Here is a 110,988-nt window from a genome sequence, read left to right as displayed (position 1 = left end):
TCACGTTCAGGTGGATCCCGTTGGAGAACGCCTCCCCGCCGCGCACCACCAGCACCCGCGTGTCCTGCGCCACCGCGTACCGCAGCGCCGAGGCCAGCCGCCGGCACTGATCGGTCGACATCGCCCCGTTGTAGAAGTCGAAACTCACCACCCCGACACCGTCGCTGCGGTCGTAGGTGATCTCCGAATAGCCCGGCCGCTCCGGCGCCCCGGCCACCAGGTCGCCCAGCGCCGACGCCGCCGGGAGCTTGACCGCCCCCTCCTGCTCCAGCCGCACATGGCCCACCCACACCGACCCGTCGCCGGTGTGCACCAGCACCGCCCCCTCACGGCGCGCCGCCACCTCGCCCGGCCGCCCCGCGAGGTCCGGCCCCCGGTACACGTCGAACACCCGTACCGGCATCTCGCACAGCTGCGCCCGCCCCCCGGGAGAGCCGTCGGCGGCCCGCACCCGCCGCACGATGTCCTCCGTCGGCTCCTCCCACGAGAACTCCCGGTCAGCGTGCCGCATCGCCCGCCGCAGCCGCCCCCGCACGTCCGGCGAACGGTAGTCCAGCGGCACCGGCACGAACGACGCGTCACCGGCCTTGGCCGCCACCTCCGCCACCAGCTCCACCGCGGCATCGGCCACCGGCCCGTTGTACAGCGCCGACTTGCGCGGCGCCTCCAGCGGCATCGCGAACGTCCGATACCCCCAGATCGGGCCCGCGTCCATCTCCTCGACCGCCTGCAGCGCCGTCACGCCCCACTCGGGCTCGGCCTCCAGGATCGCCCAGTCCAGCGACGACGGCCCCCGGTCCCCGGGAGGCCCCGGATGCACGATCACCGTGCGGTGCGCCCGCCACAGCCGCTCGGGCACCCGCTCCTTCAGGAACGGGCAGATCACCACATCCGGCTTGGCCAGCTCGGCCGCCTCCACCATCGCCTGCTCCGAGACGGCCAGCTCGATGCTCACCTCATGGCCGGCGCGGCGCAACTCCAGCCAGCAACGCTGGGTCAGGCCGTTGAACGAGGAGCACAGCAGCAAGATACGCAACGCGGGACTTCTTTCCAGGCAGGGGAGGGGACTCGGGGGCCGGGACCGCTCAGCGTGACGGGCGTTCCCTGACGCCACACAGCTTAAAGACAGTCCCAAAAGACCCATTCATGTCTCTGATGCTGACACGAATCTTCCACTGCCGGTGACATTTCATCGCAAAAACCCACACAGACCAGCCCAGATTGACCAGCTTTGCCCCAAAACATCCACCCCTGGGATGCCGCCGACAGCCGGCCACCGATCCAGATCACCGGCACGGACACACACCACCCCGGACAGGGGAGAGGCCCCGACACTCACCGGCCCCGATCAGCCCCCACCGACGCCGGAACCACCACGGACGCCTCCACCGCAGCGAAACCCAGACCCGCGAGCACCGCCCCACCACGCTCCGCCTCACCACCACCGGCCAGCACCAACGTCCGCGCCCACTGATAACGACACCCCGCCGCCTCCAACGCACCCGCCGTAGCGAGCAACGCCTCCCGATCACCCCCCAGCAGCGCACCCGCCCGCTCCACCAGCGCACCGGCAACCGGATTACCCGCCACGACCTCCCGCGCCCGCGCCACACACCCCGCAGCCTCAGCACTCCCCGCCAACACCGCCGCCTCCGCACGCAACGCCACATACCAGTGATGCCAGATCCACGTCACCCACTTCCACACCTCACCCGGCTCCGGCGCCAACCGCTCCAACGCCCGCGACGCCTGCCCACGATGCAACAGCACCATCGCATCGAACACCGCCCCATAACCCAAGGCGTGCTCCGGCGGAGGACCGAGCCGACCCAGAACCTCCAGCCACTCCCGCCGCCCCTCAGCATCACCACGCAACCCCTGCACCATCGCCACCGCCGCCACCGCCGGACACAGCAGCCGCAGAGCAGGGGAGCCCGCCCGCCGCCACGCATCCAGGAACCGCACCCCGCCCGCCAGCACCTCCCCGACATCACCCGCCAACGCATCCACCAACAGCAACCACGACACCGCACGATGACCGACCTCCGCCAGCGACGGATGCCCCGCCAACTCCCGCGCCCACCGCCGCGCCCCCGCCACATCCCCAGCACCCAGACCCGCCTCGGCAGCGATCCCCAGCGCATCGATCAACTCATGCGTACCAGCAGGAGAAACCGGCACCGACGACAACAACGCGATCCGCCGCCCAGCCGTCTCCGCCGCGCCGAACGGATCACCCGCCCAACTCTGCGCACCGATCAGAGCATCAAGCGCGGCCGACTCCGCGAGCGGATCACCACTGCGCCGCGCCAACTCCACCGCCCGCCCGGCACGCGCGATCGTCTCCGGCACCGCATTCCCGGCCGGCCCCTGCGCAGCACCGAACGCATCCGCCAGCACCCCCGCCTCCGCCAACGCCACCGCCGCCAACGCCGCCGGATCATCACCGGCCAACTCCCGCGCCTCACCGATCAACGCCAGCGCCTCCTCCCGCGACGGAATCCGCACGAACGTGGGGGAGAAGCGGAACGCGATCGTGGCCGCACCCGCCAAATCCGCAGCCGCACCGGCACCATCACCACACGCACGCGCCGCATCCCCAGCCGCACGCCGCAACCGGTACATGTCATCACCAACCGTCCGGCAACCCGCCACCGCCGCCGCCTGCCGCAACATCGACGCCCCCGCCGCCAGATCACCCGCCAACGCGGCCGCCTGCTCAAAACGCCGCTGCGACTCACCCATCAGATGACGGGTGAACGTCAACTCCGCCAACCGCCGCGCAAGATCATAAGCCTCCGCCCGCCGCTCCGGCCGATCAGCAGCCCACGCCAGCGCCGCACGCAGATCATCGGCCACCAGATCGAACCGCGCCCGCCAATCCGCCCCCACCACCGCCAACCCCGCCGCCCGCACCAGACACCAGCCAAGATGCCGCGACCGGGCATCCACCAGCTCACCGGCCTCCGCCAGCCGCTCCGTCCCGTACTGCCGGATGGTCTCCAACACCCGATACTCCGTCCCACCCCCCGACGCCGTCACCACCAGCAAACTCTGCTCCGCCAACCGCGCCAACCCCTCAGCCACCACACCCTCATCCGACCCCGCCACCTGCGCGGCCGCGGCAACAGTGAACGGCGCCACGAACACCGACACCCGCCGCAACAACGCCCGATCAGCCGGCTCCAGCAGCGCATGACTCCAATCCAGCGCCGCCCGCACCGACCGATGCCGCTCATCAGCACGCGACCCACCGGTCAGCATCCGCAACGGATGCGACAACGCCGCGGCGATACCGTCCAACCCCAACGTCGGACACCGGGCCGCCGCCAACTCGATCGCCAGCGCCATCCCGTCCAGCCGCTCACAGATCGACGCGATCTGACCGCGCAGCCCGGCATCCAGCGGCAGACCCACCGCCGCCGCCCGCTCCATGAACAACGCCACCGCGTCCGAACCGCCCTCCACCGCCAGCGACAACGGCGGAACCTGATACACCCGCTCGAACGGCACCATCAGCCGCGCCCGGCTCGTCGCCAGCACCCGCACCCCAGGACACGCCCCCAGCAACCGCTCCACGAACAGCGCCACCCCGTCCACCACGTGCTCGCAGTTGTCCAGCACCAGCAGCGCATCACGATCGGCCAGCGCCGCCACCACGGACGCGCTCATGTCACGACCCTGCTGCTCACCCAGGCCCAGCGCACCCGCCACCGCAGTGGCGATCATCCCGGGATCGGTGACCGGCACCAGATCGACGAACCACACCCCGTCGCCGTACCCGCCCGCCGTCTCACCGGCCACCGCCAGCGCCAGCCGCGTCTTGCCCACCCCGCCCGGGCCCACCGCGCTCACCTGACGATGCGCCCGGATCATCCCGGCCAGCTCCGCCCGCTCGCTCTGCCGCCCGACGAACGACGTCAGCGACGCCGGCAACACCGCCGCCGGACGAGCCGCGCCCTCGCCGGCCGGCTCGGGCGCCCGCTGCGCGAGCGCCCGCCGATCCGCCACCTCCAGCTTGCGCAGCAACGAGGAGACATGACTCTCCACGGTGCGCACCGAGATGACCAGCCGTGCCGCGATCTCGGCGTTGCTGAGATGGGCTCCGACCAGTTCCAGTACCTCGGCCTCCCGAGGGGAAATGTCCACACCTGCCGCCACTGTCCCAGTGTGCCGCATCCCTTCACGGCCGGGTCCGGGAGGCGGCGGCGCGCCCGCCTGAGGCAGGGGTCACCCCCGGACCGGCGGGCAACTTTGGGCGATCCGGGACGAAAAATACAAAACATGCCAAACAGAACAGAATCCAGCTTCTGTCTGGTTTCGTATCTGATGCCGGATTCGGAGGGGTGGGGGTCAGAGGCGGTTGACGAAGCGGGCCGCGGCGTGCTGGCTCATGCCGGTCTCGCCGCGTACGAGGAACACGGCTTCCTGGATCTGGCCCAGAGCCTTGAGCTCGCGGACCTGGTCGACCAGCTCGACCCGGATGCCGGGCCGGTTGCGCGGCCGGCGGGTCAGCCGGGCCGCCGCGATGATCAGCCAGATGGCCAGGGCCGTGACGACGGCGCTGAGCGCTACGAGGCCTGGTGCGGTGACGTCTAAGGCGAGGATGAAGGCGGGGATGAAGGCGGACATGAAGGGCGTCTGCCCACGTCCCGGCGGATCATGCTGGTTGCTTGATAATGGACATTATGTCAAGTAGGGCGTGTGGCGGGGCTCCCCTCGCGGATTGACGGGAGGCTTGACGTTCTGTTGATTCGCTGGGCTTGGCGGGATGTGTGGACTTAGGGTGGGGATTCTGCCATTCGCGCCGCGAGAGGAGCAGCACGTGGGGAATCAGTCGGTTTTATGTCCGGTGTGTCAGGGGGTCCTGCCCGCTTCGGGTAAGGAGGCGTACACGGCGTTGCGGGGGCGACTGATCGTGACGAACGGGTACTGCGGGGGCGGCTGCGCCGAGCGGCGCGCCGAGGAGCAGGCCCAGGCGCAGGCGCAGCAGGCTCATGTCCAGCAGCAGGCTCAGCAGGTGCAGGGTCCCGTGCAGGGCTCCCCTGTGCCGTCTGCCGCCCCTGTACGGCAGGCGCCGGTGCGTCCGCAGGCCGCGGCCGGGGTTCCTGCGGCGGTGCCCGCCGGGGCCGGGGTCCCGGGCGGGGTTACGGGTGGGCCGGTGCGGGTGGCGCGCTGATCGGTGCCGCTTGTGTGCTGGTAGGTCTGTTTTCGGGGTGGTACGGGGTTGAGGCCGGGGGTTGTGCGGGTGTCCGCTCCCCCGCCTTCGTTGCGGCATTTCCCGGTTGAGGGATCTTGCGTGATGTGTGACGAGTGTCGTGCTGTCGCGCGGTCATCATGAGGGGCGCGGCCCGGTCTCGTTCGATCGGGTTTTCGGCGTCGGGGGCCTGGAGGTCGTCCGGGCGTCAAGAGGGGTGCGGATGTCCGTACCCCTCCCCCGCTGGTCAGGGTGTGTAGGGGTGTACGGCGGTGACGGCGGTCAGGGGCAGTGGTCCGTACAGGTGGGGGTAGTCGTTCTCGAGGCGGATGTCGAGGCCGGTGGGGTCGATGTCGAGGACGAGGAGTGGGTCGGTGAGGTGGGCGTAGAAGGTGGTGTGGACGGCGCGGAGTTGGGTGTGGTCGCGGCTGCAGTGGATGAAGCCCTCTTGGTCGAGGGTGCGGCCGAGGGTGGAGATGCGGTACTCCCCCGCTTTCTGGGCGGCGTGCCAGTCGTTGGCGAGGGCGAGGTGGTGGATCATGGGGTCCATTCGGTGTCGAGGATGGCGTAGATGGTTTCGCTGGCCCATTCGCCTTTGACGTATTCGTTGTGGATGAGGGTGGCTTCGTGCCGCATGTGAAGTTTTTCCAGGACGCGGGCTGAGGCGGTGTTGCGGGCGTCGAGGCGGCCGGTGATGCGGTGCAGGCCGAGGTCGGCGAAGCCGAGGCGGAGCATTTCGCGGGCGGCTTCCGGGGCGTAGCCGTGGCCGTGGTGGTCGGGGTGGAGGATGTAGCCGATCTCGCCTTGGCGGTGGGTCTCGCTGGTCCAGATGAGCAGGGCGGAGCCGATGAGGCTGCCGTCGTGGCGCAGGGTGATGGCCAGGTCGAGGGCGTCGCCTTCTTCGTGGATGGCGGTGCGGGTGGCCTTTTTGGCGAGGAATTCGCGGCTGGTGTCGCGGTCGCGGACGTCCCAGTAGAGGTAGCGGGTGACGTCGGGGCGGGATTCGTAGGCGTGGACGGCGTCGAGGTCGTCGGGGGTGAAGGGGCGCAGGTGGAGGCGTTCTGTGGTGATCGGGTAGTGGGGTTTGAGCACGGGGGGCAGTGTAGGTGGGGGTCAGGGGGGAGGCAACGCGTTTTCGGTGGTGGTGGGGGTGTAGGTGGCGATGGCGTGGGCGAGGAGGGTGTGGGCGTCGTCGAGGGGGCGTTGTTCGACGACGTGTTCGAGCCAGAGTGTGGACAGGGTGGTGTAGAGGAGGCGGACGCGGGTGTCGGTTTCGGGGAGGTTGAGGGTGTCGGCGATGATGCGGACGCAGCCGTCGGTCCAGCGGCGGGCGATGGCCTGGAGTGCGGGGTCGCGGCCGGCGTGGACGTAGAGCTCCCACAGGCCGAGTTGGCGGGTGCGGTCGGCGGCGGCGATCTGGTCGGGCAGGGCGGTCAGGCCGTGGTGGGTGATCCAGTGGCGGGTGGTGGTGAGTTCGGTGTCGACGAGTTGGGCGAAGGCTTCGGCGAGGAGGTGGTCGCGGGAGGTGAAGTAGTAGGTGGTGGCGGCGAGGGGCAGGTGGGCGTGGTGGGCGACGGCTCGGTGGGTGACGGCGGCGAAGCCGCCTTGGGTGAGCAGGTCGACGGCGGCGGTCAGGAGGGCGGCGCGGCGGCGGCGGGCGCGGTCTTGGGTGGGGTGGGTGGTCAATGGGTGCCTGCGAGGTTGAGGACGACGACGCCGCCGATGATGAGGAGGATTCCGGTGATTTTGAGTGGGGTGAGGGTCTCCCCCATGAAGGCGGCGCCGATGAGGGCGATGGCGGCGGTGCCGGCGCCGGACCAGACGGCGTAGGCGGTGCCCATGTCGAGGTGGAGTTTGAGGACTTGGGACAGCAGGGCGAAGGAGGTGATGTAGCCGGCGGCGACGAGGAGGGTCCAGCCGAGGTGGGTGAAGCCGTTGCTGAGTTTGAGTGCGGTGGTGGCGAGGATTTCGGAGGTGATGGCGAGGGCGAGCAGGAGCCAGGCCATGGGTGGGGTTGTCTCCCGGGTGCGTGAAAGTGGTACGGGTGTACCGATTTTATCGTGGGGGTGGCGTGCGGAACGGCTTGAAAAGGGTGTCGAATGCGTGTTCCATTGGTGGGTGTGGGCTGGGACGCGCTTTCGCTTGTGGAACCGGCCGCCGATGAGCGTCCGCTGATCGAGCGGCGTGCGGTGGTGCGTGGGGGTTTCTACGAGATGCAGGCCCGCACGGTGATCGAGCGGGTGCCGCCGGGTGCGGGCATCGCTCAGGAGTGGGCGGTGTCGCCGTATCGGGGGTGTGCGCATGCGTGCCGTGGGTGCGGGGCGCGGGGCGGGCATCGGCGGCTGGGGCTTGATGCGGGGCGGGATTTCGACGCGCGGATCGTGGTGCGGCCGAATGTGGTGGCGCGGTTGCGGGCGGAGCTGGCGCGCTGGGACGGTCAGGAGCTGGCGGTGGGGGTCAGCGGTGACTGTTATCAGGCGGCTGAGGAGACGTACCGGTTGATGCCGGGGGTGGTGGGGGCGCTGGCGGAGGCGGCGGTGCCGTTCACCGTGTATACGAAGAGCGCGCTGGTGTTGCGGGATGCGGGGTTGCTGGCGCGGGCGGGGGCGCGGGTGGCGGTGTCGATCGCGTTCGTGGATGAGCGGATCCGGCGGGTGGTGGAGCCGGGCGCGCCGGGGGCGCAGGCTCGGCTGGAGCTGGTGTCGGCGTTGGTGGAGGCGGGGGTGGAGTGCCGGGTGCTGATGGCGCCGGTTTTGCCGTTGCTGAGTGATGCGGCCGATCAGCTGGCGGCGACGGTGCGGCGGATCGCGGCGGCGGGGGCACGGGTGGTGGAGCCGGTGGTGTTGCGGCTGCCGCCGGGGACGCGTGAGTGGTATGTGGAGTGGCTGGGGCGGGCGCATCCGCAGCTGGTGGAGCGGTATGAGGAGCTGTACGACCGTGCGGGGTTGCCGTCGGCGGACTATGAGGGGCGCATCACGGGGCAGATCGCGCAGTTGTGCCGGGTGTACGGGATGGAGTGCGGGGCGCCGGAGGTCGTGCGGCGTGAGCCTGCGGCGGCGCAGCTGGCTCTGGTGTGATGATCTGAGAGACGCGATGGCTCAGGGGGCAGCGTCTGTGGTACTTCTGGGGTCGTAATCCGCAACGCGACTACTTCGCCGGCCGTACCTTCAAGCCCCTCCCCCGGCATGACGCCCCTGGCAGGCCTGTCGCGAGACGCTGTTCGGCATGAACGCGGAAGTGAGCCGTCAGAGGAGTTTCGCCGGCTGGATCGATGATCATGCCTCGGCCATGGAGACCCTGGACTTCCGGGCATCCGTGGACGACCTCGAGCCGCTGCGCGACATCGTCGGCGGTGCGCGGGTCGTGGCTCTGGGCGAGAGTTCCCACCACGTCCGGGAGTTCTACCAGGTACGCCACCGCGTCCTGCGTTTCCTGGTGGAACGGTGCGGCTTCGAGGTGTATGCCCTGGAGGCCCCGTTCACTCAGGGGCAGGTGTTGGACGCCTGGGTTCAGGGCGCCGGCGGCAGTGTCGAGCAGGTCGCGGCCGATGGCATCGCTCTGTCTTTGGGGCAGTGCCGGGAGATGCACGAGGTGTTGAGGTGGATGCGGGAGCGCAACGGTGCCGGTGCCGGGCCGCCGTTGCGGTGTGTGGGCGCCGATCTGCCCGGCTGCGCCGCATCGCCCTTGCCGGCGCTGGAAGAGCTGGCCGGTTACCTGCGCTGGGCCGCGCCCGAGGCGCTGCCGGTGCTGCAGGAGGCGGTCGGCGTCGTACGCCGGTTCGACGCCCCGGTCGTCTTCGCGGCCCTTGGCGGCTATGAGAATCTCGACCGGGGTCAGCGGGATGTGCTCACTGGGGCGTTGAGCCGGCTGATGGCCGACATGCAGCGTCTGGCTCTGGTCCAGCGCGCCCACGGCTACGGGGCCGAGCACGACACGGCGATGTGGCATCTGCGCGGCGCCTGGTATCTCGATCACCTCCATCGCGCCAACGCCGCCGAGGGTTTCGAGTCCGCCTCGACGTTCCGCGACGTCTACATGGCGGAGTCCGTACTGCGTCTTGTCGAGGGTGGCGCGCGCGTGGTGCTGGCGGCGCACAACTGGCACATCCGGCGTACGCCCGCGATGGACGAGCGGGAGCGTCTGCTCCTCCCGGCCGGCGTCCACCTCGCGGCCGCCCTGGGGGACGGCTATCGGGCCATCGGCGTGACCTCGAGCCTGGGCCGGACCACCACGCTGGGGGAACCGACGCCGCGGCGGCCGCATGGGGCCTGGTACGACACGCCGCTCCCACCGCCTGCAGAGGGCAGCATCGAGGCGGCGTTCCCCACCGACCGCCTCTGGACGCTCGCCGATCTCCGCGCGGCCCGCCCGTACGTGCGCGACGCGGCGGCCTACCAGCACACCCGCATGGCCGACTATTTCCTGGATCTGCCGGTGTTCGAGGCGTTCGACGCCGTGGCCTGCGTATCGCGGACGACCGGCACCGATCACGTGCTGCAACGCGCCGCGGATTGAGGCCGTACGCGGTTCCCGCGCGACCGAGCTGAGGAGGAAACATCATGGGCATCCATTCCGAGCGCGACCTCGCTGACTTTCTGATCATCTACACCCGGGACATGGCTGTCTCCGACGAGGAGCCTGGGGCGATTCTCGACCGCTACTTCGTTCCGGACTTCGAGTACTGCAACGACGGGCTTGTGATCGACCGGCAGCGCATGATCGATCATGTCCGCCCTGTCCGTAGGAATGTCGACAAGGAGGCCATGGCTGCTGATGACTGGTCCGGTGTTGAGATCCATGAGGCGCTGGTCTCGGGTGACCGGATCGCCGCTCGGTGGACCTTGCGCACCACGTTGCGCAAGGGCAAGACCTTCGCGGCGGAGATCTACATGTTCGGCCGCCTGGCGCTGGACGGTCGGATCCTCCGTATCGATCAGGTCAGCAGGCAGCTGGAAGAAGCGCGGTGACCACGCTTCTGGAGGGCCTTCAGTCCCCTTCCGGCGTGTTCCGGCCGCCCTCATCGGGTTCTCAGCTCTGCGTGCGTCGGTCGTACTGCGCTTGATGTCTGTGGATCTCGTCCGCGTTGTCGACCGTCCAGGCGTGCAGCCGGCCGAAGGGCTCGCGCAGCGATTCGCCGAGCGGGGTGAGTGAGTATTCGACGCCGAGATCGCGGAGCGCTACGGCTGGGTCAACCGGGCCGTCCCGGCCGACGAGTTCGACGAGGTGGTTGAGCGGCTCGCCCGCAACATCGCCGCCTTGCCCGACGGTGTGATCGCGGCGGCCGAGCGTGCCATCGTGCTGGAGGACCTGGCCGAGGGGTTGCGGCGGGAGAACGACGCCTGGACGGGGCAGTTCGTTCGCCCTGCGGCCATGGAGCTGATCCGTGAGGGGCTGGCCCGCGGCGCCCAGACCTCTGCCGGTGAACGCGATCTGGGGGGCCTGCTCCGGAAAGTGGCCGGTTGATGCCGGGCCCGCGGGGGTGGCCGGCGTCCGGCGGTGGCTAACCGGCTCGGCCGATCTTGTCGAGTTCGGCGAGTTCCGCGTCGGAGAGTGGGAGTCCCGCGCCGGCTGCGTTCTCGTGGAGGTGCGCCACGGACGAGGTGCCGGGAATGAGCAGGATGTTCGGTGATCGGTGCAGCAGCCATGCCAGGGCGACGGACATCGGTGTCGCGCCCAACCGGGCGGCGACCGTGGAGAGGGCCGAGGATTGCAGGGGGGTGAAGCCGCCGAGCGGGAAGAAGGGCACGTAGGCGATGCCGTCCTCGGCGAGCTCGTCGATCAGGTCGTCGTCTTGCCGGTGGGCGAGGTTGTACAGGTTCTGCACGCACGCGATCGGCGCGATCGCGTGCGCCTCGGCGACCTGCCGCGCCGTCGCGTTGCTCACTCCGAGGTGGCGGATCAGTCCCTGCTGCTGGAGTTCGGCGAGCGTCTCGAACGGCTCGGCGAGCGAGCCGGGCTGGGGTCCCTGGGCGTCGCCGAGCCGGAGGTTGACCAGGTCGAGCACCTCGAGGCCGAGGGCTTGCAGGTTGTCGTGGACGGCGCGGCGCACGTCTTCGGGGCGCCGGGCGGGGGCCAGCCGCCCTGCTCGTCGCGGGTCGCGCCGACCTTGGTCACGATGTGCAGGGGTGCGGGGTAGGGGTGCAGCGCTTCGCGGATCAGCTGGTTGGTGACGCGGGGTCCGTAGGCGTCGCTGGTGTCGATATGGGTGATGCCGAGGTCGATGGCCTCGCGAAGGACGGCGAGTGCGCTGTCGTGGTCGGCCGGCGGACCCATCACCCCGGGGCCGGCGAGTTGCATGGCACCGTAGCCGAACCGGGTGACGGTCAGGTCGCCCAGGGTCCAGGTGCCGCCGGGAAGCGAAGGGGAAGTCGTGCTCATACCTGTGCCTTTACGTGTTGAGCTGGGTGGCCTCCAACGGGTCCTTGCTTCATTATGGGAAGGTAACTTCCTGATAGGAAGCAGGCACTTCGACGTGCGTAAGGCACCTGCGGGTGAGAGGAGCCCTCGATGGCGACGACGACGGCGGCCCAGAAGAGGGCACAGGTCAAGGCGGAATACGACGCGTTCGTGGCGGCATGTCCGAGCAGGAAGCTGCTCGACCGGATCTCCAACAAGTGGGTCACGCTGATCCTGGCCGCGCTGGGCGGCGGTGGCTCGCCCCAGCCGGGCGACGGGTGCGCGGGGGAACCGCGGGCGATGCGGTACTCGGAGCTGTCCCGGTTGCTGGCCGGCGTCAGCCAGAAGATGCTCACGCAGACGCTGCGCTCCTTGGAGCGGGACGGTCTCATCACGCGCACGGTGACGCCGACCGTGCCGGTCACGGTCTCCTACGAGCTGACCGACCTCGGTCTGTCCCTGCACCAGATGATGCGCGGGCTCAAGTCGTGGGCCGAGACGTACATGGACGAGGTGCTCGCCAACCGCGAGACGTACGACAACCGCGTCGCCTGAGCGAGCTGGGGGCGCGGCCGAGGACGGTCACATGGTCGGCCTCAGGTATCCGGCGGCGGCCAGCCCTGCGAAGGCGGCGTCGGTGTCGGTCATCTGGCCGCTGAGCACGTGCCGGATGAACGCGCCGACCGGCATCAGCACGGTCTCGATGAACTCGGCGTCATCCAGCCTCGGCTCGGCGACTTTCCGGCACCCGCGGGCCAGGACGGCGTGGCGGCGGTGCGTGGCATACGACGACAGAAAGGTCCGCATGACGACCTCGAGTGTCGCGGCCTCGTAGCCGGTCTCCTCCAGCAGTTCCCGAGCCGCCGCGACCTCGACCGGCTCGTCGCCGTCGGCTTTACCGCCCGGCAACTCCAGCAGTACCCGTCCAGGCCCCGGCCGGTACTGCCGGGCCAGCACCACCTGCTCATCCTCGGTCACGGCGACGATGGCCACGGTCGCGCCTCCTTCGAGGATGTCCCACACGTCCTCGTTGCCGTCCGGGTAGCGGTACCGGCGGCCGCGGACGTTCAAGAACCCGGCCGGCTCGTCCAGCTCACCCATCTGCGTCCACTCACGGGCCCTGGCGTCTCCCACACGCCCCAGCCTATGGACTAAACGGATCATCAGCCCCTCAGCTGGCCTCCGCCTGCTCTGCACGGGCTTCGCGGCACTGAGCCAGGGCGAAGGGGCCGGCGACCTCGGTGATCGCCCTGTGCGGGGCGGAAACGGGGTTGAGCAGCATACGTACGAAACGTCGCGTTAGCGGATCAGACGAAATGCGGCGTGCCGTCGATCAGCAACCCTTACGGGGCCTCGTGCTGGGGCCGGCCTCCGTACGTCCGCGCCCGCGACCCCCACCCCGCAGCCGCCGGGGTGGGACCCCTGGCAACCGCGTGGTCGTCTCTTTCGGTCGTGGGGTGTCACCACGCTCGTCGAGCTCGGATCACCGGGTGGGCGCCTCCGCGAGCGACAGACTGTTGCCGTCCGGGTCGAGGACCTCCACATGGCGCACACCGTTGCCGTAGGTTTCCACGGGTTCGTGCTCGATGCCGTACGCAGCCAGCCGGGCCAGGATGTCGTCCAGGTCGGTCACGCCGAACGTGATCATGGTGCCGCCCACCCGCGCGGCCCGCATGTGCCGGTCATCGATGACGACCCACGCGTTCTCACCGACCCGCCACAGGTACTCCTCGCCGATGATCTCGTCCGCCGGCCGCCCGAAGAACACCTCGAACCACTTCAGCGATGTCGCCCGGTCACGCACACACACGACGCTGTACAGGTCCACCGAAACCACTCCCTCTTACCCGTTTGACGCGGGTGAGGACGCTCTGGCTGCTGGCGGGGCGGGCGGTCATGACACCCCGGTAACGGTCAAGCCGGGACCCTCTCCTCGTTGGTGGCTTCAGCTGTTTGGGCCACGCCCACTCCAACGCGGCAGCGACGGTGCGGTACCCGGCACCGTGCTTGCGCTGCAGAGCGCGCTTGGACAACCCCGCCTTGGCGTCGCGTCGGATCGCGGCGTACAGGTCGACGCCTGAGGTGGGTGCGCGAGCCATGATGCTCAGACCCGACTCAGTGGCAGATCAGTTCGTCCCTTGGCGGACGTCCGTCCCGTGCTCGGCGAACGCCTTGAAGTCCTCCATGTGCTGCTGCGACTGCTTGCGGAAGGAGCCAGGCATCACAAGCCCCACCAGCCGCATCAGCAATCCGTCGAACCGGAATTCGCTCTCGCTCTCCCACAGCGTGGTGTCCGGACCGGCTGCGATCAGCCGGTCGCGCTGGGCCTGCCACATGCCCTCGCCGGCGATCTCGCGGTCGTAGTGCACGACGACAGAACTGGGGATGGCGTGCAGGTCTTCAGGTTCCAGGCGCGTGATGGTCTCGGTGGCCTCCATCCTCTGCTTCCCCATTTGAAACACGACTCGCGAGGTGGTGCCGAGCTGGCCGTGCGCTCCGTCCACCGGCTCGTGCAGTACCAGGCCCCGCAGCCACTTCGGCATGTGCGCCGGGTCCGCGAGCATCTGGAGCACCTTCTCCCGCGGCAGGGCGATCTCGATCGAGGTGGTGTACTTCATCAAGCGTTCCCTTCGGGGGCGTAGAACGCGGTGGTGGCCTGGACGGCGGCCGCCACGTGATCCGGATCGCCACCGGCGGCCAGGTGAGCTTCGCCCCAAGCCGCAGCGCAGCGCCGCACGAACTCGCGCCCCGTGGGCGAGGTCTGGAACTCCTCGTGATCGAGGGTCTCGCCGTCTGCCAGGAACCGGGCCAGGGTGAGGAGATGCAGGTCCCAGCCCACACCGCCGGCACCCGGGCCGTAGGTCGGGAACATGGGCTCCCCGACGGCCGCTGCATGGACCAGTGCAAGCTCGGTGTCCCCGGCAGGGCCCGGGGACAGGCGCACCTCGACCTCGCTCGTGCCCGGCCACTCGTCGGCGTCCGGCCCGAAGAGCCAGGACACCCGCAGCAGACGCGGCGGCTCGCACCGGAGGATCTCCCCGTGCTCACCGCCGTCCAACTCGAATGACCCGCCGAGCTGCAGGTCTCCGGTGACCGACTTCAACCAACGGCCCAGCCGCTCAGGGTCGGTGATGGCGTTCCACACCTCGTCGACCGGCGCGTCGTAGCGACGCCGCAACTCCATCGTGTACGCGTCGCCGGCCGGCAGAGTCGCTGTTCCCACCGTCCGGCGCGCAGCGGCCAGTTCGTCCAGCACGTCCTTCATGTCATGTTCCTTCCACTGGCGGATCGGCCTCGCCGACGTCGGTGCGCGTGTCGGGCCGCTGGCCAGCCCGGGACCGGGATGCACGCCTGCCTCGGGCCAACTCAGTGCCCAGGGCATCGAGCCGCTGATCCCAGAACCCGCGAAACCGGTCCAACCACACGTCGACCTCGCTTAGCGACGTCGGGTCGACGGCATAGAACCGGCGAGCCCTCTCGGCCCGGACCGACGCGAACCCGTTCTCACGCAGAACGCGAAGATGCTGGGAAACCGCCGGCTGGGACAGTGCGAACTCAGCCCGGATCACGTCCGTGATCGCTCCAGAGGGTCTGCTCACCCTGGGCGAGCAGCTCCAGAATGCGCCGGCGCACCGGGTCGCCGAGAATGTCGAACGCGTGCACGAGCCAGAAATATACCAGATTTGACTTATATAAGCCAGGACTGGTACTGCCGCGTTACCCCCGGTGCCGACGCACATCGACACCCGGCACGCCCCATCGATGCTGGAGTCGAACGAGACCGACGTAGCCAGTGCACCCCTGGCCGTTGGGCGTCTGGTGGACCTGGGGGCGAGACCGGTTCTTGGATAGCGGAGGGCGGCGGCATGGATCCGGTCATCAGCGAGCAGCTCGGCCACGCGCACCCGCTGGCGGCGCCCCTGGACGACTTCCTCACCGACTTGGCCGACGCCGGGGGCTCCGCGCACACCCGGCGCGCCTACCGAGGAGATCTGCTGCAGTTCCCCGGCCACCACGGCGAGGAGGAGGCCACCGGCCAGCGGATCACCCTCGGTATCGCCGGCCCCGACGCCCGGGAACGCGCCCGCGCTCTACGCCAGGAGATTCAACGCATCGGACGCGGCCACCGATGGACCATCACCGAGAACCCTCGCCAAGCCAAGACAGAAGCGAGAGCGACGCTCAGCGCACCCATGCTGACCTGGGCAAAGCCCTTAGCGTTGTTCTCTGAGGAAATGGTCCCTGTACCCCGACCCCGGTCGTCGCGCCTTGCGCTCGCGCCCGGTTCGGACAGCCACATGATCGACGTGTCGACGTCTAGTGATCGGCGCTCTTCGCGGCGTTGCCATCGCTGCCCTCACCGGAGCGCGCCTCGAAGCGGTCGACTATCTGCCGGCTCCACACGTGGATGGCCGCGGCCTGCTCGGGCGTGAGCGTCTCGAAGAAGTACCGGCGGATGTTGTCCGCGTGCCCCAGGACGGCGTTCTCCACGACGTTGCGGCCCTTGGCGGTCAGTCCGATCCCGATCCGGCGGCCGGAGCGGCCCTCGGTTCGATCCACGAGCTCGCGGCTCTCCATCCGCGTCAGCTGGTGCGCCACGCGGCTCTTCTCCCAGGCGAGTGACTCGGCGAGCTCGCCCACGCGCATCCGGCCCTCGGCCGCCCGGTGAAGCGTCACGAGCACGCTGAACTCGGCCTTGGAGATGCCGTGGTCGCGCTGCAGATCACGGTCCAGCTCACGGGCCAGGAGACGCTGCGCCTGCATCCAGCTGTCCCAAAGCTCCCACTGCCCGGATTCCAGTGTGCGGGGCTTCGCCATGGCACGATCATAACGACCTCGAAGTTGACGTGACAACTCACCCGAATCTAGAGTTGTCACGTCAACTTCTGGGCGTGTCCTGCGCGGCCTCTCGCGATGATGCGGCGTGCATGCCGCCCAACGACGGCGATGCGCTGAGGAGCTGAGAATGAATCACACCGTGGTGATCGTCGGCGGAGGCTATGGAGGGTCGCTGGTCGCCAAGGAGCTGGACCCCGAGGCGGACGTCACGCTCATCGACCCCCGGGAGGCCTTCGTCAACGCGGCCGCGTCGCTGCGGGCACTGACCCGCCCGGACTGGGCGCACAACGCGTTCTTCTCGTTCGCGACGCTGCTCCAACGGGGGCGGGTGATCCGCGACAGGGCCGTCTCGGCGGACCCGAAGGGTGTCACGCTTGCTTCGGGTGAGCGGGTCGAGGCCGATTATCTGGTTCTGGCCACCGGCTCCGGCTACACGTATCCGGCCAAACCGCGCCACGCGTCGACGAGCATCGCCCAGCAGCTGGACGATCTGCGCGAGACCAACAGGGAGCTGGCCGGCGCCGACCGCGTGCTGATCCTCGGTGCCGGCCCGGTCGGCCTGGAACTCGCCGGAGAGATCAAGGACGTCTGGCCCGACAAGTACGTGCTCATTCTCGACAAGGCCGACCAGTTGCTTCCCGGCTTCCTTCCCGAGGTGCGAGGCGAGCTACGCCACCAGCTGGACGAGCTCGGCATCGACGTGCGGCTGGGTACCGGTCTGACCACGTTGCCGGCGGTCGGGTCCGGCCGGGCCGGCAGTTTCGAGGTCACCACCGACACGGGCGAACGGATCGTGGCAGACATCTGGTTCCAGGCCTTCGGGGTCGAGATCAACACCGGCTACCTGGCCGACGGATGCCTCGCACCGCTGACCGAGCAGAAAGCGGTCCCGGTCACCGAGCGGCTGAACGTCCAGGGCTACGACCACGTCTACGCCATCGGCGACATCGCCGCTCTCCCCGACCCCAAGATGGCCTCCTACGCGATGACACATGCCGGCATCGTGGTCAGGAACATCACCGCGCAGCTGGCCGGCGACCAGCCGGAAGCCGTTCACACACCGACATCCGAGCGGAGAATCCTGCTTCCGTTGGGGACGCGCTCGGGCATCGGCCAACTCCCCGCACCGGACGGTGTCGCCGCGGCCACGGCCCAGACGGTCTACCAGCGCAAGGGCGCCGACCTGTTCACCGCACGGTTCGCCTCCCGGTTCGGCGCCACCTGACAGATCCGTCGGCCCCTGACCCGCTCGGCCGGCCCACTCCAGGAGTTCGGGAGCAGGACGCCGTGGGGGGACAGGCCCTTACAGCCGGTCGAACCCGGCCGCCCGACCCAGCGCCGTCCCCTCCCCCGGCCCCAGCGGCGAGGTCAGGAACACCGGCGTCTGCGCCATGAACCGCGGCCGCCCGCCCCTGTGCTCCTGCGCCGCGTGCACCGTGAACGGATGCACCACGTACACGTCCCCGGGCGAGCCCGTCGCCAGCGCCACCGGCCGCCCGGCCCCGGCCCGCTCGAACAGCGCCCCCATCTCCATCACGTCACGCACCCGCTCGTCCAGCAACGCCGCCACGTCCCGCTGCGAGCCCGCCCGCACCCGCGTCGGCGCATCCGCCGGCCCCACCTGCGACAGCAACACCAGCACCAGCAACGTCCCCGGCCGCCCGCTCACCCCGAAGGCCCCGTCCGGGCCGGCCGTGTTCGCATCGATGTGCCAGCCCCGATCATCGGCCGGCGGCGACACCGGAAACCGGATCGGCACGTTGCCCACGCTGTCACGCGGCACCCAGCCACCCGTACCGGCCACCGCGTCCAACGCCGCCGCCAGCCGCTCACTGCGCATGATCCGCCCGAACGGCCCCTCACCGTTCAGATCGGCCGCCCACACCACCGGCCGCGTCCACCCCGAAGGATCATCCGGCGACAACCCGATCCGCTCCCACAACAACGCCTGCGCGGCCTCGGCCACCTCACGCGGCACCACCGCCTCGACCTTGGCGAACCCGTCCGCCACGAACGCCTCGACATCGATCACATCCACGACCGGAACGCTAACAGGCCCCGCGGGCGTGCCCGGCACGACCGAGCGGCCGGGTCCGCGCCCGGCTCACTGCGCTCGCTCATGCCTCGCTCCCGCCTGTCCGTGCTCGGCGCTGCCACACGCACCAGACGCCGGTCCCCACCGCTTCGTAACAGCCACGGTAGGTGGCTCATGTCACAGGGCCGCGCTGTTACAGGGCTCGGGGCGCCGTCGTCTCGTGGTCGTCAGGACGCCGCACGGACGATCCGTCCGTACGGCACCACGACGAGTTGAGAGTGAGAAGGACCCATGTCCACGCCCACGACGACCGGCCGGCGGTCGCGCATGCCCAACCCCCTTCCCTTCCTCCCCGAGATGGCTGAGGTGGGCGCGGGTCTGCACAAGGCCCTGCAGAACGGCGTGATTCCCCCGGCCACCATCGGCCTGCTGCAGCTGCGCGCCGGGCAGATCCTCGGCAGCACGTACTTCACCATCCGGGAGACCGCCAACCTGCGCCGGTCGGGAGAGCCGGAGGAACGCATCACCGCCGTGGCGACCTGGCGGGACGCCACCTACTTCACCGACGCCGAACGGGTCGCGCTGGAGCTGGTGGAGGCGGTCCTGACCCCGAACCCGTCCGGGGAGCGCGTCCCCGACGAGCTGTACGCCAAGGCGTCCGCGCACTACGACGACAAGGCGATGTGGTCGCTCATCATGGCGATCGCCCACATCGGCTTCTTCACCCCCGCCGCTCTGATCGCCAAGCCGATCCCCGGCATGCCCCCCGGCCAGAACTACAGCGCGTAAGAAAGGCACAACAGCAATGAGCAGCACCACGTTCGCGGTGGCCGGAGCAACAGGGCGGCTCGGCCGCCACGTCGTCGACGTCCTGACCGAGAGGGGACACCAGGTCGTGCCGATGTCGCGGGCCACCGGAGTGGACGTCATCACCGGTGAGGGCCTCGCCGAGGCCCTCACCGGGGCCGGGGCGATCATCGACGTCGCCTCGTGGCACGCCTCCGACCAGGAGGCGGCGACGGAGTTCTTCCGTACGTCGGCCCGCAATCTGCAGGAGGCGGGCCGCGAGGCGGGGGTCGCCCGGATCGCCATGGCGTCCATCATCGGCGTCGACAAGGCCACCGCCGGTTTCCTCGCCGCCAAGAAGGTGCACGAGGAAGTCCTGCTGTCCGGCCCGATCCCCGTCCGGATCCTGCGGGCCGCGCAGTTCCACGAGTTCGTCGGCCAGCTCCTGGACTGGCAGCAGGGCGACGTCGCCTACATCCCGGCCCTGCCCACCCAGCTCGTGGCCTGCCGCACCGTGGCCGAGGAACTGGTGGACCTGGCCACCGCCCCCGCCGCCCCCGCGGCCCCCGGTACGCCGATCCCCGAGATCGCCGGGCCTCGCCGGGAGACCATGGCGGAGGCGGCCCGGCTCCTCGGCGCCCGCCGGGGCGTCGAGGTCGTCGGCGTCGACGGCTCCGGCATGCCCGATGCCGAGATCGCCGCCGCGGGCGGCTTCCTGCCCGGCCCGCACGCCAAGCTCGCCGGACCCACCTTCCAGGACTGGCTCGACACCCAGCCCTGAGCCGATCTTGCCCCTTGTTCTCGCAACCACCCGGGTTTCGAGAACAAGGGCTTCCCCCTAACCTCGCCCCGGGGACTTCAGTGGTTACTTCTGTCTTACATGACACGGTCCGATCTCTTGGGGCGCCTGGATTCGTCACCCGCATCACCACACTGCGCCTGACGGTTCACACGATCACCGGATGAATGGACAGATGATGACGAAAGCGCTGGAATTGCCGCTGCACATGCGGCGGAACGGGCTCAACCCGGTCGAGGAACTGGCCCGGGCTCGCGACAGCGAGGGTGTGGTGCGGGTGCAGACGCCGTTCGGCGTGCCCGCGTACGTGATCTGCCGCCATGAGGATGTCCGCCAGGTGCTGGCGGACCCGGCCCGGTTCAGCAGCGCCCTGACGCCGTTCCCGGGATCCGGGCAGATGGACGCGGACGAGTCGGCCACGATGCGGGCCGGGCAGCTGATCGGGTTCGACCCGCCCGAGCACACGCGGTTGCGCCGGATGCTCACCCCGGAGTTCACGGTACGGCGGATGCGCAGGCTGGAGCCGCGGATCACCGAGATCGTCCAGACGGCGTTGGATGATCTGGAGCGGGCCGGCAAGCCGGCCGATCTGGTGGAGCACTTCGCGCTGCCGGTGCCGTCGCTGGTGATCTGCGAGCTGCTGGGCGTGCCGCATGCCGACCGCGCCGAGTTCCACGAGCGATCCGTACGCCTGCTGGACACCTCCTTGCCGATGGAGCGGCGCGTCGCGGCGCAGCGCGAGGACCGCGCCTACATGGCCGGCCTGGTGGCCCGCGCCCAGGCGGATCCGGGCGAGGACATGCTCGGGATGCTGGTACGCGAGCACGGCCACGATCTCAGTACCGACGAGCTGATCGGCATCGCCGGGCTGCTGCTGCTGGCCGGGCATGAAACGACCTCGAACATGCTCGGCCTGGGCACCCTGGCCCTGCTGTGCCACCCCGACCAGCTCGCGATGATCCGGGACGACCCGGCGCAGGTCGAGCCCGCCGTCGAGGAGTTGTTGCGCTGGCTGTCCATCGTGCAGGCGCTGCCGCCGCGCACGACCACGACGGATGTGGAGATCGCCGGGCATGCCATCCCCGCGGGCTCACTCGTGATCTGCTCGTTTCCCGCGGCCAACCGCGACCCGGCCTTTGTTGACGATCCCGAGATCCTCGACATCACCCGCGGAGCCGCCGGCCACGTCGCCTTCGGCCACGGTGTGCACCACTGCCTCGGGGCGCCGCTGGCGCGGATGGAGATGCGCATCGCCTTCCCGGCACTGCTGCGGCGCTTCCCCGGCCTCGCCCTGGCCGATCCGTACGAGCAGGCCGACTTCCGCGTCTTCAGCCTCGTGTACGGCGTGCACACGCTGCGGGTGACCTGGTGAGCAGACAGCCGGCACCTCACCCGCCCGGCACCCGACCACAAAGGAGTGACCCCATGCCGACCCCGACCGAGCCCGCCCTCCTCCGCTCATGCGGAGGCCGCGGCGGATGAGCACGGGGCGCAGGGCGAGGATGTCGGCGACGGAGCGGAACAGTCGGGCGGCGTCGGCGATACGGATGGTGTCGCCGACGGCGGCCTCATGCAGCAGTGTGGTGAAGCCCGCGCGGTCGAGGGAGAGCTGCCGGCTGGAGGTGGCGGGGTCTTCGTAGACCGGGGCGCCTGCGGTCAGCAGGGCGGTGAGGGCGTGCCGCTGGCGGGCGTCGGTCTGCTTGTCGGTGGAGTGCCGCAGATAGGCCAGGTCAGCCACGCCCGGCATCCGCGGAGTGGTGACTGGTGAAGGGGATCTCCGTGCCGTTCCAGCCGGTCTGCTTTACCAGGGCCATCGTGTCCCCTTCCCGGAGGTCGGCCTTGTGGTAGCGGACGGCGGCTTGATTGGATCCGCCCAAGGGGGCGCAATCGATCGATTCCGCCCCGCTCCCCCAGCGCCACTGGCCTCCAGAGGCATCCGGACCGTGAGTGTGAGTCCTGTGTGCAGGGCTATCCACGTCTTGGGCCGGGCGCCGTCTGCCGACCGGCAGCGCTTCGTTGGGAGTGGAGTCATGCTGTCGTGCGTGTTCGAGGACTCGTCGTTCGACGAGCGTGCGTTACCGGTGATACTCACCGTGCACAGCGGCACACCTTCCGAGGAGGAGCTGGAAAGTGCCGCCCTCACCGAGTACGACCCGGCGCCGGCGACGCTGGAGAGCACCGCGCGACCGCGTTCCTGGCCGCCAATGCCGCCCGAAACGCCGCCCCGGCCCCACGCACCCGGGCGGCATCCGCGACGAGCCCACCGCCGGCCGCGCCCCCGCCGACGCCCTGCTGCGCCGGCGCGAGGACCCCTACGGGCCGCGCGTCTGCGTCGTCACCGGCTCGCACGCCGCAGGCAAGACCCGGCTGCTGTCCTGGTTCGGCTATGCAGGCGTCTGGGACTGGTCGGACTATCCAGGCCCGGACGAGGCGGCGATCCTCCTGCGCGGGATGGACGTGGACGACGCCGTACGCGACCAGGGTCACCCGCGAACTGCTCGACGACCTGTACGGCCAGGACGGCGTCTTCAGGCCGGACGACGGCGAGATCCATCCCGCGATCGCGCACGTGCCGACCCGCCGCTTCCTGACCGAGGTCGGCGTGCCCGCCGGCGGCCTCCACGAGCCCGGCTGGACGGGCGAGCATCGCCGTTTCGCCCAGCCGATGAGCGAATACCGGTCCGACGGCCTGGACGAGCTGCGCGCCTGCGCGGGCCTGCCGTACGACCTCGGCACCCTGTTCATGCTCGACTCCATGGGCACCTGGTGCGCCGACGACCTCGCGCTCGAGCTGCACACGTACGAGCCGGAGGCCATGGCCGGCGAGGACGCCCTCTGGCCGCCGACGCTGGAGGACTACACGCTCCTCACCTGGACGGAACACGACGCGCGGCCAGTTCGTCCTCATAGTGTGACCGTACTGAGGGAACTCGACGAGCGGCTTCGCGACGCGTCCGCCAGAATGCACCGCGCCGAGCACGTCCGGCGCCTGCGCGAAAGCATCGGACAGCAGGTCGCGGACGTCCGCGCCACCCTGAAGGACCTGGAGCTCTCGCTGGCCCAGGAGGAGCGGGACGTCGCCCGGCTGGAAGGCGGTCCGTCCTCCGTCCTGGCCCGCCTGCTGGGCAACCGCGAGGAGCGCCTGGAGCGCGAGCGCGCCGAGGCGCTGGTGGCCAGAGAACGCGTGGACGGCCACCGGGCCAGGCTCGCCGGGCTCGAGGCCGACGCGGCGGCGGCCGACGCGGAGCTGGCCGCGCTGGCCTCCGCCTCCCTGGAGCACGCCCGGCTGCTGGCGGAGAAGGAGCAGCAGCTCATCCGCGGCGGCGATCCGCTCGCGCGGGAGCTGGCCGACCTCGGCACGGCGCTCGACCAGGTGGAAGCCGACCTGCGCGAGTGCGAGGAAGCCCACCGGGCGGGGCGTGACGCACGCCAGGCCCTCGACGTCGTGCTGGGCTTCCTCGACTCGGCCAGGAACGCCTCCACCTTGGACGTGCTCGGCGGCGGCCTGCTCTTCGACGCCTACGAACACGGCAAGCTCACCAGTGCCGACCAGGCCGCCTGGCACGCGCAGCGGGCGCTGGACGTCTTCTCCCGCGAGCTGGCCGACGTCGGCGTGACGGCCCGGCCGGTGATGCCGAAGATGGACACGCGATGGTTCGTGGACGTCTTCTTCGACAACATCATCTTCGATGCGATCAAGCACCAGCGCATCGAGAAGAGCCGCACCGGGGTGAAGAAGCTGGCGAAGTGGACCCGCGACACCGTGGCCTACTTGGAGCAGCGCCGCACCGGGTTAATGGCCGACCGCACCCGCCTGCTGACCCGCCGCAGCGACCTCCTGCGCCCCGCCTGACCGCTAGTGGGCGGCGATGGTGGCCAGGCGGGGGTGAGGCGGTCGGCCATGAGGCGGTAGCCGTCGGCGTCCGGGTGGAGGGCGTCGTCCAGCAGGAGGTGGGCGTCGCCTGGGCCGAGGACGCCGGGGCCGTCGATGAGGTGGAGCCGGGTCTCGCCGCAGCTCCGCAGCGTCCGTACGGCGTCCGCGACGGCGGTGCGGACCTCGTCGCGGGTCGGCCCGACCTGGTTGGGCAGCCGCTCGCGGGGCGGTGACGTGATCGACGTCGCTCTGCGGGCAGGCCGGTCTGCGAGCCGGGTGGCTGCGCAAGGCGGGCCGGTCAGAGGCGGCGGTGCAGGAGCATGCCGGGCCACTCCCCCACGGTGAAGGGGGCGGTGCGGGTGAAGCCGCAGCTTTCGTAGTAGGCGACCAGGCGGCCGTCGCCGCCGGCGTAGCAGTCGACGCGGACGAGGGCGACGCCGCGGCGGGAGGCCTGGGCGAGGGCCCAGTCGAGCAGGGCGCGGCCGATGCCGTGGCCGGCGTGGCGGTGGTCGGTGACCAGGGCCTGGATGTAGAGCTCGGGCTCGGTGGCGGGGGTGACGTAGTCGGGGGCGGCGCCCAGCACGATGCAGCCCGCGGGACGGCCGTCGTGTTCGGCGATGTGCATGCCGCCGAGTTCGAGCCAGCCGGTGACCTGGCGGGTGCGGCGTTCGTTGCCGGTGAAGGGGTGCTCGCCCCATTGCCCGGTGCGGCCTTGGGCGGTGAGCCAGGCGACGGCGCTGTCGAACATGCCCAAGACGATGGGGACATCGCCGTCGCGGCCGGGGCGGATGTGCATCAGGCGTCGGAGTTCTTCAGCGCGCTGCCCTTTTTCCACTGGGAGAACGACAGCTGCCAGTAGCCCCAGCCGTTGTTCCACTCCAGTTCGCGGTTGGTGCCGGTGATGTCGACGACGTCGCCGCGCTGGACGTTGGTGTAGAACCATTTGGCCTGGTCGGGACGGGCGTTGACGCAGCCGTGGCTGACGTTGCGGACGCCCTGGGCCCAGACGTTGTCCTTGGCGTGGACGTACTCGCCGGAGTTGGAGATGCGGACGGCGTGGTTGATCATGACGTCGTAGTAGCCGGGGTCGCCCTTCTTCCGGCCTGGGGAGATCATGCGGACGGGGTTGCCGCGTTCCATGGTGAGGTGGACGCCGGAGGTCGTGGTGTATTCGCGGGTGGTGGCCATCCCCGCACTGATGCGCATGGTCTGTACGCGTTTGCCGTCCTTGTAGACGTACATCATGTGCTTCTTGACGTCGACCTTGCTGATCTGCTTGGCACCGATCTTGAGGTCGGCGGTGTAGTCCTTGACCCCGTACAGGCCCTTCCCGGCCTTGATGCCGGTGATGTTGGCGTTGAAGGTGACCTTCTGGTGGGCGGGCCAGTACTTGGCGGTGCGGTAGATGACCTTGTTGTCGGCGACCCAGCGCCAGGCGCCGTCGACGGGCTTTTCGGCCTCGACCTCAAGGGCGCGTTCGATGGCGGCCTTGCTGGTGACGGGCTGGTTGAAGGTGACGATGATGGGGGCGCCGACCCCGAGGGTCTCGCCCTTGGCGTTGGGGGTGACGTCGATGACCTGCAGCGCGCGTTCGGGTTTGTCGGTGGTGAACGTGCTGGTCTGGGTGGTGGCGCCGGCGGTGGCCGAGACGGTGTAGTCGGTGGAGGGCTTGAGCGCCGTCCTGGAGACCCACTTGGTCTTGTCGGTGTTGAAGCGGCCCTCGATCTCCTCGTCGCCGGCCTGGACGCTGACGGTCTCCAGGGCGCCGCCGTCGGAGGTGACGACGACCTTCTTGGCCGGGTTGACCTTGGCCGAGCCCTCGGCGGGGGTGATCTTGACCGTGGGGGCCTCGGGGGTGGCGGTGATGGTGGCGTCGGGCGCGCCTGCTTCGCCCTGGCCGGTGCCGTCTTGGCCGGATGAGCACGAGGCGGTCAGGGCTGCCGCCGCGAGCAGGGCAACGGCGGTGGCGGGCTTCCTCCAAGCGGGCGTAACGTTCAACACTGTCCTTTCCCCCACGGCACCAATCACACCCCAAAAACCTTAATGCGGATGCATGTAAGACGCGGAACCAATTGGGGAAGTTCGGTCACATTTCAATCACTTGTGACCGGATGGTGTCCGGGAGGCCTCAGAGACGGTGGGTGAGCCCGGTGTGACGCCGCCCGGCGCCCTTGGTGCGGACGGCCTGGGCCAGCGCGCGGCGCGAGCCGACGATGACGACGAGCTTCTTGGCCCGGGTGATCGCGGTGTAGAGGAGGTTGCGCTGCAGCATCATCCAGGCGCTGGTGGCCAGCGGGACGACGACGGCCGGGTATTCGCTGCCCTGCGAGCGGTGAATGGACACCGCGTAGGCGTGGGCGAGCTCGTCGAGCTCGTCGAAGGCGTACTCGACGCTCTCGTCCTCGTCGGTCAGGACGCTCAGCTTGTGCTCGTCGGGCCGGATGTCGGTGACGATGCCGACGGTGCCGTTGAAGACGCCGGCGGCGCCCTTGTCGTAGTTGTTGCGCAGCTGGGTGACCTTGTCGCCGACACGGAAGACGCGCCCGCCGTAGCGGCGCTCCGGCATGCCCTCACGGGCGGGGGTGAGGGCTTCCTGCAGGGCGATGTTCAGGGCGCCGGCGCCGGCGGCGCCGCGGTGCATGGGGGCCAGGACCTGCACGTCGCGGCGGGCGTCGAGGCCGAAGCGGCGCGGGATGCGGCGGGCCACGACGTCGACGGTCAGGGCGGCGATCTCCTCCGGCTCCTCGCAGGGGAACAGGAAGAAGTCGTTCATGCCCTGCAGGAGGGGGTGGTGGCCGGTGTTGACGCGGTGGGCGTTGACGACGACGCCCGACTCCTGGGCCTGGCGGAAGATCTGGGTGAGGCGGACGCGCGGGATGTCGTCGGCGGCCAGCAGGTCCTTGAGCACCTCCCCCGCGCCGACCGAGGGCAGCTGGTCGACGTCGCCGACGAACAGCAGGTGGGCGCCCGGGGCGACGGCCTTGACGAGTTTGTTGGCCAGCAGCAGGTCGAGCATGGACGCCTCGTCGACGACGACGAGGTCGGCCTCCAGGGGGTTGTCCCGGTCGAAGGTGGCCTCCCCGCCGGGCCGCAACTGCAGCAGCCGGTGCACGGTGGTGGCCTCGTGGCCGGTCAGCTCGGCCAGGCGCTTGGCGGCGCGGCCGGTGGGGGCGGCCAGGATGACCTTGGCGCGTTTGGCGCGGGCCAGCGTGACGATGGACCGTACGGTGAAGCTCTTGCCGCAGCCGGGCCCGCCGGTCAGCACCGCCACCTTCTCCGTCAGCGCCAGGCGGACGGCCTGGCGCTGCTCATGGGCCAGCTCGGCGCCGGTCTGGCCGTGCAGCCAGCTCTCCGCCCGCTCCCAGTCGACGTCGGCGAACGCCTTGAGCCGGTCGTGGCCGGAGCGCAGCAGCGACAGCAGACCCGAGGCCAGCGACAGCTCGGCTCGGTGGAAGGGCGGCAGGTAGACGGCCGGTACGGTGTTGTCGCCGGCGGGGACGGGCTCGCGTACGACGCCTTCGGCCTCGGCCAGCTCCTCCAGGCAGGAGGCGACCAGGTCGGCGGGCACGTCGAGGATCTTGACGGCGTCGGCGACCAGGTTGGGGGCGGGCAGGTAGCAGTGGCCGTCGTCGGCGGCCTGCGACAGCGTGTAGCGCAGGCCGGCCTTGACGCGTTCGGGGCTGTCGTGCGGGATGCCGACCGCCTGGGCGATGGTGTCGGCGGTCTTGAAGCCGATCCCCCACACGTCGTCGGCCAGCTGGTACGGGCGGCTCTTGACGACGGAGACGGACCCCTCGCCGTACTGCTTGAAGATGCGCACCGCGATCGAGGTGGACACGCCGACACCCTGCAGGAAGATCATCACCTCTTTGATGATCTTCTGTTCGTCCCAGGCGGCGGCGATCATCTTCGTGCGCTTGGGGCCCAGGCCCGGCACCTCGGCCAGGCGCTGCGGCTCCTGCTCGATGACCTCGAGGGTGTCGGTGCCGAAGTGGTCGACGATCCGCTCGGCCATCTTGGGACCGATGCCCTTGATGAGGCCGGAGCCGAGGTAGCGGCGGATGCCCTGCACGGTGGCCGGCAGCATCGTGGTGTAGGACCACACCTCGAACTGGCGGCCGTAGCGGGGGTGGGAGCTCCAGCGTCCGTGCAGCCGCAGCGACTCGCCGACCTGCGCGCCGAGCAGGGGGCCGACGACGGTCAGCAGATCGGGGCCGGAGCGCTCGGTGGCCACGCGGGCGATGGTGTAGCCGGTCTCCTCATTGGCGTACGTGATGCGTTCAAGTACCGCGTCGAGACTCGTACCGACTTTTTCGGAACCCGCGTTCGGGCTTCCCTCCGGCCTCCCCACACCGGAGAGACTAGGGCAGATCTTCATCACCGCGACACCCGGCCCGGACAGCCGGGCCGGCGATCCGTCGTCACCACGTGGCCGCTTCTCCCCCTTTGTCACGGATCGGCCCGCCTCAGGTCGAGCGGGAAGGCGGCGGGGCCATCAGCGGACCGGCTTGCGGCGACCGTGATCTTCTCGGCCGTTGCGTGCCCACGGCCTGGTCGCCGCAGGGATCGACACCGGGCTCATCGGGGTGATGGTGCAGTTGACCAAGCGCGAGCCGCCTCTCTCGAGCCGCGGGTGGGAAGAGAAGGATCCCGGGCATGATCCCTGCGGTGTGATCACAGCGGGGGTCGCGCCGCCGCTGCGGATCACGCTCGCGCCTGATCAGACCCTGCTGGGTCAAGTGGCCCACGGCCGTGGAGATCGAGGCGGGACCGGCTTTCAGCCCGCGCGACAGCTCGGCCGCGGTGAGCCTGCCGTCCTCGCTCAGCCACAGGTGAGCGGGGGCAGCACCGTGCTCCTCCTACGCCGGGACCGGCTCGTCGGGATCGAGGTGGCGACGGATCGTGGCGCGGCCGCGTGCTCGGGCCGAGGCCAGTCCCTCGGGGGGTGCCCTCGACGATGAGTTCGCGGAGGAACTCGTCGGAGGTACCTGCGGGATCTGAGCAAGGGGGTACTCAGGCTCAGGTGCCACGGGCCGCGCATGCTGGCCGGAGAGGGAGGGCTGCTGGCCCCCTCTTCCACACAGGAGGCTCACCATGACGCTGCTGAAAGACGTCAGAGGACCATGGCGGATCATCCAACAGGGCGGAACCGTGCTGGATGTCAACGTGTTCAACCAGGACAAGGGAGGCTTCATCGAAGGCACCATCAAGCACGGGAACAACACCGTGAACATCGAGGACGCGCGGGTGACCCAGACCCAGATCACGTTCAGAGCGCCGTGGTCACCCAACAGCAAAGGGCGCTACACAGGGCATTTCGACATCCAGGGTCACATCCAGGGCATCACCTTCGACGAGCTGAACACCGGAGTTCAGGCGACCTGGACCACCCCCGGCACGCCGTTCGGGGACGTCGATTTCTAGAGATCTGCCGCAGAGCAGAACAACACCATCGCCGATTTCGCCCACAGGTCCGGATGATCCGAGCGCGGCCGGGCGGGCCGCGCCCGGGACCGGCCGGAGAGCCGCACGCCCGGCCGGTCCTCCCGTCACGAGGGCTCTGCGCAGGGATACCAGGACGACGTGCCATGGATGGAGCAGCTGGACCCGTCCTGATCCCACCCTGTCACCGTGCGGCCGGTCAGGTCCTCGACGGCGGGGGGCGCGGCGGCCTGAGCGCCGCGCACGTTCCGCGCGGCAATCGTGCCGACGTAAGCCGAACCCGTCCACACGCCGTCCGGACCCTGCAGGCTTCACTCGCCGTTCTCGCGCCACAGGCACAGGTCGCTGTCGGGCGCCCCGCGGGCCCGGGGACGTCGTCCTGGACGTCCTGGACGTCCTGGGGGACGTCCTCACATCACCCGCGTCATCCGCCGATTCGGCAACTGGATCCTCGACCTCAACCCGCCGGCCGCCGCGCCCACCACGCGTCCCGACCTCGAATCCCGCCGCCTGTTCACCCATGACGTCAGCGCCGTCGCCGGCCGGTCTCGGCGGTCATGCCGCTTCGTAGTCGAGGCCGAGGGCGGCGGCCAGGTCGCGCAGGCATTCTTCGAAGACGGGCTCCAGGTCGGTGTAGGCGAAGTCCAGTTGGTGCAGGACTTCCATGCACAGCAGGCCGTACAGCCTGATCCAGCACGACAGGAAGACGTGGGCCGCCTCGGGCGGCAGTTGTCCGTCGATGGCGGCGGAGTAGGCGCTCAGCTGCTCGCGCAGGGACGCGGGCAGGCCGGCCAGGTCGGGCACCGGGAACGGTCGTGTCCGCCACAGCTCGACCGTCAGGTCCAGCAGGACCTGCTCGAACCGCAGGGCGGCCTGGTGGCGCGCCGAGTCCGGCCGCCGGTTCGGCGGGGCGATCGGGCTGGCGAAGATCCACCCGAACTCGGCCGGGTGGGCGACGGCCCAGGCGCGCATGGCGCGGCAGACCGCCAGCATGCGCCCGCCGATCGGCGCGCCGGCGTGGGCGTCGCGGGCCTGCTCCATCGCGGTGGCCAGCTCGCGGAAGAAGTCCGCGGTCACCGCGCCGACCAGCTCGTCGTGGCCGGCGTAGTAGTGGTAGAGAGCCGGGCCGCTCATGCCGACCCGCCGGGCGACCGCGTTGATGGTCACCGCGGCCGATCCCTGCTCGACCAGCAGCGTGCGCGCGGCCGCGTGGATCTCCTCCAGGGTCGCCTGGCGCAGCCTCTGCCGTCTGCTGGTGTGTGCGGACATCCCTTGCCTCTCTGGTCGTTCCCGGCCGCCGTTGACATCTTAGGGCATCTATGTTTCCTTAATGCCTCTAAGGAATCTAGAGGCCCTAAGGAGTGGTCGTGGAACCTCGGTGGTGGATCCTTCTCGCGGCGACGGCGCCGGTGACGGCCGTGTGGTGGCGGATGTCCAGATCCGCCCACCTCCGGCGGCGCAAGGAGCCCTGACATGGCCCGTACGATGCGCGACCGCTGGTTCGGCAGGTACGCCATGGAGGCGACCGTCACCGTCGCCGAACAGGTCACCCCCGCCATGCGGCGGATCCGGCTGGAAACCGACCAGCCCATCGCGTTCCCCTACACACCCGGACAGCACATCAGGATCCAGTTGAAGGACCCGCTGTCGATGCCGGGCATCCTGCGCCCGGCCGAGACACTGCGCACCTACACGATCTGGGACCTCGGCCCCGGCCGGACGGCGGTCGAGCTGCGCGTCCACCTGTATGCGGGCGACGGCATCGGCCTGACGTGGGCGCGGGCGGCCCAGCCCGGGGACCGGACGACCTTCTGGTGGCCGCAGGGCGACTTCTTCACCCGCGAGGCGGCCTACCACGTCTTCATCGGTGAGGAGACCGCCGGCGCCGCCTTCGGCCCGATGATCAGAGCGTTGGGAGCCTCGGCCCAGGTGTTCGGCGTCGTGGAGAGCGAGACCCCCGAGCACGACCTGCCCCTGCCCGGGTCGCCGCCACTGCGCCGCGTCCACCGCCACGGCGCCCCCGCCATCGCCTCCCGGGTACTGCTCGCAGCCGTGGCCGAGCTCGACCTGCCGGGCAACGCCGGCGCCGCCTACGTGGCCGGCGAGGCCAGAACCTGCCAGCTGGTACGCGACTTCCTGGTACGCGAGCGCAACTGGCCACGGACCTCGATCACGACCAAACCGTTCTGGGCCCCGGGCAAGCGGGGCCTGCACTGACCGTCAAGGAGACACGGAAAAGGAGACGCGCACATGAAAGTGATCATCGTAGGAGGCGGCATCGGCGGACTCGCCGCGGCCGTCGCCTTTCACCAGCGTGGCCTGCAGGTGGAAGTCCTCGAACGCGCTGCCGAGTTCACCGAGGTGGGCGCCGGGCTGACCATCCAGCCCAACGGCCTGCGCGCGCTGGACGCCCTCGGCCTGGGCGACCGCCTGCGCGCCGGTGGGCTGGCCGACCCGCTCGCGGGCATCCGCAGCAGCCGCGGGAACTGGCTGGTCCGCAACGACGTCGACAGCCTCAAGCGCCGCTTCGGCCCGTGGGTGACCGTGCACCGGGCCGCCCTGGTCGACCTGCTGAGAGCGGCCGTGCCGCCCGAGGCTCTGCGGCCCGGCGTCGACGTACGGCATGTGCGGCCCGACGGCACGGTCCGCCACAGCGGCGGCACCTCCACCGCGGATCTCGTGGTGGGCGCCGACGGCGTGCACAGCGTGACCCGGCGCTCCCTCTGGCCCCGTCTTCCCGAGCCGCGTTACGTCGGCTACACCACCTGGCGGCTCCTCGCCCCATCTCAGCCCGTCGAGGGCAGCGCGGAAACGTGGGGCAGGGGCGAACGGTTCGGGCACGTGCCGATGCCCGACGGCCGCATCTACTGCTACGTCATGGCCAACGCCCCGGCCGGCTCCCACGTCGGCCTGGACGAGCTGCGCGAACGCTTCGCACGCTGGCACCATCCCATCCCCGCGCTGCTCGACTCCACCCAAGAGGAGGCGGTGCTGCAACACGACACCTACGAGCTGCCGGCGCTGCCGACGTACGTCTCCGGAAACGTCGCCGTCCTCGGCGACGCGGCCCACGCCATGACCCCCAACCTGGGGCAGGGCGCCTGCCAGGCGCTCGAGGACTCGGTCACGCTCGCGCACGCGGTGGACACCCTCGGCGTACGCGCGGGGCTGGAAGCCTACGACCGCGCCCGCAGGCCGCGCACCCAGCTGATCGCCCGCCGTTCCCGCCAGGCCGGAGCCGCCGCGCACTGGACCTCCACGCCGCTGACCACCCTGCGGGACGCGGTTCTGCCCCTGATGCCCAACGGGCTCTTCGCCCGCTCACTCACCCCCGCCTACACCTGGACGATCTGATGCCCCTCCCGCGAATCCTGATCATCGCCGTCGCAGCGATCACGACGGTCGGCGCCGTACTCGCCGAACGAGGCGCACCTCCTGATACGGCTCGTGACTCGCGACGGTGCGCGGAGTGCTTGATTTCACCAAGGCTCCTTATGAGCTGATGCCACGCACGTGGGGCAACGTTTACCCGAATGCCTACATAATTTAGGGATTAATAGGAACGGTCGGTGCTACAGCCGTCAGCGCCTCAGGGGGCAGGAATCACGTTCAAGGGATGCAGGTGAGCGGGGACGTCAAAGGTGAGCGGGGGACGTCGAGAGTGAGCACGGCTGAGACGCAACTGTCCGGCGGCCTGACGCTGCACATCTTCGACTCGGTCCCGGTGGGCGTCGCCGCCACCTGCGGACCCGCCCACCGGCTCGTCTACGCCAACCACACCTACCGGGAACTCGTCGGCGAGCGCACCCGCAGCCTGCCCGGCCACGAGGTGTACAGCGACCTGCGTCCGCTGGGCCACATCTCAGAGCTCGACCAGGTGCTGCGATCCGGGCACACGATCACGTTGCGCAACGTCCCTTTCGAGTTCCGCGGCCAGCCCTGGCGCGAGCGCTACGGCACGGCGAGCATGTCGAGGATCTCGCTCGCGTCCGGCGAGGACGGCGTACTGATCGTCATCACCGAGGTCACCGAGCACCTCGGCCCGGAACCGGCGTTCGGGGCCGTCCAGAGCAGGGCCATCCAGCGCTACCAGAGTCTTCTGCAGCTCGATACCCAGGCGGTGTGGGTGGGCGACCGGCTGGGCCGGATCACCGAGCCGAGCCCCGGATGGCAACGGATCAGCGGGCAGACCTTCGAGGAATACCGGGGCAACGGCTGGCTGGCGGTCGTCCATCCCGACGACCGCGCCCCCTCGGAAGAGGCCGCCTACCAGGCGAGCCTGCGGCAGAGCCACCTGGAGCAGATCTACCGGGTGGCGATGCCGGACGGCACCTACCGGCACATCCGATCACGCGCCGTCCCCATCATCGAGAACGGCGAGGTCGTCGAGTGGGTGGGCGCCTGCAGCGACATCGAGCAGGAGTGGCAGGACGCCCGACGGCGCACGCTGCTCGACCGGACCGCGGCGGCCACCGCCGACCTCGCCGACCTGGAGGAGGTGCTCGGCATGCTCTCCAAGGTGATAGTCCCCACCCTGGCGGACGGCGTCGCCATCTACCTGCTCCCCCAGTTCGAGGACGACCAGACGCTCCTGCAGCCGTTCGTCGCCGAACGGGTGGTGACCACCAACCGGGACGGCATGCCACCGCCGCCGCTGCAGCGTACCGAGAGTTTCGAGCCCGACAGCGTCTTCGCCGAGGTGATCAGAAGCCGCCGCCCGGCCCGCTACGTCTTCCCCCGCGGCGCGCCCCCACAGGACGTGGTGCCGACCGGGGCCGCGGAGTGGTTCGTCAACGCCGGGGTCAACAGCATGGCCCTGGTGCCGGTACTGGTCGACGGCGTCGTGGCCGCGATGGTCGACGCCACGATCTGCGGCAGTCGCGAACCGATGAGCGCCGACGACGTCGACCTGCTGAGCCGGATGCTCGACCATGCCCACGCGCACCTCAGTAGCGCCCTGCGCTTCCAGCGCACCCAGCGGGTGGCGCTGGCCCTGCAGCACTACCTGCTCCCCGAACCACCCGAACTGCCCGGACTGGAGTTCACCGCCCGCTACCGGCCGAGCGTCTCCGCCGCCGAGATCGGCGGCGACTGGTACGACTCCTTCCTGCACCCCGACGGCTCGGCCATCCTGACCATCGGCGACGTCGCCGGCCACGACCTGTCCGCCGCCGTCACCATGAGCCAGCTCCGCAACATGCTGCGCGGCCTGGCCCTGGACCGCCGCGAACCTCCCGGCGACATCCTGCGCCGCCTCAACATCGCCACCGAGGTCTTCCACCGCGAACGCACGGCCACCTGCATCCTGGCCCGCCTGGAGAACCGCGACGGCGAATGGCGGCTCACCTACTCGCTGGCCGGGCACCCGCCACCGCTGCTGGTCACCTACGACGGCACGGCCGGCTATCTGGAGGGCGGCCACAACCCGCTGCTCGGCGTGACCTACGACCGGCCGCGCATGAGCGCCGACACGACCCTGCCGCCGGGCAGCACCCTGCTGCTCTACACCGATGGCCTGGTGGAGCTCCCCGGCGAGGACATCGAGCGGGGCCTGGACCGGCTGCGCCGGAACGCCGCCTCACTGTCCCGCGTCACCCTGGACGTCTTCGCCGACGAGTTGCTCAAGCGGATGCCGGCGGCCCAGAAGGACGACATCGCCATGATCGCCGTACGGGTGCCGAGTACGGTCACCCAGCCCTCCGACTGATGGGCACCTCGGCCACCAGGCCCACGTCGCCCACTTCGTGATCCGCAACCTCACCGCGGCCGAACCGAGCCCCGCACCCGACCTGGACGACCTCATGGACTCCGCCAACCCGGAGGCCAACCGGAGACGTCGGCGCCCCCGCCCAACTCAAGATCGTCGCACAGACGCTGGTCGTGTGCGGATGGAGCCTCTGAGGCCGTACCACGGACATCCGGCGAGGACCGGCCGGCACCGTGCGCGCTCCGCCATGAAGCCGGAGCCTGTCTCCTGCCCCGGGTGGTCACATGATGTCTCGCCGCAAGGGGGCGACGACGGCGACGGCGGCCGCGATCAGGGCGTAGCAGACCAGTACGGCACCGCCTGCCGGCGCGGACAGCAGGTGGGCCTCGGCCGCTCCGGTCTGGCCGGCGATGGCGTCCGCCAGGTAGGTGAACCCGGTCAGGGCGGCGGTGGCGCCACCCGGCAGGTAGGGATAGAGCGCCTTGATCCCCGGGACGATCATCAACACGGTCTCGATCATGTAGAAGTAGGCGCCGACGGCGACAAGGGCGGTGACCTGGTTGCGAAGGAGGGCGCCCACGGCGACGCCCAGCATGGAGTAGACGGCCATGGCCAGGGCGATGCGGGCCAGCAGGGCCGCGACCGTGGCGGCCGGAAGCCCGAGCGTGATGCCCTTGAGCGTGGCCACGCCGAAGAGAGAGGCGCCGGCCGTGGTGGCGGCGATCGCCCCATAGGCGAGACCGGCCCCGGCGTAGATCACCAGCTTGGCCACCAGCCAGGTCCAGCGCCGGGGAGCGAACAACGCCGTGGTGGTGATCGATCGGTGCCGGTACTCCGACGATACGGCGATGGTGCCGAGCAGGGCCGGGGCGAAGACGGTGAACCCGAGCAGGCCCAGGAGCACGTGGGTGCCTTGGGAGGTGTCCAGCCCGGGCAGCGGAGGGGTGAAGTTCTCCGGCCCCACCAGCGCGAGCAGGCCGATGAGCCCTCCGCTGCCCAGCGCGGCGAGCACGCCCCACAGCCAGAGTCTGGTGCTGGTCAGGCGGGTCCATTCCGCTGCGAGGAGCGCGCTCATCCCGAGCCTCCGGTGAGGTCGAGGAACGCTTGCTCGAGGGTGGGGCGCTCAGGGGTGATCTCGTGCAGCATGACGCCGTGGGAGGCGGCCGCGGCGGCGACCTCCGCGGTGCTCAGGCGGTGGACACGCAACAGATCAGGTTGTCGCCGTTCCACACGGATCCCGCTCTGTCCCAGCTTGGCGGCGAAGAGGTCCGCCTGTGGGGATCGGGCCAGCACGGTGGCGGTTGCGTACAGTCCAGTGATGGGGCCCGTGGTGACCAGCCGCCCGTCACGGATCACCACCACGTGGTCGGCCGTGTTCTCGATCTCGCCGAGCACGTGGCTGGAGACGAGGATGGTACGGCCGGCGGCGGCCAGCTCGCGGACGAAGTGCCGCAGCCAGGCGATGCCTTGGGGGTCCAGGCCGTTGCTCGGTTCGTCCAGCAGCAGCACCTGGGGATCGCCGAGCAGCGCGGTGGCCAGGCTGAGGCGCTGCCGCATGCCGGTGGACAGCGTGCGCGTGAGGCGGTCCGCAAAGGCCGACACACCGGTCAGGTCGGCAACCTGCTCGACCCGGGCCGGGCCGTACCGGCCCATGCGGGCGTAGACGCGCAGGTGGTCGCGAGCGGTGTGGGCGGGGTGGAAGCCCGCGCTGTCGAGCACGGCCCCGACGCTGGCCGACGGGTGGGACAGGTCCGCGTAGCGACGGCCGCCGAACGTGGCGGTGCCGGAGGTCGGCGCGACCAGGCCCAGCATCATCCGCATGGTGGTGGTCTTGCCGGCGCCGTTCGGCCCCAGGAATCCGGTGACGATGCCCGCTCGGGCCTCGAAGCTGAGGTCTGTGACGGCGCTCGCCGGCCCGAACGTCTTGGTCAGGCCGCGCACCTCGACGTTCATGCCGTCACCGCGATCAGCCGGCGCTGGAGCCGCTCTGCGTCCGGAACGCTGAGGATCAGCTCGTCGTGGTTCGACACCCGGTCCTTCAGGACGATGCGCAGGCCGCTGACCTCCCGTCGAGCGGCGACCAGACGCCTGACACCGGTCAGCGAGGTCCATGTGCCGATCTTGACGACGCCGGAGACGAGCAGGCCGTAGTGGGTGCCCGTGGCGGCCGCGAGCGGCCGGTCGAGCAGGTGCACCTCGGAGATCATCGCCAGCGGCACGGTCACCGCGCCGGCTCTGGTGAACAGCCGTGTCCATGACGGGAAGCGGACGGTCAGCGTCTCCTGGTGAATCTCTATCCGCATCATGATCCATCCTCTCGATGCGCTATCTGTTCTATTAGTTGTATATCAGATAGAGTGACGGGGTGCAGCTGACCCTTGACCCCGACAGCGAGGTCTCGATCTACCAGCAGATCCGGGATCGGATCGTGGAGGCGATCGCCAAACGGCAGGCGCGCGAAGGCGACCCGCTACCATCCACACGGCAACTGGCCGCGGATTTCGGAATCAACTTCCATACCGTGAACAAGGCCTACGACCTGCTACGACAGCAGGGCGTCATCCGGATCAACCGCAAGAGTGGCGCGGTCGTACGACGTGACGCCACCACCGGCCCCCCTGAGGCGGCCTTTGTCAATGACTGGGAGGAACGCATGCGTGTGCTGCTGGCGGAAGCCACCGTTCACGGCATGGACCGGCAGGATGTGCTCCGCCGGTGCGAGGCCCTGCTGATCTCGTTCGAGGAGGGCGTGTGATGCCGTTCCTCTACGCCGATCTGCTCCTCATCGCGCTGGTCACGTCCTTGATGCTGGCCCTTCCGGCACTGGCCAGGCCCACGCTGCCGTTCGGCGTGCGCGTGGGCGTCCAGCGGGTGGATGATCCCGCCGTCATCTCCGCGCGACGGCTCTACGCTCGCCTGATCGTCCTGGTTGCCGTGCTGGGTGCGGGGACGTCGATCCTGGTGCTGCTGGTCACGGGATCCGCCATGGCGATCGGCGTCACCGCGACGGCGGTGATCGTCGTGGACCTGCTGCTGTTCTCCCGGGCTCATCAGGCGGTCCGCACCGCCAAGCTCTCCGGCGGGTGGGCCGCCGAGCGGCGTCAGGGCGTCACGGTGGACACCACCTTCCGCACCGACCCGGTGCGCGTGCCGTGGCGGTGGGGCCTTCCCGCCCTGGTCGTGCTGCTGCTCACCCTGGGCGTCGGCTGGGCCCGCTACGCCGGGCTGCCCGCGACGCTGCCGTCGTTCCTCGGGTACGGCACAGCGTCCGTGCAGCGGGAGCCCACAACCGTGCTGAACGCCTTCCAACCGGTGATCTACCAGCTCGCCATCACTGTGATCGTCCTGGCGACGGTCCTGGCCGCGCTCCGTGCCCGCCCCGACCTCGACGCCGCCAGGCCCCGGGGCTCAGCCCGCCGCTACCGCGTCTACCTGCGCGGCGTCGCGGCGATGTCCCTGCTGTCCGCCGCCTGCCTGAACCTGGGCCTGTTCTTCGCGGCCCTGCGGCTGTGGGAGATCGTCACCCCCGCGCCCATCTGGCAGGCGGCCGTGTACGCACCGCTCGCCGTGCTGTTGGGCGGCTGGCTCATGTGGGAGATCACAGTGGGTCAAGCCGGGCACCGGCTTCCCGCTCTGCCTGGCGAGGAAGCGGAGGACTCCGGGGTCGGCCAGCGCGACGACGACCGCCATTGGTTCCTCGCCGGCGCCGTCTACGCCAACCGCCGCGACCCGGCCCTGCTCGTGCACGCCCGTCTCGGCTCTTCCTCGTGGACCCTCAACCTGGGCCATCCCATCGCCTGGCTCCTGCTCGGCGCTCTCACCGTCGCCCTGCTCGTGTTCGCGGGTCTGGCGCTGGCAGGCGCCGTCGATCTGCCGGAGAAGCACGGCATCTTCTGACGCCATCGGACGCGGCCACGCGCTCTCGCAGCCGCCGTCCGCAACGACGGCCCCCTACCCCGGAAGCCTGGGCTGATCGATCACCCACAACCACGTACCGTCGGGCTGGAGGCGCGCCACCTCGACGGTGACGCCACCGTCGGCCAGGCGCACCGAGGTGAGGGCCAGGTCGCCGCTCCGCAGCGTCGGCTGCTGCTGCCCGGGCTCGAAGGTGGGCCCGTCCGCAACCAGACGCTCGTACGCCCGGCGGATCTCCGCGCGGCCCGTGGCGACCGTGCCGTCCGGCAGCGCGAGCACCGCATCCGGTTCGTACAGCGCCACCAGCCCTTCGACGTCGCCCGCGTTGAGCCGCTCCACGACGAACCGGCTGAGATCTTGTGGCTGCTCGGCGCGCTTCCGGACATCATCACTGCTCACTACCTGCGGCTCCCTTCAGATCAGGCCACGTGGTTCCTGACGGCAAGCGATCATGCCAGACGTGTACGACAGATCAGCGCATGGTCGGCCGTTACGACGGTCCGCCCTCCCGGGCCGAGGGTGCGAACCTCACGCCCGCACGCCGTCGGGGAAACCGGTCCAGCGCAGGTCCGCCGGAAGGTGGCTCATGTCGTTGAACATCACGATCGTGGGCGGCAGCGCCGTACGGTACTCGATGACCGTCAGCGCGGTGTTGGCGCTGTTCAGCCCCAGCCACCGGGACGGCGGCGCCTCCAGCGCGTGCCGCACCAGCCACGCGATCGGGTAGGCGTGCGTCACCAGGACCTCGTGCGTGTCGGCCCGGGCTCCCCGCGCGTCCGGTTCGGGAACCCTCGCGAACCGGGCGACCAGCGCCTCGGCGAGCCGGTGACCCTCGGCCGCTTCGGCGGCGTCGTAGCCGTCGAAGAAGCCGGCCCAGGACGGGGGCGTCTCGGCCGGTTCGGGGACGTAGGGGACGTGGTCGATGAGCTCGGCGGCCTCGGTCACGGGCACCTCCGGCAGGTGCCGGGCCAGCTCGTGCGCGCACGCCTCGGCACGGGGCAGCGGGGAGTGCCACACGGCGTCGATCGGCACGCCGGCGAGTCGCGCGCCCAGCAGGTCCGACTGGCGGCGTCCGAGGTCGGTGAGGGTTCCGAACGCGTCCGCCGCGCCGTGACGTGCCAGGTAGAGGTGTCGGGTCGCCATCTGTGGGTCGGGACGGCGGTGCCCGTACGGGGCCGCCCGCCCTGCTCCTTTCACGTCGGGGTCGGGGTGTGACCGGCGGTTACGCGCCGGTCGGCGTGACGGTGCCGGTGGTGCCGTCGATGGTGACGGGGGTGCCGTCGTGGAGCCTGCTCGTCGCGCCCCGAATGCCGAGGACGGCGGGGATGGCCTGCTCGCGGGCGACGATCGCGGCGTGGGACAGCACGCCGCCGGTCTCGGTGACGACACCGGCGGCGATGCGCAGCAACGGCGTCCAGGCGGGGTCGGTGAAGGGGCAGACCAGGATGTCGCCCGGGTGCACGCGGGCGAAGTCGCCGGGGCCTCGGACGATCCTCGCGGTGCCGGTGACGGTCCCGTGGCTGCCAGGCGTCCCGGCGAGAGTCGCGGCGGCGGCCTCATGGGCGGCTGTGGTTTCGGTGGGAATCGTGGCGACTGGGGCTTTCGGCGGGGGTGCGGCGGTGACCGGTCGTGCCTGCAGAGCCCAGACGCGGTCCTCGACGATCGCCCACTCGATGTCCTGTGCTCCGCCGAGCACGGCCGCGATCTCCCCGCCCAGCCCGGCGAGCCGGGCGGCGGTCGTGTCGTCGATCGCCGGTCGGCGCCGGTCCTGCTCGGGCAGGTCGCTGACGACGAGCCGGGCGCCGTGCCGGTCGAGCCGGGTCCGCTTGTCGCCGGCGGTGCGGGTGACCGTGCCGTCCCCCGCGACAAGGTAGGCGTCAGGGGTGACCGTGCCTCCGACGACGCTGGGGCCCAGGCCCCAGGACGCCTCGATCCGGATCGCGTCGCCCGGGTCGGCCGGTGTGAACATCACCCCGGACACCTCGGCATCCAGATGGCGCTGGACGATGACGGCCATGGCGAGCCCGGCGGGCGGGCCGGTGGCGTCGCGGTAGGCGGCGGCACGGGGAGACAGCAGCGAGGCCCAGCAGCCGCGTACGGCGTCGGCGACCCGGGCGGCCCCGCGTACGGCGAGGAAGCTCTCATGCTGGCCGGCCGCCGATGCCCGGCCGGTGTCCTCGCCCGCCGCCGATGATCTCACCGCCACGGGCGCATCACCCAACCGCCCAAGCCCGCGCCCCAGCGCGTCCACCAGCGTGGCGTCGAGCGGGCGGGCCTCGACCGCCCGCCGCACCGCGCCGAGGTCATCCGGCTCGCGGTCCAGGTCACGGACGGCGGCGAGGTAGGCGGCGAACGGCACGACGAAACCATCAGGAACCGGCACACCCGCGCGGAGCAACGCGCCGAGCGCGGCGGCCTTGCCCCCGCACGTGTCGGCCACGGCGTCCATGAGAGGCACGATCATCCGCTCCAGCCTTTCAACGATTCGTTGACAATAATTTGTTGAGTATGCATCCTGGATGGCATGCCACGCAATGAGGACATCTCCCACGGCGCGCACGCCGACCACGCCGCGGCCCGACAGGAGAAGGACGCGCGTGAGCGGCTGCTGAGCCTCGGCGCGGACGCGCTCGACGCCCGCCCGTGGCGGCCCCCGCCCGCCCCGCCGTCGGCGATCGACCTCCTGCAGTACGCCGTCTGGCGCAACGCCGACCTGGCCCAGGAGGACATCATGAGCGCGCTCACCCTCCTGCCCGCCGCCCGAGCCGAGGCGGAAGGGCTGGAGTCCGCCCTGCTGTTCATCGCCCGCTGCTCCGGTCTGACCTGGGCCCAGATGGCGCAGGCGATGGGATTCAACTCCCCGCAGGCGTGCCAGCAGCACTACACCCGACTGACCGCACGACAGGACGCCGATTCGTGACCTCAGACTCCCCGCTCGCTCTGCTGGCCCTGCACGCCGTACGCATCACCGGGTTCGCGGACACGCCGGCGCTCGCCCGGCGCTACGGTCTCGACGCGGCCGAGACGAAAGAGACGCTGCTCGACGCCGAGGCGCGCGGCTGGGTCGAGCACACCGCCTTCGCCGACGCCGAAGGCTGGTCGCTGACCGAGGCGGGCCGGGCCGAGAACGAGCGGCAGCTCGCGGCCGAGCTCGAACGCGCCGGCGGCGCCGGCGAGGTCCGTGACGTCCACCGCGAGTTCCTGCCGCTGAACGCCCTGCTGCTACGGGCCTGCACCGACTGGCAACTCCGGCCCGCCGCCGGCGATCGGCTCGCCGTCAACGACCACTCCGACCCCGCCTGGGACGCCAGGATCCTCTACGAGCTGGCCGGCATCGACCGCGCGCTCGGGCCGCTCATCGACCGGCTCGGGAGCGTCCTGACCCGCTTCCGCGGATACGACACCCGCTTCACCGCGGCCCTGGTGCGCGTACGGGACGGGGAGGTCGCCTGGGTCGACCGCACCGACGTCGACTCCTGCCATCGCGTCTGGTTCGAGCTGCACGAAGACCTCATCGCCACGCTCGGCATCGACCGGCACGCCGCCGCCTGACCATCGGGCCCAGGTCGGCGGATCGCGGCGGGGAAGTCAGGGCGGCCCGAGTACGTCCGGGGTGATCAGGGCGCGGGCGGTGGCGGCGAAGTAGTCCGCGGGGGGCGATCGAGGCCACCTTCACCGAGCCGGTGAACGTGCTCGGCATGTCCACGGGCGGCTCGCTCGCCCTCCAGCTCGCCGCCGACCACCCCCAGCTGATCGCCCGCCTGGTTCCGGGTGGAACGGCATGCACGCTCGGGCCGATCGGCAAACGTGCCCAGCGTGCCTACATCGACCGGGCGCGACGCGGACAACGCCCGAGCCCCGCGCTGGCCGAACTGGTGACCGGGTCGGCGATCGGCCGAGCCCTCATCAAGACCGCCAGGCTGGCCGACGGCCGCAAGGACCACACCGACGCCGCCACCATGCTCAACGCCGAGGACGGCTACGACCTGCGCGGGCGACTGCACGACGTCAAAGCCCCCACGCTGCTGATCCAGAGCGAGAAGGACGTGGCCTACCCGCTGGAACCGGCCCGCCGGACCGCTCGCGGCATCCCCGGCGCGCGCCTGATCACCTACCCCGGCAGAAGTCACGCCGCGACGTTCACCGACAAGCGGTTCGCGTCAGACGCGCCGGCCTTTCTCCTCGATGGCTGACCAACCGCCGACGTGGTCCTGGCCACCGCTGATCGCATCGAACCGGCCCTGTCGGCGCACTGCGTTCCCAAGAATTCGTCCTGTCCCGCCGAAGCTCTTGGACCGCAGGACCGGCGAGCACCACGCGAAGATCGCCCCGAACACCCCCTCCAAGGCCACAGGGACGCCGACCACGTCGACCGCAACGGCAGCTCGCGGCGGCGCTCGGCCATGCCGCCCCCGTCGAGGGCGCGGGCCATCGCCGGATGCATCCGGCCGAAGACCGGCCGGCGCAGGTTCGTCTTCCCGCCCGTCTTCGTCATGGCGGTCACCAGGCGACGGGCAGCGCGGTCAGGCCGCCGGTCAGGACGTGCGCGTTGAAGGTCAGCTCCTCCGGCGCACAGCCCAGCTTCAGGGTGGGGAGGCGGGCGGCCAGCTGGGAGAAGACCACCTGGAGCTCGATCCGGGCCAGGGGCGCCCCGATGCAGTAGCGGGCGCCGTGCCCGAAGGTCAGGTGCGGTACGGCGGCGCGGCCGATGTCGAAGCGATCGGGGTCGGTGAACGCGGCGGCGTCGTGGTTGGCCGCGCCGATGTCCAGCAGCACGAGGTCTCCCTCCCGTACGTGCACCCCGGCGATCTCGAGGTCGGTACGCGCGTAGCGGGGGATGCCGCCGCCGCCCAGACCCGGCGCGCGCAGGATCTCCTCCACCGCGGCGTCGATCCGGGACGGGTCCTCGACCAGGGCCTGCCACTGCCGCGGATGAGCCAGCAGCCACAGCGCGCCCTCGTCGATCGCGGCGACCGTGGTCTCGTGCCCGGCGAACAGCAGGAACATGCCCATCGCGGCGGCCTCGTCGTCGCCGACCCCCTCGGTGGCGGCCAGCCGGGAGATCACGTCGCCGTCCGGGCGGCCCTCGGCCCGCTTGCGCGCCACCAGCTGCTGACCATAGACGAACAGCTCGGCCAGGCCCTGCTCGGAGCGGGCCCGGTCGGTGACGTCGCCGGCGGCCTGGGTCCAGGCCCGGAACTGGGCGCGGTCCTCGTACGGGACGCCGAGCAGCTCGCAGATGACCGCGATGGGCAGCGGCAGCGCCAGGGCGGCGTGCAGGTCGGCGGGTGGGCCGGCCGCGGCCAGCTCGTCCAGCAGGCCCGCGGTGAGCGCCTCGACGCGGCCGCGCAACGCGCGCATCCGCCTGGGCGAGAAGTGCGGCTGCAGCAGCGACCGCATGCGCCGGTGGTCGGCCTGCTCGGTGTCGAAGTCGCCGAGCGGGCCGCCGAACAGCGCCGACTCCCCGGTCCGGGAGGCCTTGTCGGGCTCGCGATGAGCACGGCCGAGCCGGTCGTCGTCCAGCAGAGCGCGCACCTCCTCGTACCCGGTCACCTGCCAGCCCGGGTGGCCGACCGCGGTGCGGATGGCATGAATGGGGCCACGGGCCTGGAGCCGGCGCAGCAGCGGGGCGGGCCGCAGGGGATGGGCCTGCTCGTACGGCAGTTGGGCGGGGGCGGACACGGCTCCTCCACGAGGTAGACGCAGATTTGTATACTTCGGCGTCTATAAAGCTACATGTATACTTTGACTTCTACAAGTGGAGGGCTGGATGAGCAACCCCGAACCCGACGCCGCGACCGTCCCGGCCCCGCCGGTGCGGCGGCTGCGCCGTGCCGAGCGGCGCGAGCAGATCCTCGACGCGGCCACCCGCGCCTTCGCCCGCGCCGGATACGCCACCACCGGCCTTGATGACATCGCCGCCGAGGCCGAGCTCACCCGGGCCATGCTGTACCGGCACTTCGAGTCCAAGGCCGACCTGTACCGGGCCGTGCTCGACCGGGCCTGCACGCGGCTGGCCGAGGCCACCGGCGAGGACGACTTCGACGACGATGCCATCCCGGCCCTGCTACGCGCCGCCGCGGCCGATCCCGACGGGTTCAAGCTGCTGTTCCGCCACGCCGCCCGCGAGCCCGAGTTCCGCGACCTGATCGACTCGATCACGGCCGCCTCCCGCGAGGTCGGCCGCCGCAACCTCGCCCGCGTCATCCCCGAGGGGCCGTGGCTCGACTGGGCGGCCGACCTGATCCCGGGCTTCACCCTGGAGGCCGTCATCGCCTGGCTCGACGCCGGCCGGCCGGACCCCGACCAGGCCGCCGAGCGCATCGCGGCGGCCGTGCACGGCGTCATGGCCGCCGCCCACCCCACCTTGTGACAGTTCCTCGCGCTTTCGTGGGTCGGTTGATCCGGTGTGAGAGCCGTGCGGGCCGGCTCACGCAGGTGCGCTGGTTACGCGGACGAGGTTGCCGGCGGGATCGCGGAAGGCGCAGTCGCGGACTTCGTAGTCCTGGTCGATGGGCTCTTGGACCACATCGGCACCCGCGGCCTGGAGGCGGTCGAAAAGCCCGTCGAGGTCGTCGGTGGCCGGCGTGATGGCGGTGTGGACGCCCTTGGCGATGAGTTCCAGGATGGTGCGGCGCGCCTCGCCTCGGCCTCCACAAGCGCCTGGCCCTCCCGACACGCGCCGCCGCCGCCGACATCTGCCCCGTCACCGGGCGGGGCCGGCTGTCCTGTCCACGCCCCGAGTACCCGTTCGAGACCGCCGCCGAAGCCGGCCCCGCCCAGCGCCGCCGCACCCGCTGATCCGACACCGTCCCGGTGCCCGCGCGATTCCGCCAGACAGGACCGTTTCGAGGGCGGGGCGGGTCATCACGTCGTGTGATGTCACGTCCCGGCGATCAGCGGTGTCCTGAGGGCATGACGGAACACAGCACACTGCACAGGGTCGTGGTCATCGGCGGCGGTTACGCCGGAACGCTCGCGGCCAACCGTCTCCGGGCGCGCGACGACGTCGACATCACGCTGGTCAATCCACGCCCGGAGTTCGTCGAACGCATCCGGCTGCACCAGTACGTGGCCCGTACCGGCGACGCCACGATCGACTACGGCACGCTGCTCGGCGAGGGCATCCGCCTGGTCGTCGACAGCGTCACGCGCATCGACACCGCCGCCCGCGCCGTGCGGCTGGCGTCGGGCCGTATCCTTGACTACGACCACGTCATCTACGCGGTCGGCAGTACGGCGGCGACACCGTCATCGGTGCCCGGTGCGGCCGAGTTCGCGTACGACATCGCCGAGTTCGAGTCCGCGCGGCGGCTGCGCGCCAGGCTGGAGGAGTTGCCCGTCGATGCTCCGGTCACCGTGGTCGGCGGCGGGTTGACCGGCATCGAGACGGCCGCCGAGCTGGCCGAACAAGGGCGCGCGGTCACGCTGGTGTGCGGCCGCGGCCTGGCGCCGACGTTCAGCGCGCCTGGTCGCCGATACATCGCCGCCTGGCTGTCGCGGCACGGGGTCGCCGTTCTGGAGTCCGCCGCGGTGAGCGAGGTGCGGACGGACGCGGTCGTCCTGAGCGATGGTGGGGTACGTGCGAGCGCTCTGACCATCTGGACGGCCGGGTTCGGCGTGCCGGGGCTGGCGGCGGCGAGCGGGCTGCGCACCGACGCGCTCGGCCGGCTCCTCACCGACGAGACGCTGACCAGCGTGGACGACGACCGCGTCGTCGCGGCCGGCGACGCCGCCGCACCGTCGGGCCGGCCGCTGCGGATGAGCGGGTACGCCGCCGGTCCGCTCGGGGCGCAGGCCGCCGACACCGTGCTGAGCCGTATCGCGGGGACCGAACCGGCGGTGATCGACCTGGCCTTCACGGGGGCGTGCGTCAGCCTCGGCCGGCGCGCCGGCATCCGGCAGCTCGCCCGCAAGGACGACACCGCGGTGAACCTCTACATCGGCGGCCGCATGGGCGCGGTGATCAAGGAGGTGACCTGCAAGTTCGTGGTGGCGAAGCGGATCCGCCGCGAGGCGGGCAAGCCGGGTTCGATGGGCTGGCCCAGGGGCGGCCCGCGCCCCGAGCAGCCGGCCTCCGCCGCGCGGGTGGTCACCTCCCCGTGAGCGCCGACGAGCACGCCGAGCGGTTCACCCTGCTGCGGCCGCTGCTGTTCACGATCGCCTACGAGATCCTCGGCTCGGTGACCGAGTCCGACGACGTGCTGCAGAACAGCTATCTGCGCTGGGCCGAGGTGGACCTCGCGACGGTGCGGGACACCAAGTCGTACCTGGCGCAGCTGGTGACCCGGCAGGCGCTCAACGCCGTGCGGACGAGCGCGCGCCGGCGCGAGGACTACATCGGCTCGTGGCTGCCCGAGCCGCTGCTGCTGGAGGAGAACGACGCCTCGGCCGACGTGCTGCTCGCCGAGTCGGTGTCGATGGCGATGCTCGTCCTGCTCGAAACGCTCACCCCCGATGAGCGCGCGGTGTTCGTGCTGCGCGAGGTGTTCGGCTTCGAGTACCACGACATCGCCTCGGCGGTGGGCAAGTCCGTGACGACGGTGCGCCAGGTGGCGCACCGTGCCCGCGAGCACGTACGGGCCCGGCGCAGGCGCTTCGAGCCCGTCGACGCCGCCACGACCGCGCGGATCACCGAGCAGTTCCTGACCGCGGCGGCCACCGGCGACCTGGAGGGGCTGCTTGCGCTGCTCGCGCCGGACGTCACCTGGACCGCCGACAGCGGCGGCAGGACCACCGCGGCCCGCCGGCCGGTGGTGGGCGCGGAGAAGGTGGCCGCGGTCCTCATGAACCTGTTCCGGCTGGAGCGGCTGGCGAACCTGCGGATGGAGAGGGTCAACTGCAACAACACACCGGCCATGGTGCTCAGCGGCGAGCGGCTGGAAGGCGTCTTCCTGATCGAGATCGCCGACGGGAAGATCACCAACTTCTACGCCATCCGCAACCCGGACAAACTTCTCGCGGTGGCATTCCCGCGTCGAATCAGCCGGTAGGAGCCTCGGCGCGGGGGCCGTACCGGCCGGGCCGCCACGCACGGGCCCGTTTCGGGACCATGATCAGGTGGCCGGGAAATGATTGGACGGGGTGATGCTCGGGCTTGTAGCTTGCGGGTGACCGTGACGCCGCCCGAGGAGGTGAGACCCATGAACGCTGTATCGATGTGGGTGCTCCCCCTTCCCGTCACGGCCGGGCGATTGACGTAGGTGTCGCCGGGAGCGCCTCGCCAGCAAGGCACTCCCCGAAGGGCAACACCTATGCACTCTGCGCAGTTCACCGCCGAGCCGCCGTCGAACAAGGGGGTCGAGCGCGGCGTCCCCGATGCGCTCCGGTCGCCGGCCTCCGACGCCGATCGCACGCTTCCCATGTTCGATGTGATCATCGCCGGGTGCGGGCCGACCGGCGCGATGCTGGCCGCCGAGCTCCGGCTGCACGACGTGCGGGTCCTCGTTCTGGAGAAGGAGACCGAGCCCAAGTCGTTCGTCCGCATCGTCGGTCTGCACATCCGCAGCCTCGAACTGATGGCGATGCGCGGACTGCTGGATCGCGTTCTCGAACACGGACGACGGCGTCCGGCCGGCGGCTTCTTCGCCGCCATCCCCAAGCCCGCGCCCAAGGACCTGGATTCCGCGCACGCCTATCTGCTGGGCATCCCGCAGCCGGTCATCGAGCGCCTGCTCGAAGAGCGTGCGATCGAGCTCGGTGCGCAGGTCCGGCACGGGTGCGCGGTGGCCGGTTTCGAGCAGGACGACGAGGGTGTGACCGTCGAGCTGGCCGGTGGCGAGCAGCTGCGCGCGCGCTATCTCATCGGCTGCGACGGCGGGCGCAGTACGGTGCGCAAACTGCTCGGCGTCGGCTTCCCCGGCGAGCCCTCGCGGGCCGAGACGCTGATGGGCGAGATGGAAGTGGGTGCGCCGCAGGAGGAGATCGCCGCCAAGGTGAGCGGGATCCAGAAGACCGAGAGGCGATTCTGGCTCAGGCCCTTCGGCGAAGGCGTCTACAGCGTCGTCGTCCCCGCCGCGGGAGTCGGCGATCGCGCGACTCCGCCCACCCTCGACGATTTCCGGCAGCAGTTGCGCGCCATCGCCGGAACGGATTTCGGCGTGCACTCCCCGCGCTGGCTGTCCCGCTTCGGGGACGCCACCCGGCTGGCCGAACGCTATCGGGTCGGGCGGGTGCTGCTGGCCGGCGATGCGGCACACATCCATCCGCCCATCGGCGGGCAGGGTCTCAACCTGGGCGTTCAGGACGCGTTCAACCTCGGCTGGAAGCTGGCCGCACAGATCCGCGGCTGGGCGCCGGAAACCCTGCTGGACACGTACCACGCCGAACGCCACCCGGTCGCCGAGGACGTGCTGGACAACACCCGCGCCCAGACGGAGCTGCTGTCGGCCGGACCGGGCCCGCAGGCCGTGCGCAGGCTGCTCACCGAACTGATGGACTTCGACGAGGTGAACCGCCATCTCATCGAGAAGATCACCGCGATCGGCGTCCGCTACGACTTCGGCGACGGCCCCGACCTGCTCGGCCGCCGCCTGCGCGACATCGACGTGAAACAGGGCCGCCTCTACGGCCTGCTGCACCGCGGCCGCGGCCTGCTGCTGGACCGCACCGAACGCCTGACCGCCGGCGGCTGGTCGGACCGGGTCGACTACCTCGCCGATCCCACCGCGGCGCTGGATGTTCCGTGCGTCCTGCTACGCCCCGACGGTCACGTCGCCTGGATCGGCGACGACCAGCAGGACCTGGACGACCACCTCTCCCGCTGGTTCGGCAGGCCCGCCGACTGATCTCGCCGAGCAGGGGAACGGTACGGGGCTGTTTGCCGCCGGGATACCTAATCGTGACCAAACCCGATATGTCGTGCTTTGCTGGGTAGGTGGGGGTCTCGCGAATTCTCGATGGAGGAATCCGAGATGGGCTGGAGCTACCGAAAGTCGATCAAGGTCGGCCCGTTCCGGCTGAACCTGTCCCGCGGCGGCGTGGGACACAGCTGGGGCAACCGGCTGTTCCGGGTGACCCGCACGGCCGACGGCCGCCGCACGCTGTCGATCAACCTGCCCGGCGGCCTGCACTGGCGCAAGACCCTCAGCCGCCGAGGCTGAGCGCACGACATACGCACGGGCCGGGGGCGAGAGCCTCCGGCCCGTGGCCGTGCCGCCGGAAAAGCGCCGCCGGAAAGGTCCGTGGGCGGGGTGGGCTTCACCTCGGTACGGGCTCAGGCGGTGGCGGGCGAGCCGCTAGTCTTGTCGGCCATGACCCAGGACGCGGTGCGGGAGGCGACGGCGCGCGCCTTGTTGCGCAGGCTCGCCGTCGAGCAGGCCGAATGCAGGGTGCCGTCGCTGACGGCCGCGATCGTGCGCGACGGGCGGACGGCCTGGTTCGGCGCCCGGGGCCGGGTGGAGGGGGCGCCGCCGACGCCCGCCACCCAATACCGGATCGGGTCGATCACCAAGAGCATGGTCGCCGTCGTGGTCATGCGGCTGCGCGACGAGGGCGCGCTGCGGCTGTCCGACCCGCTGGAGGAGCACCTGCCGGGCACGGCACTCGGCCGTCTGAGCATCGCCCAGCTGCTGTCGCACACCTCTGGCCTGGCCGCCGAGCCGCCGACCGCCTGGTGGGAGCGCACGCCGGGCATGCCCGCCGCCGAACTGCTGGAGCGGCTGGGGCCTCAGGAGTTCAAGCACCGGCCCGGCCGGCGTTTCCACTACTCCAACGTCGGGTTCGCCGTGCTGGGCGAGCTGGTCGCCCGGCTGCGCGGCACCACCTGGCTCAAGGCGGTGCAGGCCGAGGTGCTCGACCCGCTGGGCATGCACGACACCACCGCCCGGCCGCGCGCCCCGCACGCCACCGGCTACGCCGTCCACCCGTACGCCGATGTGGTGCTGGCCGAGCCGGAACACGACGCCGGCGCGATGGGGCCGGCCGGGCAGCTGTGGTCCACGCCCGGAGACCTGGCGCGCTGGGCGGCGTTCCTCGCCGGTGAAGGCACGGGTGAAGGCACCGGTGAAGCCGCCGGCGAGGGCGGCGGGGTGCTGAGCGGCGAGACGCTGGCGGAGATGCGTGAGCCGGCCGCCGTGGAGGACGGCGACGCCTGGAGCGCCGGCATGGGGCTCGGGCTCCAGCTGGCGCGGGTGTCGGGCCGGCGCCTGGCGGGCCACACGGGGTCGATGCCGGGGTTCCAGGCCGCGGTGTGGGCCGATCCGGCCGACAGGGACGGGGTGCTGTTCCTGGCCAACACCACCTCGGGGCTGAGCGGCAGCCTGACCACCGACCTCCTGGACATCCTGCACGAGTACGAGCCGCGCCTGCCGGACGAGTGGGAGCCGGTCGCGGCCGATCCCGCCCTGCTGGCGCTGACCGGGGTGTGGTACTGGGGGCCCCGGCCGTACCGGTTGAGGTTGCTGCCCGATCGCGCGCTGTCGCTGGAGCCGGCCGCGAGCGGCGGGCGGGCCTCGCGGTTCGTGCCCCAGGACGACGGCACGTGGCTGGGGCTGGACGGGTATCACGCCGGGGAGACGCTGCGGGCGGCGGCCGATCATCTCGATCTCAACACGTTCGTCTTCACCCGCACGCCCTACGATCCGCAGGCGCCGGTGCCGGGCGGGGTCACCGGCTGGCACGCCTGACCCCGGGCGCCGCCACTCCCCCGCGTGTGACATTCGTCAGGTTCGCCCGGCCCACCGCACCGGCACAATACGGCGTATGCGGCGAAAAGTGTGGCATCTGGCGAGCCTGGCGTTCCTGGCATGGCCGCTGTCCTCGCTGGCAGAGGGCGGAGCGGAGGTCTGGCCGATGGCGGGGGTGGCCGCGTTCGCCGCCCTCTACCTGTGGATCGTCTGCTCGGGCAGGGCCGCGTGGTGGCAGGTCGCGATCCTGGGGGCGGGCGCGGCGGCGCTGACCCCGGTGCTGGGCGAGCTGTGGGTCTTCGCGGCGCAGTTCTACGTGATCACGGCCGCGGCCGTCGTCTTCGAGCGGCGCGCCAGGCTGGCGGTCTGCGCGGTGTCGGTCGCGGCGGCCGCAGCGGCGATCCTGCCGTCGCGGCAGTGGTGGATTCCGCTGCTGGCCGCGATGTACGCCGTCGCGCTGGACGCCTTCATCCAGCTGGAGCGGGCCCGCGCCCGGGCCGAGCGGCTGGCGGTGGAGAACGAGCGGCTGCGCTTCGCCCGGGACATGCACGACATCCTCGGGCACAACCTGTCGGTCATGACGTTGAAGAGCCAGCTCGCCGCCCGTCTGGCCGGCACCGACCCGGAGCGGGCGCGCGGCGAGATGCGGCAGGTGGAGGAGCTGTCGCGGCAGGCCCTTGAGGACGTGCGCGACGCGGTCGCCGGATACCGGGCGCTGTCGCTGGACGAGGAGCTGGCCAACGCGCGGCGGGCGCTGGAGTCGGCCGGGGTGCGCGTGGAGGTGACGGCCGATCAGGTGCCGGTCGCCGCGCAGTCGCTGCTGGCGTGGGTGATCCGCGAGGGCGCCACCAACGTCGTACGGCACAGCCGCGCCGCCTGGTGCGGCATCCGGCTGGGCGTGGCGGACCGGCTGGCGTACGTGGAGATGGCCGACGACGGTCGCGGACCGCACGAACGCGACCCCGTACGCGGCAGCGGGCTGCGCGGCCTGGCCGAACGCCTGGAGGCCGCGGGCGGGACCCTGCGCTGTGGCGCGGGGCCGGGCCAGGGCTACCTGCTGCGGGCGGCGCTGCCGGTGACGGGGACGGCGTGATCAGGGTGCTGCTGGCCGACGACCAGCACCTCGTACGGCAGGCGATGGCCGCGCTGCTCAGCTTCGAGCCGGACATCGAGGTGGTCGCCGAGGTGGAGCGCGGCGACCTGGTGGTGGCCGCGGTGGCCGAGCACCGCCCCGACGTGGTGCTGCTCGACATCGAGATGCCCGGACGCGACGGGCTGTCGGTCGCCGCCGACCTGGACGTGAAAGTGATCATCCTGACCACGTTCGGCCGCCCCGGCTACCTGCGCAGGGCCATGGACGCGGGGGTGTCGGGGTTCGTCGTCAAGGACGCCCGCGCCGAGGAGCTGGCCGCGGCCATCCGGGACGTGTGCGCGGGCGGGCGTGTCGTGGACCGCCGCCTGGCCGCCGCGAGCAGGACCACGGGCGCGTGCCCGCTCACCGCACGCGAGCGGGCGGCCCTGCGGGCGGCGGCCGGGGGCGGCACCATCGCCGACGTGGCGGCCCGGCTGTTCCTGTCCCCCGGCACGGTGCGCAACTACCTGTCGGCGGCCATCCGCAAGACGGGGGCGCGCAACCGGGCGGAGGCCGCGCGGATCGCCGAGACCAACGGCTGGCTTTGACGACATTTGTCACTTTTTACGGCGTTCGTGCCTCGGGATCCTGGTTCCATGGTGAAACGATCTCTTCCCGCCTGGGGACTGATGGTGCTGTCCCCCCTCGTGGCGGAGTTCCTGCTGGGCAACCTGCCGATCACGATGCTGCCCGCGCTGCTGGTGCTGGCCCCCTTCTACGGCGGAGCCGCCGTGCTCATCAGGGAGACCGCCCGCCGCCGCGGCCTGGGATGGGGTCGGGTGCTGCTGCTGGCGCTGGCCTTCGCCGTCGTGCAGGAGGCCTTCGTGACGCGGTCGCTGTTCGACCCCGGCTACGCGGGGATGGCGCTGAGCGGCCAGGCCTGGATCCCGGCGCTGGGCATCAGCGCATGGTGGGCGGTGTTCGTGCTGACCATCCACGCGGTGTGGAGCGTGTGCGTGCCGATCGCGCTGGCCGAGACCCTCGCATCCGCCCCCGCCGGTCGCTGGTTGTCGCCGGTGGTGGCCGGTGTCCTGTTCGTGCTGGGGGCGGCGGGGTCGGCGCTGACCACCGCCACGCCGTACGCGCTGAGCGCGCCGCAGATCGCCGGCAGCGCCGCCGTCATCGCCGCCCTGGTGGCCGCCGCGCTCATCCCTCTACGCCCCGGCGGCCGCCGTACCGGCTCGCCCGAAACCGCACCTGACGAGGGCACCGGCCTGCCGAGGAGCACGCCGGACGAGGGCAGAGGCCGGCTTACCGGCTCGCCGAGGAGGAGCGCGCCGGGCGGGGGCGTGGTCTTCTGCGCCTCGCTCGGCGTCACCTCCGCGTTCTGGGGGCTGACGATGGCGCTCGACGTGCTGGGCGCGGCCGTGACGGTCGCCGGTTACCTGGTCCTCGTGTCGGCGTCGCTGCTCGTCGTACGCCGATGGTCGCGCGGCGGCGGGTGGGGGCCGGTCCAGGTGTTCGCGCCGGCCGCCGGAGCCGTGCTCACCTACGCCTGGCACTCCTTCGTCCAGCCGCCCGCCGTGCCCGCCCCGCCGGCCGTGGACCTGCTCGGGAACGCGATCTTCACGCTGGCCGCGCTCGTGCTGCTGGCCGCAGGATGGCGGCGGCTGCGCCGCGAGCGGCCGGCGCGGAAGGGGTCTTCGACGTGCTCGCGGACCACAGCCTGACTCCGACCCCGCCCGGCGCCGCATCGGCCGCCCGCCCCGCCCCACCGGACAGGCCCGCCTGACGGCCCTGGGCGCACTCGTCAGCGCAGGACGGCCGCCAGCAGGTCGGCCCCCAGCGCCGTCAGATCGGGCAGATTGACGGAGTAACGGACGTAACGGCCCTGCCGCCGGGCCGTGAGCAGGCCCGCGCGGCGCAGGACGGCGAGGTGGCGGGAGACCTCCGGGGGTGAAAGTTCCCATGCGTGGGCCAGCTCACCGGTGGTGTGCGGGCCGCGGGCCAGGGTGCGCAGCAGCCGCAGCCGTACCGGATGCGCGAGTGCCTCCAGCCGTAGCGTGACCGTTTCCAGCGATACCGGCTCCGACGGGCTCGGCTCGGCGACGGGGTACTGCAGCACCGGCTGCCAACCGGTCGCGTGGACCGCCACCAGGTGGGGGCGGCCGAAGACGGTGGGGAGGAAGGTGATCCCGGTGCCGTGGGCGGTGGTCGCGTTGTCCTGCAACTTGTCCACGACGATGCAGTCGCCGTCCGGCGCCAGGGTGACGGAGCTGGAGATCGACGCGAGTGCCGCCCCGATGCCCTGGCGCTTCAGCAGGTCGTTCTTCAGGCGCAGGTCGGTGGCGAGCCGCACGGCGACGCCCGCCCAGGCGGCGTCGAAGAAGGCCTCGGCGCACTGTTCGAGGGTGTCACGCACCCGCGCCCGCACGGCTGCGGGGTCCGCGAGCAGCCGTTCCGCGAAGGCCTCTTGGAGCGCGCCGCGGGCCTGGGCGAGGTCCAGGGCCCGCTCGCGCGCCGTCGCGTCGGCGAGCGGTGACGGCGCGGCGAAGTGGACCCGGTTGCTGCCGCACGTGGTGATGAGCGCGGCGGTCACATAGGTCTCGTCGTCGATCCGGTCGACATCGTCCAGCTCCTCGGCGAGGGTCGGCCGGGGACGGGCGGGAACCAGGAAGTCGGCTCGCGAGGAACGCCAGAGGAACTCCGCCTCCCTGAGCCGCTCGGCCAGCTCCGGCCGCAGCCCGGCCCAGACGTCCCCGGCCCAGCCGGCGAGCTGCGGGTGATGCCCGGGTTCGGCCAGCACGTGCAGCATCGCGGTCAGCTCGGCCAGCGGGGAGGCCGCGAACCGCAGCCGCGCGGACGGCAGGCCGCCGATGTCGATCCTCAACGCCATTCCCTCATTCTCGCTGGTCGAATGGCCGGCGACCGCGTCGGTTGACGGTATCCGTCAATCGACATGGCCGGCCCGCCCGCTGAACGCACCGTTGACGGCATGGCAACCACCACCAAGATTCGGGCGCGCGCCCTCGTCCGTGCCTCCGGAGGCCCCCGCTATGCCGTCGCCCTGGCCGTGGACGCGCTCGGCACCGGCTTGTTGCGGCCCTTTCTGCTGCTCTACGGGGTGACGGTGCTGAGGCTGTCCGCGCCGGCCACCGGCATCGCGATGACGGCCGGCGTCGTCGTGGCTCTGGCGTGCATGCCCGCGGTGGGCCGGTGGCTGGACCGGGGCGCACGCAGCGCGGTCGTGGCGGCGTCGATGCTGGTGCGGGTGGTGGGCGTGGTACTGCTGCTGGCCGCGCCGGCGGGGCACGTCTGGCTGTTCGCCGGGGCGGCACTCTTCCTCGGCATCGGCAACCAGGCGTGGCCGGCCGCCCATGCGGCTGTCGTGGCCACGGTCGCCCACGGCCGTGAACGCGACGCCGCCCTCGCGGCCGGCCGCGCCCTGCGCAACGCCGGCCTGGGCGCGGGCGCCCTCCTCGCCGCCGCATGCCTGGCGGGCGGCACCACCGCGCTGCAGGCGCTGGCAGCCGTCACGGGGCTCGCCTATCTCGCTGCGGCGGCCCTGGCATGGTCGGTCCATCTGCACGCGCGTCCGGCCGCTGCTCCGGCCAGGGACAGCGCCGACGGGCCCGCACCTCGGATGCGCGCGCTGCTGGCCGCCAACGTCGTCTACGTCTTCTGCCTCAACGTCCCCGAGGTCGCGCTCCCCCTGGTCCTGGTGACCCGGCTGCACGCATCCCCGGCGTGGTCGGCGGCCGTCTTCGTGGCGAACACGGTGCTGGTGGTCACCCTCCAGGTGCCCGTGACCGTCCTGATGTCCCGCTTCTCCCGGCGGACCGTGCTGGCTGTCGCCGGCGTGGTGCTCGCCGCGTCCTACCTCGGCTTCCTCGCGGCCACCTCACTGGGACACGGCTGGGCTGCCCCGGCCGTCGCCGCGGTCTCCGTGGTCTGCACCATCGGCGAGATCATCTATGCCGGCAGCGCCACCGCGCTCGTCACCGCCCTCGCCCCGGCCCCTGTCCTGGGACGCGCCCTCGCCCGCTTCCAGCTCTCCACGGGCTTCGGCCTCGCCGTCTCCCCGGCGGTCATCACCGTTCTCGCCTCCCACGGCTCGGCCGCCCTCTGGGGCGGCCTCGCCGCCGCGACGCTCGTCTCCGCCTCCGCCGTCGCCACCGAGAAGGATCAAGGATCCCCTGGCGGAGCCGTGGCCGGTGGCGGACCGTCTCGCCCAGCAGCCAGGGATCGGTGATGCGGTTGGTGGTGGACCAGCAGAGCTCGTACGGCGGTGCGGATCAGCTCGCTCGGGGACCCGGGCACGCCGGTGGTGAGAGCGGTGAAGAGGATGCCCAGCCGTCGCTCCACATCAGCCCAGGACGCTACCGCTGCCGGCACCGATACCATGATCAGCTTCACCGCCAACGATCCGCTGAGCCGATGTATTCGGTTGCGGTGGAAGTGGTGAGCTTGGTGGGGTATCTGCATGGACGGTGCCACCGAGCAGGTGCGATGGGCGAGAACTGGACGAGGCCGTAGGACCACGCGGCGACCGGCTCCATGGCACAGACACGCGGTGCTCGGGGCCCTGATGCTGGCCGCCCTCACCTTCAACACCGCCGAGAACCTGCCGGTCGGACTCCTGGAGCTCATCTCCGAAGACCTCCGGGTGTCCCTGTCAGCGGTCGGTCTCCTGGTCACCGGCTACGGCGTGACGGTGGCCATCGCATCGGTGCCGATCGCCCAGGCCGTCCGCTCCGTGCCCCGACGCCATGTGCTCGCGGGACTGCTCGCCGCGCTCGTGGTGTCCAGCCTCGTTGCGGCGCTGGCCACCTCCTACTGGCTGCTCCTCGTGGCGCGACTGCTGACCGCGCTCGCCCAGGCGCTGTTCTGGGCCGTGATGGGGCCGGTCGCGGTGGGCCTGTTCACGCCCGGAGTCCGGGGCCGTGTGGTCGGGGCGCTGTCCGTCGCCGGTTCGCTCGCCCTCGTGCTCGGCGTTCCCGCCGGGACCTGGCTTGGCCGGCAGAGCAGCTGGCAGGTGCCCATCGCCCTGCTGGCGGCCCTGGGGCTGGTCTCCCTGGTGACGATCGCCGTCCTGCTGCCGACCTCGCGCCCGGAAGAAGAGCCCGCCGCCTACGCCGCCAGTCCCGACGTGCGGCGGTTCGGCACGGTGCTGGCGGCCGGAGCCTTGTCCGCCACCGGGGCGTTCACGGGATACACCTACATCGTGACGTTCCTGGGAGACGTGAGCGGGTTCTCCCCGGGCACGGTCAGCGTCCTGTTCGTCGGTTTCGGTGTCGCGTGCCTGGCCGGGGTGAGCATCACCGGGGCGTTCCTGGACCGTTTTCCGCAGTCCGCGCTGGCCACCGCCGTGGCCACGCAGGCGGTGGGCATGCTCGGCCTGTACGCGTACGGCGCTCATCAGGTGGCGGCGGTGGTGTTCCTGATATTGATGGGCGGTGCACTGGGGCCGGTGTTCATGACCACGCAGAACACGATGCTGCACTGCGCGCCGGGCCGCACCGACACCGCCCTCGCGGCGAACTCCGGCGCCTACAACGCCGGCATCGCGGCGGGTGCCGCGCTCGGGGCACTGGTCATACCGCTCGCCGACGTACGCGGCACCTTCCTCGTCGGCGGCCTGTTGACCGTCGGGTCCTGCGCGACCCTCCTCGGCGGCCGGCTGCTTCGTGGGCGCCGTCCTTCGGAACGCTCAACACCGATGTGAGAAATTCGGGTTGCGATTCCCGCCCGGCTGAGTGTTACGGTGGCCTGCTTTGCTCCGATCGGAAGGAAAGCAGATGGACGTCCCCTCGTTGCACAGCCGGTTCCTCAGCGACGTGCTTCCTCGGATCCGGCAGGATGCGCGCGTGGCCGGCGTGGCGATCACCGGGTCCGTCGTGGGAGGCCACCCCGATGTCTACTCCGACATTGACCTGATCGTGGTCATCGAAGACGAGGCGTACGACGCGGTCATGCGGGAGCGGCTCGAGCTGATCGGCTCCTGGGCCTCGCTGGTGGCCGGATTCACCGGAGAACATGTCGGCGAGCCTCGCCTGATCATCACGCTCGTCGGGCCGCCTCTCCTGCACGTCGACTTCAAGTTCGTCCGGGCCTCCGACTTCGCCGAGCGGACGGAGGATCCGGAGATCCTGTGGGATCGGGACGGCCTTCTGGCCGGCGCTTTTGCCCAGCAGCCGCCGGTCACTCCGGCGTTCGACCTCCAGTGGATCGAGGACCGATTCTGGATCTGGGTGCACTACGGCGCCACGAAGCTCGGCCGCGGGGAGCTGTTCGAGACCATCAGCTTCCTCACCTACCTGCGCGAGACCGTGCTCGGCCCCCTGGCCGCCCTCCGGGTGGGTGCGATCCCCCGCGGCGTACGCCACCTGGAGACCATCGCGCCGGAAGAGGCGCGCGACCTCCAGGCGACGCTGTGCGGCTACGACCGGCACGAAGCCGGACGGGCGCTCCTCGCCACCGTCGATCTCTACCGCCGATGGTCCGATGCCGGCGGAGCGGCCCTTGAACGGCGCCACCACGCCGAGAAGCTCGCCATGCGGTACCTCCACGACGTCATCGACCAAGGCCGCTGACTGAAGCGGGCTGACGTGCGCCCTTGACCTGCGAGGACCCGCGTCCACCGAGCGCATCCGAGCGGAGAGTCACGTTGCCTGATACGGAGCAGCGTGTCAGGTGCTGATGGTGGCAACGGGGGCGACGTCGTAGTTGCGGGCATAGCCGTTCTCGGTACCGACGAGGATGTCGACGACCTCGAAGTAGCGGTCCCAGAACGGGGTTTCGCGAAGCGCGTCGATGAGGAGCTGGTAGGCGTGGTGATCGTCGGCTTCCCAGACCCAGACGTCGGTGACGCGTGCGGAGTAGAACTCGGTGTCGTAGAAGCGTGATCGGACGCCGGTGGTCCTGGCCTCGATCGTGGGGACGATCTGGGTGGTGAAGGCGTCGATCCGCTCCGGGACGGTCAGTGCGAGCCACTCGGGCGTGGTCTTGACGAGAATGAACGCGGTGACCGGCGGTTCGGTTTCCTTGATGGGCATGATGGGTGTCTCCCACATGGTCGTGACGGCAACGGGCTTCAGGAGAGGACGGCGGGCCTGAGGACCTGGGCGCACCAGTGCTCGAAGGTGGTGGGGCCGGTGGTGTCGGGGGTGCGGGCGACACCGGCGTCGAGGCCCTCGTTCTTGGCCCGCTTCATGTCGACGATGCCCTGGACGAACGCCTCGTCGAGGCCGTGGCCGACGAGGTCGGTGCGCAGCTCGTCGAGCGACTGGCGTTCGTAGCGGACGGGACGGCCGAGCTGCTCGGTCATGATGCGGGCGAGGTCGTCGGGAGACAGGTCCTGCGGTCCGAGGACCGGGACGCTGCCGGTGCCGGTCCACGAGCGGTCCAGCAACAGTCCGGCGGCGGCGGCCGCGATGTCGGCGACGGCGACCAGGGGCGCCTTGCGGTCGGCGTCCACGGCGTCGGTGAAGACGCCCTTGTCGCGGATCGAGGCGGCCTCCTCCAGGAGGTTCTCGAAGAAGGACGGGCAGGCCAGGGCCCGGTAGGCGACGCCGGTGCCGGCCAGGAGGTCGTCCATCGCCAATGAGGCGGTGACGAGTCCGGCGCGGCCGGCCGGCGGGGTGCCTCGGCCGAGGGCGGAAACGCCGACGACGTGACCGACCCCGTGGGCGGCGAGCGCCTTCGCGGCGGGGCGGGTGAAGCCGATCCAGGCGTCCTCCGGGGTCAGGGACGCGTCCGGGGGGACGAGCCAGAAGACGGCGTCCGCGCCCTCGAAGGCCCTGTCGACCACCGCGGCGTCGCCGTGCGACCCGGTGACCACCTCGACGCGTCCGCGTGCCGCGTCCGGCAGCCGCGCGGCGTCACGCACGATCACGCGCAGCTTCTCACCGGCGGCGGGGGCGGACTCCAGCAGCCGGGTGAGCAGGTGACGGCCGATGTTCCCGGTGGGGGCAGTGATGACGATCATGAAAAACCTCAAGGGTTCGTGTCGGATGGATGCGCCTCCATCCTGAGGAACGCCCTGGTGATGCCACAATGGGAACTTCAGCAAGGAATTATTGCTCGAAATGGAATTATGCTGGTGAACAGCCCACGCTCGGCCCTAGACGCCAACCTCGCCGTCGCGTTGGACGCGCTGCTGACCGAGCAGAGCGTCACCCGCGCCGCGGCCCGCCTGCGCACCTCCCCGGCCGCCATGAGCCGGACCCTCGCCCGGCTCCGCCGTACCCTCCAGGACCCGCTCCTGGTGCGGGCCGGACAGGCCATGGTCCCCACCCCCCGCGCCCTGGCTCTGCGCGACGAAGCCGCCGCGGTGGTACGCCGCCTCGGATCGCTGCTCAGCCCCGCCGACGGCACCGACCTCACCACCCTGCGCACCACCTTCACCCTCCAGGCCGCCGACCTGGTCGGTGCGGCGCTCGCCCCCGGGCTGCTGCGCCTGGCCGGGCAGGAGGCGCCGGGCGTCTCGTTCCGGCTCCGGGCGGAGGAGTTGGAGGCCGGTCCGGCCCTCCGCGACGGCCGGATCGACCTGGAGGTCGGATCCATCGACCACGTGGACCCGGAGACCCAGGTCGAAGAGCTGGTCACGCTCCGGATGATGGCGGCCGTCCGCCCGGGCCACCCCCTCGCCGACGACCCGCTGGACCCGGCGCGGCTCGCCGCCGCCGAACATGTCGTGGTCAGCCGGCGAGGCCGGTTCACCGGCCCGCTCGACACCGCCCTGGCCGAGCGGAACCTCTACCGGCGGGTCACCGCCGTCCTCCCCAGCCACCTGGCGGCGATGGCTCTGGCGGTCCGCAGCGACGTCGTCTGCCTCGTCCCCGCCGCGCTCCCCGGCAACCCCGAATCGCCTCTCACCCACACCGCCACCGCCCTCGGGCTGCGGCTCCTCGACATCTCCCTGCCGCTGCCGCCGCTGACCATCGGCATGGCGTGGCACCCCCGCCAGGCAGCGGACGGAGCCCACCGCTGGCTCCGCGACGCCGTCCGCCGCACGCTCCACGCGTCCGCGGCGACCTGATGTGATCGCAGGGATGTGGCCGGGGACCGGCCCGAGTCGATCAGCCACCTGGCGGCTGGGGACGCCTTCGGGAGCGGAGGCCTTCATGACCGGCGGCTCGGGCGGCGTCATCCGGCGCGGATGCGGGCAGCACCGTTCCATGGTGGATTTCTCCTTGACCTGGACAGCGCCGTGCGCGGCGAGCGGCCCCGGCACGCCGGAGCGGTCGTGAGGCCCGCGTACGCGGCGGCGGCCGTGCACGTCCCCGCGCCGCCGGAGCGGGTGTTCGCGCTGATCACCGACTGGGACCGGCACGGGGAGTGGATGATCATGACCCGGGCCCGGCAGGAGGACGAGCACACGATCGAGGCCTACACCGGGCTGTGGCCGCTCGGGTTCCTCGACACCATGACGATCACCTGCTGGCGGCCGCCGTCGCTGGTGCGGGTCGCCCACACCGGACGCCTCGTGCGCGGTGAGGGCGCCTTCCGGGTACGGGCCCAGGACGGCGGCAGCCGCGTCATCTGGGCCGAACGGCTGGAGCTGCCTCTGGGCGTGCTGGGCCAGGCCGCGTGGCCGCTCGCCCGTCCGGTGACGCTGGCCGTCCTGCGGCACTGCCTGCGCCGGCTGGCCGCGCTCGCCTGACCTCGCCCCCTCGCGGGCTCGCCGGGAACGTCGGAGCCGGTGGCTATCCTCGCATTGCATGAAGTACGTGCTGATGATCGGACTCGACGAGTCCGATGTGCCCGAGGAGATCGCCCGCGACGGGTGCGGCGGCTGGAGCGAGGAGATGACGCGGCGCGGCGTGATCAAGGGCGGGCTCGCGCTGCGTCCGGCCCGCGAGGCCACCACGGTGCGGGTGCGCGAGGGCGAGATGCTGCTGACCGACGGGCCGTTCGCCGAGACCAAGGACCAGATCGGCGGGGTGAGCGTCATCGAGTGCGCCGACATGAGCGAGGCCGTCGAGATCGCCGCCCGCCATCCCGTGGCCCGCTACGGCTCGATCGAGATCAGGCCGCTGCTGGAGCCATGACCGACCTGTCTGGAGCCGCCGACGGGCTGGAGCACGCGGCGACCGACGTACCGGGAGCCGTGGACGGGCTGGACGGGGTCTTCCGCCGCGAATGGGGGCAGATCGTCGCCACGCTCATCCGCTGGACCGGCGACTGGGACCTGGCCGAGGAGTGCGCCCAGGACGCGTTCGCCGCCGCGCTGGAACGCTGGCCACGCGAGGGCGTGCCCGAGCGGCCGGGCGCCTGGCTGACCACGGCCGCGCGCAACCGCGCCACCGACCGGCTGCGACGCGCCGCCACCGGCGCCGCCAAGCTCCGCCAGGCCGCCGCGCAACAGCCCGCGCCGGGGCCGCCACCCGTCGTGGACGACTTCCCCGACGACCGGCTGCGGCTGATGTTCACCTGCTGCCATCCGGCGCTTCCCGTGCAGGCGCAGATCGCGCTGACACTGCGGACGCTGGCGGGGCTGAGCACCGCGGAGATCGGCCGGGCGTTCCTGGTCCCCGAGCAGACCATGTCGCAGCGGCTGGTCAGGGCCAAGCGCAAGATCCGCGCGGCCGGCATCCCGTTCCAGGTGCCCGGCCCCGACCAGCTGCCCGGCCGGCTGCGCGCCGTGCTCGGGGTGCTGTATCTGCTGTTCAACGAGGGCTACGACGCCGCTCCCGGCGAGGGCCGGGGAACGGTGCTGCGCGGCGAGGCCGTCCGGCTGGCCCGGCTGCTGGCCGCCCTGCTGCCGTCGGAGCCCGAGACGGGCGGGCTGCTGGCGTTGATGCTGCTGCACGAAGCCCGCCACGCCACCAGGACCGGCGCCGACGGCGCGCTGGTGCCCCTGGAGGAGCAGGAGCGCGCACGCTGGGACCACGCCGCCGTCGAGGAGGGCGTGCGGGTGCTGGAGGAGGCGCTCGCGCGCGGCGCGGCCGGCCCGTACCAGGTGCAGGCCGCCATCGCCGCCTGCCACGCCACCGCCGCCGGGCCGCGCGAGACCGACTGGCCGCAGATCGCCGTCCTGTACGGGCGGCTGGCGCGGCTGCTGCCCTCCCCCGTGGTGGAGCTCAACCGGGCGGTGGCCATCGCCATGGCGGGCCGGCTGGCGGCGGGGCTGGAGCTGGTCGACCGGCTGGCCGGGCAGCGGTCGCTGGAGGGCTACCACCTGCTGCCCGCCACCCGCGCCGACCTGCTGCGCCGCCTGGGGCGCCACGAGCAGGCCGCCGAGTCCTACCGGCAGGCCCTGGCCCTGGCCGGCGCCGAGCCCGAGCGCCGCTACCTGCTGCGCCGCCTGGCCGAGGTCACCGCCTCAGCGCCCGAGCCGACCTGACCATCTGAGCCAATCCGGGCGCCCGAGCCGACGTGAGCACCCAGGGCCGGCCTGAGCACCCCGGCCGAGCGGGCGCATCAGGTGTCGTGCTGGCCCTCGACCAGCGACTTCCCGAGCTCCGTGCGCACGTACAGCACCGTCCGCCCCAGGCGCTGGCGCCGCACCAGGCGCGCGTCCAGCAGGACCTTCAGGTGGCGGCCCACCGAGCCCAGCCCCTGGCCGGTCAGCGCCACGAGCTGGGTCGTGCTCTTCGGGCTGGCCAGCAGCAGCAGAACCCCCGCCCGCGCCCGCCCCAGCAGGCGAGCCAGGGCGTCGGGCACCGGCGGCCGGCCCGCGTCGGCCAGCGGCCCCCAGCACGGGTAGACCACGGCGTAGCGGTGCGGCAGCTGCCAGCTCACCCACCCGCACGTCGGCGTCACCGGCACGAACCGCAGCCGGGCGCCCGAGATGTCCCTGGGCGGGCGGTCGTTGGTGTTGATCTGCAGCCGGCCCTCCCCCAGCCAGCGCACCATCCCGGGCCGCAGCTCCTCCAGTGCCGCCGACCAGCCGCCCTGGCTCAGCCGCTCCGACCTGGCGACGATGTCGGCCTCGATGACCCGGCGCCGGCGCGGCCAGGACGGCGAGATCGTCTCCCGCCACACCCACTCCAGCAGGCCGGCGGCACGTTCGGCCAGGTCGGGGCGCTCCAGCGCGGCGGGCGGCGGCCCGCCCAGCGACACCGCCAGATCGGCGTGGACGGTCTCGGCGGGCGTCGCGCGGACGCGTTCCAGCTCGTCCGCGAAGTGGGCCGGCCCGTCGGGGGCGGGGACGAGGAAGTCGGCGATCCAGTGGTGCCCGAGCGCGGCGTGCAGCAGCAGCGCGTCGATCGGGTCGGCCGCCAGCCGGCGCCGGTAGGCGGGCAGGTGGGCATCGAGCCAGGCGCGCTCGCCGGGATGCGCCGCCGTGCCCTGGGCCAGGGTCAGCAGGCCCGCCGTGGTCTCGGTGAGCGGGGAGACGACGAACCGGCTGCCCGCCAGCGTGTCCGCGTCGACCTGCCACCAGCCCATGTTTCGCCTCCGGGCGAAACCTTAACAGCCGCGGCGGCGGGGCCGGTGGGATGCACGCATGCGTACGTATGGGCAGCTGTTTCGCGCGCCGGAGTTCACGCCGCTGTTCGCCACCTCCGCCGTGCACTCCATGGCCTCGACGGTGAGCGGCCTGGCTCTGGGCACGCTCGTCTACGCGGCGACCGGCTCGCCGTTCCTCGCGGCCCTGGCCATGTTCGGCTCCTCCTTCGCCCAGGTGATCGGCGCGACGGCGCTGATGTCGGCGGCCGACCGGCTGCCGCCGCGCGCCGCGCTGACCGCGCTGGCCGCCGCCTTCGCCACCGGCACCGCCGTCATGGCGGTGCCCGGCCTGCCGGTGTGGGCGGTCTTCGCCGTGCTGTTCGGCCTCGGGCTGGTCGCCTCGCTGGGCGGCGGCGTACGGTACGGGCTGCTGAACGAGATCCTCCCGCAGCGCGGTTACCTGCTCGGCCGGTCCGTGCTCAACATGTCGGTCGGCATCACGCAGATCTGCGGGTTCGCCGCCGGCGGGCTGCTGCTGAACGCCCTGTCACCGCGCGGCACCCTGCTGGTGGCGGCGGGCCTGGACCTGGCCGCCGCGCTCATCGCCTGCCTCGGGCTGGCGCGGCGGCCCGCCCGCGCCGTGGGGCGGCCGTCGGTCACCGCCACCTGGCGCAACAACGTACGGCTGTGGGCGTCGCCGCCGCGCCGCTACGTCTACCTGGCCCTGTGGGTGCCCAACGGGCTGATCGTCGGCTGCGAGGCGCTGTTCGTGCCGTACGCGCCGGGGCACGCGGGCCTGCTGTTCGCCCTGGCGGCCGGCGGCATGCTGGCCGGGGACGTGCTCGTCGGACGGTTCGTGCCCGGCCGGTGGCGCGAGCGGCTGGCCGCACCGCTGCGGCTGCTGCTGGCCGCCCCGTACCTGATCTTCATGGTGGATCCTCCGCTGCCGGTCGCGGCGGCGGCGATCACGCTGGCCTCGGCCGGGTACGCGGCCAGCCTGCTGCTGCAGGAGCGGCTGGTCGCCCTCACTCCGGCCGACGTGCGGGGGCAGGCCCTCGGGCTGCACTCCTCCGGCATGATGACCATGCAGGGCATCGGCGCCGCGCTGGGCGGCGCGCTCGCGCAGGCGACCTCCCCCGCCTGGTCCATGACCGCGATGGCGGCCGCCTCGGTGCTGGTGACCGTGTCCCTGGCGCCCGGGCTGCGCCCCCGTGCGGGTGAGGCCGTGCTGCGCTGACCGCTCGCGCCCGCCCCTCCGCGCGGGTAGAGGGTGGAATGTGACGATCGCCAAGAGATACGCCGAATGGGCCGTGCAGGAGGCCCGCGGCGTCTCGCCCATCTACGAGCGCCTGGCCCGCGCCGTGTCGCGACAGCGCGACGTGCTCGACCTGCTCGCCCGCCTGCCCGAGGCCAAGCAGCAGCCGAACCTGCTGTTCGGCGTCGTACGGCTGCTCGGCGGGCCGGTCGAGGACCCGGCCGCCTTCCACGCGTTCACCATGGCCAACTGGCCGGGCATCGAGGCGGAGATCCGCACGCGGGGCACCCAGACCAACGAGCCCGGCCGGTGCGCCGTCCTGCTGCCGGTGCTGGCCGCGCTGCCGCAGCCGCTGGCGCTGCTGGAGGTCGGCGCCTCCGCCGGGCTGTGCCTCTACCCCGACCGCTACGCCTACCGCTACGGCGACCACACGCTCGGCACCGGCGAGCCCGTCCTGGAGTGCGCGGCACACGCCATGACGCCGCCGGACCGGCTGCCGCGGGTGGTGTGGCGGGCCGGGCTGGACCTGAACCCGCTCGACGTGACCGACCCCGCCGACGCCGCGTGGCTGCAGGCCCTCATCTGGCCGGAACACGCCCACCGCCGCGCCCGGCTGCGGGCCGCGGCGGCCGTCGCCGCGGCCGACCCGCCGCTGCTGGTACGGGCCGACCTGGTCGACGGGCTGCCGGCGCTGGCCGCGCAGGCCCCGCCAGGCGCGACACTGGTCGTCTTCCACAGCTCGGTGCTGTATCAGGTGCCGTCGCCACGGCGGGCCGCGTTCGCCCAGGTCGTGGCCTCGCTGCCCGGGCACTGGCTCGCGAACGAGGCCGCGGAGTTCCTGCCCGTCGACGCCCCGCTGCCCGCCGCGCCGCCCGGCGAGGCGCTGCACAACGTGCTGGCCCTCGACGGCAGGCCGCTGGCCTGGACCCGCTCGCACGGGCAGGAGATCATCTGGTTCGCCTAGACGCCGGCGCCGGTGGCGTCCTCAGCGGGTCAGCAGCGGCGCGATGGAGGCCACGCACTCCTCCGGCGCGCCGGGCATCGCCCAGAAGACGTGCTCGACGCCCAGGGGGTCCAGCCGGTCCAGATCCGCCGCGACCTGCTCGGCGGAGCCGGTCAGCGGCGTCCGCTCGTCCAGCGGCTTCGCGCTGACCGCCCCGTTGACCTGCACCACGACCGGGCCGGCCGGCAGGCCGGCGGTCCGCGCCGCCTCCCGGTAGGCCGCGATCATGCCGGCCAGCTGGTCCCAGTCGAAGACCACCAGGCTCACACCGGCGCCCAACCGGGCCGCCCGCTCCAGCGCGGCCGGTGAGGCCGCGCCGACCAGCAGGGCAGGGCCGTCCTCGCGCACCGGCTTGGGGCCGATCTCGCACTCGGGGATCCGGTGGAAGCGCCCCTCGAACCGCACCGGGTCGGGCCCCCACACCGCGCGCATCGCCCGCAGGTGCTCCTCGAAGCCGGCGCCGCGCCGCTTCATCGACACTCCGGCGGCCTCGAACTCCTGCGACATCCAGCCCTGCCCGACCCCGGCCAGCAGCCGGCCGCCGCTGAGGCGATCCAGCGTGGCGATCCGGCGGGCCAACACCACCGGGTTGTGGAACAGCGCGTCCACCACGCTGGTGCCCAGCTGGATCCGTTCGGTGCGGGCGGCGACGTGCCCGAGCACCTCCAGCGGGTCGTAGACGGTGGCGAACGCCGCCGGGGGATCCATCACCGGCCCGCCCTCGCCGCCCATCGCGATCGGCACGGTCGGCCGCAGCAGCCGCTCGTACGTCCAGACCGAGCCGAGCCCGGCCCGTTCCGCCTCCTGCGCCACCTGGACGATCGCCTCCGGCGTGGCGTGCTCTCCACCGGTGGGGAGCATGACTCCCAGCCGTACACCGCTCATGTCGCTGTCCTCCGTTTCGCGCGACCCCGTGCCGGGCCATCTGCCGCACATACAGACCGGGCGGGCGGCCCGAACTCATCGGTGATTTCCCCGTGGCGCGATATCCGCGTCGCGAGGGCCACGTCGTGGCCGTCGTGGCGGGCGTGAAGCCCGCCGTCACGCCATCCCCCTCCACCGCCGGGCGGGAGCACGCCTGCGACGCCGGAGGGTCGCAGGCCTTGGAGGTGGCGGTGTGCGTCATCTCCTACCTCGCCGCCGCGGCCGCCGGCGGGTGATCGGCAAACCGCGCCGACGCCGGTCTCTGCTTCTTCTACCGGAGCCTGCGCCGGCGGTGGCGTGCCAGAACCGGGGAGACGATCACCGACAGCGGCCAGGAGGACGCGCGCCGGAGCCCGTAGAGTTACTCGACGTCACCGCGACCTTGGTCCATCAGGTCTAGCGGGAGACGGCTGGATTCACCCGGCAGGGGAATCGCTTCCCTGATGGTTTTCGTGTTCGAAACGGGCAGGGCATGTCCGTCGCCTGCCTCAAGCGAGGGAAGCGAGAAGCCGCTCCCCTCTGGGAGCGGAGGAGTCACGACCGTCCTGATTCACCCCGCGTCCCTGGACGAGCTGCCCCAGCGACACGGCACACTGGTGGGCGTGAGCCGACCCCGGATGAGGCAGGGCGACGTCCTGGAGTTCCTGGCGCTGATGGAACGCACGGGCGTGCGCGTGTGGGTGGACGGAGGCTGGGCCGTGGACGCCTGCCTCGGCTCCCAGACGCGCGCGCATGCCGACCTGGACATCGCGGTGCAGGAGCACGACGTGCCGGCGGCCACGGCCGCGCTGCGCGGGCGCGGATACCGGCCGGTGCCCCGCCCCGACACCAGCGCGTGGAACTTCGTCCTCGGCGACGACGGCGGCCGTCAGATCGACTTCCACGTCATCGTCTTCGACGAGAACGGCGACGGCGTCCTCGGCCCGCCCGAGAACGGTCACCGGTATCCGGCGGGGTCCCTGACCGGTGCCGGCCGGATCGGCGAGCGGCAGGTGAACTGCGTCACCCCCGAGTGGCTGGTGCGCTTCCACACGGGCTACGCCGTCGACGCCGACGACTGGGCCGATGTGTCGGCGCTGTGCGAGCGGTTCGCCATCCCCGTACCCGAGGACTACCAGCGCTTCCGTTGACGAAAGTAAGGGCCCGCACCCGCCGAACGGCGGTGCCGGGCGGCGGGGGCGCCTTCCTAGGCTCTGGCCCCATGACCAGATCCCGCCGCACCACCGCGGCCGTCCTCCTCACCCTGACCCTCCCCCTGGGAGCCGCCACGACGATCACGGCCCCGCCGTCCGCGGCCGCTGACCGGACGGCGGCTGACCGGACAGCGGCTGACCAGACGGTGGCGATCCCCCGCCCCACCGGGCGCCACGCGGTCGGGCGCGACGTCCTGCACCTGGTCGACGAGAAGCGCCGCGACCCCTGGGTGCCCGCGGCCGGCGCGCGCGAGCTCATGGTGTCGATGTACTACCCGGCGCGCGGCGGCGGCGACGCCGTCCCCTACATGACCGTCGAGGAGGCCGCTCTCCTGCTCAAGGGGTTGAAGCTCGACACCGCGTACACGGCGGCGCAGCTGTCCGGCGTGCGGGTGAACGCGCGTTCCGGCGCCCGCCCCGCCGCCGGCAGGCATCCGCTGGTGCTCCTGTCGCCGGGCTTCACCCTCAACCGCGCCACCTTGACGACGCTGGCCGAGGAGCTCGCTTCCAAGGGGTACGTCGTGGCGCTCGTCGACCACGCCTACGAGTCCTTCGGCGCCGCCTTCCCCGGCGGGCGCACCCTGACCTGCGTCGCCTGCCGGACGATCGAGAGCGCGCCCACCGACGCGGCCGGACGCGAACTGCTGGCCAAGACCGCCCGGGGGCGGGCGGCCGACCTGTCCTTCGTGATCGGGGAGCTGACCCGCACCGGCGGGCACCGGCCGAGCTGGAAGCGCTGGAAGATGATCGACCCGCGCCGCATCGGCGCCGCCGGCCACTCCCTGGGCGGCAACGCCGCCGCCACCGTCATGGCCGCCGACCGGCGCGTCCGCGCCGGCGCGAACCTGGACGGCACGTTCTTCGCCCCGATCCCGGCCTCCGGCCTCGGCAGGCGGCCCCTGCTCATGATCGGCACCAAAGCCGGGCATTCCCCCGGCTCGGCCGACCAGACCTGGCGTCAGGCCTGGCAGCGGCTGGACGGCTGGAAGCGCTGGCTGACCGTGGCCGACTCCGGGCACTTCACCTTCATCGACCTGCCGGTGCTGGGCGGCCAGCTCGGCATGACCGACCCGTCGGCCCCGCTGCCGGGGAAGCGATCGGGCGAGATCACCCGGGCGTACGTCGGCGCGTTCTTCGACCGGCACCTGCGCGGCGAGCGCGAGCCGCTGCTGGACGGCCCGTCGGCCGCGAACCCGGAGGTCGCCTTCCAGAATCCGTAGCCGTCCCGCTCAACCGGCCTGACCGCCGCCCTGCCCCGCTCAGCCGGCCAGGTCGCCGCCCCGTCAGGCGAGGGCGGCCAGGTCGCCGTCCGTCAGGCGCAGGGCGGCGGCCGCGACGTTCTCCTCCAGGTGGTCGAGCGAGCTGGTGCCGGGGATGGGCAGCGTCACCGGCGAGGTGGCCAGGAGCCAGGCCAGGGCGATCTGCGCGGTGCTCGCCCCGTGGCGGGCGGCGACGCCGGCAAGCCGGGGCGTCTCGATGCTGTGCCTGCCGCCGCCGAGCGGGAAGTACGGGACGAAGGCGATGCCGGCCCGCTCGCACAGCGCCGGCACGCCACGCTCTCCGGAGCCGTCGCCGCCGAGGTGGAGGCGGTTCTGGACCGCCGCGACCGGGGCGACGGCCCGCGCCTCGGCCAGCTGGGCGGCATCGACGTTGCTGACCCCCAGGTGCCGGATCAGCCCCTCGCGGCGCAGCTCGGCCAGCGCCGCGAACCGCTCGCCCAGCGACTCGCCCGGAGTGCCGCTCACCCGCAGGTACACCAGGTCGAGGTGGTCCTGGCCGAGGCGGCGCAGATCCTCCTCGACCAGGCCGCGCAGCTGCCCGGCGCCGGCCTCGCCGGTCGGCAGGAAGCCGCCCTCCAGGATCGGGCCGACCTTGGTGGCGATCACCAGATCGTCCGGGTACGGCGACAGCGCCCGCCTGATCAGCTCGTGCGAGCGCAGGTCGCCGTTTCCGTAGAAGCCGGCGGTGTCGATGTGGTTCACGCCGAGCTCCACGGCGCGGCGCAGCACCGCGACGGCCGCATCGGGGTCGCGTACGGAGCCGCCGAGTGCCAGCCGCATCGCGCCGAAGCCGAGCCGGTTGACCCGGCGGTCACCGCCGAGCAGGAAGGCGCCGCCGGCCGCGGCCGGGGTGGTGGTGTTCATCATTCGCATCCAGTGTCGAAGGGGCGGATCAGCGGCCGTAGTGGCCGGCCAGCGCGCCGAAGGCGGCCTTGGGCTCCCACGGCAGGCCGGGGTAGGTGGCGCCGTGCCCGTCGGGGAGCACCTTGACGATGCCGTAACTGGCCAGGTCGAGGTCGTCGCGTCCGTCGCCGCCGGGGCGGTACGGGAAGTCGTGCAGGGCGAAGGTGAAGACGAACGCCGCCTCGACGCCGGCCTCGTCGAAGATCTCCAGCAGTTCCCGCACGTACGCCGCCTGGCCGGCCTCGTCGCGTACGTATACGCCGTCCAGGCGCAGCGGCAGGCCGGTGTCGGCGGCGTACTCGACGATCTCCAGGCCGCGCGCGCCCCGCTCGCCCGCGCCGCGGAAGGTGGCCGCGCCGAACTCCAGGACGGCGACCGGCTTTCCCTGCTCGACGAGCGCGCGGACGCCCTGGCCGAACCGGTCGGCGACCTCGGCCGAGCGGTACAGGTCCATGCCCACGATGTCGAACGGCTCCCAGTCGACGCGTTCGAAATGGATGGCGGCGTAGGTGACCTTGCCGGCGAAACGCTCGCGTACCACGGCCACGGCCCTGCCGAGGAAGTCGTTGACCCGGGCGCTGATCTGCCCGGCCAGCTCCCGCAGGCGCTCGCGCTGGTTCAGCAGCACCTCCAGCCGGTCGGACTCGGTCTCGCCGGGCACGAACCCCTTGTTCTTCACGCTCAGCTCGGCGCCGGCGACGAACACGACCTCGGCTCCCCGCCGCCGCAGGCGCTCGGCCCGCTCGGCGCAGTCGGCGAACAGCGCCAGCATCTCCTCGGCGGTCGCGTTCAGCGGGTAGGGCGAGAACCAGACCTCCAGCCCCAGGTCGGCGGCGTAGGTGGCGGCCAGCTCCAGCCGCTCGGGATCTCCGCCCATGACGCGGACCGCCGTGCAGTGCAGGTCGTCACGGATGATGGCCAGCTCGCGCCTGACCACGTCGGGATCGAAGTGCTTGCGGGAGGTGCCCCCCGGGTGGACGAAGCCGGTGTCGTAGCTGATGCCCTTGGCTCGCATGGGTGTCCGCGCTCTCTTTCCTGTCAGGGACGGGTTCCCGACGCTACAGACAAAAGTTGCGTACACGCAAGTTTGCGTATGCGCACGTTTGATGGAAGGGTGGGACCGTGACGACACGGCAGGCGGGGCTGCGCGAGCGCAAGAAGCAGGCGACCCGAGTGGCGCTGCGCGAGGCGGCGCTGCGGCTGGCCCTGGAGCGCGGGCCCGACGACGTACGCGTCGACGACATCGCCGAGGCCGCCGGGGTCTCGCCGCGCACCTACAACAACTACTTCTCCAGCCGCGAGCAGGCGATCGTCGCCGCCGTCACCGCCGAACGCGAGGCCCGCGTCGCGGCGGCCGTGACCGCCCGCCCGGCCGGGACGGGCCTGGCCGAGGCGGTCATCGACGCGATCGTGGAGCACTACACCGACCCGGGCGAGCACGGGCGCGACGCGCTGCTGATGATCACCACCCGCCCCGCCCTGCGCGAGGCGTTCATCGGCGCCACCACCGCGATCGAGCGCCCCCTGGCCGAGGCGATCCACGAGCGGCTCGGCGAGACCGGCCGGCACACCGCCCGGGTGCTCGCCGCGAGCGTGGCCGCCGCGGTCCGCGTCGCGCTCGAAGACTGGGTACGGCCCGGCTCCGCGTCCGGCGGGCTCGTCGTCGTGTCCGGCTCGCTGCCCGACCTCCTGCGCGGCGCCCTCGCACCACTCGCCCCCGCACTGGACGCGGCCGACCAGCGACACACCCGGCCAGACCGCTCCCCGGCCTCCTGAGCCGGACGGGCGCGCCACCGACGGGCAAGGGCGCGGCTGACCAGGGCCCCTTCGCTGGAACAGTCTTGCGGAACAGCCCCCGGCCCCCGGGGGGCAGCGCAGAGGTGTTCGCCGATCACCGGCCGGGCGGGCTGGTCAGAGGTGTGCGCGGGCCAGGGCGGACCACTGGGGAGCGTTCCAGCGGTCGGCGACGGCGGCGGCCCGGGCGAAGTGGGCGGCGGCCTCGTCGTCGCGGCCCAGCAGCAACGCCAGCTCGCCGAGCGTGTGGGCGACCGGGCGCACGGCCAGCGACAGGCTGGCGGCGCCGGCCGGAGGACCGTCGCGGTGAGGGAGCAGGGCCGCGTAGCACTCCTCAGCGGCGCCGGTGTCGTTCAGTGCGATGGCGGCCATGGCGCGCAGGGTGGTCAGGAAGGTGAAGAAGAAGTCGGGCCGGATCGGGCTCGGTGACGTGCGGGCCCGGCGTGCCTCGTCGCCGCGGCCGGCGGCGTGGAGGGCGAGGGCGAGCAGGTCGGCGGCCATCGGGCCGAGCTCCTCGTGGAGAGCGCGCACGTCGTCCACGTGGTCGCCGAGCGTCCCGACGTTCAGCCAGATCGCCGCCAGCGCGAGGCCGGCGAAGCCGGTGTGCACCGATCCAGCGCGTTCCATGCGTTCGGCGGCCTTGGCGTAGAGGCGCTCGGCGTCGGCGAACCGGCCCTCGACGAGCACCAGGGTCGCCAGCGCGATCTCGGCGACGCCGATCGCCTCCGGCATCCGGTAGGCGCGGGCGAGGTCGAGCGCCTCCCTGGTCACGCGGCGCATCGTCGCCGGGTCGTTGGCCGCAGCGGCGTTCGCGGCCTGGTTGAGCAGCCCGGTCACGCGGTAGACGGGCAGGTCGTGCTCGACTCCGATCTCCACCAGCTCGCGGGAGTGCTCGTCCCGCCCTGAGGCGCGCGCCAGCGCCTGGAGCGCCGCGGCCCGGAGGCGGGGATCGATGGCGAGGTCGAGGGCTTCCCGCGCCGCCGCCATGACCGTCGGATCGTCCTCGCCCACCAGCTCGTTGGCGTACGCGATGAGGAGGCGGGACCGCGCTTCGGGGGTGAGACCGGTCCGCCTGAGCAGGCGGCTGAGGCGGCCGACGATGGGACGGTCGACCGTGCCGTACGTGCGGGCCTGCCAGGAGGTGGGCTCGGTCCAGGCGGTGAACGCGGCGATCATCAGGTCATCGCGGCCGATCGACTCGGCGTACTCCACGGCCTGCTCGCGCGTGTCCCTGGCCGCAGCGACGGCCCCGGCCCTGATCTGCGCCCGGAGCAGCCTGCCGAGCAGGGCGACGCGCTCGTCCGGTTCGCTGGAGTTGGCGACCGCGTCGGTGAGGAGGGCGGCCGCCACGTCGTGGGCGTAACGCGCCTCGGCCAGCTCGGCGGCTCGCACGCAATAGCCGACGGCCTTCGGCGACCCCGCTCGCGCATAGTGGTGGGCGAGCGCCGTGACGTCGCCGGTGCCCTCCAGGGCGGCGGCGATCCTGGCGTGCATCCTCGCGGCCCGCAACCGGCTGACGTCGGCGACCAGCGTGTCCCTGACCAGCGCGTGTACGAACCGGACGCGCCCCGGCCCTGGCTCGTCGAGCAACCCGGTGATGACGCCCGCGTCCAGGGCGTCCAGCACGACGTCGCCGTCGGCGTCGGCGGCCCGCATGAGCACGTCCACCGAGCTTTCCCTGCCGGCCACCGCCGCCAGCCGCAGGACGGACACGCCGCTCTCGGGGAGTCTTGCCAGCCGCCGCCGCAACACGTCCCGTACGCCCTCGGGGACCTCGGAGAGCGCGACCAGCGCGCCCTCGCCGTTCAGCAGCCGCGCGCTCTCCCGCACGTAGAACGGGTTACCGCCGGTGCGCTCGGCGATCCCGGCCACGGTCGCGTCGTCGGCCTCGCTCTCGGCCCGTACGAGCTGGGCCACCGCCGCGCCGTCGAGCCCGGGCAGCGCCATCCGGAGCGGCGTGGCGCGGGCGAGCGCACCCAGCGTCTCGGTGAGGTGCTCGCTCTCGTCCGGGCGGTACGCCGCGACGACCAGGATCGGGGCCCGCACGCCGACGCCGCCGCCGAGCAGTTCCAGCGTGGTCGTGTCCGCCCAGTGCAGGTCGTCCAGCACGACGGCGACCGGCCGTTCCGTGGCGGCCGCCGCGAGCCGGCCCCACAGGGCCCGGCGCAGCCGGAACCGACCGGCGGCGGCGTCGCTGTCCACCGGCGTGGAATCGGAGAGCAGCGGCGCCAGGTCTTCCGCGAACTTCCCCAGAGGAACGGCCGCGGCGACGGCCCGCAACGCCTCGACCCACGCCCACGCGGGTGGCGCGCCGTCGACCTCCGGACAACGCCCGGCGGCGACGAGCCAGCCGTCGCGCTCCAGCCGCGCGCCGAGGTGCTCCAAGAGCGTCGACTTGCCCAGCCCCGCTTCCCCGGTGACAAGAGCGACGCGCACCCCGTCGGCGGCAGCCTCCTTGGCGGCCGCGACCAGCGCGGCAAGTTCGCCCTCCCGTCCCACGAACGAGGCGGCGCGATGCGGGGCCGCGTTGTGCCAGGTCACGGGGTGCGGGGACGCGTCGTGCAGGCGCGGATCGCGCCAGGGCGTGGCGTGTGAGGACGCGGTGGCCGAGGGCGCGGTGGCTGACGGTGGGGGGACGGCTGTGCGGAGGATGTCGATGCGCTGGGCGAGGATCGATTCTTCCAGGGCCACCAGGTCGGGGCCGGGGTCGAGTCCGAGTTCGTCGGCGAAGACGGCGCGGGCGCGGCGGAGCGTCGCCAGGGCGTCGGCCTGGCGGGCGCTGCTCCACAGCGCCAGGGCGTGCAGGCGCCAGCCCTCTTCGCGGAGCGGTTCGTCGCGGGTGAGGCGCTCGGCCTCGGGGACCACCGAGGCGGAATCGCCCGTCCGCAGGCCCGCCGCGACGTGGAGCTCGCGGGCGACCAGGCGCAGCTCGTTCAGGCGGGCGGTCTCGGCGGCGGCCCACGGCTCGTCGGCGACCTCGGCGAACGCGGGTCCCTGCCAGAGGCCCAGCGCCTCGGCCAGCCGGGCGCGGGCAGCCCGAGGCTCGGTGAGCGTGCGGGCCTCGTCGAGCAGGTCCTCGAAACGCCACGCGTCCACCGACCCCGGCGGCAGCCGCAGTGCGTAGCCAGGGGACGCGCTCACCAGGAGGCGGGCCGGGGTTCGGGGCGGGCGGCCGGGCTCCAGCAGCCGGCGCAGGTTGGAGACGTACGCCTGCAGGGAGGCCAGCGCACGGGACGGCGGTTCGCCGCGCCACAGGTCCTCGATCATCCGGTCGACCGGCACGACCTGTCCGCGCGCCGCGACCAGGAGGGCCAGGACGCCGCGCTGCCGCGGCCCGCCCAGGGGAACGGGCTCGCCGCTGACCTCGGCGCCGAAAGAGCCCAGAACCCGGATCAAGACCATGACGTGGAACATCGTACGCGCGCGGGTGTTCCAAATCGGTTCCAAGTGCCTTCCAAACGCCCGGGAGCAGCCTGAACACGTCGAACCGATGAAGGGCAGGAACGAAATGAGCGTCGACACCCAGGACATGGAGATCGTCCACCGCGCCTTCCGCCGCGAGTCGCGGCTGCTGATAGAGCTCGTCGCGGCGGTCGCCCCGGGTGACACCGCTCGCGCCAAGGTGATCGCCGACCACTTCCGCGACTACCGGCTGGGACTGAAGAACCACCACGAGGGCGAGGACGAGCTGCTCTGGCCGCCGCTGCTGTCGCGGGTCGATCTGGAGGCCGACATCGTGCTGCGCATGGAGGCCCAGCACGAGCACGTCGCGGCCACGCTGGCCAGGCTGGACGCGGCGGTCCCGGCGTGGGAGGCCGCCGCCGGCGCGGACGAGCGCGCCACGCTCCTGTCCGCCCTTCCCGCTCCGGTACGGGGCATCTGGCACATCGTCGGCCGCCCGCGCTACGCCCGCCACATCAGCCGCGTACGCGCCGCCTGACCAGGCCCCACACGAGCTCACCGAGCCGCCGGAAACGCGCAAGGAGAAGAACAATGTCGCTGAAGAAGATCAACACTGTCCTGACCGCCGCCTTCATCCTCTTCATTCTCTGGTTCGGGACGGAGTACATCCTGAGCCCGGAGACGGTGGCGCCGGGCTTCGGCCTGCCGGGCTGGCCGTCGGGCGACGGCGACGGGTTCCTGATCATCAAGGGAGTCCGCGACGTCGTCCTGGCCCTGGTCCTGGGCGTCCTGCTGGTGACGGGCCACCGCCGGGCACTGGGCTGGGTGCTGCTGGTGGAGGCCCTCGCCGCGTACGGCGACATGACCACGGTGCTGGCTCACCACGGCTCCGTGGCCACCGCGTTCGGCGTCCACTGCCTGACCGCGACGCTGATGGTGGTCAACGGCCTGCTGATGATGCGCGAGACCCGCAAGGTCGCGCCCGCCCCGCAGCCCGCCTGATCCCATCGGCCCAGGGTGGCCCGGAGCCCCCTGCACCACAGTGTTCCTTCGCATTTCTGAGAACTCGAATTAAGGAGAAGACGATGACCATCAATGATCTGCGCGGTGTCCTCAAGGGGCGCGTGCTCCTGCCCGAGGACGACGGTTTCGAACAGGCGGCCACCGCCTGGAATCTGACGATCAAGCAGCCGGTGGCGGCCGTGGCGGAGGCCGCGGACGCCGATGACGTGGCGGCGCTCGTACGTTATGCGCGGCGGGCGGGCATGACGGTGGCCGCGCAGCCGAGCGGGCATGGCGCCTCGGGTGATGTGGAAGGCCTGATCCTGCTGCGTACCGGCCTGCTGAACGACATTGAGGTACGCGCGGAGGAGCGCGTGGTCCGAGTGGGCGCGGGCACCACATGGGGGCAGGTGCTGGCGGCGGCCGGTCCGCTGGGCCTGACCGGCCTGTCCGGCAGCGCGCCGGGGGTCAGCGTGACCGGCTACACCCTGGGCGGCGGCGTCGGCTGGTTCAGCCGCAAGCACGGCTTCGCCTCCGACAGCGTGCGGGCCATCGACATCGTGGACGCCGACGGCGAGCCGGGCCGGGTGAGCGCCGAGTCCGATCCGGAGCTGTTCTGGGCGCTGCGCGGCGGCGGCGGGGACTTCGCGGTGGTGACCGCCCTCGAACTCGAACTGTATCCCGCGCCGGCCCTGTACGGCGGACGCGTGATCTGGCCGGAGCACCGCACCAGCGAGGTGTACGACGCGTTCCTGGAGATCGCCGCCGAGGCGCCGCGTGAACTGAGTGTCTGGATCAACCGGCTCCAGCCCCCCGGCGCGCCGCCGATGGTCACCCTGGACCTGGCCTACCTCGGTGAGAAGGCTCAAGCGGAGGACCTGCTGACGCGCATCGACAAGATCGGAGGCGCGATCTCCGACACCCGTGGCGTCGTCCCGGTGGCCGACCTGGGAGGCATCACCGCCGAACCCACCGATCCTGCCCCCTCCATCGCTCGTGCGGAACTGCTCACCGGCCTGGACACGGACGCGGTGGAACTCCTGCTGGCCAAGCCGGTCGACCCACTCATCAACGTGCAGATCAGACACCTCGGCGGGGCACTCACCGAGGCCGGCGACGGGGCCGGCGCGAGCGGCGCGGTGACGGAGCCGTACCTGCTCGGCCTGCTGGGCCTCGGCCTGCCACACGCAGCCGACGCGACACGCGCCAGGCAGGCCGAGGTCATAGCCGACCTGGAGACCTACATCAGCGGCCGCAAGCCGTACACCATGCTGTCCCCCGGCGAAACGGCGGCGACATCCTTCTCCAGGAGCACGCTCGCACGGCTGCGGGAGATCAAGCGGGCCCGCGACCCGCACAACGTCTTCCGCGCGAACTACCCGGTGCTCGGATAGACCGGCTCCAGCAGGTCACGGCCCCTCCGCCCACCAAGGCGGCGGGGCCGCACCGAACCCCGCGTTACCGGCCATCTGCCGCCGTGAGCACCGTGAAAGGCTCACCCCCACAGCAAGAACTCACACAATGCTGGGCACGATTTCCATTGAATGTCTGTGGCAATCCGGTGAGACGGAACACAGTTGCCGTGCAGAGGTCGAGTACGCTGTCGTCGCGCGCAAGAGCCTCCGGCAATTCGTTCGACAAGAACCCCCGACCAACAGCAGAGCGGCTCGACAGTTCTACCGAAACGCCGATGTCGGACGGGAGGGGAAGTTGCAGGGGGACTTCCCGCCTGGCGAATCCCCCCGCCTCTCCCAGGACGATGACACCCTGCTGCTCTTCCGGGCGGATCGGCAGGCTGGACAGAAGAATCAGCCATCGCCACCGAAACCGCTTGACGTCACTCATCGTCCTTCGCTCAGCATTTTGTAGCCCGTCTTACCCTTTTTCTCCGCGTGGAGTTCATATACGTTCTCGCAAACGCCGAAGGGTTGTGCGAGGTAGTAGACGAGGAACGTCGGCCAGAATTCATGTGCCGGCCGCGCCGATCACCGTTGCGCATGAGCGCCGGCCGGTCTGCTTCGCCGGCCTGATGGACCGGATCGCCGCGCCCGCTGGCACCATGTCGCCGTCGGCGCGGGCGAATCCACTGGGAGCATTCCTGCACGGGCGGGCGTGGACGTGATCGACGGGTGCCGACAGGGGCGGTGGCGCTGTTCGACCAGGCGGTGGGCAGACCGCGGGGCCATCGGGTCCTGCGGCCGGGGTAGGCGTCATGGCCAAGCAGGTCGCAGCGGTTCCGCAGGTCGCAGAGGGATTAACGGCCACAGCGAAGATCATCGCCACTCTTGATACATAACACGTAAGCATCTAGGGTGCTGATCGTTTACCCAGTGAACGCCGGTGGTCACGTGCATTCTTGATCGATGTGAGGAGCGAGTCTGATGCTTCCACGGGGGAATTCTTCGTGATCGACTCGATCGTGAAGAACCCCGACCTCGCCCTGCAGCTGCGGAACAACATGATCGAGGCCACCAAGGACGGCGGCGTGGTCCTCTTCGGCCTGGTCATCAACAAACCCGGCGACGACAGCGGCGGCGGGCAGAGCTACACGGCCGGCGAGGGCACCAAGTTCCCCAACCTCGCCTACGCCAGAGAGTCGCTCGAGCGCTTCCTCGCTGACCACCCCCGAGTCGAGCGGTGGGAGATCATCGAATCGCGTGACGATGCGCAAGGCGCGGAACAGTTCTCCGCGGGTGAGGAAGGGCTCGCGGTCGCGGTGGTGAAGCTCAAGGACGCACCGTGACGGCGGGCGCCGTGCTGGGCCGTCGCCGCCGCATGGACCGGGTCAGGCGGTGCTCGAGGTCAGCAGGGCGCCCGCGCGCTTGACCGTACGCATCACCGGCGCCGTCTCCAGTTCGCGCACGCCGTCCAGCGGCGCCACCCGCTCGGTCAGGTACCGGTACAGGTCACCGGTGTCGCGGCAGGTCACCCCGGCCATGAGGTTGGTCGGGCCGGTGGTGGCCGCCACCACGTCCGCCTCGGGGTGCAGGGCCAGCGCGGCGCCGACCGAGGCCAACGCCGACGGCTCGACCTTCATCCACAGCCACGCCTCGGCGTGGTAGCCCAGCGCCTGCGCCGGAATCTCGACGTCGAACCTGAGCGCGCCAGTGGATCGCAGCTGATCCAGGCGGCGCCGCACGGTCGTGTGCGACCACCCGCTGGCCGCCGCCAGCTCGCCGTACCCGGCCCGCCCGTCCTTGGCCAGCACCCGCAGCAGCGCGTGATCCTGCCCGCCCAGCGAGATGTCCGTCTCCTGCGGCGCGGGCGGCCGCAGCCGCTCGGCCTGCTCCTGCGACAGCACCGCCACCCGGCTGCGCCACCCGGCGAACATGTGCAGGGTGGCGTGCGCGGACATCGCCACGATGCGCGGCGTGCGCGGCAGCTTCTTCAGCAGCAGCTCCTCGCCGTCCCGCCCGGCGAAGTCCCGCCCGCCGCCGGCCTGGCCGCCGAAGTCCTGGCCCCCGCCGGCCAGGAGGCCGCAGGCGATCTCGGTGCCGCCCGACAGCAGCCGGACCCAGACGGTGTCGTCGCGGCGGGCCAGCGCCTCGGCCACCGGGCCGGCCGCGTCCGGCGTGCACACCAGCCGAACCGACCACGAGGTGTGCCCGAAGCGCAGGCCGTCGAGCAGCCCGACCACCCGCACGATCCCGTTCGAGCGCAGCCTGCGGTAGCGGCGGGCGATCGTGTGCTCCGACGTGCCGAGCACGTCGGCGATCGCGCGGAAGGAGGCGCGGCCGTCGAGCTGGAGCGCGTGCACGAGAGCGCGATCCACCGCATCCAGGTCGCTCGTTATCGCCATAATTCACTATTTCATGCCACTTATCGCTACTTGGAGGGCTGTGGCCTGCGCGGCCTGCCGGGCGGGCGCGAAGGTGGGCGCATGAGCACCTATCTGGTCTTCGGCGCCACCGGAAACGTCGGCAGAAGGGTGGCCGAGCGGCTGGCCCGCCACGGTGCCGCCGTACGGGCGACGAGCCGTACCCCTGACAGCGCGAAACTGCCGCCCGGCGTCGAGGTGATCACCCCGGACCTGGCGGCGCCCGGCGCGCTCGACGGCGTCGAGGCGGCGTTCCTGATGTGGCCCTTCCACTCCGCGCGACCGGCCGGCCCCATCGTGGCCGCGCTCCAGCGCACGGTGCGCCGAGTCGTCTTCATGACCGGCGGCGACGCCCGCCCCGGCCTGGCACCCGACGAGCAGCCCACCCCGCCGGCCCGCTGGCACGCCACCGTCGAACGCCTCATCGAGCTGTCCGGCATGGAGTGGACGGTGCTGAGCCCCAGCACCTTCATGGCCAACACCCTGTGGTGGAGCGAGCAGATCAGGGCCGGCGACACCGTGGGCGGGGCGTTCGGATCGGTGGCGATGACGCCGATCCACGAGGACGACATCGCGGCCGCGGCCGTGCACGCGCTGACCGAACCCGGGCACGCCGGCCGCCGCCACACCCTCACCGGGCCCGAGACGCTCACCCAGGCCGAGCAGGTACGGGTGATCGGCGAGGCCATCGGCCGCCCGCTGCGCTGGCAGGAGCTCACGCCCGCCGACGAGCGCGCCCGGCTGCTGGCCGACCCCGATTTCCCTGCCGGTTTCGTCGAGGACCTGCTCGCCGGCTACGCCGCCATGGCGGCGGCCCCGCCACCCGTCCCCACCCACACGGTGCATGACATCACCGGGGCGCCCGCCACACCCCTGTCGGTCTGGGCCGCCGAGCACGCCGCCGACTTCGGCGCGGTGCCGCGATGAGGGTGATCGTCGTCGGGGCCGGGCTCGGCGGGCTGGCCCTGGCCAACGGGCTGCGCCGGGCCGGGATCGACGTGGCCGTCCACGAGAGCGACCCCTCGCCGCGGATCCGGCGCCAGGGGTATCGCCTGCACCTGAGTGAGACCGGCATAGGCGCGCTGGCGGAGGTGATGGCGGCCGGGCGGCGGGCGGCGTTCCTGGCCACCGCGCACACGCCGCGCGCCCGTTTCGTCCGTCTCGATCCTGGCCTGCAGGTGCTGGAGGTCCTGGAGGCCGGTGGGCGGCACCTGTCGGTCGACCGGCAGACGCTTCGTGACGCGCTGCTGGCCGACGTGGCCGAGACGGTCACGTACGGCAGGCGGCTGACCGGCTACGAGGCCGCCGCCGGCGGTGTGACGGCGCGGTTCGCCGACGGCTCCACCGCGACCGGCGACCTGCTGGTGGGTGCCGACGGCGTCAACTCCGCGGTGCGCCGCCAGTACCTGCCGCACGCCCGCGTCATCGGCACCGGCCTCATCCAGCTCTACGGCAAGATCCCCGCCGCGCTCGCGGCGGACCTGGACAACGTTTTCACCGCGATCACCGGCCCCGCCCATCGCGTGGTCGGCGTCGCGCCCACCCGCGGCTACGCCACCTGCTCTTTCAGCGCCCCCGCCGGCGACCTCCCGCCCGGCCTGGGCGAGATGACCCAGGAGCGGCTCAGGGCGGTCGTCGGGAAGATGACGTACGGCTGGCATCCCCGCGTCCATGACATGATCGACGACTGGCGGGAGATCTTCCCGCTGGCCCTGCGCACGAGCGTGCCGATCCCGCCCTGGCCGACCAGCCGCGTCACGCTGCTGGGGGACGCCGCCCACGCCATGAGCCCGGCGGGCGGGGCCGGGGCCAACCTCGCCCTGCGGGACGCGGCGGCGCTCACGGCGGCGCTGGCGCACGGCGGCCCGCTCATCCCGGCGCTGCGCTCCTACGAGCAGGAGATGATCGAGGCGGGGTCCGCCGCGGTGCGCGCCTCGGCCGCCAACGGCGCCCGCGTCCTCGGCCAGGCCCCGCTCCCCGCCCGCTGACGGTCAATCGCCGGCCGGGGGCGCGGGCCTGCGGGCGCGTGTCCAGCCGAAGACCGACGGGCCGCCCGCGAAGCACCACAGTGCCAGCACCGGGTCACAGATCGCGCACCCGAAGGAGGAATGCTCGAAGAACGGCAGGATGGGGCTGCCCTTGAGGTGGTGGACGACGTCCCAGGCGGTGTGCAGCAGCCAGCCGGCGCCGATCCAGGTCCAGCTCGTCAGCCCGCGGTAGGCGACGTAGGTCATGACGACCGGCAGGACGAACTCCCCGTACCCGAGCCCGCCGCCGCTGAGGTAGGCCGCGCCCGCGCCGCCCACCAGGACGGCGTTGAGCGGCCGCCGGCGCGGCTCGGGGATCAGGGACAGCAGGCAGACGCAGATCAGGCCGATGACGACCGGCATGACGACGGACATGGAAGGTGACGATCCGTTCTGAAGGCGACTTGGTGGTGGTTCGGCGCAACGCTAGACCGGCCGAGCACGGCCGCCCCAGAGGCTGAATCGACAATGACCAACGGATTCCCGCCACCCGGCCTCACCCGCGGCGAGCACCCCCTTCGAACGCCTGACCCGGGTGCCCCCTACCGTGGTCGTCATGCACACGGTGGCGATCCTGGCGCTCGACCACGTGGTGGCGGCCGACCTGGCCACGCCGGTCGAGGCGTTCGGGCGGGTCCGGCTGGCCGACGGGCGCCGCCCGTACCGGGTGCTGGTCTGCGCCCCGAGGCCGGAGGTGGCCGGTGACGCGTTCACGATCGTCGCCCCGCACGGCCTGCCGGCGCTGCGCGAGGCCGGCACGATCGTCGTGCCGGGCTGCTCCGAGCAGGCCGGCCCGCCCGATCCACAGGTGCTGGACGCCCTGCGCGCCGCCGCGGCCGCCGGCACCCGCATCGCCTCGATCTGCGTCGGAGCCTTCACCCTGGCCGCCGCCGGGCTGCTCGACGGTCTCGACGCGACCACGCACTGGATGGCGGCCGACCGGCTGGCCCAGGCGTACCCGCGAGTACGGGTGCGGCCGGACGTCCTGTACGTCGACAACGGCCAGATCCTGACCTCGGCCGGCGCCGCCGCCGGCCTGGACCTGTGCCTGCACCTCATCCGGCGCGACCTCGGCTCGGCGGTCGCCGCCGACGCGGCCCGGCTGTCGGTGATGCCGCTGGAGCGGGAGGGCGGGCAGGCGCAGTTCATCGCGCACGCCCGGCCGCCGCTCCCCCAGGGCTCGCGGCTGGAGCCGGTGCTGACCTGGATCGAGGAGAACCTCGCCCAGCAGGTGACGCTGGCCCAGCTGGCCGCGCGCAGCGGGATGGGCGAGCGTACCTTCAGCCGCCGTTTCCGCGAGCAGCTGGGCACCACCCCGCTGCAGTGGCTGCTCCGGGCCCGGGTACGGCGGGCGCAGTTGCTGCTGGAGAGCACCGATGACGGCGTCGAGCGCATCGCCGCGCAGGCGGGTTTCGGCTCGGCCACCGCGTTCCGGGAGCGGTTCAAGCGCGTCGTGGGGGTCACGCCGCGCTCCTATCGCGCCTCCTTCCGTACCGACGCTCCGTGAGCGGCCGGGGTCCGGTTCCTCCGGCGTTCGACGGTCGCCCACGCGGGGATTAAGGACCCCGTACGGGCGATGAAAGCCGTGCTCGCCACCGGGCACGGCGTGCACGTCACCGAGACGACCACCATGCTGGACGGCTCCGAGGAACGTGGCGAGCGCCTCCGCAAGGGGGTCTTCGAGTTCGACGCCAAGGGCGGTGTCAAGGCCCTGGACGTCACCACCACCGGCGGCGAGTACGGCCGCGAGCGTGCCATCGGCTTCAACTACGACATCGGCGGTAGGAGTTACCAGTCCGGCGGTTTTGCGGGCAAGTGGCTGAAGAAGGGCAAGACCTGGTGGAGGAACGAGCACCAGTCGCATCTGTGGCACACCGATCTGCTCGGCTACGACGAGCAGATCGTCAACCCGGCCGAGCCCGCCACCCTGACCGCCCTGCTGAAGAACGGCGAGCGCAGCGGTGACACCGGCAACGGCGCGATCACGTTCAGGCAGCTCGAGCGGGTCTCCCGCTGGGCGGAGCACTCGAGCCATGGCGGCTGGGACCCGGACACGAGGCTCAGCTACACCCTCACGCTGACCTCGGCGGGCCTGGTCAGCAGGGTGCGCAGCTCGTTCACCTTCAGCGAAGGCCTGGAGGAACTGATCGGCAGGACGGTCCACGTCGACACCCGCTACAGCGAGTGGAGCGGCAAGGTGTCGATCAAGGCGCCGGACCCGCGCAAGACGACCAGCGAGCTGTGCATCGAGGGTCTGTGCAACTGGCGCCTTCCGAGCTGACGGCGCGCGATCGGGCCGGGACGACCTCCTGTCCGAGGGCGGCAAGACCTGGCCCCGGCTGAAGGAGGTCGCCTGAACGGATCATGGTGTTGATCCTCTCGTCCGGCGGTGGCGTTCTCAGGAGCGGGTGACGAGGCGAGGAGCGAGCTGCTGGAGAAGGTCGACCGCAGATGCCAGCCCATCCGTCAGCGGGTGGAGCAGAACGTGGTCGGCGCCGGCGGCCAGATGCTGCTCCAGCCGCGCGGCGATCGCGTCGCTGTCTCCCCAGGCCAGGATGGCGTCGAGGAGGCGGTCGCTGCGCTCGCCCTTGAGGTCGGCATCTCCGTAGCCGAGTCTGCGGTAGTTGGCGGTGTAGTGGTTGTCGGTGTTGTGGCCGTGACCGAACAGGGCGCGCATCCGTCCTCGGGCACGGACCGCGTCGGTGTCGAGGATGAGGACTTGGTGTGGGATCAGCAAACCGTCGGGACCGAGAGCTTTACGGGCGGCCTCGGTGTGCTCGACCGGCTGCATGAACGGATGTACGCCGTCGGCCCGTTCGCTCGCCAGCCGGTGCGTCTTGGGCCCCAGAGCCGCCAGGACGCGGGGGTAGCGGACATCGGGAAGGATGCGGGCGGCGGCCTGGTCCATGGCGTCCAGGTAGGCGCGCATCGCGCTGAGCGGGCGGTCGCCGGTGTGCCCGCCAAGGCCGAGGATCAGCCGTCCCGGGTGGGCCTCGGCGAGGGTGGCGGCCGCTCCATGCATCGCCACTGGGTCGCGCATCGTGATGTTGGCGATGCCGGCGCCCGCGACGAGCTTTGTCGTGGCGCCCAGCACGATGGCGAGCTGGGAGAAGATCTCACGCCCGCCGACCGGCGAGGACGCTGGAGGCTCACCCGTCCACAGTGAGCCGTAGCCGAGCTGCTCCAGCCGCGCGAATTGCTCGCGCTGCTCTGCTACCGGTGTCTTCAGCAGGGTCATCGGTGCGATCCACACGCCGTACCTGCCGAGCTGATGCCGGGCCTGCGTGCTGCCCTGTGTCGGGTTCATCATGCCTCCTGTGACACTCAATCGGAGACTGCCTCCGGTTACCGGCCACTAATATACGGAAGCAGGCTCCGCTTTGTGAACTCCAGGAGGATCAAGTGGGCGACATCACCGCCCGGCGCGCCATGAGGGCCGACGCACGGCGTAACCGCGACCGGTTGCTGTCCGAGGCACGCGCCGCCTTCCTTGAACACGGCACCGATGCCTCACTGGAGGAGATCGCCGCGCGCGCCGAGGTCGGTGTCGGCACCCTGTACCGGCATTTCCCCACCCGGGAAGCGCTTCTGGAGACGGTGCTGCGCGAGCGGTTCGATGCCCTCGCCGCCGCAGCGCGTCGGCTGGTCGACTCCCGTTCCGCGCGCGAGGCGCTGATCGCCTGGACAGGCGACTTCGTGGAGACGACCACCGTTTACCGCGGACTGACCGCCGCCCTGACGGCGACCCTGCGGGACCGGACATCAGCCCTGCACGCCTCCTGCGAAGCGATGCGCGAGGCAGGGACGACCTTGCTGATCCGCGCGCAGGAGGCAGGTGACGTGCGTGCCGACGTCACCCCGATGGAGTTCCTCGCCCTGGTCGCGGGCGTCTCCTGGGCGCGCGAGCAGATGGCGGGCGGCGAGCTCCGTGGCGACCGCCTTCTCCCGCTGCTCTTCGAAGGGCTGGAACGGCTCGGCTAGCCCCTCAGGTCATGCGGCACATGGGGTCCATGACGGCGTCGTCGAGCCGGAGCATCTCTCATCGGCCTGATCGCCGACACCTGCCTGGAATCGACCGGCGGGTACGCCATGGAGCTCGGCCATCACGTGACCTGGTCCGGGGCGCGGGCTCGTCAGGTGACGGATTTCAGCAGGGTCAGCGTGCGGGAGAGCAGCAGCGCGGCCGCGTCCGGGTCGTAGGAGGGCAGCGTGCGGTCGGCGAAGTAGTGCTGGTCGCCGGGGTAGAGGAACAGCTCGCCCTGCCCGGCGGAGGCGACCACCTCCCTGGCGAAGCCGATGTCGCCCTCGCCGACGAAGACGGGATCGGCGTCCATGCCGTGCACCTGGACCGGCACGCCGGCCGGCCAGGCGTCGCCGAACTCCGAGAGCGGCGCGCAGGAGTAGTACAGCAGCGCGCCGCGCGCGCCCGCCCGGGTCTGCGCCAGCTTCTGCGCGCAGAGCACGCCGAAGGAGAAGCCGGCATAGACCAGCCCGGCGGGCAGGTCATCGACCGCTCGGGTGCCGCGTTCGATCACCGTGCCGAAGCCGGTCTGCTGGAGGTAATCCATTCCCTGCTCGATGCCCGGGAAGGTGCGGCCCTCGAACAGGTCGGGGGTGTGCACGTCGTGCCCGGCCTGGCGCAGGTCGTCGGCGAACGCGGTGATGCCCGGCGTGAGCCCCAACGCGTGATGAAAAAGGACGACAGTAGCCATGTCTCTCCGACCGCCGGCAGCGTCACGAACACGTTATCGACAGCATATTCGAACGCCCCGCACCAGGACCGGTCTTTCGCCGAACTCAGCGGCGGGAGGCGTGCCTGCCCCTGCGCCGCTCGGCCAGCCGTACGCCCACGAACACCAGGATCGCCAGCACCACCAGCGCGATCACCACGTTCGTGCCGACGCCCACGTACGTCTCCACCAGCTCCCAGTTCTCCCCCAGCAGGTAGCCGGCCATCACGAAGATCGTGTTCCAGATGAGGCTGCCCGCGGTGGTCAGCAGCGTGAACGTGACCAGCGGCATGCGTTCCACGCCCGCCGGGATCGAGATCAGGCTGCGGAAGATGGGGATCATCCGCCCGAAGAACACCGTCTTGCGGCCGTGCCGGCGGAACCACGCCTCGGTCTTCTCGATGTCGGACGGCTTGACCAGGGGCAGCCTGGCCGCGATGGCCAGCGTGCGCTCGCGGCCCAGCAGCGCCCCCACCCAGTACAGCGCCAGCGCCCCGAGCACCGAGCCGAGCGTCGTGCACACCAGCACGTCCAGCAGATCCATCTCGCCCCTGCTGGCCGTGAAGCCCGACAGCGGCAGGATCACCTCGCTGGGCAGGGGCGGGAACAGGTTCTCCAGCGCGATCGCCAGTCCCGCCCCGGGCGCCCCGAGGCTCTCCATCAGTGCAACCAGCCAGTCAGTCATGGGATCAAGGCTATGGATGATCAGATATGCCCGGAATGAGGGGAGCTTCTGATCGTGGGTGCGGAAAACCACACCCCTCGTACGTGGCTCCTACCCACGCCTCGGCGTAACACCGGCTGTCGCGGGCAGGTCATGGCATCACGACGAGTCGCCTGCCTTTGAGATCGGTGCGCCGCCAGGCGGTCTCGATGTCGCTCAGCGGGACCTTCTCCACGTCGAAGGTGAGCTCCCCGGACCGCGTCCAGGTCACGACCTGCTGGTACACCTCGTCGATGGTCTGCGCGTCGAAGCCCTTGGCCGCGCCGTAGACCTCCACGCCGGAGGTGCGCAGGCTCGACGCGGAGAGGGCGAGCTCGGTGCCGGCCGACTCGCCGATCTGGACCACCCTGGTCGGCTTGCCGAACGCGAACGACCGCGGCACCAGCGCGCGCAGCAGGATCTCGCTGGGCCTGCCCCACAGGTAGTCCAGGACGACGTCGTAGCCGTCACCCCTGGCGTCGAGGTACGCCTGCGCCAGGGCCTCGTCGGAGACCGCGGTGTTGATCACCGTGTCGGCCCCGACGGCCCGCACCTCGCGCAGCTGGGCGTCGTCGCGGCCCGTGGCCACGATCCGGCCGGCGCCCAGCAGCCGGGCCACCTTGACCGCGAGCCGCCCGGCGACCCCGGTGGCGCCCTGCACCAGCACCGTCTCGCCGGGAACGAACCCCGCGGCCGTCCTCACCGACATGGCGGTGATGGCCGAGGCCATCACGGTCACCACGGCCGGGTCGATGCCGTCGGGGACCGGCTTGTAGGAGCCCTGGGGCACCACGGTCTTCTCGGCGAGCGCGCCGTAGGGCAGGCGGATGTTGCCGAACCCGACGAGCGTGCCGTCCGGGAGTGCGCCGATGCCGTCGAAGGCAGGGATCACCGGGAGCCGGCCGACGTACTTCTCGCCGGCGTAGTGCGTACCGGCCGCGATCGCCTTGTCGACGTTCTCGACGGCGACCGCCTTGACGTCGATGATCACTTCGCCGTCGCCGGCCACCGGGTCGGGGAAGTCCTCGTAGCGCGGGACGCCGCCGACCTCGTGGAGCACCGCCGCTTTCACCCCAGCTCCTGACCGAACAGGCGGGCGATCCGCGCCTGCCTCGCCGCCAGGACGCGAGGCGGACGGGCCGGAGAGTGGTTGAACCCGTGGTGGTGCGAACGGTGGTGCGAACGGTGGTGCGTGAGCGAGTGCCGCCGCCCATGGCCGTGGCCGGCCTGGCCCTGGTGCCCGGCCGGCCGCTCGGTGTGCGCGGGAACCCCCGGAACGCGATGGGTCGCCCGGTGCAGCAGGTCGCGGAGCGAGTGCTGGTGTCTCATCGGTGCCTCCTCTGGCGAGTCTCTATCACTGATAGGGAACCCTATCACTGATAGACTCCGCAAGGGAGGTGCCGCAATTGGCTCTGGACAAGCAGCGGATCGTCACCGAGGCCGTCGCGCTCCTGGACGCCGAGGGTCTCGACGGCGTGACCACGCGCAAACTGGCCGCCCGGCTCGGCGTGCAGTCGCCGACCCTTTACTGGCACATCCCGAACAAGGCGGCCCTGGTCACCGCGATCGCCGAGGCGATTCTCGAGCAGCAGTTCCCCGAGCCGGCGTCGCCCGCGCCGGAGGAGCGCTGGCAGGACTGGCTGATCGGCCTGGCAGAGCGGCTGCGCCGCGCGCTGCTGGCCCACCCGGACGGAGCCCGGATCATCGCGGCCTCCCAGCTGTCCCTCAAGATGGCCGGCATCTCCGAACTGGCGATGAGCACGCTGGTCGAGCGGGGCATTCCGCTGCGGCAGGCGCGCCTGATCGTGATGACGGCGTTGCGCTTCACCGTCGGCTACGTCCTGGAGGAACAGGCCGGCCGCCCCGACGCGGACGCCCTGGACGGCTTCGACATGGCCGCGTACGCCGCGGCGTACCCCACCGTGATGGCCGGCGTGACCGAGTACTTCCAGGCCGGCCGCACCGTCGACGACCTGTTCCGCGACTGCCTGCAACAGATCGTCCATGGTCCTGCCGCGCGGTCCGGCCCCACGTCCTGACCGCGTCGCGCCCCCGACGCCCTGGAGATCGTGACGGCCGAGCGCCCCGACCCCGCCGTCAATGAGGTCCTGGTCGCGTCGGGACGGCCGCGCGCGCATGCGGACCGGACCTTCGCCCTGGAGGAGGCGGCGAAGGCGCACGCGCTCGGCGAGAGCTCCGGCTTCGTGGGCAAGCTCGTCCCGATCCCCGGGCGAGATCCCGGGGCGCGTTCCTGACGATCCGGCGTCACCCGCGCACCGGACAGACGACGGCGCCGAGCACCCCTAGACTCACCGTACTGGGGTGCCCGGCTCAGTCCTGAGCGTACGGCGCTGCCCGGCGGCGCCCGCGTCGCGCCGGGGCAGGCCCAGGGAGATCTTTACCGCGCCGCGGCCCCGCTCCCGTTCTGAGGCGGAGCAGGTGCCGGGCCCTCGGCCTGGCGGGCCCGCTCCAGCAGGTCCGGCGCGATGCCGCCCAGCTTGGCGAGGAAGCGGTCGATCTGTTCCTCCAGCGGCGGCCAGGGCAGGTCGGGCTGGTTGACGCGCATCGACACCGCGCCGTGCACGGCCGCTCGCAGGTCGAGCGAGACCTCCGCGGCCCGCCCCGGCGCGGCGAGCCCGGCGTCCATGCAGCGCTGGACCGCCGCGGTGGTGCGCTCGGCCAGCTCCTGCTTGAACTCCATCGAGGCCCGCTGGTTGAGCGTGCTCTCGTGGAGCACCTTGTACAGGCCCTGGTGGCCGCGTACCCACTCCCCCAGGAACAGCAGCCGCCCCCGCAGCCGGGCCACCGGGTCGGCGCCGGTCTCGGCTCGCTCGAGCGTGCGTACGAGGTCGCGGTGGCTCTGCTCCAGGGCGGCCAGCACGAGGGCGTCGCGATCGGCGAAGTGGATGTAGACCGAGGTCGCCGCGATGCCGACCTCGCGCGCGACCGCCCGCATGGACAGCGCCTGGTCGTCGGCGAGCTCGTCGAGCAGGCGTACGGCGGCCGCCACGATGTCCTCGCGCAGCCGCTCGCCCTGCCCGCGCGGGTTGCGGCCCCGCGGGCGGGGGCCGGAGATCGCATTCATGAGGGCCATTGTATGAACACGCTCGTTGCACTACAGTCGTAGCGCTACAGCTGTTCAGTTACAGAGGAGAAAGCACATGACCCTCCCCAGCCAGACCCGCGCCAAGGCCCTCGACCCGGTCTTCGCGGAGATGAGCGAGGCCACCGACCGCACCCTGTGGGAGGACGGCGCCGAGCTGTCCACGCGGGAGAAGATCCTGCTGTCCCTGGTCGCCGACGTCTGCCAGCAGACGCTCGGGCTACCGTTCGAGGCCCACGTGGCGATGGCGTACGAGCACGGGCTGACCGCCGACGACCTGCGCGAACTGCTGCGCTTCATCGCCTACGACAGCGGCTACCCGGCCGCCCTGGCGGCGCTGGCCCGCCTGGCCGACATCGAGGCCGACCAGGGCCTGCCCGGCCCGGGCGGACAGGGCCACCCCCTCGACCTCGACGGGGACTCCAGCCCGATCCCCGCCCGGGCCCGGCTGGCCGTGCACAACCTCGACCCCGCCTTCGGCGACTACATGGACCTGCAGTCGCGCATGCGCGCGCAGATGCGGCGGCTGAGCGTCCGCGAGCGCGCGTTCGCCACCATGACCGTCGACGTGCTCTACCAGACGCTGGAGGAGAGCTTCCGCATCCACGTCACGCGTGCCCTCGCGGCGGGTGCCACGCCGGAGGAGGTACGGGCGGTGGTGCGCTTCAGCGCCCAGTTCGGCATGACGAAGGCGTGGCGGGGGCTGCGACAGCTCAACGCCCTGTTCACCGAGACCGGCACGGTCTTCGCCTGACGGCCTTCTCTTAACCGGTTGCCAGGCTGGCTACACATGCGTGTAGCATGCTTTTCAAGCGTGTTGTTCAGTATACGCCTGAGTAGGAGCGTGGCATGGCGAGGGTGGAAGCGGACTTCGAGGACCTGACGGCACGCGCGCGCATCAAGGACGCCGCGCTGCGGCAGTTCGGCGAGCTCGGGTTCGAGCGGGCGACCATCCGCGGCATCGCCGAGGCCGCCGGTGTGTCCTCAGGGCTGGTACGCCACCACTTCGGCTCGAAGGAGGCGCTGCGCGAGGAATGCGACCAGTTCCTCATCAAGGCCCTGCGCCGGCTCAACGACGACGCCCGGGCTGACCCCAGGCCCACCGAGGTTAACCCGGTCGCCGTCGCGCAGCAGGCGTTCGGGGCGTACCAGCCCTATCTCGCCCGCGCTCTCGCCGAGGGGCGCGCCACGGCGGTGTTCGACGAGATGGTGCGGATGAGCGAGGAATGGCTGGAGGAGGCCGACAGGGCCCGGCCCGATCCGCCCTTCGCCGACCGGAAGGCCCGCGCCACCGTCGGCACCGCGATGAGCCTGGCCGTCCCCGTCCTCCACCAGCACATCTCCCGAGGGCTCGGCGTCGACCTCGACAGCCCTGAAGGCTCGCACCTGCTCGCGCTGGTCCTGCTCGACATCTACTCCCACCCCACCCTCACCCCCGAGGCGGCGGCCTCGCTGCGCGACGCCCTCGAAAAGCTCCGGCACGCGTCGCGCTGACGTCGACCGCCGCCCCGGCCCGCGCCAGGCGGTGCCCTCACAGGAGAATCCCCATGAAAGACGACGCCCGCCGGTCAAGTGGTGAGCAGTGACATGACCGCCATCACCACCTCCGGCCTCGTCAAGACCTTCGGCCCGGTCCGCGCCCTCGACGGGCTCGACCTGTCCGTGAACAGCGGCGAGGTCCACGGCTTCCTCGGCCCCAACGGCGCAGGCAAGTCCACCACGATCCGCATCCTGCTGGGCCTGATGCGCGCCGATTCCGGCCGGGCCGAGCTGCTGGGCGGCGACCCCTGGGCCGACGCCACCGCGCTGCACCGGCGGCTGGCGTACGTGCCGGGCGACGTGGAGCTGTGGCCGAACCTCACCGGCGGTGAGGCCATCGACCTGCTCGGCCGGCTCCGCGGCGGCCTCAGCGAGACCCGGCGCGCAGAGCTGGTCGAGCGTTTCCAGCTCGACCCCACCAAGAAGGGACGAACCTACTCCAAGGGCAACCGGCAGAAGGTCGCCCTCGTCGCCGCGTTCGCCTCCGACGTCGAGCTGCTGATCCTGGACGAGCCCACCAGCGGGCTGGACCCGCTGATGGAGGCCGTCTTCCAGGAGATCGTCGCCGAGCTGAAGGACGCCGGCCGCACCGTGCTGCTGTCCAGCCACATCCTCGCCCAGGTCGAGAAGCTGGCCGACCGGGTCAGCATCATCAAACAGGGCAAGATCGTAGCGGCCGGCACCCTGGCCGAGCTCCGGCACCTGACCCGCACCACCGTGGAGGCCGAAACCGCCGCCCCGGTCACCGGCCTGCCCGCCCTGCCCGGCGTACACCACGCGGAGACCTCCGGCGAGCGGGTGCGCTTCACCGTGGACGCCGAGCACCTCGACGGCGCCATCAAGCACCTCAGCGCCTTCGGCATCCGGGCCCTGACCAGCCACCCGCCGACGCTGGAGGAGCTCATGCTCCGCCACTACGGCAACGGGGCGGCGGCATGACCGCCACCGTGACGCGCCACCGCGCGGCCGCCGGCTCGCGAGGCGGCGCACTGACCGGCACCGGCATCCTGCTGCGCCTGGCCCTGCGCCGCGACCGGATCAAGCTGCCCGCCTGGACGCTGATCACCGCCCTGTTCGTGCCCTACTTCTTCGTCGCGGCGACCAGGACCAACCCGACCCCCGAAGCCCTGCACAGCACGATGGACATGGTGAACTCCCCCATGCCGCGGCTGTTCACCGGCCCCTCGTTCGGCACGGGCGACCTGACGATCCAGCGCTACCTGATCGCGGTCTACTTCGTGGAGTTCCTGCTGGGCGCCGCCCTGATGAACATCCTGCTCATCGCCCGGCACACCCGCGCCGAGGAACAGAGCGGCCGGGCCGAGCTGATCCGCGCGGCGGTCGTCGGACGGCACGCCGCGCTGACGGCTGCCCTGGCTCTCGCCGTCATCACCAATGCAGTGCTGGCCGTCCTCATGACCGCCATGGCGGTCGGCGTGGGACTGCCCGCCGGCAGCGCGCTGCTGTTCGCGGCGGCCACAGCCGCGGCGGGGCTCGTCTTCGCCGCGGTGACCGCGGTGTGCGCGCAGCTCACCGAGCACTCCCGGGCCGCCGCCGGCATCGCCGGCGGGGTGCTGGGCGTCGCATGGGTGATCCGCGGCATCGGAGCCGTTCAGGACGTCGCCGGTGGCCGGCTGACCTGGCTCTCCCCCCTGGGGTGGTCGCAGCTCACCCGGGTGCTGGCCGGCGAGCGCTGGTGGCCGCTGGGCCTGTCCGTCGTGCTGGCCGGGATTCTGGTGGCGGCGGCGTACACGCTGGCGGCCCGGCGAGACCTCGGCGCGGGACTCATCGCTTCCCGTCCGGGGCCGGCGTCGGCCTCCCGCTGGCTGCGCTCGCCCGCCACGCTGGCCCTGCGCCTGCAACGTTCGTCCATCCTGTGGTGGGGTGGCTCGCTGCTGGCCGCCGGCCTGGTCTTCGGCGGGCTCGCCGGCGCGATGAGACAAGGCGTCGCGACAGATCTCCTGGGCAGCGGGCCCGACGTCCTGAGCGGCTACCTCAGCCTCATGGCGGTCGGGCTCTCGTTCGTCGTGGGGATCTTCACCGTCCTGGCGGTGACCAGGATGCGGACGGAGGAGGTCCGCGGGCGGGTCGCCCCGCTGCTGACCACACCGACCGGCCGGTGGGCCTGGCTCGGCTCGTCCGTGCTGGTCACCGCCATCGCGGCGGTGACGCTCCTCGCCCTCTCCGGGCTCGCCATGGGAGCCGGCGCCGCGGCGGCGCTCGGCGACGGCCGCTACGTCGGTGAGCTCACCGGCGCGGTGCTCGCCCGCGCGCCGGAGATCCTCCTCCTCCTGGCGATCGCCATGGCGCTGTTCGGGTTCGCGCCACGGGCCATCGCCGTGGCCTGGGCGGTGCTCGCCTACGGGGGCTTCATCCGGTTCTGGGCGGCCGATCTGCCGGGCTGGCTGAAGGCTCTGTCCCTGTTCGACCACATCCCGCGCATGCCGGTCGAGCGCTTCACCCTCACCCCGGTGGTGGCGCTCACCGTGCTCGCGGCGAGCGTGGCCCTGCTCGGCCTGTACGGCTTCCGCCACCGCGACCTCGACGGCCGCTAGCGCCGCTACGGCTCGCGCGGCACGGCGGTGTCGAGATCTTGGACGTCCGGTCCGGTCCAGCCCCCGTAGGTGGCGATCTTGTACTCGACCGCCGTGAGGGAAAGGGCCAGCTCACGGATCCGCCGGCGGATGGTGTCGCGATGCTCGATCAGCATGTCGAGCCGCTCGGGCACCGTGTGCTTCCCGGCTTCGACGAGCGTGATGTAGTGCTGCAGGTCGCGCATCGGCATGCCGGCCAGCCGCATCCGGGTGAGGAACACCAGGCGCCGCACCGCGTCGGCGTCGTAGAGGCGGTGACCGTTGCCGTCGCGGGCCACCTCGACCAGCCCGGCCCGTTCGTAGTAGCGCAGCGTGTGGGGCGAGATGTCGAGGAGGTCGGCGACCTCATTGATCATCATCGGCTCGTGCACGCCGCCCAGATCAGTGAGGCGTTGGATCGCCTCGACCGAGGGCGGGCCGTCGTCCCCGAGCGCTTCCAACGCCTTTCTCATCAGCTCGTCGGTGGCCATGGCAGCCAGCCTAAATCGGCCGGACCGATGCCGGGGCGCCGGCGAAGTCGGCGCTGCGGGCGGTCTCGGCCCACCGCTCGACATCCTCCAGGCCTCTCCGGTACACGCCCGAGATACGTTCGACCGCCTCGTGCCCGAGCGGAAGCCGCAGCGGCACCTCCTCACCGTGCGCGAGGGACACGATGATCTCGGCCGCCCGCGCCGGGTCGCCTTCCTGGCGGCCGTTGGCCCCGGCCATGTCCGCGCGGACGGCGGCGAGCACGTCACGGTACGTTTCGGACGGTTCGGCGAACTCGAGCACGTCGGCGGCGTTGAACTCGGTCCTGAACCGGCTGGGCTCGACGATCATCACGCGGATCCCGAACGGTGCGACCTCCCCGGCCAGGGCCTCCGACCAGCCCTCGAGGGCGAACTTCGACGCTGAGTACGTCGACACCCCGGGGAACGACATCCGCCCACCCTGGCTGCTCATCTGCACGATCGTCCCGGTGCCCCGCGCGCGCATCGCGGGCAGCGCCGCGCGGACGAGCGCGGCGGGGCCGAACAGGTGCAGCTCCATCAGCTCCCGCAACTGCGCGTCGCCGACCTCCTCGACCGCGCCGACCACGGCTCGCCCCGCGTTGTTGACGAGGACGTCCAGCTGACCGAAGCGGTCGAGGGTCTCCCGCACAAGATCCGAGGCCGCGGCGACGTCTCGGGCGTCGAACTTCGTGATCAGGCAGGTGTCCGGATGGGTGGCCCGCAGGTCGGCCACGCTGTCGGGCCGGCGCACCGCCGCCACCACGTTGTCGCCCGCCTCCAGCGCCGACTCCGCCAGTGCGCGCCCGAACCCGCGGGACGCGCCAGTGATGATCCAGGTCTGTGTCGTCATGGCGACGACGCTAGGCCTTCGAGCGCGCTCGAACGCAAACGCGCAACCGTGATCCCTCTCGCGACCGTCATGGAGGTAGGGTGAGTGAGCACTCACCAACCCCTCTGTGGAAGGGCGGCACTCATGAGACTCACGGTCTTCGGCGCGACGGGCGGCACGGGACTGCAGCTCGTGCGCCAGGCACTCGACCTCGGCCACGACGTCACCGCCGTCGTGCGCGACGCCTCCAGACTGCCCGCCGAGCTGCGCGAACGCGTGGAGGTCGCGGAGACGAACGTGATGGACCCCCAGGCCATCACCCCCGCGGTCGAGGGCCGCGACGCGGTGCTGACGGCGCTGGGCACGCGCGACCGCGGCCCGACCACCGTGCTGTCCGACGGCATCGCCTCCGTCTCGAAGGCCATGACGCAGGTGGGCGGCCGGCGCCTGCTGATGGTCAGCGCCGCCGGCCTGGTCGCCGACACGGGCGACGGCCCCTTCACGCGGTACGTGCTCAAGCCGCTCGTCGTGCAGCGGCTCTTCCGGCACAGCTACGCCGACCTGGCCGAGGCCGAGCGGCTGCTGAGGGCCGGCGACCTGGACTGGACGATCGTACGGCCCGCGCGCCTGACCAACGCCCCGCGCAGCGCCCGCTACCGCACCGAACGCGACCTCAGCATCAGAGGTGGCGGGAGCACCAGCCGCGCCGACCTGGCTCACTGCATGCTCGCCCTCATCGACGACCCCACCTCGATCCACCACGCCATCTCGGTGGCCTCCTGACAGCTCCGGCCCGGGACCCGCGCTCCAACGCCGCCCTCCGACGCCCTCGGGGAAACGGAGGACGCCGGAGGCCTCGCCTGGCCTGGGTATCCTTGCTCCAGGCAGGCGGCGAGCAACCGGAAGGCCCTCAGCCCCCATCGATCCGGTCGAGCAGTTCCCGCCGGCGCACGACGGCACGAATGCGGAGAGCAGTGAGAGGATCGCGCGGGTGACGGCAGGAACCAGTGACATCGAGAAGGCGGCCGGCGTGCTGCGCGCCGGAGGCCTGGTGGCCTTCCCGACCGAGACCGTCTACGGTCTGGGCGCCAACGCCGAGGACTCCGCCGCCGTCACGCGCGTCTTCCGGGCCAAGGGACGCCCGCCTACCCACCCCTTGATCGTCCACATCGGCGGCGCGGAGCACCTGGCCGACTGGGTCGAGGAGGTGCCGGCGACGGCGCGGCTGCTGGCCGAGCACTTCTGGCCGGGGCCGCTCACGCTGGTCCTGCGGCGCGGCCGCCGGGTGCCCCTGGAAACCACCGGCGGCCTGGAGACGGTGGCCGTGCGGGTGCCCGACCACCCCGTCGCGCTCGCCCTGCTGTCAGCCTTCGGCGGCGGTGTCGCTGCCCCGTCCGCCAACCGCTTCGGCTCGGTCAGCCCCACCACGGCGCAGCACGTTCGCGCGGAGCTCGGTGACGCCGTCGACTTCGTGCTGGACGGCGGCCCCTGCGAGGTCGGCGTCGAGTCGACCATCGTCGACGCCACGGGAGACACGGCGAGCGTCCTTCGGCCCGGCGGGGTGACGCGCGAGGACCTCGAAGCGGTGCTGGGTCGCCGGCTCAAGGTCCACTCGACGAGCCGCGTCCGGGTGCCGGGCCAGCATCCGTCCCACTACGCGCCGAGCGCGCGGGTCGTCCTCGTCGAGCCCGAGAAGGTCGTCGTCGAGGCGGAGCTCGCCCAAGAGCTAGGGCACCAGGTCGGCGTCCTCCTCCCGCCCTCCTTCGCCGACGCCGCGGTCAAGGCCCACGCGGTGGTTTCGGTTCCCGACTCGATGGCGGCCTACGCGCGCGGGCTGTACGGGTTCCTGCGCGAGCTCGACCAGCGTGGATGTGACCTCATCGTCGCCTCCTTGCCGGTGGAGCAGGGGCTGGGCCTGGCCATCGCCAACCGGCTGCGCCGGGCCGCGGGGCCCCGGCCGAGCTGATCGAGAAGCATCTCCGGCCCCTCGCGAACCTGCCCTGCGCGGCCCCGTCCGGCTCTCCTCCCACGGGCCCTGACTGCGAGACCGGTGCGCCAGAGCGTCCGGTTGCCGTCTTCGGCGGGCAGGGTGATGGCGCGGGCGGTCTCGGGCATCACGCACCAGGGGCCACCGGGGCCGGGATCAGCTCATGGCGTCGAGGGCTTCCCGGCAGCGGCGGAGCAGTTTCTCGTCGTCGACGACCTGCGCGCTGCCGTAGCCGTCATCGGACGCGTTGTGCCTGCGTGCCCGCCCCAGCTCGGCCTCCAGGAGCGGCCGTGCGTCCACCGCGGCCCGCTGAAGCTCGGCGCAGAGCTCGGCCGCCTCTGTCCGGGTGTGCCTGTTGAGCTCCCACACGCGCGCCGGCACCGGCAGTGCCGCCTCTGGGTCGCCGGTCAGCCGGAACAGGGCGCGGGCGGCCGCCAGCGGGACCCAGCCGTACCGGTCCTTGCGCCTGGCCAGCCGCCGCAGGAGGGTGATCCTGGGCTTGGCGGCCCGTTCCCGCTCGGCCATCGCCGGGGCCAGGCAGCCGAGGAGGTCCGCCGCTTCGCGGACGGCGTACGGGTTGTCACCGCCGAGGTAGCGGTCCGCGACGGCGACGGCCACACCCACGTCACCGGTGACCAGCCACAACGCCCTCGCCGCCCGCATGGCCAGGCGCCGCTCGGGCGAGGCCGCCGCTTCCCGCAGGATCGGCTCGTACACGGAGGCGCCGGGCCCGATCGCGCCGACCGCCGCCAGCCAGCCTTCGGTGACCGGCTGTCCGAGCAGATCGGGCAGGGCTTCGGCGGCCCGTGGACCGACCCTGGACAGCGCCCAGCAGATGCTGTCGTGGCGGTGGTCGTGCGGCTGCTCGGCGGGCAGGTCGCGCAGGCGGCGGCGCAGCAGGGGCAGAAGGGGTGCGGCCCGCGGCCCGAACCTGCCCACGAGCTGGGCCACGTCCCTGGGCATGCGCTCGCGCTCCAGCGCCCAGGCCAGCATCGGCAGCGCCCGCTCGTCCCCCGTGCCGCTGAGCGCGTGCAACGCCGGGCTGACCGTCGGCTGGTCGCGAGGCCATTCGATCACCCACGGTGGCTCCGCGTCCTCGAGCCTGGTGTGGTCCGCCACGCGCCGCTCCGTGGCGGCCAGGACCTCCGCCAGGGCGTCCGCGGCGGGCGCCGCCAGCTCGCCCAGAGCATCGAGTACGCCGACCGCCCTCGACATCACGACGGCGCCCGGCCGCCCTCTTCCGCGCCCGCCGAGTGGGCGTTCGCCCCGTGCGCGTTCGCCCAGTACGCGTTCACCGAGGGCGGAGACGAGCCCGGCGTAGTCGCCGCGCCAGTTGGCGACCAGGACGTGCGCGGGGCCCATGGCGTCCACCTGGCACTCCCAGTCGGGCGAGCGCAGCAGGGCCGTCAGGAGGCGTACGCGGTCGCCCACGCGCTCGCCCAGACCTTCGGACACGGTATGCACGAGCTCGCCCGCCCGTGGTGCGCGCCGGCCCGCATCGCGTTCCTCGCGTGCCCGCCGCAGCGCGCCGATCAGGGTCGGGGTCTCGAAGTCGGCGGGCGGGGCGGCCGGGGGCGTACCGGTCTCGTAGAGGGCGGTGAGCAGTTCGAGCGCCTCGCCGACCTCGACCGCCGGACCGCCGCCCAGCGAGGCCAGCTCCGCCAGCGCCACCAGCCTGACCTGCGGCTCCGCCTCCATCGCCAGGACCCGCCCCAACCAGTCGCGCACGCCCTCCGCACCGCCCGCTACTTCCTCTGTACCGCCCGGTACGTCGTCCGCGCCGCCCGGTACGCCCGCCGCACCGCGCTGACGGCGGCACAGCGCGGCCACGGTCCGCACGATGGTCTCCCGTACGCCCGGGTCGTCCTCGTCCCCCAGACGGCCGGTCAGGCTCGTCACCGCGGCCCGCGGCCCGTCCACGCAGGCGGCCAGGAGCCCGGCCACGGCCTCGCGCACCCTCGGGTCGGGGTCGCCGAGCAGGCGCTCCCACAGCGGCCACGCGGCGGTCACGGTCCTGTTGGCCTTCTTGTACGGCCCGGTCAGCTCGGTCGGGTCCTCGGCCGAGGCGATGCTCGCCAGCAGCTTCACCACCTCCGCCCGGCCCGGCAGGTCGGAGGCCGCGGCGATGCGCAGGAGGAAGGGGATCGCCGCCAGGGTGCACGGGTAGACGTCACCCTGGTGGTGCACGGCGCCGTACATGCCGTCCAGGGCCGTCTCGCGTGCGGCGGGGTCGGGGTCGGCCAGGCCGCGAAGCAATTCGGGAACCTCCGTGGCGGGGCCGTACGCGTGACGCATGCGGCTCCACCGGACGTCTCCCAGCCCGGCGAACGGGTCCAGCTCATGTGCCATGACGGAGATCCTGCCGAATGCCACCGACATTCCGGCCGGCGTTCCACCGACGCCGAAACCGCGTGCGGGAGCATGTGTCAGGGGCAGGCAGAGCTCAGGCGGGCCCGGCCGCAGCGCAGGCGGGCGTGGCCTTGCTCACGGCGTACCCGCGTTGGCGGCCAGGAAGGGCAGCACCGCCGGCAGCACATCGGCCGACCTGTCCCAGCAGCCCTTGTGATCCGCGTCGGAGACGGACAAGAAGTCGGCGCCTGAGCGCTCGGCGAAGGCCCGCATCGGCTCGTGCCAGGGGTCGGCCGTACCCGCGTACAGCAGCAGCGGGACACCGGAGTCGGCGAGTGCCTGCTGGAGTCCGGGCTCACGGGAGAACGCCTCGTAATTGGCGCGGAAGGCGGCGGGGTCGCCCGCCTCGATCAGAGCGGCCTGATAGGGATCGGCGGCAGCGCCCTGCTTCATCAGCTGGTAAGGGTCGGTGTCGGCGGGCTGGCCGAGCAGGCGCAGCGTAGGACTGACCACGGAGCGGAAACCGTCAACGGGATCGAAGCCGCCGGCCACCAGGCAGGTCAGTCGACCAGGCGCATGCGCGGCGACCGCGTACCCCGTCATGGCGCCGAGCGAGTATCCCCAGAACGCGGCCCGTTCGACGCCCGCCTCGTCCAGCACCGCCATGACGGAGTCCACCCGCCGTTCCAGCGAATAGTCCTCCGCCTGGTGCGGGGCGTCGCTGCCGCCCAGGCCGAGCGGGTCGACGGTGATCACGGTGTAGGCGGAGGTGAGTGCCGCGGTGTAGCCGCTGTACGTCCAATGTGCCCCGTCCTGGAACATGCCCGGATGAAGCACCACCGCGGGGCCGTTGCCGGACACCCCATAGGAGATCTTGAAACCGTTGCTGTGCGCGATGGGCACGTGTTGTTCCCTCATCTGTTCACGAAGATCCTGCGCCGTTATGCAGGACCGTTACGCTCGATAACGGGGTCAATCGTGACGCATGCCCGGAAAGCTTGGAAGAAGGCACTTTCTTGTCGCAACGGAACACCCAGGTAACGAACCAGCCCACGCCCGCGACAGACGATTGCCCGCTGCCCGAGGTCCTGGCCTTGATCGGCGGCAAGTGGAGCGCTCAGGTACTGGTGGAACTGGGCGAGGGTCCACGCCGCTTCACCCAGTTGGAGCGCGCGATCACGGGCATCAGCCGCCGCATGCTGACCGTGAGCCTGCGCGATCTCGAGCGCAACGGGCTCGTCACCCGCACGGTCTACCCGGACTCCCCGCCGCGGGTCGAGTACGCCACCACGTCATTGATCGAAGACATACGCGAGCCCCTGGAAGCGCTCACGAACTGGGCCCGTCTCGCCGCCCCTGCCATCACCGCGGCCCGCCGGGCCTACGACAGCTCAGCCGACTCACCTCGGTGACGCGCTGACGGTTCTCGCTCAACCCGCCGCTCCCAGATCCAGTCCAAGCGTCATGGGCAGGGCGGGCGGTAGGGCAGGCCGGGGAAGAACTGGTCCCACTCGGCTACGGTGATCGGCGGGTACGCGGTCCGGCAGACGCGGGCGGCCAGGCGGGTGGCGTCGGTCTCCCACAGCAGCACCGTGCGGTCGTAGCCGCCGGTGGCCAGGGTGTGCCCGTCCGGGCTGAACGCGACCGACGACACCCGGTCGGAATGGGCCTGCAGGGAGGAGTGCTCCTGGGGGCGGAGGCGATCGGCGAGGTCCCACAGCCGGGTGACGCCGTCGCTGCCGGCCGTGGCGAGGGTGCGGCCGTCCGGGCTGAAGGCGACCATGTTGACGTTGTCGGTGTGTCTGGTGATGGTGACCAGCGGGACGGGCCGGCGGAGGTCGGTGACGTCCCAGAGGCGGGCCGTGTCGTCGTAGCCGGCGGTGGCGAGGGTGCGGCCGTCCGGGCTGTAGGCGAGAGAGTTGATGCCGTCGGTGTGGCCGGGGAGCGCGGCGAGCTGGGCGGGGTGGCGGGGGTCGGCGACGTCCCAGAGGCGGGCCAGGCGGTCCCAGCCCGCGGTGGCCAGCGTACGGCCGTCGGGGCTGAAGGCCACGGTGTTCACCCCGTCGAGCCCCGCGGTGAAGCCGGCCAGGAGGCGGGGGCGGCGGGGATCGCTGACGTCGGTGAGGCGGACCGTGCGGTCGAGGCCGGCGGAGGCGAGGATGTGCAGGCCCGCAGGCCCGAAGGCGACCGCGTTGACGTTGGCGGTGTGGCCGGTGAGGGTGGCCAGCGGGCGGCCGGCGGCGACGTCCCAGAGGCGGACGGTCCTGTCGTTGCTCGCCGTCGCCAGCAGGCCGCCGTCGGGGTCGAAGGCCGTCCCCCAGATCTCGTCGCCGTGGCCGTTCAGGACCGCCCGCAGGCGGGGGCGGGCGGGATCGGCGACGTCCCACATCCGTACGGCGTGGTCCTCCCCCACGGCGGCCAGCGTGCGGCGGTCGGGGCTGAAGGCGATCCAGTAGACGGCGGAGGTGGGGACGGTGAGCGCCGGGCCCGGCAGGTCCCACAGCCGGGCGGTGTAGTCGTCGCTGCCGGTGGCCAGCGTGCGGCCGTCGGGGGTGAAGGCGACGGAGACGGCGTTGCCGGTGTGGCCGGTGAACGTGGTCACGTAAAGGGGCCGGCTCGGGTCGGTGACGTCGGTGAGCCGTACGGTGTCGTCGAGGCCGGCGGTGGCCAGGAGATGGCCGTCGGGGCTGAAGGCGACCGACCTGACGACGTCCCGGTGGCCCTTGATGACGACGTTCGTGCCGTCGGCGAGGTCCCACAGGCGGGTGGTGCGGTCGTTGCTCGCGGTGACCAGCAGGCGGCCGTCCGGGCTGAACGCGACCCAGGCGACGGCGTCGGTGTGGCCGGTGAGCAGGCGCGGCGGGCCGGGGCGGGCGGGGTCGGTGACATCCCACAGGGCGGCGGTGCGGTCGAAGGCGCCCGTCGCCAGTGTGCGGCCGTCGGGGCTGAACGCCACCGACACCACGGCCTCGGTGTGGCCGGTAAGGGTGGCCAGCGGAACGGGGCCTGCGGCGTGCCGGCCGGAGACGTTCCACAGGCGGACGGTCTTGTCGGTGCTCGCTGAGGCGAGCGTGCGGCCGTCCGGGCTGAACGCGACCGCGTTGACGTCGTCGCCGTGCGGCAGTACGGCGAGCAGGCTGGGGCGGCGGGGGTCGGTGACGTCCCACAGGCGGGCGGTGTGGTCCCAGCCCGCGGTGGCCAGGCGGCGGCCGTCGGGGCTGAAGGCTGCGGCGTTGACGTTCTCGCGGTGCCCGGCGAGCACGGCCAGCGGCTCGGGGCGGTGCCGGTCGGTGATCCGCCACAGCCGGGCCGTGCCGTCGCGGCCCGCCGTGGCGAGCAGGTTCCCGTCGGCGCTGACGGCGACCGCGTTGACCCGGTCGGTGTGCCCGGTCAGCCGGGTGGCGTACGGGGTGGCGAAGGTGCGCTGCAGGCTGCCGCGGGCGTCGGCGGTGGGAGAGAGCCGGTAGGCGGCCAGCGCCAGTTGCGCGCCCAGTGCGGGGTTGGCCGCCCGCACCTCGGCCGCGTCGGCGGCGACCTTCTGCGACCGCGCGATGTCGCGCTGCCCGGCCGCCATCCGGCCGCTGCCGACCGCGTTCACGGTGGTGGCCGTGGCGATGACGAGCAGGACGGCGAGCAGCGCGACGAGATCGCGCAGGCGGCGCGCCTGTCGGCGGGCGGCGGCCTGCTCCCGCGCCTCCGCGGCGATCCCGGCCTCCACGAACTCCTTCTCCCTGGCCGACAGGAGGGGGTTCCTGGCGGCGACCCAGTCCCTGGCGACCGCGAGGCGGGTGCCGCGGTACAGAGCCCCCTCGTCGCGCCCTTCGGCCTCCCACGCCTCGGCCGCCTCGGTGATCTGGCGGTGCAGGCGCAGCCCGTCGCGGTCCTCGGTGAGCCAGTCGCGCAGGCGCGGCCAGGAGCGGATCAGCGCCTCGTGGGCGATCTCCACGGTGTCGCCGTCGAGGGTGACGAGCCGGGCGGCGGCCAGCTCGCCGAGCAGCCCCTCGTCGTCGGCGAGCTCGTCGCGGCCGACGCGGCCCTTGGTGTCCTCGGTGCCCTCGCCGAGGGCGGTCAGCCGCAGGAACAGCTGCCGGGCGACGGCCTGCCGCTCTTCGCTCAGCCCGTTGTAGAGCGCTTCCGACGTCCGGGCGATGGCGTGCTCGATGCCGCCGGTGGACTCGTACCCGGCCAGGGTGAGGGTGTTGCCGCGACGGCGCCGCCAGGTCTCCAGCAGCGCGTGCGAGACCAGCGGGAGCACCCCGGCCTGGCCCTTGGCCTCGGCGACGAGCCGCGACACCAGCGCGCCCTCCACGCGGTGGCCGGTCTCGACGGCCGGGCGGGTGATGGCCTGGCGCAGCTCCTCGGTCGTCATGGGGCCGACCAGGATCTGGGCCTGCTGGAGCACCTCGGCCAGGTCGGGGTGGCGGGCGCAGTGGGTGTAGAAGTCGGTGCGGACGCCGAGCACCACGCGGGTGCGGCTCCCGGGCTCGCGGGCCGCGCTCACCAGCGCGTCGATGAACGCCGCCGGCTCCCCCGGGTCGGGGCAGAGCGTGAACACCTCCTCGAACTGGTCGACGATGAGCACGAGGTCGCCGGTACGGTCCTCCTTGGCCACGACCTGGCGTACGGCCAGCCCCAGGTTGCGGCGGCCGGCGGTGAGGTCGGCGAGCAGCGCGCCCGCCGGGACGCCGAGCCGGGCCGCGAGCCGTACGGCGCATTCACGGAAAGGATGCGCTCCGGGGGTCAGCAGCAATGCCTGCGCGGCCGGCGTCAGACCCGCTCTCAACAGCGACGACTTTCCCGATCCCGACGCGCCGAGCACCGCCAGAAAACGGTGCTCCGTCAGACTGGCCCGGAGCTTTTCCAGCAGCCGCTCCCGGCCGAAGAACCGGTCGGCGTCACCCGGCCCGAAACTGGCCAGCCCGACGTATGGCGGTCTTTCCTCTGATGTTTCCCGCGGCTCCGGCCGGTTGATTTCCGCGGCCAGCGAAATCCACCGCTCCTGCCATTTCTCGGGGTCCGCCCCGCAGGCCTCCACATAGGCCAGAGTCACCGCCAAGCTGGGCGGTTTCCGCCCTCCGGCGGCCTCCGAGAGGGTGCCGGCCGAGTAATGAGCGCGTTGGGCGAGCTCGCGGTAGGAGGGGCTGCCTGCCTTTTCGCGTAATCGTCGCAGGTCGGCCGCGAACTGTAACAGCGCGTCGTCACCAGGGTCGAGCGGCCGTTCGCGGCGAGGCACTTCCACCCCCGTTGTGATCCTCGAACCGGCTTCATTGTTCAGCAGTTGTTGTTCGGTGTCCACCGCGTGACACCGAACAATCGCGGGGCCATATACCAGCACCCATGACCGCACCTGATGACGAGGGAGAGTCATGTCCGCAGTCAGACGTATTTCCTGCGTGGCGGTCGCGGCGGCCGCCGCGGCGACCGTGCTCACCGCCTTACCGGCGCAGGCCGCCGCGGACGGCTGCTGGGGCACCGGGCCGACCGTCACCGACACGCTGGGACAGCAGTGGGCGACCCGTTACTGCAACAACTACCGGGCCGGCGACGTCTACAACTACGTCGACGGGCGGTGGCAGCCGGTAGGCAGGCTGTACGCCGGCGACAACTGGTTCGTCTGCCAGTCCCACGGCCCCGACAACCCGCCGATCGGTGACTGGGTCAACGACATCTGGCTCTACACGGAGGCCGACGAGGCCTGGGCGGCCGGTGGCTGGGGCGGCTTCCCCGCAACGCACGTGTCCGGCGGCGTGAACTACGGGCCGATACCGGGGCTCGGCTGGTGTCCCTGGGAAGAGGACGTGCTGCTCTCCGGGTCGGGTGAGTGAGCCATGTCCTCCCTGCGCTCCCGCCTGGCGGCCCTCATGATCCCGCTCGTGCTGTGCGCCGGCGCGGTGACCCCCGCCCACGCGCAGCCCCCGTCGCCCTCGCCGGACGCCACGGCCGCCAAGAAGGAGCCGCTGGCGCCGGAAGAGGCCCGCCTGCGCGCCTTACGCCGGGCCGCCGAGCGCGGCAACCACTCCTACTACGACGCGGACAAGGTCTCCGCCGACGGCCGCTCGCGGCAGAGCGTGAGCAAGCTGGCCACGATCACGGCCTTCCCCGCCACGCCGCCGCAGCCGGACACCGGCAACTGCCTGGCCAAGGAGGAGGCCAAGACGGCGGAGGGCTGGACGTACAACCGGCTGCTGTGGTGCCAGACGGTCGGCTACCGGGCCAACTACACCAAGCGCACCTCGACCGGCACCGTGATCTACATGGGCAGCGTCGAGGTCACCTGGGAGATGGTCGCGATGGGCAGCAACACCCAGCGTGCCATCCGGGTGTTCTGGCGGCCGGTGGCCGGGTCCGTACGATACGTCGGCTGGACCGTCGGCGTCCCCAGCGCACAGCCCTTCGCGGTGCACCCCGCGTGCGCCGAGGCGGCGCCGTACTGCAACAACCTGGGAACGCCGGCCAGGAGGACGTGGGCGGCCTGGAACACCACCACCGACTGGGCGTCCTGGGACGTGACCTCGCCCGCCCGGTCCGGCGACTCCACCCGGGAGAAGATCACCTCGCCTCACTGGCACCTGGTCACCGACGCCACGTCCCTGGAGTATCCGGAGATCCCGGCGGGCCGGACGAACGACTGGCCGTTCCGCTGCGACTCGGCCGACTACTTCTCGCGCTTCGGGCAGGCGTTCGACCAGGCCTGCGTGTTCACCGACGTGATCCCGCACCTGCAGTACAGCCTCTCCAGCCCCAAGCACGCCGCCGTCGCCCGGCACATCCAGGAGGCCCAGCTCAGCCCGGACACCTCCTACCCGATCGAGTCGCACCGCAAGGTCATCCCGGGCCGCTGGGAGCCCGACCCCGACCCCGAGTACGGCTCGCTGCACCGCGTGGAGGGCAGCGGCACCATCGCCGCGGCGAACACGACCTGGAAGGACTACGCCTGCAACCGCAACGGCCCCTACAACGCGACCACCGGCCTGCCGCCCAAGACGCCGCAGCAGGAGGCGGAGGGGTGGCAGTGCGACGAGTACCCGTTCCGCTCGACCGCCGAGGGCGCCAGCAGCGGCACCTGGGACTTCTCCGTCCGCTGGGTGCCTTCCTCGCAGAACGGCTCGGCGGGCGGCTCGCTGATCGCCTTCTTCTTCGACGACCGGATCCTGCACGTCAACGACCCGTTCTGGGTGAAGATCAACCCCTGAGAGGCTTCGCCATGACCCTGATCAACACGATCGCCCGCGCCGGAGCGGCGGCGGCACTGGTGTCGGCGGCGCTGACCGTCACCGCCCGGCCGGCCGCGGCCGACCTCGGCCCGCCGCCGGGCTGCCAGCGCGGCTACTTCTGCGTCTCCGGCGGACCGGACAGCCCCACCGGCTGGTCCACGGCGGGCAACTGGACGGGCAGCGTCTACGGCATCTTCCTGTTCAACAACGGCTACCCCTATCCCGGGGCCGACCACGTGGACGTCACCTTCTACCGGGCCCAGGACGGCTCCGGCCCGTACACGCGGTGCGTGCACTACTATCCCGGCCCCGGCGAGTACTACCTCTACACCCCGAACGATCCCGTCGAGATCGTGCGGGTCCGCTGGCGCGGCGAGTGCTGATCCCCGACCGACGGCCCGGAGGACCGCCGCGTCCTCCGGGCCCGCGTCACCTCGCCGAACGCGTGCGGGAGATCAAACCCACCAGGTGATGCACCTGGCCGCGCCGCCGCCGGGCATGACGTCCTTCTCGCAGGCCTTGTAGCCCCAGCCGGCCTTGCCGCGGTGCGCCTCGGAGAAGGCGGTCTTGCTCTTGATCTGCGTGTGGCCGCTGGATTCCCCCTTCTTCTTCGAGGGGTTGTAGACCTCCAGCCAGTGCGTGACCGTGGCCGGCTTGGAGGTCACGGTGCCGGCAGTCGCGATGCGCCCCACGATGTGCCGGCCTGGGCGTCGTGGCGACATACCGGGGCTATACCGCCGGACCGTACGTTGAGGAGCGCTTCGAAGCGCACGACGGAGTTTCTTTCCTCCGCGTGTCACGTCGTGTCCCACCCTCTCCCGTGAATGGAACGACATGCTGAAAAGACGCTTAGCAAGCGCGGCCATGCTCCTGACCGTCGTGGCCGGTGGTCTGGTCGCGACATCCGCTCCCGCCTCGGCGGCCCCGAACTACCAACTGCCCTTTCCCTGCGGCCAGAAGTGGCGGCTGAACACCTGGGACTCCACGCACGCCCCCGCCCTGGACATGGTTCGCGAGCCGCAGTCGCAGACCGAGGGCTCGCCGGTGGTCGCGCCGGCGTCCGGCACGGTGAACCAGTCGTACTACCACAGCAACGCCGGCAACATGATCCAGATCAACCATGGCGGCGGCCACTTCACCACCTACATCCACCTGCAGTCGCGTGCCGTGAGCGTGGGCGACAGGGTCACGCAGGGGCAGGTCATCGGGCGGGTCGGGCACACAGGACCCACCTCGAACGGAACCCCGCACCTGCACTACGAGCAGGGCTATGACGCCAACGGCGATGGGAGCGCCTCCTGGGGCTTCGAGGGCGCCGAGCGCGTCAAGGCCGTGTTCGGCGGCAAGGCGTACGGCCCCGCTCCGGGCGGCGAGTGGCGCAACGTCGAGAGCCGAAACGGCTGCGAGACGAAGGTCGGCAACAGCGTGACGGGCGACTCGTACGCCGACCTGCTCGCCGTCGACGCCGGCGGAACGATGAAGCTCTACAGCAACAACATCGTCCGCGACAACGGCCAGCCCTACACCGGCAGCGACCCCCGCGAAGTCGGCCACGGCTGGAGCACCTCAACCAGAATCATCCCCGCCGACGTCACCGGCGACGGATACACCGACCTGCTCGCCGTCGACGCCAACGGCACCATGAAGCTCTACAGCAACAACATCGTCCGCGACAACGGCCAGCCCTACACCGGCAGCGACCCCCGCGAAGTCGGCCACGGCTGGAGCACCTCAACCAGAATCATCCCCGCCGACGTCACCGGCGACG

At 71.8% G+C, this 110,988-nt stretch carries 114 protein-coding genes and 3 pseudogenes (1 of these 117 only partly in view); 65 read left to right on the top strand and 52 right to left on the bottom strand.

Translation table 11 applies throughout. From position 1 onward, the window contains the following. The 3 genes from FH608_RS41865 to FH608_RS41855 all read right to left on the bottom strand — a co-directional run. On the bottom strand, positions 1-1,036 hold the 5' portion of the coding sequence (locus FH608_RS41865) for an enoyl-CoA hydratase-related protein (RefSeq protein WP_139636310.1). Its footprint begins 668 nt before the window's first position; only the first 1,036 of its 1,704 coding nucleotides appear in the window; the start codon lies at positions 1,034-1,036; its stop codon lies off the left edge, out of view. Positions 1,037-1,335: 299 nt separating this feature from the next. Further along, on the bottom strand, positions 1,336-4,161 hold the full coding sequence (locus tag FH608_RS41860) for an ATP-binding protein (RefSeq protein WP_317135612.1): 2,826 nt from the start codon (positions 4,159-4,161) through the stop codon (positions 1,336-1,338). A 192-nt stretch (positions 4,162-4,353) separates the two neighbouring features. Next, on the bottom strand, positions 4,354-4,632 hold the full coding sequence (locus FH608_RS41855; RefSeq protein ID WP_226900379.1) for a hypothetical protein: 279 nt from the start codon (positions 4,630-4,632) through the stop codon (positions 4,354-4,356). Between the two features lie 268 nt (positions 4,633-4,900). Between FH608_RS41855 and FH608_RS41850 the strand changes: the two genes are divergently transcribed. Then, positions 4,901-5,179, top strand: coding sequence for a hypothetical protein (locus FH608_RS41850; RefSeq protein WP_139636306.1), 279 nt, complete (start codon positions 4,901-4,903; stop codon positions 5,177-5,179). Between the two features lie 265 nt (positions 5,180-5,444). Here the strand turns inward: FH608_RS41850 and FH608_RS41845 are convergent, their stop codons facing one another. Genes FH608_RS41845 through FH608_RS41830 form a run of 4 tightly spaced genes read right to left on the bottom strand, consistent with a single transcriptional unit; the run spans position 5,445 to position 7,203 of the window. Next, positions 5,445-5,747 (bottom strand): DUF952 domain-containing protein, encoded by a 303-nt coding sequence (locus FH608_RS41845; protein WP_226900378.1) that lies wholly within the window; start codon positions 5,745-5,747, stop codon positions 5,445-5,447. After that, entirely contained in the window at positions 5,735-6,289 is a 555-nt protein-coding gene (locus tag FH608_RS41840; protein ID WP_139636304.1) for a GNAT family N-acetyltransferase, read from the bottom strand. The genes FH608_RS41845 and FH608_RS41840 overlap by 13 nt, the downstream gene beginning before the upstream one ends. Positions 6,290-6,310: 21 nt before the next feature. Further along, positions 6,311-6,883: a TetR/AcrR family transcriptional regulator gene (locus FH608_RS41835; protein WP_139636302.1), complete on the bottom strand. Its 573-nt coding sequence runs from the start codon at positions 6,881-6,883 to the stop codon at positions 6,311-6,313. Continuing rightward, positions 6,880-7,203 (bottom strand): DMT family transporter, encoded by a 324-nt coding sequence (locus tag FH608_RS41830; RefSeq protein WP_139636300.1) that lies wholly within the window; start codon positions 7,201-7,203, stop codon positions 6,880-6,882. Before FH608_RS41830 ends, FH608_RS41835 begins: the two co-directional genes overlap by 4 nt. 93 nt (positions 7,204-7,296) lie before the next feature. Here FH608_RS41830 and FH608_RS41825 point away from each other — a divergent pair, with 93 nt between their 5' ends. The 4 genes from FH608_RS41825 to FH608_RS41805 all read left to right on the top strand — a co-directional run bounded on the left by FH608_RS41825 (position 7,297) and on the right by FH608_RS41805 (position 10,660). Beyond that, positions 7,297-8,274: a radical SAM protein gene (locus tag FH608_RS41825; protein ID WP_153263175.1), complete on the top strand. Its 978-nt coding sequence runs from the start codon at positions 7,297-7,299 to the stop codon at positions 8,272-8,274. Positions 8,275-8,422: 148 nt separating this feature from the next. Further along, positions 8,423-9,712: an erythromycin esterase family protein gene (locus tag FH608_RS41820; RefSeq protein WP_139636297.1), complete on the top strand. Its 1,290-nt coding sequence runs from the start codon at positions 8,423-8,425 to the stop codon at positions 9,710-9,712. A 44-nt stretch (positions 9,713-9,756) separates the two neighbouring features. Beyond that, positions 9,757-10,164 carry a nuclear transport factor 2 family protein gene (locus FH608_RS41815; protein WP_139636295.1) on the top strand — a complete coding sequence of 136 codons (408 nt, stop codon included), beginning with the start codon at positions 9,757-9,759 and terminating at the stop codon, positions 10,162-10,164. A 256-nt stretch (positions 10,165-10,420) separates the two neighbouring features. Beyond that, on the top strand, positions 10,421-10,660 hold the full coding sequence (locus FH608_RS41805; protein ID WP_226900377.1) for a hypothetical protein: 240 nt from the start codon (positions 10,421-10,423) through the stop codon (positions 10,658-10,660). A 37-nt stretch (positions 10,661-10,697) separates the two neighbouring features. Here the strand turns inward: FH608_RS41805 and FH608_RS41800 are convergent. Continuing rightward, positions 10,698-11,470: pseudogene (locus FH608_RS41800) on the bottom strand (oxidoreductase). A 234-nt stretch (positions 11,471-11,704) separates the two neighbouring features. Between FH608_RS41800 and FH608_RS41795 the strand changes: the two are divergent. Next, complete coding sequence (locus tag FH608_RS41795) at positions 11,705-12,148, top strand: winged helix-turn-helix transcriptional regulator (protein WP_139636293.1); 444 nt, start codon at positions 11,705-11,707, stop codon at positions 12,146-12,148. Between the two features lie 27 nt (positions 12,149-12,175). Here FH608_RS41795 and FH608_RS41790 read toward each other — a convergent pair whose 3' ends face one another. The 6 genes from FH608_RS41790 to FH608_RS41755 all read right to left on the bottom strand — a co-directional run bounded on the left by FH608_RS41790 (position 12,176) and on the right by FH608_RS41755 (position 16,411). After that, a complete protein-coding gene (locus tag FH608_RS41790) occupies positions 12,176-12,727 on the bottom strand; it encodes an NUDIX hydrolase (RefSeq protein WP_226900376.1) in 552 nt (183 codons plus the stop codon). A 349-nt stretch (positions 12,728-13,076) separates the two neighbouring features. Next, on the bottom strand, positions 13,077-13,421 hold the full coding sequence (locus FH608_RS41785) for a VOC family protein (protein WP_139636291.1): 345 nt from the start codon (positions 13,419-13,421) through the stop codon (positions 13,077-13,079). A gap of 298 nt (positions 13,422-13,719) precedes the next feature. After that, entirely contained in the window at positions 13,720-14,211 is a 492-nt protein-coding gene (locus FH608_RS41775; RefSeq protein ID WP_139636289.1) for an SRPBCC family protein, read from the bottom strand. Continuing rightward, positions 14,211-14,858: an SRPBCC family protein gene (locus FH608_RS41770; RefSeq protein WP_139636287.1), complete on the bottom strand. Its 648-nt coding sequence runs from the start codon at positions 14,856-14,858 to the stop codon at positions 14,211-14,213. The genes FH608_RS41775 and FH608_RS41770 overlap by 1 nt, the downstream gene beginning before the upstream one ends. 1 nt (position 14,859) lies before the next feature. Then, positions 14,860-15,162 carry an ArsR/SmtB family transcription factor gene (locus FH608_RS41765; RefSeq protein WP_226900375.1) on the bottom strand — a complete coding sequence of 101 codons (303 nt, stop codon included), beginning with the start codon at positions 15,160-15,162 and terminating at the stop codon, positions 14,860-14,862. A gap of 748 nt (positions 15,163-15,910) precedes the next feature. Then, positions 15,911-16,411, bottom strand: a complete 501-nt coding sequence (locus FH608_RS41755) for a MarR family winged helix-turn-helix transcriptional regulator (protein WP_139636285.1) — start codon at positions 16,409-16,411, stop codon at positions 15,911-15,913. A 148-nt stretch (positions 16,412-16,559) separates the two neighbouring features. Between FH608_RS41755 and FH608_RS41750 the strand changes: the two genes are divergently transcribed. Further along, positions 16,560-17,657: an NAD(P)/FAD-dependent oxidoreductase gene (locus tag FH608_RS41750; protein WP_139636283.1), complete on the top strand. Its 1,098-nt coding sequence runs from the start codon at positions 16,560-16,562 to the stop codon at positions 17,655-17,657. A 78-nt stretch (positions 17,658-17,735) separates the two neighbouring features. Here the strand turns inward: FH608_RS41750 and FH608_RS41745 are convergent, their stop codons facing one another. Then, positions 17,736-18,470, bottom strand: coding sequence for a phytanoyl-CoA dioxygenase family protein (locus FH608_RS41745; RefSeq protein ID WP_226900374.1), 735 nt, complete (start codon positions 18,468-18,470; stop codon positions 17,736-17,738). A 288-nt stretch (positions 18,471-18,758) separates the two neighbouring features. Between FH608_RS41745 and FH608_RS41740 the strand changes: the two genes are divergently transcribed. From FH608_RS41740 to FH608_RS41730, 3 genes are all read left to right on the top strand, one after another. Beyond that, a complete protein-coding gene (locus FH608_RS41740) occupies positions 18,759-19,256 on the top strand; it encodes a carboxymuconolactone decarboxylase family protein (protein ID WP_139636281.1) in 498 nt (165 codons plus the stop codon). A 16-nt stretch (positions 19,257-19,272) separates the two neighbouring features. Then, positions 19,273-20,034 carry an SDR family oxidoreductase gene (locus FH608_RS41735; RefSeq protein WP_139636279.1) on the top strand — a complete coding sequence of 254 codons (762 nt, stop codon included), beginning with the start codon at positions 19,273-19,275 and terminating at the stop codon, positions 20,032-20,034. A 181-nt stretch (positions 20,035-20,215) separates the two neighbouring features. Beyond that, on the top strand, positions 20,216-21,424 hold the full coding sequence (locus tag FH608_RS41730; RefSeq protein WP_226900373.1) for a cytochrome P450: 1,209 nt from the start codon (positions 20,216-20,218) through the stop codon (positions 21,422-21,424). Between the two features lie 102 nt (positions 21,425-21,526). Here the strand turns inward: FH608_RS41730 and FH608_RS54560 are convergent. Then, a pseudogene (locus tag FH608_RS54560) lies at positions 21,527-21,799 on the bottom strand (recombinase family protein); the annotation flags it as partial. A gap of 639 nt (positions 21,800-22,438) precedes the next feature. Here FH608_RS54560 and FH608_RS54000 point away from each other — a divergent pair. Both FH608_RS54000 and FH608_RS52020 read left to right on the top strand, forming a co-directional pair. Further along, entirely contained in the window at positions 22,439-23,905 is a 1,467-nt protein-coding gene (locus FH608_RS54000) for an SUKH-4 family immunity protein (protein ID WP_139636277.1), read from the top strand. Between the two features lie 74 nt (positions 23,906-23,979). Then, positions 23,980-24,159, top strand: coding sequence for a hypothetical protein (locus tag FH608_RS52020; protein WP_193318929.1), 180 nt, complete (start codon positions 23,980-23,982; stop codon positions 24,157-24,159). A gap of 65 nt (positions 24,160-24,224) precedes the next feature. Here the strand turns inward: FH608_RS52020 and FH608_RS41710 are convergent, their stop codons facing one another. The 4 genes from FH608_RS41710 to FH608_RS41695 form a co-directional block, all read right to left on the bottom strand. Then, positions 24,225-24,674, bottom strand: a complete 450-nt coding sequence (locus tag FH608_RS41710) for a GNAT family N-acetyltransferase (protein ID WP_226900372.1) — start codon at positions 24,672-24,674, stop codon at positions 24,225-24,227. Between the two features lie 47 nt (positions 24,675-24,721). Next, positions 24,722-25,927, bottom strand: coding sequence for a L,D-transpeptidase (locus FH608_RS41705; protein ID WP_226900371.1), 1,206 nt, complete (start codon positions 25,925-25,927; stop codon positions 24,722-24,724). 127 nt (positions 25,928-26,054) lie between these two features. Next, entirely contained in the window at positions 26,055-28,304 is a 2,250-nt protein-coding gene (gene recD2, locus FH608_RS41700; RefSeq protein ID WP_394367734.1) for an SF1B family DNA helicase RecD2, read from the bottom strand. An 88-nt stretch (positions 28,305-28,392) separates the two neighbouring features. Further along, positions 28,393-28,752 carry a MarR family transcriptional regulator gene (locus FH608_RS41695; protein ID WP_226900391.1) on the bottom strand — a complete coding sequence of 120 codons (360 nt, stop codon included), beginning with the start codon at positions 28,750-28,752 and terminating at the stop codon, positions 28,393-28,395. Positions 28,753-29,020: 268 nt separating this feature from the next. Between FH608_RS41695 and FH608_RS41690 the strand changes: the two genes are divergently transcribed. Continuing rightward, on the top strand, positions 29,021-29,350 hold the full coding sequence (locus FH608_RS41690) for a hypothetical protein (RefSeq protein ID WP_139636270.1): 330 nt from the start codon (positions 29,021-29,023) through the stop codon (positions 29,348-29,350). Positions 29,351-29,923: 573 nt separating this feature from the next. Here FH608_RS41690 and FH608_RS41685 read toward each other — a convergent pair. Further along, positions 29,924-30,637, bottom strand: coding sequence for a TetR/AcrR family transcriptional regulator (locus FH608_RS41685; RefSeq protein WP_139636268.1), 714 nt, complete (start codon positions 30,635-30,637; stop codon positions 29,924-29,926). Positions 30,638-30,841: 204 nt separating this feature from the next. Between FH608_RS41685 and FH608_RS41680 the strand changes: the two genes are divergently transcribed. The 3 genes from FH608_RS41680 (at position 30,842) to FH608_RS41670 (ending at position 35,075) form a co-directional block, all read left to right on the top strand. Further along, positions 30,842-31,585: a siderophore-interacting protein gene (locus FH608_RS41680; protein WP_139636266.1), complete on the top strand. Its 744-nt coding sequence runs from the start codon at positions 30,842-30,844 to the stop codon at positions 31,583-31,585. Positions 31,586-31,618: 33 nt separating this feature from the next. Next, entirely contained in the window at positions 31,619-32,722 is a 1,104-nt protein-coding gene (locus tag FH608_RS41675; protein WP_139636264.1) for an FAD-dependent monooxygenase, read from the top strand. A gap of 307 nt (positions 32,723-33,029) precedes the next feature. After that, positions 33,030-35,075, top strand: coding sequence for a SpoIIE family protein phosphatase (locus tag FH608_RS41670; protein ID WP_226900370.1), 2,046 nt, complete (start codon positions 33,030-33,032; stop codon positions 35,073-35,075). A gap of 280 nt (positions 35,076-35,355) precedes the next feature. Here FH608_RS41670 and FH608_RS41660 read toward each other — a convergent pair whose 3' ends face one another. The 3 genes from FH608_RS41660 to FH608_RS41650 are packed head-to-tail and all read right to left on the bottom strand — an operon-like array spanning position 35,356 to position 37,381. After that, positions 35,356-36,150: an ABC transporter permease gene (locus FH608_RS41660; RefSeq protein WP_139636261.1), complete on the bottom strand. Its 795-nt coding sequence runs from the start codon at positions 36,148-36,150 to the stop codon at positions 35,356-35,358. Beyond that, positions 36,147-37,028 carry an ABC transporter ATP-binding protein gene (locus FH608_RS41655; protein WP_139636259.1) on the bottom strand — a complete coding sequence of 294 codons (882 nt, stop codon included), beginning with the start codon at positions 37,026-37,028 and terminating at the stop codon, positions 36,147-36,149. The genes FH608_RS41660 and FH608_RS41655 overlap by 4 nt, the downstream gene beginning before the upstream one ends. Next, positions 37,025-37,381 (bottom strand): hypothetical protein, encoded by a 357-nt coding sequence (locus FH608_RS41650; RefSeq protein ID WP_139636257.1) that lies wholly within the window; start codon positions 37,379-37,381, stop codon positions 37,025-37,027. The genes FH608_RS41655 and FH608_RS41650 overlap by 4 nt, the downstream gene beginning before the upstream one ends. A 59-nt stretch (positions 37,382-37,440) precedes the next feature. On the opposite strand from FH608_RS41650, the gene FH608_RS41645 reads away from it, so the two are divergent. Both FH608_RS41645 and FH608_RS41640 read left to right on the top strand, forming a co-directional pair. Beyond that, positions 37,441-37,830: a GntR family transcriptional regulator gene (locus tag FH608_RS41645; RefSeq protein ID WP_139636255.1), complete on the top strand. Its 390-nt coding sequence runs from the start codon at positions 37,441-37,443 to the stop codon at positions 37,828-37,830. Continuing rightward, on the top strand, positions 37,830-38,972 hold the full coding sequence (locus tag FH608_RS41640) for a DUF1648 domain-containing protein (protein ID WP_139636253.1): 1,143 nt from the start codon (positions 37,830-37,832) through the stop codon (positions 38,970-38,972). The genes FH608_RS41645 and FH608_RS41640 overlap by 1 nt, the downstream gene beginning before the upstream one ends. Before the next feature lie 54 nt (positions 38,973-39,026). Here FH608_RS41640 and FH608_RS41635 read toward each other — a convergent pair whose 3' ends face one another. The 3 genes from FH608_RS41635 to FH608_RS41625 form a co-directional block, all read right to left on the bottom strand. Beyond that, a complete protein-coding gene (locus FH608_RS41635) occupies positions 39,027-39,389 on the bottom strand; it encodes a YybH family protein (protein WP_139636251.1) in 363 nt (120 codons plus the stop codon). Positions 39,390-39,518: 129 nt separating this feature from the next. After that, a complete protein-coding gene (locus FH608_RS41630; protein ID WP_139636249.1) occupies positions 39,519-40,133 on the bottom strand; it encodes a histidine phosphatase family protein in 615 nt (204 codons plus the stop codon). Positions 40,134-40,212: 79 nt separating this feature from the next. Further along, positions 40,213-41,454, bottom strand: coding sequence for a PEP/pyruvate-binding domain-containing protein (locus FH608_RS41625; RefSeq protein ID WP_139636247.1), 1,242 nt, complete (start codon positions 41,452-41,454; stop codon positions 40,213-40,215). 60 nt (positions 41,455-41,514) lie between these two features. Here FH608_RS41625 and FH608_RS41620 point away from each other — a divergent pair, with 60 nt between their 5' ends. The 3 genes from FH608_RS41620 to FH608_RS41610 all read left to right on the top strand — a co-directional run bounded on the left by FH608_RS41620 (position 41,515) and on the right by FH608_RS41610 (position 43,183). After that, the gene (locus FH608_RS41620) at positions 41,515-41,910 is read left to right on the top strand and encodes a DNA-binding protein (RefSeq protein WP_139636245.1); all 396 of its coding nucleotides are present in this window, start codon (positions 41,515-41,517) and stop codon (positions 41,908-41,910) included. Then, the gene (locus FH608_RS41615; RefSeq protein WP_139636243.1) at positions 41,907-42,542 is read left to right on the top strand and encodes a transcriptional regulator; all 636 of its coding nucleotides are present in this window, start codon (positions 41,907-41,909) and stop codon (positions 42,540-42,542) included. The genes FH608_RS41620 and FH608_RS41615 overlap by 4 nt, the downstream gene beginning before the upstream one ends. Positions 42,543-42,673: 131 nt before the next feature. After that, the gene (locus FH608_RS41610; protein WP_139636241.1) at positions 42,674-43,183 is read left to right on the top strand and encodes an alpha/beta fold hydrolase; all 510 of its coding nucleotides are present in this window, start codon (positions 42,674-42,676) and stop codon (positions 43,181-43,183) included. 307 nt (positions 43,184-43,490) lie between these two features. On the opposite strand, the gene FH608_RS41605 is transcribed toward FH608_RS41610, so the two are convergent. Next, the gene (locus FH608_RS41605) at positions 43,491-44,672 is read right to left on the bottom strand and encodes a cytochrome P450 (RefSeq protein ID WP_139636240.1); all 1,182 of its coding nucleotides are present in this window, start codon (positions 44,670-44,672) and stop codon (positions 43,491-43,493) included. A gap of 88 nt (positions 44,673-44,760) precedes the next feature. Here FH608_RS41605 and FH608_RS41600 point away from each other — a divergent pair, with 88 nt between their 5' ends. Continuing rightward, positions 44,761-45,363: a TetR/AcrR family transcriptional regulator gene (locus FH608_RS41600; protein WP_139636238.1), complete on the top strand. Its 603-nt coding sequence runs from the start codon at positions 44,761-44,763 to the stop codon at positions 45,361-45,363. A 57-nt stretch (positions 45,364-45,420) separates the two neighbouring features. Here the strand turns inward: FH608_RS41600 and FH608_RS41595 are convergent. Then, positions 45,421-45,633 (bottom strand): annotated as a pseudogene (locus FH608_RS41595) (VOC family protein); the annotation flags it as partial. Between the two features lie 272 nt (positions 45,634-45,905). On the opposite strand from FH608_RS41595, the gene FH608_RS41590 reads away from it, so the two are divergent. The 8 genes from FH608_RS41590 (at position 45,906) to FH608_RS41555 (ending at position 54,418) form a co-directional block, all read left to right on the top strand. Further along, positions 45,906-47,096, top strand: coding sequence for an NAD(P)/FAD-dependent oxidoreductase (locus FH608_RS41590; RefSeq protein ID WP_139636236.1), 1,191 nt, complete (start codon positions 45,906-45,908; stop codon positions 47,094-47,096). Continuing rightward, positions 47,093-47,983: an RNA polymerase sigma factor SigJ gene (gene sigJ / locus FH608_RS41585; RefSeq protein WP_139636234.1), complete on the top strand. Its 891-nt coding sequence runs from the start codon at positions 47,093-47,095 to the stop codon at positions 47,981-47,983. The genes FH608_RS41590 and sigJ overlap by 4 nt, the downstream gene beginning before the upstream one ends. A 369-nt stretch (positions 47,984-48,352) precedes the next feature. Beyond that, positions 48,353-49,777, top strand: a complete 1,425-nt coding sequence (gene rox / locus FH608_RS41580) for a rifampin monooxygenase (RefSeq protein ID WP_226900390.1) — start codon at positions 48,353-48,355, stop codon at positions 49,775-49,777. Between the two features lie 111 nt (positions 49,778-49,888). Beyond that, positions 49,889-50,092, top strand: a complete 204-nt coding sequence (locus tag FH608_RS41575; RefSeq protein WP_226900369.1) for a DUF4236 domain-containing protein — start codon at positions 49,889-49,891, stop codon at positions 50,090-50,092. A gap of 150 nt (positions 50,093-50,242) precedes the next feature. Beyond that, the gene (locus tag FH608_RS41570) at positions 50,243-51,616 is read left to right on the top strand and encodes a serine hydrolase domain-containing protein (protein WP_139636231.1); all 1,374 of its coding nucleotides are present in this window, start codon (positions 50,243-50,245) and stop codon (positions 51,614-51,616) included. Between the two features lie 76 nt (positions 51,617-51,692). Then, positions 51,693-52,709 carry a sensor histidine kinase gene (locus tag FH608_RS41565; protein ID WP_139636229.1) on the top strand — a complete coding sequence of 339 codons (1,017 nt, stop codon included), beginning with the start codon at positions 51,693-51,695 and terminating at the stop codon, positions 52,707-52,709. Beyond that, positions 52,706-53,296 carry a response regulator transcription factor gene (locus FH608_RS41560; RefSeq protein WP_139636227.1) on the top strand — a complete coding sequence of 197 codons (591 nt, stop codon included), beginning with the start codon at positions 52,706-52,708 and terminating at the stop codon, positions 53,294-53,296. Before FH608_RS41565 ends, FH608_RS41560 begins: the two co-directional genes overlap by 4 nt. Positions 53,297-53,344: 48 nt before the next feature. Continuing rightward, on the top strand, positions 53,345-54,418 hold the full coding sequence (locus tag FH608_RS41555; RefSeq protein ID WP_139636225.1) for a hypothetical protein: 1,074 nt from the start codon (positions 53,345-53,347) through the stop codon (positions 54,416-54,418). 80 nt (positions 54,419-54,498) lie between these two features. Here FH608_RS41555 and FH608_RS41550 read toward each other — a convergent pair whose 3' ends face one another. Next, complete coding sequence (locus FH608_RS41550) at positions 54,499-55,584, bottom strand: helix-turn-helix domain-containing protein (RefSeq protein WP_139636223.1); 1,086 nt, start codon at positions 55,582-55,584, stop codon at positions 54,499-54,501. A 99-nt stretch (positions 55,585-55,683) separates the two neighbouring features. Between FH608_RS41550 and FH608_RS41545 the strand changes: the two genes are divergently transcribed. From FH608_RS41545 to FH608_RS41535, 3 genes are all read left to right on the top strand, one after another. Continuing rightward, positions 55,684-56,940, top strand: coding sequence for an MFS transporter (locus FH608_RS41545; RefSeq protein ID WP_193318928.1), 1,257 nt, complete (start codon positions 55,684-55,686; stop codon positions 56,938-56,940). Between the two features lie 321 nt (positions 56,941-57,261). Then, positions 57,262-58,413: an MFS transporter gene (locus FH608_RS41540; RefSeq protein WP_139636219.1), complete on the top strand. Its 1,152-nt coding sequence runs from the start codon at positions 57,262-57,264 to the stop codon at positions 58,411-58,413. 73 nt (positions 58,414-58,486) lie between these two features. Next, positions 58,487-59,281 (top strand): nucleotidyltransferase domain-containing protein, encoded by a 795-nt coding sequence (locus tag FH608_RS41535; RefSeq protein ID WP_139636217.1) that lies wholly within the window; start codon positions 58,487-58,489, stop codon positions 59,279-59,281. 96 nt (positions 59,282-59,377) lie between these two features. Here the strand turns inward: FH608_RS41535 and FH608_RS41530 are convergent, their stop codons facing one another. Together FH608_RS41530 and FH608_RS41525 are read right to left on the bottom strand one after the other, a co-directional pair. Further along, on the bottom strand, positions 59,378-59,743 hold the full coding sequence (locus FH608_RS41530; protein ID WP_139636215.1) for a darcynin family protein: 366 nt from the start codon (positions 59,741-59,743) through the stop codon (positions 59,378-59,380). A 38-nt stretch (positions 59,744-59,781) separates the two neighbouring features. Then, on the bottom strand, positions 59,782-60,675 hold the full coding sequence (locus tag FH608_RS41525; RefSeq protein WP_139636213.1) for an NAD(P)H-binding protein: 894 nt from the start codon (positions 60,673-60,675) through the stop codon (positions 59,782-59,784). A gap of 114 nt (positions 60,676-60,789) precedes the next feature. Here FH608_RS41525 and FH608_RS41520 point away from each other — a divergent pair, with 114 nt between their 5' ends. The 4 genes from FH608_RS41520 to FH608_RS41505 all read left to right on the top strand — a co-directional run bounded on the left by FH608_RS41520 (position 60,790) and on the right by FH608_RS41505 (position 64,035). Continuing rightward, the gene (locus tag FH608_RS41520; protein ID WP_226900368.1) at positions 60,790-61,728 is read left to right on the top strand and encodes a LysR family transcriptional regulator; all 939 of its coding nucleotides are present in this window, start codon (positions 60,790-60,792) and stop codon (positions 61,726-61,728) included. 120 nt (positions 61,729-61,848) lie between these two features. Further along, the gene (locus FH608_RS41515) at positions 61,849-62,352 is read left to right on the top strand and encodes an SRPBCC family protein (protein WP_139636211.1); all 504 of its coding nucleotides are present in this window, start codon (positions 61,849-61,851) and stop codon (positions 62,350-62,352) included. Positions 62,353-62,410: 58 nt separating this feature from the next. After that, the gene (locus FH608_RS41510) at positions 62,411-62,740 is read left to right on the top strand and encodes a YciI family protein (protein ID WP_139636209.1); all 330 of its coding nucleotides are present in this window, start codon (positions 62,411-62,413) and stop codon (positions 62,738-62,740) included. Continuing rightward, complete coding sequence (locus tag FH608_RS41505; protein WP_139636207.1) at positions 62,737-64,035, top strand: RNA polymerase sigma factor; 1,299 nt, start codon at positions 62,737-62,739, stop codon at positions 64,033-64,035. Before FH608_RS41510 ends, FH608_RS41505 begins: the two co-directional genes overlap by 4 nt. A 77-nt stretch (positions 64,036-64,112) precedes the next feature. Here FH608_RS41505 and FH608_RS41500 read toward each other — a convergent pair whose 3' ends face one another. Next, positions 64,113-65,081, bottom strand: a complete 969-nt coding sequence (locus FH608_RS41500) for an ArsR/SmtB family transcription factor (RefSeq protein WP_139636205.1) — start codon at positions 65,079-65,081, stop codon at positions 64,113-64,115. Between the two features lie 58 nt (positions 65,082-65,139). Here FH608_RS41500 and FH608_RS41495 point away from each other — a divergent pair, with 58 nt between their 5' ends. Together FH608_RS41495 and FH608_RS41490 are read left to right on the top strand one after the other, a co-directional pair. Further along, positions 65,140-66,318, top strand: coding sequence for an MFS transporter (locus FH608_RS41495; RefSeq protein ID WP_139636203.1), 1,179 nt, complete (start codon positions 65,140-65,142; stop codon positions 66,316-66,318). Positions 66,319-66,358: 40 nt separating this feature from the next. Beyond that, complete coding sequence (locus FH608_RS41490) at positions 66,359-67,300, top strand: DUF2332 domain-containing protein (RefSeq protein WP_139636201.1); 942 nt, start codon at positions 66,359-66,361, stop codon at positions 67,298-67,300. Positions 67,301-67,321: 21 nt separating this feature from the next. Here the strand turns inward: FH608_RS41490 and FH608_RS41485 are convergent, their stop codons facing one another. After that, positions 67,322-68,224: a TIGR03619 family F420-dependent LLM class oxidoreductase gene (locus FH608_RS41485; RefSeq protein ID WP_193318925.1), complete on the bottom strand. Its 903-nt coding sequence runs from the start codon at positions 68,222-68,224 to the stop codon at positions 67,322-67,324. A gap of 92 nt (positions 68,225-68,316) precedes the next feature. On the opposite strand from FH608_RS41485, the gene FH608_RS41480 reads away from it, so the two are divergent. From FH608_RS41480 to FH608_RS41470, 3 genes are all read left to right on the top strand, one after another. After that, entirely contained in the window at positions 68,317-68,499 is a 183-nt protein-coding gene (locus FH608_RS41480; protein ID WP_139636197.1) for a hypothetical protein, read from the top strand. Positions 68,500-68,865: 366 nt separating this feature from the next. Further along, entirely contained in the window at positions 68,866-69,393 is a 528-nt protein-coding gene (locus tag FH608_RS41475; protein WP_193318924.1) for a nucleotidyltransferase domain-containing protein, read from the top strand. A gap of 71 nt (positions 69,394-69,464) precedes the next feature. Next, positions 69,465-70,676, top strand: a complete 1,212-nt coding sequence (locus FH608_RS41470; protein ID WP_139636193.1) for an alpha/beta hydrolase family protein — start codon at positions 69,465-69,467, stop codon at positions 70,674-70,676. A 63-nt stretch (positions 70,677-70,739) separates the two neighbouring features. Here the strand turns inward: FH608_RS41470 and FH608_RS41465 are convergent, their stop codons facing one another. Further along, positions 70,740-71,603: an aldo/keto reductase gene (locus FH608_RS41465; protein ID WP_226900367.1), complete on the bottom strand. Its 864-nt coding sequence runs from the start codon at positions 71,601-71,603 to the stop codon at positions 70,740-70,742. 25 nt (positions 71,604-71,628) lie between these two features. Continuing rightward, complete coding sequence (locus FH608_RS41460; protein WP_139636191.1) at positions 71,629-72,654, bottom strand: hypothetical protein; 1,026 nt, start codon at positions 72,652-72,654, stop codon at positions 71,629-71,631. 107 nt (positions 72,655-72,761) lie between these two features. Between FH608_RS41460 and FH608_RS41455 the strand changes: the two genes are divergently transcribed. Then, positions 72,762-73,415: a TetR/AcrR family transcriptional regulator gene (locus tag FH608_RS41455; protein WP_139636189.1), complete on the top strand. Its 654-nt coding sequence runs from the start codon at positions 72,762-72,764 to the stop codon at positions 73,413-73,415. Positions 73,416-73,550: 135 nt separating this feature from the next. Here FH608_RS41455 and FH608_RS41450 read toward each other — a convergent pair whose 3' ends face one another. After that, a complete protein-coding gene (locus FH608_RS41450) occupies positions 73,551-76,835 on the bottom strand; it encodes a BTAD domain-containing putative transcriptional regulator (RefSeq protein WP_139636187.1) in 3,285 nt (1,094 codons plus the stop codon). A gap of 106 nt (positions 76,836-76,941) precedes the next feature. Between FH608_RS41450 and FH608_RS41445 the strand changes: the two genes are divergently transcribed. The 3 genes from FH608_RS41445 (at position 76,942) to FH608_RS41435 (ending at position 79,231) form a co-directional block, all read left to right on the top strand. Then, positions 76,942-77,373, top strand: coding sequence for a hemerythrin domain-containing protein (locus FH608_RS41445; RefSeq protein ID WP_139636186.1), 432 nt, complete (start codon positions 76,942-76,944; stop codon positions 77,371-77,373). A 53-nt stretch (positions 77,374-77,426) separates the two neighbouring features. Next, positions 77,427-77,837, top strand: coding sequence for a DUF4267 domain-containing protein (locus FH608_RS41440; RefSeq protein ID WP_139636184.1), 411 nt, complete (start codon positions 77,427-77,429; stop codon positions 77,835-77,837). An 83-nt stretch (positions 77,838-77,920) separates the two neighbouring features. Then, positions 77,921-79,231 carry an FAD-binding oxidoreductase gene (locus FH608_RS41435; RefSeq protein ID WP_139636182.1) on the top strand — a complete coding sequence of 437 codons (1,311 nt, stop codon included), beginning with the start codon at positions 77,921-77,923 and terminating at the stop codon, positions 79,229-79,231. A 64-nt stretch (positions 79,232-79,295) separates the two neighbouring features. Here the strand turns inward: FH608_RS41435 and FH608_RS41430 are convergent, their stop codons facing one another. Continuing rightward, positions 79,296-79,682: a hypothetical protein gene (locus FH608_RS41430; protein WP_139636180.1), complete on the bottom strand. Its 387-nt coding sequence runs from the start codon at positions 79,680-79,682 to the stop codon at positions 79,296-79,298. Positions 79,683-80,241: 559 nt separating this feature from the next. Here FH608_RS41430 and FH608_RS41425 point away from each other — a divergent pair. Continuing rightward, positions 80,242-80,580: a hypothetical protein gene (locus FH608_RS41425; RefSeq protein WP_139636178.1), complete on the top strand. Its 339-nt coding sequence runs from the start codon at positions 80,242-80,244 to the stop codon at positions 80,578-80,580. A gap of 42 nt (positions 80,581-80,622) precedes the next feature. Here FH608_RS41425 and FH608_RS41420 read toward each other — a convergent pair whose 3' ends face one another. Beyond that, positions 80,623-81,609, bottom strand: coding sequence for an Lrp/AsnC family transcriptional regulator (locus FH608_RS41420; RefSeq protein ID WP_264372947.1), 987 nt, complete (start codon positions 81,607-81,609; stop codon positions 80,623-80,625). A gap of 108 nt (positions 81,610-81,717) precedes the next feature. Here FH608_RS41420 and FH608_RS41415 point away from each other — a divergent pair, with 108 nt between their 5' ends. Then, positions 81,718-82,581, top strand: coding sequence for an NAD(P)H-binding protein (locus FH608_RS41415; protein ID WP_139636174.1), 864 nt, complete (start codon positions 81,718-81,720; stop codon positions 82,579-82,581). Beyond that, entirely contained in the window at positions 82,578-83,642 is a 1,065-nt protein-coding gene (locus FH608_RS41410; protein ID WP_226900366.1) for an FAD-dependent oxidoreductase, read from the top strand. Before FH608_RS41415 ends, FH608_RS41410 begins: the two co-directional genes overlap by 4 nt. Before the next feature lie 3 nt (positions 83,643-83,645). On the opposite strand, the gene FH608_RS41405 is transcribed toward FH608_RS41410, so the two are convergent. Next, positions 83,646-84,056 (bottom strand): DUF6010 family protein, encoded by a 411-nt coding sequence (locus FH608_RS41405; RefSeq protein WP_139636173.1) that lies wholly within the window; start codon positions 84,054-84,056, stop codon positions 83,646-83,648. Between the two features lie 181 nt (positions 84,057-84,237). Here FH608_RS41405 and FH608_RS41400 point away from each other — a divergent pair, with 181 nt between their 5' ends. Together FH608_RS41400 and FH608_RS41395 are read left to right on the top strand one after the other, a co-directional pair. Further along, a complete protein-coding gene (locus tag FH608_RS41400) occupies positions 84,238-85,188 on the top strand; it encodes a GlxA family transcriptional regulator (RefSeq protein ID WP_139636171.1) in 951 nt (316 codons plus the stop codon). Between the two features lie 69 nt (positions 85,189-85,257). Continuing rightward, positions 85,258-85,962: a hypothetical protein gene (locus tag FH608_RS41395; RefSeq protein WP_139636169.1), complete on the top strand. Its 705-nt coding sequence runs from the start codon at positions 85,258-85,260 to the stop codon at positions 85,960-85,962. Between the two features lie 117 nt (positions 85,963-86,079). On the opposite strand, the gene FH608_RS41390 is transcribed toward FH608_RS41395, so the two are convergent. Then, the gene (locus FH608_RS41390) at positions 86,080-86,991 is read right to left on the bottom strand and encodes a TIGR03620 family F420-dependent LLM class oxidoreductase (RefSeq protein WP_226900365.1); all 912 of its coding nucleotides are present in this window, start codon (positions 86,989-86,991) and stop codon (positions 86,080-86,082) included. A gap of 92 nt (positions 86,992-87,083) precedes the next feature. Here FH608_RS41390 and FH608_RS41385 point away from each other — a divergent pair, with 92 nt between their 5' ends. Beyond that, positions 87,084-87,662 carry a TetR/AcrR family transcriptional regulator gene (locus FH608_RS41385; protein ID WP_226900364.1) on the top strand — a complete coding sequence of 193 codons (579 nt, stop codon included), beginning with the start codon at positions 87,084-87,086 and terminating at the stop codon, positions 87,660-87,662. 152 nt (positions 87,663-87,814) lie between these two features. Here the strand turns inward: FH608_RS41385 and FH608_RS41375 are convergent, their stop codons facing one another. The 4 genes from FH608_RS41375 to FH608_RS41360 all read right to left on the bottom strand — a co-directional run bounded on the left by FH608_RS41375 (position 87,815) and on the right by FH608_RS41360 (position 90,443). Beyond that, complete coding sequence (locus tag FH608_RS41375; protein WP_139636167.1) at positions 87,815-88,393, bottom strand: dienelactone hydrolase family protein; 579 nt, start codon at positions 88,391-88,393, stop codon at positions 87,815-87,817. 85 nt (positions 88,394-88,478) lie between these two features. After that, on the bottom strand, positions 88,479-89,096 hold the full coding sequence (locus FH608_RS41370; protein WP_139636165.1) for a DedA family protein: 618 nt from the start codon (positions 89,094-89,096) through the stop codon (positions 88,479-88,481). 130 nt (positions 89,097-89,226) lie between these two features. Then, positions 89,227-90,186 (bottom strand): quinone oxidoreductase family protein, encoded by a 960-nt coding sequence (locus FH608_RS41365; protein WP_139636163.1) that lies wholly within the window; start codon positions 90,184-90,186, stop codon positions 89,227-89,229. Beyond that, positions 90,183-90,443, bottom strand: coding sequence for a hypothetical protein (locus FH608_RS41360; protein ID WP_139636161.1), 261 nt, complete (start codon positions 90,441-90,443; stop codon positions 90,183-90,185). The genes FH608_RS41365 and FH608_RS41360 overlap by 4 nt, the downstream gene beginning before the upstream one ends. Positions 90,444-90,520: 77 nt before the next feature. Between FH608_RS41360 and FH608_RS41355 the strand changes: the two genes are divergently transcribed. Together FH608_RS41355 and FH608_RS41350 are read left to right on the top strand one after the other, a co-directional pair. Continuing rightward, complete coding sequence (locus FH608_RS41355) at positions 90,521-91,153, top strand: TetR/AcrR family transcriptional regulator C-terminal domain-containing protein (RefSeq protein ID WP_139636159.1); 633 nt, start codon at positions 90,521-90,523, stop codon at positions 91,151-91,153. 30 nt (positions 91,154-91,183) lie between these two features. Next, positions 91,184-91,369 (top strand): zinc-binding dehydrogenase, encoded by a 186-nt coding sequence (locus FH608_RS41350; RefSeq protein ID WP_193318923.1) that lies wholly within the window; start codon positions 91,184-91,186, stop codon positions 91,367-91,369. Between the two features lie 143 nt (positions 91,370-91,512). Here FH608_RS41350 and FH608_RS41345 read toward each other — a convergent pair whose 3' ends face one another. Next, positions 91,513-92,199 carry a TetR/AcrR family transcriptional regulator gene (locus tag FH608_RS41345; RefSeq protein ID WP_193318922.1) on the bottom strand — a complete coding sequence of 229 codons (687 nt, stop codon included), beginning with the start codon at positions 92,197-92,199 and terminating at the stop codon, positions 91,513-91,515. 76 nt (positions 92,200-92,275) lie between these two features. Here FH608_RS41345 and FH608_RS41340 point away from each other — a divergent pair, with 76 nt between their 5' ends. From FH608_RS41340 to FH608_RS41325, 4 genes are all read left to right on the top strand, one after another. Continuing rightward, on the top strand, positions 92,276-92,971 hold the full coding sequence (locus tag FH608_RS41340; protein WP_139636153.1) for a carboxymuconolactone decarboxylase family protein: 696 nt from the start codon (positions 92,276-92,278) through the stop codon (positions 92,969-92,971). A gap of 95 nt (positions 92,972-93,066) precedes the next feature. Beyond that, positions 93,067-93,711 carry a TetR/AcrR family transcriptional regulator gene (locus tag FH608_RS41335; protein ID WP_139636151.1) on the top strand — a complete coding sequence of 215 codons (645 nt, stop codon included), beginning with the start codon at positions 93,067-93,069 and terminating at the stop codon, positions 93,709-93,711. A 93-nt stretch (positions 93,712-93,804) separates the two neighbouring features. Next, a complete protein-coding gene (locus tag FH608_RS41330) occupies positions 93,805-94,695 on the top strand; it encodes an ABC transporter ATP-binding protein (RefSeq protein WP_139636149.1) in 891 nt (296 codons plus the stop codon). Continuing rightward, complete coding sequence (locus FH608_RS41325; RefSeq protein ID WP_139636147.1) at positions 94,692-96,311, top strand: ABC transporter permease; 1,620 nt, start codon at positions 94,692-94,694, stop codon at positions 96,309-96,311. The genes FH608_RS41330 and FH608_RS41325 overlap by 4 nt, the downstream gene beginning before the upstream one ends. Before the next feature lie 5 nt (positions 96,312-96,316). Here the strand turns inward: FH608_RS41325 and FH608_RS41320 are convergent, their stop codons facing one another. Both FH608_RS41320 and FH608_RS41315 read right to left on the bottom strand, forming a co-directional pair. Continuing rightward, positions 96,317-96,820 carry a MerR family transcriptional regulator gene (locus FH608_RS41320; RefSeq protein ID WP_139636145.1) on the bottom strand — a complete coding sequence of 168 codons (504 nt, stop codon included), beginning with the start codon at positions 96,818-96,820 and terminating at the stop codon, positions 96,317-96,319. A 10-nt stretch (positions 96,821-96,830) separates the two neighbouring features. Then, positions 96,831-97,691, bottom strand: a complete 861-nt coding sequence (locus tag FH608_RS41315; RefSeq protein WP_139636143.1) for an SDR family NAD(P)-dependent oxidoreductase — start codon at positions 97,689-97,691, stop codon at positions 96,831-96,833. Positions 97,692-97,814: 123 nt separating this feature from the next. On the opposite strand from FH608_RS41315, the gene FH608_RS41310 reads away from it, so the two are divergent. Both FH608_RS41310 and FH608_RS41305 read left to right on the top strand, forming a co-directional pair. Continuing rightward, on the top strand, positions 97,815-98,453 hold the full coding sequence (locus FH608_RS41310) for an NAD(P)-dependent oxidoreductase (RefSeq protein ID WP_139636141.1): 639 nt from the start codon (positions 97,815-97,817) through the stop codon (positions 98,451-98,453). Positions 98,454-98,661: 208 nt separating this feature from the next. Further along, positions 98,662-99,636 carry an L-threonylcarbamoyladenylate synthase gene (locus FH608_RS41305; protein WP_139636139.1) on the top strand — a complete coding sequence of 325 codons (975 nt, stop codon included), beginning with the start codon at positions 98,662-98,664 and terminating at the stop codon, positions 99,634-99,636. A gap of 177 nt (positions 99,637-99,813) precedes the next feature. Here FH608_RS41305 and FH608_RS41300 read toward each other — a convergent pair whose 3' ends face one another. After that, complete coding sequence (locus tag FH608_RS41300) at positions 99,814-102,006, bottom strand: HEAT repeat domain-containing protein (RefSeq protein ID WP_193318921.1); 2,193 nt, start codon at positions 102,004-102,006, stop codon at positions 99,814-99,816. Between the two features lie 135 nt (positions 102,007-102,141). Next, positions 102,142-102,909, bottom strand: a complete 768-nt coding sequence (locus FH608_RS41295; RefSeq protein ID WP_193318920.1) for an alpha/beta fold hydrolase — start codon at positions 102,907-102,909, stop codon at positions 102,142-102,144. Positions 102,910-103,022: 113 nt separating this feature from the next. Between FH608_RS41295 and FH608_RS41290 the strand changes: the two genes are divergently transcribed. Beyond that, positions 103,023-103,418, top strand: coding sequence for a winged helix-turn-helix transcriptional regulator (locus FH608_RS41290; RefSeq protein WP_139636133.1), 396 nt, complete (start codon positions 103,023-103,025; stop codon positions 103,416-103,418). A gap of 50 nt (positions 103,419-103,468) precedes the next feature. Here the strand turns inward: FH608_RS41290 and FH608_RS41285 are convergent, their stop codons facing one another. Beyond that, positions 103,469-107,245: an nSTAND1 domain-containing NTPase gene (locus tag FH608_RS41285; RefSeq protein WP_226900363.1), complete on the bottom strand. Its 3,777-nt coding sequence runs from the start codon at positions 107,243-107,245 to the stop codon at positions 103,469-103,471. A gap of 127 nt (positions 107,246-107,372) precedes the next feature. On the opposite strand from FH608_RS41285, the gene FH608_RS41280 reads away from it, so the two are divergent. Genes FH608_RS41280 through FH608_RS41270 form a run of 3 tightly spaced genes read left to right on the top strand, consistent with a single transcriptional unit; the run spans position 107,373 to position 109,603 of the window. Continuing rightward, the gene (locus tag FH608_RS41280; protein ID WP_139636129.1) at positions 107,373-107,831 is read left to right on the top strand and encodes a hypothetical protein; all 459 of its coding nucleotides are present in this window, start codon (positions 107,373-107,375) and stop codon (positions 107,829-107,831) included. 3 nt (positions 107,832-107,834) lie between these two features. Continuing rightward, on the top strand, positions 107,835-109,199 hold the full coding sequence (locus tag FH608_RS41275; RefSeq protein WP_139636127.1) for a NucA/NucB deoxyribonuclease domain-containing protein: 1,365 nt from the start codon (positions 107,835-107,837) through the stop codon (positions 109,197-109,199). A gap of 11 nt (positions 109,200-109,210) precedes the next feature. Continuing rightward, on the top strand, positions 109,211-109,603 hold the full coding sequence (locus FH608_RS41270; RefSeq protein WP_139636125.1) for a hypothetical protein: 393 nt from the start codon (positions 109,211-109,213) through the stop codon (positions 109,601-109,603). A 72-nt stretch (positions 109,604-109,675) separates the two neighbouring features. Here the strand turns inward: FH608_RS41270 and FH608_RS41265 are convergent, their stop codons facing one another. Beyond that, positions 109,676-109,942: a hypothetical protein gene (locus FH608_RS41265; RefSeq protein ID WP_139636123.1), complete on the bottom strand. Its 267-nt coding sequence runs from the start codon at positions 109,940-109,942 to the stop codon at positions 109,676-109,678. Positions 109,943-110,084: 142 nt separating this feature from the next. Between FH608_RS41265 and FH608_RS41260 the strand changes: the two genes are divergently transcribed. Beyond that, positions 110,085-110,988, top strand: a 904-nt coding sequence (locus FH608_RS41260) for a M23 family metallopeptidase (protein ID WP_193318919.1), incomplete at its 3' end; no start/stop codon positions are given.

It is taken from the genome of Nonomuraea phyllanthi (genome assembly GCF_006334985.2).
Lineage (GTDB): Bacteria > Actinomycetota > Actinomycetes > Streptosporangiales > Streptosporangiaceae > Nonomuraea > Nonomuraea phyllanthi.
The sequence above is the reverse complement of the archived record's forward strand: the minus strand, read 5'-3'. Positions and strand labels throughout refer to the sequence as shown.

Excerpts from the sequence above, each read along its gene's own strand:
- FH608_RS41855 (WP_226900379.1), bottom strand. The coding sequence starts at position 4,632 with ATGTCCGCCTTCATCCCCGCCTTCATCCTCGCCTTAGACGTCACCGCA.
- FH608_RS41845 (WP_226900378.1), bottom strand. The coding sequence starts at position 5,747 with ATGGACCCCATGATCCACCACCTCGCCCTCGCCAACGACTGGCACGCC.
- FH608_RS41830 (WP_139636300.1), bottom strand. The coding sequence starts at position 7,203 with ATGGCCTGGCTCCTGCTCGCCCTCGCCATCACCTCCGAAATCCTCGCC.
- FH608_RS41825 (WP_153263175.1), top strand. The coding sequence starts at position 7,297 with ATGCGTGTTCCATTGGTGGGTGTGGGCTGGGACGCGCTTTCGCTTGTG.
- FH608_RS41820 (WP_139636297.1), top strand. The coding sequence starts at position 8,423 with ATGAACGCGGAAGTGAGCCGTCAGAGGAGTTTCGCCGGCTGGATCGAT.
- FH608_RS41815 (WP_139636295.1), top strand. The coding sequence starts at position 9,757 with ATGGGCATCCATTCCGAGCGCGACCTCGCTGACTTTCTGATCATCTAC.
- FH608_RS41795 (WP_139636293.1), top strand. The coding sequence starts at position 11,705 with ATGGCGACGACGACGGCGGCCCAGAAGAGGGCACAGGTCAAGGCGGAA.
- FH608_RS41775 (WP_139636289.1), bottom strand. The coding sequence starts at position 14,211 with ATGAAGTACACCACCTCGATCGAGATCGCCCTGCCGCGGGAGAAGGTG.
- FH608_RS41770 (WP_139636287.1), bottom strand. The coding sequence starts at position 14,858 with ATGAAGGACGTGCTGGACGAACTGGCCGCTGCGCGCCGGACGGTGGGA.
- FH608_RS41755 (WP_139636285.1), bottom strand. The coding sequence starts at position 16,411 with ATGGCGAAGCCCCGCACACTGGAATCCGGGCAGTGGGAGCTTTGGGAC.
- FH608_RS41750 (WP_139636283.1), top strand. The coding sequence starts at position 16,560 with ATGAATCACACCGTGGTGATCGTCGGCGGAGGCTATGGAGGGTCGCTG.
- FH608_RS41740 (WP_139636281.1), top strand. The coding sequence starts at position 18,759 with ATGTCCACGCCCACGACGACCGGCCGGCGGTCGCGCATGCCCAACCCC.
- FH608_RS41735 (WP_139636279.1), top strand. The coding sequence starts at position 19,273 with ATGAGCAGCACCACGTTCGCGGTGGCCGGAGCAACAGGGCGGCTCGGC.
- FH608_RS41730 (WP_226900373.1), top strand. The coding sequence starts at position 20,216 with ATGAATGGACAGATGATGACGAAAGCGCTGGAATTGCCGCTGCACATG.
- FH608_RS54000 (WP_139636277.1), top strand. The coding sequence starts at position 22,439 with ATGCAGGCGTCTGGGACTGGTCGGACTATCCAGGCCCGGACGAGGCGG.
- FH608_RS41710 (WP_226900372.1), bottom strand. The coding sequence starts at position 24,674 with ATGTTCGACAGCGCCGTCGCCTGGCTCACCGCCCAAGGCCGCACCGGG.
- recD2 (WP_394367734.1), bottom strand. The coding sequence starts at position 28,304 with ATGAAGATCTGCCCTAGTCTCTCCGGTGTGGGGAGGCCGGAGGGAAGC.
- FH608_RS41690 (WP_139636270.1), top strand. The coding sequence starts at position 29,021 with ATGACGCTGCTGAAAGACGTCAGAGGACCATGGCGGATCATCCAACAG.
- FH608_RS41685 (WP_139636268.1), bottom strand. The coding sequence starts at position 30,637 with ATGTCCGCACACACCAGCAGACGGCAGAGGCTGCGCCAGGCGACCCTG.
- FH608_RS41680 (WP_139636266.1), top strand. The coding sequence starts at position 30,842 with ATGGCCCGTACGATGCGCGACCGCTGGTTCGGCAGGTACGCCATGGAG.
- FH608_RS41675 (WP_139636264.1), top strand. The coding sequence starts at position 31,619 with ATGAAAGTGATCATCGTAGGAGGCGGCATCGGCGGACTCGCCGCGGCC.
- FH608_RS41660 (WP_139636261.1), bottom strand. The coding sequence starts at position 36,150 with ATGAGCGCGCTCCTCGCAGCGGAATGGACCCGCCTGACCAGCACCAGA.
- FH608_RS41655 (WP_139636259.1), bottom strand. The coding sequence starts at position 37,028 with ATGAACGTCGAGGTGCGCGGCCTGACCAAGACGTTCGGGCCGGCGAGC.
- FH608_RS41650 (WP_139636257.1), bottom strand. The coding sequence starts at position 37,381 with ATGATGCGGATAGAGATTCACCAGGAGACGCTGACCGTCCGCTTCCCG.
- FH608_RS41640 (WP_139636253.1), top strand. The coding sequence starts at position 37,830 with ATGCCGTTCCTCTACGCCGATCTGCTCCTCATCGCGCTGGTCACGTCC.
- FH608_RS41630 (WP_139636249.1), bottom strand. The coding sequence starts at position 40,133 with ATGGCGACCCGACACCTCTACCTGGCACGTCACGGCGCGGCGGACGCG.
- FH608_RS41625 (WP_139636247.1), bottom strand. The coding sequence starts at position 41,454 with ATGATCGTGCCTCTCATGGACGCCGTGGCCGACACGTGCGGGGGCAAG.
- FH608_RS41620 (WP_139636245.1), top strand. The coding sequence starts at position 41,515 with ATGCCACGCAATGAGGACATCTCCCACGGCGCGCACGCCGACCACGCC.
- FH608_RS41600 (WP_139636238.1), top strand. The coding sequence starts at position 44,761 with ATGAGCAACCCCGAACCCGACGCCGCGACCGTCCCGGCCCCGCCGGTG.
- FH608_RS41590 (WP_139636236.1), top strand. The coding sequence starts at position 45,906 with ATGACGGAACACAGCACACTGCACAGGGTCGTGGTCATCGGCGGCGGT.
- rox (WP_226900390.1), top strand. The coding sequence starts at position 48,353 with ATGTTCGATGTGATCATCGCCGGGTGCGGGCCGACCGGCGCGATGCTG.
- FH608_RS41575 (WP_226900369.1), top strand. The coding sequence starts at position 49,889 with ATGGAGGAATCCGAGATGGGCTGGAGCTACCGAAAGTCGATCAAGGTC.
- FH608_RS41570 (WP_139636231.1), top strand. The coding sequence starts at position 50,243 with ATGACCCAGGACGCGGTGCGGGAGGCGACGGCGCGCGCCTTGTTGCGC.
- FH608_RS41565 (WP_139636229.1), top strand. The coding sequence starts at position 51,693 with ATGCGGCGAAAAGTGTGGCATCTGGCGAGCCTGGCGTTCCTGGCATGG.
- FH608_RS41555 (WP_139636225.1), top strand. The coding sequence starts at position 53,345 with ATGGTGAAACGATCTCTTCCCGCCTGGGGACTGATGGTGCTGTCCCCC.
- FH608_RS41550 (WP_139636223.1), bottom strand. The coding sequence starts at position 55,584 with ATGGCGTTGAGGATCGACATCGGCGGCCTGCCGTCCGCGCGGCTGCGG.
- FH608_RS41545 (WP_193318928.1), top strand. The coding sequence starts at position 55,684 with ATGGCAACCACCACCAAGATTCGGGCGCGCGCCCTCGTCCGTGCCTCC.
- FH608_RS41535 (WP_139636217.1), top strand. The coding sequence starts at position 58,487 with ATGGACGTCCCCTCGTTGCACAGCCGGTTCCTCAGCGACGTGCTTCCT.
- FH608_RS41530 (WP_139636215.1), bottom strand. The coding sequence starts at position 59,743 with ATGCCCATCAAGGAAACCGAACCGCCGGTCACCGCGTTCATTCTCGTC.
- FH608_RS41525 (WP_139636213.1), bottom strand. The coding sequence starts at position 60,675 with ATGATCGTCATCACTGCCCCCACCGGGAACATCGGCCGTCACCTGCTC.
- FH608_RS41515 (WP_139636211.1), top strand. The coding sequence starts at position 61,849 with ATGCGGGCAGCACCGTTCCATGGTGGATTTCTCCTTGACCTGGACAGC.
- FH608_RS41510 (WP_139636209.1), top strand. The coding sequence starts at position 62,411 with ATGAAGTACGTGCTGATGATCGGACTCGACGAGTCCGATGTGCCCGAG.
- FH608_RS41505 (WP_139636207.1), top strand. The coding sequence starts at position 62,737 with ATGACCGACCTGTCTGGAGCCGCCGACGGGCTGGAGCACGCGGCGACC.
- FH608_RS41500 (WP_139636205.1), bottom strand. The coding sequence starts at position 65,081 with ATGGGCTGGTGGCAGGTCGACGCGGACACGCTGGCGGGCAGCCGGTTC.
- FH608_RS41495 (WP_139636203.1), top strand. The coding sequence starts at position 65,140 with ATGCGTACGTATGGGCAGCTGTTTCGCGCGCCGGAGTTCACGCCGCTG.
- FH608_RS41485 (WP_193318925.1), bottom strand. The coding sequence starts at position 68,224 with ATGAGCGGTGTACGGCTGGGAGTCATGCTCCCCACCGGTGGAGAGCAC.
- FH608_RS41470 (WP_139636193.1), top strand. The coding sequence starts at position 69,465 with ATGACCAGATCCCGCCGCACCACCGCGGCCGTCCTCCTCACCCTGACC.
- FH608_RS41465 (WP_226900367.1), bottom strand. The coding sequence starts at position 71,603 with ATGATGAACACCACCACCCCGGCCGCGGCCGGCGGCGCCTTCCTGCTC.
- FH608_RS41460 (WP_139636191.1), bottom strand. The coding sequence starts at position 72,654 with ATGCGAGCCAAGGGCATCAGCTACGACACCGGCTTCGTCCACCCGGGG.
- FH608_RS41450 (WP_139636187.1), bottom strand. The coding sequence starts at position 76,835 with ATGGTCTTGATCCGGGTTCTGGGCTCTTTCGGCGCCGAGGTCAGCGGC.
- FH608_RS41445 (WP_139636186.1), top strand. The coding sequence starts at position 76,942 with ATGAGCGTCGACACCCAGGACATGGAGATCGTCCACCGCGCCTTCCGC.
- FH608_RS41440 (WP_139636184.1), top strand. The coding sequence starts at position 77,427 with ATGTCGCTGAAGAAGATCAACACTGTCCTGACCGCCGCCTTCATCCTC.
- FH608_RS41435 (WP_139636182.1), top strand. The coding sequence starts at position 77,921 with ATGACCATCAATGATCTGCGCGGTGTCCTCAAGGGGCGCGTGCTCCTG.
- FH608_RS41430 (WP_139636180.1), bottom strand. The coding sequence starts at position 79,682 with ATGAGTGACGTCAAGCGGTTTCGGTGGCGATGGCTGATTCTTCTGTCC.
- FH608_RS41415 (WP_139636174.1), top strand. The coding sequence starts at position 81,718 with ATGAGCACCTATCTGGTCTTCGGCGCCACCGGAAACGTCGGCAGAAGG.
- FH608_RS41410 (WP_226900366.1), top strand. The coding sequence starts at position 82,578 with ATGAGGGTGATCGTCGTCGGGGCCGGGCTCGGCGGGCTGGCCCTGGCC.
- FH608_RS41405 (WP_139636173.1), bottom strand. The coding sequence starts at position 84,056 with ATGTCCGTCGTCATGCCGGTCGTCATCGGCCTGATCTGCGTCTGCCTG.
- FH608_RS41400 (WP_139636171.1), top strand. The coding sequence starts at position 84,238 with ATGCACACGGTGGCGATCCTGGCGCTCGACCACGTGGTGGCGGCCGAC.
- FH608_RS41395 (WP_139636169.1), top strand. The coding sequence starts at position 85,258 with ATGAAAGCCGTGCTCGCCACCGGGCACGGCGTGCACGTCACCGAGACG.
- FH608_RS41390 (WP_226900365.1), bottom strand. The coding sequence starts at position 86,991 with ATGATGAACCCGACACAGGGCAGCACGCAGGCCCGGCATCAGCTCGGC.
- FH608_RS41375 (WP_139636167.1), bottom strand. The coding sequence starts at position 88,393 with ATGGCTACTGTCGTCCTTTTTCATCACGCGTTGGGGCTCACGCCGGGC.
- FH608_RS41370 (WP_139636165.1), bottom strand. The coding sequence starts at position 89,096 with ATGACTGACTGGCTGGTTGCACTGATGGAGAGCCTCGGGGCGCCCGGG.
- FH608_RS41360 (WP_139636161.1), bottom strand. The coding sequence starts at position 90,443 with ATGAGACACCAGCACTCGCTCCGCGACCTGCTGCACCGGGCGACCCAT.
- FH608_RS41345 (WP_193318922.1), bottom strand. The coding sequence starts at position 92,199 with ATGAATGCGATCTCCGGCCCCCGCCCGCGGGGCCGCAACCCGCGCGGG.
- FH608_RS41340 (WP_139636153.1), top strand. The coding sequence starts at position 92,276 with ATGACCCTCCCCAGCCAGACCCGCGCCAAGGCCCTCGACCCGGTCTTC.
- FH608_RS41335 (WP_139636151.1), top strand. The coding sequence starts at position 93,067 with ATGGCGAGGGTGGAAGCGGACTTCGAGGACCTGACGGCACGCGCGCGC.
- FH608_RS41330 (WP_139636149.1), top strand. The coding sequence starts at position 93,805 with ATGACCGCCATCACCACCTCCGGCCTCGTCAAGACCTTCGGCCCGGTC.
- FH608_RS41325 (WP_139636147.1), top strand. The coding sequence starts at position 94,692 with ATGACCGCCACCGTGACGCGCCACCGCGCGGCCGCCGGCTCGCGAGGC.
- FH608_RS41320 (WP_139636145.1), bottom strand. The coding sequence starts at position 96,820 with ATGGCCACCGACGAGCTGATGAGAAAGGCGTTGGAAGCGCTCGGGGAC.
- FH608_RS41315 (WP_139636143.1), bottom strand. The coding sequence starts at position 97,691 with ATGACGACACAGACCTGGATCATCACTGGCGCGTCCCGCGGGTTCGGG.
- FH608_RS41310 (WP_139636141.1), top strand. The coding sequence starts at position 97,815 with ATGAGACTCACGGTCTTCGGCGCGACGGGCGGCACGGGACTGCAGCTC.
- FH608_RS41300 (WP_193318921.1), bottom strand. The coding sequence starts at position 102,006 with ATGGCACATGAGCTGGACCCGTTCGCCGGGCTGGGAGACGTCCGGTGG.
- FH608_RS41280 (WP_139636129.1), top strand. The coding sequence starts at position 107,373 with ATGTCCGCAGTCAGACGTATTTCCTGCGTGGCGGTCGCGGCGGCCGCC.
- FH608_RS41275 (WP_139636127.1), top strand. The coding sequence starts at position 107,835 with ATGTCCTCCCTGCGCTCCCGCCTGGCGGCCCTCATGATCCCGCTCGTG.
- FH608_RS41270 (WP_139636125.1), top strand. The coding sequence starts at position 109,211 with ATGACCCTGATCAACACGATCGCCCGCGCCGGAGCGGCGGCGGCACTG.
- FH608_RS41265 (WP_139636123.1), bottom strand. The coding sequence starts at position 109,942 with ATGTCGCCACGACGCCCAGGCCGGCACATCGTGGGGCGCATCGCGACT.